This window comes from Flavobacterium adiutor (assembly GCF_048282555.1).
Taxonomy (GTDB): Bacteria; Bacteroidota; Bacteroidia; order Flavobacteriales; family Flavobacteriaceae; genus Flavobacterium.
Genome location: NZ_CP182487.1, coordinates 4,147,357 through 4,262,699, shown reverse-complemented (window position 1 = coordinate 4,262,699; position 115,343 = coordinate 4,147,357). Strand labels below are relative to the sequence as shown.

At 33.9% G+C, this 115,343-nt stretch carries 97 protein-coding genes and 1 tRNA gene (2 of these 98 only partly in view); 70 read left to right on the top strand and 28 right to left on the bottom strand.

Translation table 11 applies throughout. The features are described 5' to 3' along the window. The 3 genes from ACNC7R_RS18000 to ACNC7R_RS17990 form a co-directional block, all read right to left on the bottom strand. On the bottom strand, positions 1–591 hold the 5' portion of the coding sequence (locus ACNC7R_RS18000; protein WP_417942403.1) for an O-methyltransferase. Its footprint begins 51 nt before the window's first position; 591 of the gene's 642 nt are visible here — the first part of the coding sequence; it begins with the start codon at positions 589–591; its stop codon lies off the left edge, out of view. A gap of 108 nt (positions 592–699) precedes the next feature. Further along, complete coding sequence (locus ACNC7R_RS17995) at positions 700–1,053, bottom strand: hypothetical protein (RefSeq protein ID WP_417942402.1); 354 nt, start codon at positions 1,051–1,053, stop codon at positions 700–702. A 299-nt stretch (positions 1,054–1,352) separates the two neighbouring features. Next, the gene (locus ACNC7R_RS17990) at positions 1,353–1,949 is read right to left on the bottom strand and encodes a YceI family protein (protein WP_417942401.1); all 597 of its coding nucleotides are present in this window, start codon (positions 1,947–1,949) and stop codon (positions 1,353–1,355) included. A 405-nt stretch (positions 1,950–2,354) separates the two neighbouring features. Between ACNC7R_RS17990 and rlmN the strand changes: the two genes are divergently transcribed. The 6 genes from rlmN to dnaG all read left to right on the top strand — a co-directional run bounded on the left by rlmN (position 2,355) and on the right by dnaG (position 9,580). Further along, complete coding sequence (gene rlmN, locus ACNC7R_RS17985; RefSeq protein ID WP_417942400.1) at positions 2,355–3,398, top strand: 23S rRNA (adenine(2503)-C(2))-methyltransferase RlmN; 1,044 nt, start codon at positions 2,355–2,357, stop codon at positions 3,396–3,398. 410 nt (positions 3,399–3,808) lie between these two features. Further along, a complete protein-coding gene (locus tag ACNC7R_RS17980) occupies positions 3,809–4,786 on the top strand; it encodes a polyprenyl synthetase family protein (protein ID WP_417942399.1) in 978 nt (325 codons plus the stop codon). Between the two features lie 198 nt (positions 4,787–4,984). Beyond that, complete coding sequence (locus ACNC7R_RS17975) at positions 4,985–5,545, top strand: RNA polymerase sigma factor (protein WP_417942398.1); 561 nt, start codon at positions 4,985–4,987, stop codon at positions 5,543–5,545. Then, positions 5,532–6,245 carry a hypothetical protein gene (locus tag ACNC7R_RS17970; RefSeq protein ID WP_417942397.1) on the top strand — a complete coding sequence of 238 codons (714 nt, stop codon included), beginning with the start codon at positions 5,532–5,534 and terminating at the stop codon, positions 6,243–6,245. The genes ACNC7R_RS17975 and ACNC7R_RS17970 overlap by 14 nt, the downstream gene beginning before the upstream one ends. 92 nt (positions 6,246–6,337) lie before the next feature. Next, a complete protein-coding gene (locus ACNC7R_RS17965; protein ID WP_417942396.1) occupies positions 6,338–7,384 on the top strand; it encodes a hypothetical protein in 1,047 nt (348 codons plus the stop codon). 132 nt (positions 7,385–7,516) lie between these two features. Further along, positions 7,517–9,580, top strand: a complete 2,064-nt coding sequence (dnaG, locus tag ACNC7R_RS17960; protein ID WP_417942395.1) for a DNA primase — start codon at positions 7,517–7,519, stop codon at positions 9,578–9,580. Here dnaG and ACNC7R_RS17955 read toward each other — a convergent pair. Then, complete coding sequence (locus ACNC7R_RS17955; protein ID WP_417942394.1) at positions 9,577–10,206, bottom strand: LuxR C-terminal-related transcriptional regulator; 630 nt, start codon at positions 10,204–10,206, stop codon at positions 9,577–9,579. The two genes, dnaG and ACNC7R_RS17955, sit on opposite strands and share 4 nt — an antisense overlap. Positions 10,207–10,298: 92 nt before the next feature. After that, positions 10,299–11,105 (bottom strand): NAD(+) synthase, encoded by an 807-nt coding sequence (gene nadE, locus ACNC7R_RS17950; protein WP_417942393.1) that lies wholly within the window; start codon positions 11,103–11,105, stop codon positions 10,299–10,301. Between the two features lie 98 nt (positions 11,106–11,203). Here nadE and gldB point away from each other — a divergent pair, with 98 nt between their 5' ends. Further along, entirely contained in the window at positions 11,204–12,160 is a 957-nt protein-coding gene (gene gldB / locus ACNC7R_RS17945; protein ID WP_417942392.1) for a gliding motility lipoprotein GldB, read from the top strand. Beyond that, the gene (gldC, locus tag ACNC7R_RS17940) at positions 12,160–12,495 is read left to right on the top strand and encodes a gliding motility protein GldC (RefSeq protein ID WP_417942391.1); all 336 of its coding nucleotides are present in this window, start codon (positions 12,160–12,162) and stop codon (positions 12,493–12,495) included. Before gldB ends, gldC begins: the two co-directional genes overlap by 1 nt. Positions 12,496–12,541: 46 nt before the next feature. Here gldC and ACNC7R_RS17935 read toward each other — a convergent pair whose 3' ends face one another. From ACNC7R_RS17935 to ACNC7R_RS17925, 3 genes are all read right to left on the bottom strand, one after another. After that, entirely contained in the window at positions 12,542–13,168 is a 627-nt protein-coding gene (locus ACNC7R_RS17935) for a hypothetical protein (protein ID WP_417942390.1), read from the bottom strand. A gap of 170 nt (positions 13,169–13,338) precedes the next feature. Continuing rightward, complete coding sequence (gene yihA / locus ACNC7R_RS17930) at positions 13,339–13,959, bottom strand: ribosome biogenesis GTP-binding protein YihA/YsxC (protein ID WP_417942389.1); 621 nt, start codon at positions 13,957–13,959, stop codon at positions 13,339–13,341. Between the two features lie 43 nt (positions 13,960–14,002). Next, entirely contained in the window at positions 14,003–14,767 is a 765-nt protein-coding gene (locus ACNC7R_RS17925) for an alpha/beta fold hydrolase (protein WP_417942388.1), read from the bottom strand. Positions 14,768–15,143: 376 nt separating this feature from the next. On the opposite strand from ACNC7R_RS17925, the gene mraZ reads away from it, so the two are divergent. The 15 genes from mraZ to ACNC7R_RS17850 all read left to right on the top strand — a co-directional run bounded on the left by mraZ (position 15,144) and on the right by ACNC7R_RS17850 (position 31,993). Continuing rightward, positions 15,144–15,617 (top strand): division/cell wall cluster transcriptional repressor MraZ, encoded by a 474-nt coding sequence (mraZ, locus tag ACNC7R_RS17920; protein WP_417942387.1) that lies wholly within the window; start codon positions 15,144–15,146, stop codon positions 15,615–15,617. After that, positions 15,592–16,500, top strand: a complete 909-nt coding sequence (gene rsmH, locus ACNC7R_RS17915) for a 16S rRNA (cytosine(1402)-N(4))-methyltransferase RsmH (protein WP_417942386.1) — start codon at positions 15,592–15,594, stop codon at positions 16,498–16,500. The genes mraZ and rsmH overlap by 26 nt, the downstream gene beginning before the upstream one ends. 12 nt (positions 16,501–16,512) lie before the next feature. Next, on the top strand, positions 16,513–16,860 hold the full coding sequence (locus tag ACNC7R_RS17910) for an FtsL-like putative cell division protein (RefSeq protein ID WP_417942384.1): 348 nt from the start codon (positions 16,513–16,515) through the stop codon (positions 16,858–16,860). Further along, on the top strand, positions 16,851–18,860 hold the full coding sequence (locus ACNC7R_RS17905; RefSeq protein WP_417942383.1) for a penicillin-binding protein: 2,010 nt from the start codon (positions 16,851–16,853) through the stop codon (positions 18,858–18,860). The genes ACNC7R_RS17910 and ACNC7R_RS17905 overlap by 10 nt, the downstream gene beginning before the upstream one ends. Then, positions 18,857–20,320, top strand: a complete 1,464-nt coding sequence (locus ACNC7R_RS17900) for a UDP-N-acetylmuramoyl-L-alanyl-D-glutamate--2,6-diaminopimelate ligase (protein WP_417942382.1) — start codon at positions 18,857–18,859, stop codon at positions 20,318–20,320. The genes ACNC7R_RS17905 and ACNC7R_RS17900 overlap by 4 nt, the downstream gene beginning before the upstream one ends. 109 nt (positions 20,321–20,429) lie before the next feature. Continuing rightward, a complete protein-coding gene (gene mraY / locus ACNC7R_RS17895; protein WP_417942381.1) occupies positions 20,430–21,662 on the top strand; it encodes a phospho-N-acetylmuramoyl-pentapeptide-transferase in 1,233 nt (410 codons plus the stop codon). Then, positions 21,663–22,994 (top strand): UDP-N-acetylmuramoyl-L-alanine--D-glutamate ligase, encoded by a 1,332-nt coding sequence (gene murD / locus ACNC7R_RS17890; RefSeq protein ID WP_417942380.1) that lies wholly within the window; start codon positions 21,663–21,665, stop codon positions 22,992–22,994. 73 nt (positions 22,995–23,067) lie between these two features. Continuing rightward, on the top strand, positions 23,068–24,378 hold the full coding sequence (locus tag ACNC7R_RS17885; RefSeq protein WP_417942379.1) for an FtsW/RodA/SpoVE family cell cycle protein: 1,311 nt from the start codon (positions 23,068–23,070) through the stop codon (positions 24,376–24,378). Between the two features lie 41 nt (positions 24,379–24,419). Beyond that, positions 24,420–25,505, top strand: coding sequence for an undecaprenyldiphospho-muramoylpentapeptide beta-N-acetylglucosaminyltransferase (gene murG, locus ACNC7R_RS17880; RefSeq protein ID WP_417942378.1), 1,086 nt, complete (start codon positions 24,420–24,422; stop codon positions 25,503–25,505). 152 nt (positions 25,506–25,657) lie between these two features. Further along, positions 25,658–27,007 carry a UDP-N-acetylmuramate--L-alanine ligase gene (gene murC, locus ACNC7R_RS17875; protein WP_417942377.1) on the top strand — a complete coding sequence of 450 codons (1,350 nt, stop codon included), beginning with the start codon at positions 25,658–25,660 and terminating at the stop codon, positions 27,005–27,007. Further along, complete coding sequence (locus ACNC7R_RS17870) at positions 26,994–27,716, top strand: cell division protein FtsQ/DivIB (RefSeq protein ID WP_417942376.1); 723 nt, start codon at positions 26,994–26,996, stop codon at positions 27,714–27,716. The genes murC and ACNC7R_RS17870 overlap by 14 nt, the downstream gene beginning before the upstream one ends. A gap of 6 nt (positions 27,717–27,722) precedes the next feature. After that, a complete protein-coding gene (gene ftsA, locus ACNC7R_RS17865; protein ID WP_417942375.1) occupies positions 27,723–29,132 on the top strand; it encodes a cell division protein FtsA in 1,410 nt (469 codons plus the stop codon). Positions 29,133–29,211: 79 nt separating this feature from the next. Then, a complete protein-coding gene (gene ftsZ, locus ACNC7R_RS17860; protein ID WP_417942374.1) occupies positions 29,212–31,191 on the top strand; it encodes a cell division protein FtsZ in 1,980 nt (659 codons plus the stop codon). A 198-nt stretch (positions 31,192–31,389) separates the two neighbouring features. Further along, entirely contained in the window at positions 31,390–31,839 is a 450-nt protein-coding gene (locus tag ACNC7R_RS17855) for a GatB/YqeY domain-containing protein (RefSeq protein WP_417942373.1), read from the top strand. A gap of 80 nt (positions 31,840–31,919) precedes the next feature. Next, positions 31,920–31,993, top strand: a tRNA-Arg gene (locus ACNC7R_RS17850). Positions 31,994–32,143: 150 nt separating this feature from the next. Here ACNC7R_RS17850 and ACNC7R_RS17845 read toward each other — a convergent pair. Both ACNC7R_RS17845 and ACNC7R_RS17840 read right to left on the bottom strand, forming a co-directional pair. Then, positions 32,144–32,890, bottom strand: coding sequence for a hypothetical protein (locus ACNC7R_RS17845; protein ID WP_417942372.1), 747 nt, complete (start codon positions 32,888–32,890; stop codon positions 32,144–32,146). Between the two features lie 33 nt (positions 32,891–32,923). Next, positions 32,924–33,397 (bottom strand): DUF962 domain-containing protein, encoded by a 474-nt coding sequence (locus ACNC7R_RS17840; RefSeq protein ID WP_417942371.1) that lies wholly within the window; start codon positions 33,395–33,397, stop codon positions 32,924–32,926. 149 nt (positions 33,398–33,546) lie between these two features. Between ACNC7R_RS17840 and ACNC7R_RS17835 the strand changes: the two genes are divergently transcribed. Continuing rightward, positions 33,547–34,092, top strand: a complete 546-nt coding sequence (locus ACNC7R_RS17835; RefSeq protein ID WP_417942370.1) for a DUF4494 domain-containing protein — start codon at positions 33,547–33,549, stop codon at positions 34,090–34,092. Between the two features lie 593 nt (positions 34,093–34,685). On the opposite strand, the gene ACNC7R_RS17830 is transcribed toward ACNC7R_RS17835, so the two are convergent. From ACNC7R_RS17830 to ACNC7R_RS17815, 4 genes are all read right to left on the bottom strand, one after another. Then, positions 34,686–35,915 (bottom strand): TMEM143 family protein, encoded by a 1,230-nt coding sequence (locus ACNC7R_RS17830; RefSeq protein WP_417942369.1) that lies wholly within the window; start codon positions 35,913–35,915, stop codon positions 34,686–34,688. 90 nt (positions 35,916–36,005) lie between these two features. Next, positions 36,006–36,641: a hypothetical protein gene (locus tag ACNC7R_RS17825; protein ID WP_417942368.1), complete on the bottom strand. Its 636-nt coding sequence runs from the start codon at positions 36,639–36,641 to the stop codon at positions 36,006–36,008. 594 nt (positions 36,642–37,235) lie between these two features. Then, a complete protein-coding gene (locus ACNC7R_RS17820) occupies positions 37,236–38,306 on the bottom strand; it encodes a hypothetical protein (protein WP_417942367.1) in 1,071 nt (356 codons plus the stop codon). Continuing rightward, positions 38,303–38,719, bottom strand: coding sequence for a hypothetical protein (locus ACNC7R_RS17815; protein WP_417942366.1), 417 nt, complete (start codon positions 38,717–38,719; stop codon positions 38,303–38,305). The genes ACNC7R_RS17820 and ACNC7R_RS17815 overlap by 4 nt, the downstream gene beginning before the upstream one ends. Before the next feature lie 273 nt (positions 38,720–38,992). Here ACNC7R_RS17815 and ACNC7R_RS17810 point away from each other — a divergent pair, with 273 nt between their 5' ends. Then, positions 38,993–39,406 carry a hypothetical protein gene (locus ACNC7R_RS17810; RefSeq protein WP_417942365.1) on the top strand — a complete coding sequence of 138 codons (414 nt, stop codon included), beginning with the start codon at positions 38,993–38,995 and terminating at the stop codon, positions 39,404–39,406. A 191-nt stretch (positions 39,407–39,597) separates the two neighbouring features. Beyond that, a complete protein-coding gene (locus ACNC7R_RS17805; protein ID WP_417942364.1) occupies positions 39,598–41,127 on the top strand; it encodes a SulP family inorganic anion transporter in 1,530 nt (509 codons plus the stop codon). A 354-nt stretch (positions 41,128–41,481) separates the two neighbouring features. Here ACNC7R_RS17805 and groL read toward each other — a convergent pair whose 3' ends face one another. From groL to miaB, 8 genes are all read right to left on the bottom strand, one after another. Then, positions 41,482–43,113, bottom strand: coding sequence for a chaperonin GroEL (groL, locus tag ACNC7R_RS17800; protein ID WP_417942363.1), 1,632 nt, complete (start codon positions 43,111–43,113; stop codon positions 41,482–41,484). Between the two features lie 78 nt (positions 43,114–43,191). Further along, the gene (locus tag ACNC7R_RS17795) at positions 43,192–43,467 is read right to left on the bottom strand and encodes a co-chaperone GroES (protein WP_223678869.1); all 276 of its coding nucleotides are present in this window, start codon (positions 43,465–43,467) and stop codon (positions 43,192–43,194) included. Positions 43,468–43,608: 141 nt separating this feature from the next. Then, positions 43,609–43,950, bottom strand: a complete 342-nt coding sequence (gene secG / locus ACNC7R_RS17790; RefSeq protein ID WP_223678867.1) for a preprotein translocase subunit SecG — start codon at positions 43,948–43,950, stop codon at positions 43,609–43,611. 3 nt (positions 43,951–43,953) lie between these two features. Beyond that, positions 43,954–45,345, bottom strand: coding sequence for a tetratricopeptide repeat protein (locus ACNC7R_RS17785; RefSeq protein WP_417942362.1), 1,392 nt, complete (start codon positions 45,343–45,345; stop codon positions 43,954–43,956). Positions 45,346–45,398: 53 nt separating this feature from the next. After that, on the bottom strand, positions 45,399–45,902 hold the full coding sequence (locus ACNC7R_RS17780; RefSeq protein ID WP_417942361.1) for an LptE family protein: 504 nt from the start codon (positions 45,900–45,902) through the stop codon (positions 45,399–45,401). Between the two features lie 79 nt (positions 45,903–45,981). Next, entirely contained in the window at positions 45,982–47,241 is a 1,260-nt protein-coding gene (locus ACNC7R_RS17775; protein WP_417942360.1) for a sigma-54 interaction domain-containing protein, read from the bottom strand. 60 nt (positions 47,242–47,301) lie between these two features. Next, positions 47,302–47,823, bottom strand: coding sequence for a YcxB family protein (locus tag ACNC7R_RS17770; RefSeq protein WP_417942359.1), 522 nt, complete (start codon positions 47,821–47,823; stop codon positions 47,302–47,304). Positions 47,824–47,919: 96 nt separating this feature from the next. Continuing rightward, positions 47,920–49,365 carry a tRNA (N6-isopentenyl adenosine(37)-C2)-methylthiotransferase MiaB gene (gene miaB / locus ACNC7R_RS17765; RefSeq protein ID WP_417942358.1) on the bottom strand — a complete coding sequence of 482 codons (1,446 nt, stop codon included), beginning with the start codon at positions 49,363–49,365 and terminating at the stop codon, positions 47,920–47,922. A 428-nt stretch (positions 49,366–49,793) separates the two neighbouring features. Here miaB and ACNC7R_RS17760 point away from each other — a divergent pair, with 428 nt between their 5' ends. From ACNC7R_RS17760 to ACNC7R_RS17725, 8 genes are all read left to right on the top strand, one after another. Next, a complete protein-coding gene (locus ACNC7R_RS17760) occupies positions 49,794–50,360 on the top strand; it encodes a hypothetical protein (RefSeq protein ID WP_417942357.1) in 567 nt (188 codons plus the stop codon). Positions 50,361–50,547: 187 nt separating this feature from the next. After that, complete coding sequence (gene topA, locus ACNC7R_RS17755; protein WP_417942356.1) at positions 50,548–53,058, top strand: type I DNA topoisomerase; 2,511 nt, start codon at positions 50,548–50,550, stop codon at positions 53,056–53,058. A gap of 3 nt (positions 53,059–53,061) precedes the next feature. Beyond that, complete coding sequence (locus tag ACNC7R_RS17750) at positions 53,062–54,213, top strand: formimidoylglutamase (RefSeq protein ID WP_417942355.1); 1,152 nt, start codon at positions 53,062–53,064, stop codon at positions 54,211–54,213. Between the two features lie 261 nt (positions 54,214–54,474). Continuing rightward, positions 54,475–55,866 carry a gliding motility lipoprotein GldK gene (gene gldK, locus ACNC7R_RS17745; RefSeq protein WP_417942354.1) on the top strand — a complete coding sequence of 464 codons (1,392 nt, stop codon included), beginning with the start codon at positions 54,475–54,477 and terminating at the stop codon, positions 55,864–55,866. Positions 55,867–55,927: 61 nt separating this feature from the next. Beyond that, the gene (gldL, locus tag ACNC7R_RS17740) at positions 55,928–56,575 is read left to right on the top strand and encodes a gliding motility protein GldL (protein WP_278008770.1); all 648 of its coding nucleotides are present in this window, start codon (positions 55,928–55,930) and stop codon (positions 56,573–56,575) included. A gap of 51 nt (positions 56,576–56,626) precedes the next feature. Continuing rightward, positions 56,627–58,165, top strand: coding sequence for a gliding motility protein GldM (gene gldM, locus ACNC7R_RS17735; protein ID WP_417942353.1), 1,539 nt, complete (start codon positions 56,627–56,629; stop codon positions 58,163–58,165). Between the two features lie 44 nt (positions 58,166–58,209). Continuing rightward, entirely contained in the window at positions 58,210–59,199 is a 990-nt protein-coding gene (gene gldN / locus ACNC7R_RS17730) for a gliding motility protein GldN (RefSeq protein WP_417942352.1), read from the top strand. A 71-nt stretch (positions 59,200–59,270) separates the two neighbouring features. Next, positions 59,271–60,344, top strand: coding sequence for an NAD(P)/FAD-dependent oxidoreductase (locus tag ACNC7R_RS17725; RefSeq protein ID WP_417942351.1), 1,074 nt, complete (start codon positions 59,271–59,273; stop codon positions 60,342–60,344). Here ACNC7R_RS17725 and ACNC7R_RS17720 read toward each other — a convergent pair. Beyond that, positions 60,325–60,708 carry a DUF983 domain-containing protein gene (locus ACNC7R_RS17720; RefSeq protein WP_417942350.1) on the bottom strand — a complete coding sequence of 128 codons (384 nt, stop codon included), beginning with the start codon at positions 60,706–60,708 and terminating at the stop codon, positions 60,325–60,327. The genes ACNC7R_RS17725 and ACNC7R_RS17720 overlap by 20 nt on opposite strands. A 320-nt stretch (positions 60,709–61,028) precedes the next feature. Between ACNC7R_RS17720 and ACNC7R_RS17715 the strand changes: the two genes are divergently transcribed. From ACNC7R_RS17715 to ACNC7R_RS17640, 16 genes are all read left to right on the top strand, one after another. After that, positions 61,029–61,604, top strand: coding sequence for a TerD family protein (locus tag ACNC7R_RS17715; RefSeq protein WP_417942349.1), 576 nt, complete (start codon positions 61,029–61,031; stop codon positions 61,602–61,604). A gap of 112 nt (positions 61,605–61,716) precedes the next feature. Next, positions 61,717–62,382, top strand: coding sequence for an HAD family hydrolase (locus ACNC7R_RS17710; protein WP_417942348.1), 666 nt, complete (start codon positions 61,717–61,719; stop codon positions 62,380–62,382). 2 nt (positions 62,383–62,384) lie between these two features. Next, positions 62,385–63,191: a phosphoribosyltransferase family protein gene (locus ACNC7R_RS17705; protein ID WP_417942347.1), complete on the top strand. Its 807-nt coding sequence runs from the start codon at positions 62,385–62,387 to the stop codon at positions 63,189–63,191. A 3-nt stretch (positions 63,192–63,194) separates the two neighbouring features. Further along, positions 63,195–63,749 (top strand): TerD family protein, encoded by a 555-nt coding sequence (locus ACNC7R_RS17700; protein WP_417942346.1) that lies wholly within the window; start codon positions 63,195–63,197, stop codon positions 63,747–63,749. A 3-nt stretch (positions 63,750–63,752) separates the two neighbouring features. Further along, entirely contained in the window at positions 63,753–64,361 is a 609-nt protein-coding gene (locus tag ACNC7R_RS17695) for a TerD family protein (protein ID WP_417942345.1), read from the top strand. Between the two features lie 4 nt (positions 64,362–64,365). Then, the gene (locus tag ACNC7R_RS17690; protein WP_417942344.1) at positions 64,366–65,451 is read left to right on the top strand and encodes a toxic anion resistance protein; all 1,086 of its coding nucleotides are present in this window, start codon (positions 64,366–64,368) and stop codon (positions 65,449–65,451) included. Between the two features lie 35 nt (positions 65,452–65,486). Beyond that, positions 65,487–66,452: a hypothetical protein gene (locus ACNC7R_RS17685; RefSeq protein ID WP_417942343.1), complete on the top strand. Its 966-nt coding sequence runs from the start codon at positions 65,487–65,489 to the stop codon at positions 66,450–66,452. Positions 66,453–66,461: 9 nt separating this feature from the next. Next, entirely contained in the window at positions 66,462–67,013 is a 552-nt protein-coding gene (locus ACNC7R_RS17680) for a TerD family protein (RefSeq protein WP_417942342.1), read from the top strand. Between the two features lie 20 nt (positions 67,014–67,033). Further along, on the top strand, positions 67,034–67,693 hold the full coding sequence (locus ACNC7R_RS17675; protein WP_417942341.1) for a TerD family protein: 660 nt from the start codon (positions 67,034–67,036) through the stop codon (positions 67,691–67,693). A 73-nt stretch (positions 67,694–67,766) separates the two neighbouring features. Beyond that, positions 67,767–68,402 (top strand): vWA domain-containing protein, encoded by a 636-nt coding sequence (locus ACNC7R_RS17670; protein WP_417942340.1) that lies wholly within the window; start codon positions 67,767–67,769, stop codon positions 68,400–68,402. 17 nt (positions 68,403–68,419) lie between these two features. After that, positions 68,420–68,869 (top strand): hypothetical protein, encoded by a 450-nt coding sequence (locus tag ACNC7R_RS17665; RefSeq protein WP_417942339.1) that lies wholly within the window; start codon positions 68,420–68,422, stop codon positions 68,867–68,869. Positions 68,870–68,913: 44 nt separating this feature from the next. Next, complete coding sequence (locus ACNC7R_RS17660; protein ID WP_417942338.1) at positions 68,914–69,966, top strand: TerY-C metal binding domain-containing protein; 1,053 nt, start codon at positions 68,914–68,916, stop codon at positions 69,964–69,966. Positions 69,967–69,971: 5 nt separating this feature from the next. Beyond that, positions 69,972–71,381, top strand: coding sequence for a PP2C family serine/threonine-protein phosphatase (locus ACNC7R_RS17655; protein ID WP_417942337.1), 1,410 nt, complete (start codon positions 69,972–69,974; stop codon positions 71,379–71,381). Between the two features lie 3 nt (positions 71,382–71,384). Continuing rightward, positions 71,385–72,896, top strand: a complete 1,512-nt coding sequence (locus ACNC7R_RS17650) for a helix-hairpin-helix domain-containing protein (RefSeq protein ID WP_417942336.1) — start codon at positions 71,385–71,387, stop codon at positions 72,894–72,896. 31 nt (positions 72,897–72,927) lie between these two features. Continuing rightward, the gene (locus ACNC7R_RS17645) at positions 72,928–73,926 is read left to right on the top strand and encodes a TerC/Alx family metal homeostasis membrane protein (protein WP_417942335.1); all 999 of its coding nucleotides are present in this window, start codon (positions 72,928–72,930) and stop codon (positions 73,924–73,926) included. A 226-nt stretch (positions 73,927–74,152) separates the two neighbouring features. After that, a complete protein-coding gene (locus ACNC7R_RS17640) occupies positions 74,153–76,066 on the top strand; it encodes an ABC-F family ATP-binding cassette domain-containing protein (protein WP_417942334.1) in 1,914 nt (637 codons plus the stop codon). A 253-nt stretch (positions 76,067–76,319) separates the two neighbouring features. Here the strand turns inward: ACNC7R_RS17640 and ACNC7R_RS17635 are convergent, their stop codons facing one another. Next, a complete protein-coding gene (locus ACNC7R_RS17635) occupies positions 76,320–77,282 on the bottom strand; it encodes an App1 family protein (protein ID WP_417942333.1) in 963 nt (320 codons plus the stop codon). Between the two features lie 62 nt (positions 77,283–77,344). Between ACNC7R_RS17635 and ACNC7R_RS17630 the strand changes: the two genes are divergently transcribed. Continuing rightward, positions 77,345–78,214, top strand: coding sequence for a diacylglycerol/lipid kinase family protein (locus ACNC7R_RS17630; protein WP_417942332.1), 870 nt, complete (start codon positions 77,345–77,347; stop codon positions 78,212–78,214). Between the two features lie 9 nt (positions 78,215–78,223). Here the strand turns inward: ACNC7R_RS17630 and ACNC7R_RS17625 are convergent, their stop codons facing one another. The 3 genes from ACNC7R_RS17625 to ACNC7R_RS17615 all read right to left on the bottom strand — a co-directional run bounded on the left by ACNC7R_RS17625 (position 78,224) and on the right by ACNC7R_RS17615 (position 80,947). Beyond that, positions 78,224–79,369 (bottom strand): GNAT family N-acetyltransferase, encoded by a 1,146-nt coding sequence (locus ACNC7R_RS17625; RefSeq protein ID WP_417942331.1) that lies wholly within the window; start codon positions 79,367–79,369, stop codon positions 78,224–78,226. A gap of 123 nt (positions 79,370–79,492) precedes the next feature. Continuing rightward, on the bottom strand, positions 79,493–79,930 hold the full coding sequence (locus ACNC7R_RS17620; protein WP_417942330.1) for a hypothetical protein: 438 nt from the start codon (positions 79,928–79,930) through the stop codon (positions 79,493–79,495). A 528-nt stretch (positions 79,931–80,458) separates the two neighbouring features. Beyond that, positions 80,459–80,947, bottom strand: coding sequence for a DUF1761 domain-containing protein (locus ACNC7R_RS17615; protein WP_417942329.1), 489 nt, complete (start codon positions 80,945–80,947; stop codon positions 80,459–80,461). A 170-nt stretch (positions 80,948–81,117) separates the two neighbouring features. Between ACNC7R_RS17615 and ACNC7R_RS17610 the strand changes: the two genes are divergently transcribed. After that, entirely contained in the window at positions 81,118–81,759 is a 642-nt protein-coding gene (locus ACNC7R_RS17610; protein ID WP_417942328.1) for a Two component regulator three Y domain protein, read from the top strand. Between the two features lie 218 nt (positions 81,760–81,977). Then, the gene (locus ACNC7R_RS17605; protein WP_417942327.1) at positions 81,978–82,283 is read left to right on the top strand and encodes a hypothetical protein; all 306 of its coding nucleotides are present in this window, start codon (positions 81,978–81,980) and stop codon (positions 82,281–82,283) included. A gap of 103 nt (positions 82,284–82,386) precedes the next feature. Here ACNC7R_RS17605 and ACNC7R_RS17600 read toward each other — a convergent pair whose 3' ends face one another. Continuing rightward, on the bottom strand, positions 82,387–82,632 hold the full coding sequence (locus ACNC7R_RS17600) for a hypothetical protein (RefSeq protein ID WP_417942326.1): 246 nt from the start codon (positions 82,630–82,632) through the stop codon (positions 82,387–82,389). A 497-nt stretch (positions 82,633–83,129) separates the two neighbouring features. Between ACNC7R_RS17600 and ACNC7R_RS17595 the strand changes: the two genes are divergently transcribed. The 17 genes from ACNC7R_RS17595 to xyl3A all read left to right on the top strand — a co-directional run. Beyond that, complete coding sequence (locus ACNC7R_RS17595; RefSeq protein ID WP_417942325.1) at positions 83,130–83,468, top strand: hypothetical protein; 339 nt, start codon at positions 83,130–83,132, stop codon at positions 83,466–83,468. Positions 83,469–84,134: 666 nt separating this feature from the next. Beyond that, on the top strand, positions 84,135–86,339 hold the full coding sequence (locus tag ACNC7R_RS17590; RefSeq protein WP_417942324.1) for a fasciclin domain-containing protein: 2,205 nt from the start codon (positions 84,135–84,137) through the stop codon (positions 86,337–86,339). 1 nt (position 86,340) lies between these two features. Further along, on the top strand, positions 86,341–89,628 hold the full coding sequence (locus ACNC7R_RS17585) for a SusC/RagA family TonB-linked outer membrane protein (RefSeq protein ID WP_417942323.1): 3,288 nt from the start codon (positions 86,341–86,343) through the stop codon (positions 89,626–89,628). A 16-nt stretch (positions 89,629–89,644) separates the two neighbouring features. Further along, positions 89,645–91,144: a RagB/SusD family nutrient uptake outer membrane protein gene (locus ACNC7R_RS17580; RefSeq protein ID WP_417942322.1), complete on the top strand. Its 1,500-nt coding sequence runs from the start codon at positions 89,645–89,647 to the stop codon at positions 91,142–91,144. A 12-nt stretch (positions 91,145–91,156) separates the two neighbouring features. Further along, positions 91,157–92,848, top strand: coding sequence for a fasciclin domain-containing protein (locus ACNC7R_RS17575; RefSeq protein ID WP_417942321.1), 1,692 nt, complete (start codon positions 91,157–91,159; stop codon positions 92,846–92,848). Between the two features lie 56 nt (positions 92,849–92,904). Further along, positions 92,905–94,377, top strand: coding sequence for a fasciclin domain-containing protein (locus tag ACNC7R_RS17570; RefSeq protein WP_417942320.1), 1,473 nt, complete (start codon positions 92,905–92,907; stop codon positions 94,375–94,377). A gap of 20 nt (positions 94,378–94,397) precedes the next feature. Further along, the gene (locus ACNC7R_RS17565; protein WP_417942319.1) at positions 94,398–97,577 is read left to right on the top strand and encodes a SusC/RagA family TonB-linked outer membrane protein; all 3,180 of its coding nucleotides are present in this window, start codon (positions 94,398–94,400) and stop codon (positions 97,575–97,577) included. Positions 97,578–97,606: 29 nt separating this feature from the next. After that, on the top strand, positions 97,607–99,346 hold the full coding sequence (locus tag ACNC7R_RS17560) for a RagB/SusD family nutrient uptake outer membrane protein (protein ID WP_417942318.1): 1,740 nt from the start codon (positions 97,607–97,609) through the stop codon (positions 99,344–99,346). A gap of 804 nt (positions 99,347–100,150) precedes the next feature. Beyond that, the gene (locus ACNC7R_RS17555; RefSeq protein WP_417942317.1) at positions 100,151–100,504 is read left to right on the top strand and encodes a hypothetical protein; all 354 of its coding nucleotides are present in this window, start codon (positions 100,151–100,153) and stop codon (positions 100,502–100,504) included. A gap of 242 nt (positions 100,505–100,746) precedes the next feature. Further along, complete coding sequence (locus ACNC7R_RS17550; protein WP_417942316.1) at positions 100,747–101,442, top strand: ABC transporter ATP-binding protein; 696 nt, start codon at positions 100,747–100,749, stop codon at positions 101,440–101,442. 28 nt (positions 101,443–101,470) lie between these two features. Further along, a complete protein-coding gene (locus tag ACNC7R_RS17545) occupies positions 101,471–103,768 on the top strand; it encodes a TonB-dependent siderophore receptor (RefSeq protein ID WP_417942315.1) in 2,298 nt (765 codons plus the stop codon). A gap of 9 nt (positions 103,769–103,777) precedes the next feature. After that, the gene (locus tag ACNC7R_RS17540; protein ID WP_417942314.1) at positions 103,778–105,214 is read left to right on the top strand and encodes an ABC transporter permease; all 1,437 of its coding nucleotides are present in this window, start codon (positions 103,778–103,780) and stop codon (positions 105,212–105,214) included. A gap of 1 nt (position 105,215) precedes the next feature. Then, positions 105,216–106,568, top strand: a complete 1,353-nt coding sequence (locus ACNC7R_RS17535) for a DUF3526 domain-containing protein (protein ID WP_417942313.1) — start codon at positions 105,216–105,218, stop codon at positions 106,566–106,568. A gap of 349 nt (positions 106,569–106,917) precedes the next feature. Continuing rightward, the gene (locus tag ACNC7R_RS17530; RefSeq protein WP_417942312.1) at positions 106,918–109,377 is read left to right on the top strand and encodes a glycosyl hydrolase family 95 catalytic domain-containing protein; all 2,460 of its coding nucleotides are present in this window, start codon (positions 106,918–106,920) and stop codon (positions 109,375–109,377) included. A gap of 23 nt (positions 109,378–109,400) precedes the next feature. Continuing rightward, entirely contained in the window at positions 109,401–111,692 is a 2,292-nt protein-coding gene (locus ACNC7R_RS17525) for a beta-L-arabinofuranosidase domain-containing protein (protein WP_417942311.1), read from the top strand. 78 nt (positions 111,693–111,770) lie between these two features. Continuing rightward, positions 111,771–113,342: a glycoside hydrolase 43 family protein gene (locus ACNC7R_RS17520; RefSeq protein WP_417942310.1), complete on the top strand. Its 1,572-nt coding sequence runs from the start codon at positions 111,771–111,773 to the stop codon at positions 113,340–113,342. 49 nt (positions 113,343–113,391) lie between these two features. Further along, on the top strand, positions 113,392–115,343 hold the 5' portion of the coding sequence (gene xyl3A, locus ACNC7R_RS17515) for a xylan 1,4-beta-xylosidase (protein ID WP_417942309.1). 643 nt of this gene lie beyond the right edge of the window; only the first 1,952 of its 2,595 coding nucleotides appear in the window; the start codon lies at positions 113,392–113,394; its stop codon lies beyond the right edge, outside the window.

Genomic DNA, 115,343 nt, shown 5'->3' with positions numbered 1-115,343 from the left:
TTCTACTCTTGGATCGTTTTTCAAAAGTAAATTGTATTCTAAAAGTATTTTGGTACTTACATCATTTGGGTGAACCGGTTCCAAAACTTTCCCGCTCCATAAAACGTTATCAGACAAAATGATTCCGCACTTATTCATTTTCGGAACAATCATTTCCCAGTAATTAATATAGTTTTCTTTATCAGCATCAATAAAAACCAAATCAAATTTCACATCGAGGGTCGGAATAATAGCAACGGCTTCTCCTAAATGCTGAATAATTTGCCCTCCCCATGGCGATGCATCAAAATATTTACGCTGAAAATCAACAAGCTCTTCTTTGATGTCAATGGTATGAAGCTTTCCATTTTCCTGTATTCCCTCGCACAAGCACAAAGCGGCATAGCCGGTATAAGTCCCAATTTCCAAAATATTCACTGGTCGGATCAATTTAGAAAGCATACTTAAAACACGCCCCTGGAAATGTCCGCTTAACATTCTTGGCAAAAGGATTTTCTGGTAGGTTTCCTTATTAAGTTTTGCTAATAGTTCCGGTTCGTTTTCAGAATGCTGTTCAATATAATCTTCTAAGTCTTGAGAAATAAAATGCATCGTGTAGTGTATTGAAATTTGGGGGTAAAAATACAAAATATAGGTTCACTTTCTGGAAAAAAAAACCATCCAAAAAATGGATGGCTTCGATTTGAAATTTTGATGAAATTATTTTTTCAAGGCTTCATTTACATCTTTTGCAGTTTTTACTGTTCCGTCTTTTGCCGCTTTTGCCGCAGCTTCTATTTTTTCAGCTCCTTTTTTAGTAGCGTCTTTTACATCTTCTATAGTCTCTTTAGTTTTTTCTTTTGCTTCCTCAGTAGCTGCTTTTGCTTTTTCTGCAGCTTTTTCTGCTTTCACAACAGCACTGTCTTTTACTTCTTCAATATCTGTTGTCAATGAATCTACTTTGTTTCCAAGTGTTAATTCATCTTCAGGTTTATTTGCTTTTTTGTCTTCACAAGACTGAAGACCGAATGACAATAGGGCGATAACTGCTAAACTTAAAATTTGTTTTTTCATGATTAATTAATTTTTTAAAATTGATAAAATATAAAGGTTATAAAGCTGAAAAAATAAAAGTACAAATTTTTAAATTAAGCGCTCTTTGTAAGATTATTTTCCGTTTGAGTGCAAGACAATTCTTGTGCCAAAATTTATTTTTTTTGGATTGAAGCTGAAATTTTTTCAGAAAAATATTTTGATAATTTCGATTCAATTTTAAAATACAGAAAATCAGAACGGAGCCAAAGTTCTTTTTAATAAAAAGCTTCGGCTCCGTTCATTTGAAAGTAGTAAATTAAGTTTTACTCAGATAAGGGCTATTTAATTACTAAAACATTTTCACTTTGGGTGTAATCATTTAAAGTGATGTTGAAAAGAATAGTAAGGTCTTTTCCGGTTCTTACCACTCCCAGTGCTGCTGTTGGCGGAGAAATTCCAAAATCAGCAAAAGTGATTTGGTTAGAGCCTCTTAAAACAAAGTTTCCATTAAGGCCTGTTACGCTAACCTGTGTTTTGAACTCTTTACTGACACCAGAAACGGTATATATTCCGGTTAAATTCCAGACACTTTCATTTACTTTATCAGCTGATTTTAAGACATATTTAATGTTTTTGTGTGTTTTTGTGTCTAAAGCTTCGTAAGCCACATCGTCCATACTGGATTTTCCGCTTTTAAGGCTTTCTGCAGGTAAGATAACTGTAAGGCTATTTATGTCAGTCAGTTTAGAATCTTTAACGGTTAAATTAGCTGTGCCGGTTCCGTCTGTTGATTTCATTACCCAATCGTGAATAGTAGAAGTTCCGGCAACCTCAAATTTAGATTTAGTACTAACGGTATAATTTTTTTGAGCGTTGGTGTAAAGTGTAATTCCTAAACAGATAATTGTTAAAAAAATAGATTTGAGAGTTTTCATTTTTTATTGATTTATTTTGTTAATCATTTAATTAAGAACTGATTTTTTCTGATGGTCTGATGAAATCTTGTATCAAAAAATTATCTCCTTAATTCTTATCCAAATGTATTGTGAATACACAGCAGATTAAATGATAAAAATCATAGTCAAAATTGTTTTAAAGGACTATATAATGATACCGCAGAATGTTTATAAATGAAATCAGGCTAATGAAATCATTTTTGTTTTGGGTTTAAATGTTTGTTTATGTTGTGATTATTGTATTAGAATATCTTTTGTGTTTAAAGATTACTTAAGCTGGTTAAAAAAGTGATATTTTCCTAAAATAACCTTAAAAATGGAGCTTTTATGGAAGAATGATTCTAAAACGCATCGAAAAACAACAAAAGTGATTAAATTTGCACCATGCAAATCGAAAAAAAAGACATAAGAGCCTTATCAAAAGATCAGTTACGTGAGTTTTTTGTTGCAAATAATGACAAAGCGTTTCGCGGAAATCAGGTTTACGAATGGTTGTGGAGTAAAGGAGCACATAGCTTTGATGATATGACCAATGTAGCAAAACCTACCAGGGCGATGCTTGAAAATAACTTTGTAATCAATCATATTAAGGTTGATACCATGCAGCGTAGCAGTGACGGAACTGTGAAAAATGCTGTTCGCTTGCATGATGGTCTGGTAGTGGAGTCTGTTTTAATTCCTACTGAAACAAGAACAACAGCTTGTGTTTCCAGTCAGGTAGGCTGCAGTCTGGATTGTAATTTTTGTGCGACATCGAGATTAAAGCGTATGCGAAATCTGGAACCGGGTGAAATTTACGATCAGGTACTGGCAATTGATAAAGAAAGCCGTTTATATCATAATCATCCACTTTCGAATATCGTTTTTATGGGGATGGGAGAACCTTTGATGAATTATAACAATGTCATCAAAGCAATCGACATGATTACTTCTCCGGAAGGTTTAGGGATGTCGCCAAAAAGGATCATGGTTTCCACTTCCGGAATTCCTAAAATGATCAAAAAAATGGCCGATGATGATGTTAAATTCAAATTAGCAGTTTCCCTTCACTCTGCGATTGATGAAGTTCGTGCACGAATTATGCCCTTCAGTCAAAATTTCCCCTTAAAAGATTTACGGGAAGCCTTGGAATACTGGTACAGGAAAACCAAAAGCAAAGTCTCGTACGAATATGTAGTCTGGAAAGGAATCAATGACGATAAAGCCTCAGTTGATGCTTTGGTTAAATTTTGTAAATATGTTCCCTGTAAAGTAAATTTAATAGAGTACAATCCAATTGATGATGGTGAATTTCAACAGGCTTCAGAAGAATCCATTATGGCCTACATAAAAGCGTTGGAAAATATAGGAGTAGTAGTAAAAGTACGCCGAAGCCGCGGAAAAGATATTGATGCTGCCTGTGGACAATTGGCCAATAAAGAAGCATAAGATTAACACTAAAAATATAAAAGCATTAAAGACAAGATTTGTACTTGTTTTTAATGCTTTTCTTTTTGGGCAAAAAAGGTTGTTTTCAAATCTATTTCTGTAGTTATGTCGTCTTTAATTATGTTTATAAAAGTGTGCGGGCATTGTTGGAATAATCAGCATTGAGGTTTGTACCATTTTTATGAAGTGTAGTTTTTACTTAAAATAAATGCCCGTATGTATGCGTATTCTGCAGTATAAATTTTGTATTCATAATAAATAATTTAAGCTTTCCTTTTACTTAAAGGCTTTAAATTAAGTATTAGAATTGGATATTTTTTTGGATATTTTAGAATTAGCACATAAAAAAATGTTATACTAACCTAAATAAACAACGTTTTTTTATTTAAAATAGTATATTTGAAAGCGAAATGAATATTACCTCTCAAATAAAACAGCCTATTTTTAGCGAAATGGAACTTTTCGAAAAAAAGTTCCATGAATCCATGACTTCAAAGGTTGCATTATTAAATCGTATTACCTATTATATTGTAAACCGAAAAGGAAAACAAATGCGTCCCATGTTTGTTTTTCTCACTGCAAAAATGGTTTCAGGAGGTACTGTAAATGAGAGAACGTATCGTGGCGCTTCTGTAATTGAGCTGATTCATACCGCAACTCTGGTTCATGATGATGTGGTTGATGACAGTAATCGTCGACGCGGATTTTTCTCGATAAACGCACTGTGGAAAAATAAAATAGCGGTTTTGGTGGGGGATTATTTACTTTCAAAAGGATTGCTGCTTTCCATCGACAACGGCGATTTTGATCTTTTAAAAATCATTTCAGTAGCAGTTCGCGAAATGAGCGAAGGAGAATTACTTCAGATCGAAAAAGCAAGAAGACTCGATATCACCGAAGAAGTTTACTACGAAATCATCCGCAAAAAAACGGCAACACTTATTGCGGCCTGTTGTGCGCTTGGTGCCAGATCCATAATCGAGGATGATATACAGGTCGAAAACATGCGCAAATTTGGAGAGCTTATCGGAATGGCTTTTCAGATCAAAGACGATTTATTTGATTACAGTGAAGAAGCCATCGGAAAACCAACCGGGATCGATATTAAGGAGCAAAAAATGACTTTGCCTTTAATACATGTTTTAAATACCTGTTCCCCGCAGGAAAAAAAGTGGCTGATAAACTCCATCAAAAACCACAACAAAGACAAAAAACGCGTTAAAGAAGTGATTGCCTTTGTAAAAAACAACAATGGTCTCGCTTACGCCGAAAACAAAATGGTGCAGTTCCAACAGGAAGCACTTTCTCTTTTAGAAAATTACCCGGATTCTGAATTCAAAGAGGCACTTACCCTGATGGTGAACTACGTTATTGAAAGAAAGAAATAGTTTCCGTAATTAAATAATTAGAAAATTTTACAATTAGATAATTGATTTTATTTCGTTGTAAATCAGTCCGTAGTGTTTTTATTATTGGAATTTTGATTTTTTTTTTGAATTTTTTTCTACTACATACAACCATTTTAAAACTTATCTCGTCTATGCTAATAGAAGTCTGTTAGTAAAACAAAATCTGAACGCTTATTAATGAAAATTATTCAGTTACATCAGGAGGAAACTAAAATCATAAAGTTGGCTGTCGAAAATAATCGACAAGCGCAACAACAGATTTACGGTAAGTATTCTTCGAAAATGTTAAGTGTTTGCCGTCAATATATAAAGGATATTCAATTGGCAGAAGATGTAATGATTACGGCTTTCATGAAAGTGTTTACCAACTTAAACAAATTTGAACACAAAGGAAGTTTTGAAGGCTGGATCCGCCGAATTATGGTGAATGAATGCATTTCATATTTAAGAGTTCAGAAAAAAGTAAAATTTGCTGAGGATGAATTTTTTACAGAAGAAAGTTTCAACGAAATCGACAGTCGATTTACGGTAGAACAGATTCAATTTTTAATAGATGCTTTGCCCGACGGCTATAAAATGGTTTTCAATTTATATGCGATTGAAGGCTACAAGCACAATGAAATTGCAAAGATGTTAGGAATTAATGAAGGAACATCGAAATCGCAATTATCGCACGCAAGAAAAATGCTGCAAACACAAATTACTATTTTAAAAAAACAAGATAATGGAACCGAATAATTTTGAAAAGGATTTCCGTGTAAAACTAAACCAACGCAAAATTGAACCAAGCGATAAAGCCTGGGATCGATTAGACGCCATGCTGAGTATTGCTGAAGAAAAGCAGTTTCTAAACAAAAATAAATGGATCTATATAGCTGCGAGTGTTGCAGGCTTTTTACTGATTGGGACATTTTTCTTTAATAACCAGAAAAAACCAGTCGAAGGTTTAAAAAATACTGTTGTAATTGAGGAAAGTACAAAGAAAGATAAGGCAGTAAAACCAATTCTAAAAGTAATAGACCGGGTTAAAACAGAAGTTGTAACTTCAGAAAAAGAATCCATCCAAAACTCAAATAAAAAACAGCACAAACTAAATCCAGAGCCTAATATAAACCTTAAAAATGAAAACAATCAAATAGTGGAGTCTTCAATCATCATCAAAAACAATCAGGGAAAACAATCAATAAATAATCAGGCTTCAGTTATCGAAAATTCAAAAAAGGAAACTGTAGATCAATTATTAAACTCAGCTGAAAAAACAATTGTTGCAGAGAATTCATCGAAGAAAAAATCAAAAGTAAAAATCAATGCTGATGATTTACTGAATCAGGTAGATGGCGAACTGGAACTTTCGTTTAGAGAAAGGATAATCACAGCAGTAAATAAAAATTACCAAACGGTAAAAGTAGCTGTAGCGAATAGAAATCAAAAGGAATAAAATAGCATTTTTGATTTTATGAAATAGCATATTGCAGCGTTAAACATTAATAAATTAGAATTAAAAATCATCAATCAAATTAAAAAATCATCATGAAAAATTTTACTATTTACCTCGTTATTTTAGTTTTCTTATTTGTCAGTAAAGTACTGGGACAGGAAACTTTTGAATCCAGAGCAAAAAAAATTGCCAATAAAATTGAAAAAATAACAAAGGAAGAAAAAGAAACTTTAAAAGTAGAAGTAGAAGCTGTAAATATACAGTTGTCAGAAGGGAAAATTACAAAGGAACAAGCCGATAAGCGAAAAAAGGAGCTCGCAGAAGCCAGAGCAGTAATTATTGAAGAAAAAGTGGTTTTGGCACAAGATGAGCTCAATGATTTGGTGCAGCAGAAAGTTGACGGAAAAATTAAAGAGGATTCGGTCAAAAAACATAAATTAGTCATTCATTGGAATGATAAAGACTGGAAAAATAAGTCAGATAAAGATTCTATTCACGGTGAAAAAAGAACCACTTCACAATTCGTATTTGCTTTAGGTTTAAACAATACAATGATAGATGGGGACCTTCAGGATTCAAAATATAAATTTACGGGCTCTCATTTTTATGAATGGGGTTTGACTTATAACAGCAGATTGCTCAAAAATAACAACTTATTGCATGCGAAATACGGACTTTCAGTAATGTATAATAACATTCGACCAGCAGATAATCGCAGTTTTGTTGTAGATGGTGACCAGACAGATTTAGTGACAAATCCAATACACTTAAAAGAATCTCGTTTTAGAAATGTGTATTTAGTGGCGCCAGTTCATTTAGAATTTGACTTTTCGAAAGAAGGTCAGAATGGTGACAAAAGGTATTTTAGAACACATAAAGGGTTTAGAATGGGATTTGGAGGTTATGCAGGAATAAATGTAAAATCGAAACAGATTTTAAAGTTTGAAGATAATGACTATAAAACAACCCTAAAAACAAAAGGCGATTTTAATGTCAATAATTTCATTTACGGACTGAGTACTTACATAGGTTATAAAGAAACAAGTTTGTATTTAAAATATGATCTGAATCCTCTTTTTCAGGATAATCTAATAAAAGAAAACAATATTTCTTTAGGGATAAGGTTTGATTTTAATTAAGAATAAAGTTTTGAATTTAGTTAATTGAAAGTACTTCGAAAGAGGTACTTTTTTATTTGAAACCATCAAATTTCAAGATTGATTTATGTATTTTTACAGGCTTTAAAATTTAAAAAAAAAATATTTCACGTTTTGATATCACAAAGTACAATTGATGCTGTTTTTGAAACTGCTCGCGTAGAGGAGGTTATTGGCGATTTTGTCAATTTAAAGCGTGCAGGAAGTAATTTCAAAGGATTGAGCCCTTTCTCAGATGAGCGCTCGCCATCATTTATGGTTTCGCCTGCAAAAGGAATCTGGAAGGATTTTAGCTCAGGGAAAGGCGGTAATTCTGTTGCTTTTTTAATGGAGCACTCTCATTTTACGTACCCCGAAGCCATTCGTTATTTAGCCAGAAAATACAATATTGAAATTGAGGAAACAGAACAATCTGAAGCAGAAAAAGCCATAACAGATGTTCGCGAAAGTATGTATCTGGTTTCGGAATTCGCAGCAAAATATTTTCATGATACGCTTTTAAATTCTGAAGAAGGAAAAGCAATCGGGTTATCGTACTTTAAGGAGAGAGGTTTTACAAATGAAACCATCAAAAAATTCAATTTAGGATATTCGCCTGAAACCTGGGATGCTTTAACCAAGGAAGCATTAGGAAAAGGTTATAAATTAGAATTTTTAGAAAGTACCGGTTTAACCATTGCCAGAGAAGATCGTCCGTTTGACCGTTTTAAAGGGCGTGTAATGTTTCCCATTCAAAGCATGTCGGGTCGCGTTTTAGGATTTGGAGGGCGTATTTTGACTAATGATAAAAAAGCGGCTAAATATTTAAACTCACCTGAAAGTGATATTTACCATAAGAGTAAAGTGCTTTACGGAATTTTTCAGGCCAAACAATCAATTGCCAAACAAAATAATTGTTATCTGGTTGAAGGTTATACAGATGTAATTCAGTTTAATCAGGCCGGAATTGAGAATGTGGTTGCTTCTTCAGGTACCGCTTTAACACCGGATCAGATTCGTTTAGTCAATCGTCTGACAAGAAATATTACCGTACTTTTTGATGGAGACGCTGCAGGACTTCGTGCTTCTATCCGTGGAATCGATTTGATACTTGAAGAAGGTATGAATGTAAGGGTTTGTGCTTTCCCTGACGGCGAAGATCCAGATAGTTTTGCCCGAAAAAATTCTTATGAGGATCTGGTTGCTTATTTAGAAAATAATAGCAAAGATTTTATACAATTCAAAGCTTCAATTTTGATGAACGAAGCCAAGAATGATCCGATAAAAAAAGCAGATTTGATTCGGGACATGGTAACAAGTATTTCTAAAATACCAGACCGTATTCAGCGTGAGGTATATATTCAGGAATGTGCCCGAATAATGGATATTTCTGAGCAGGTTTTGGTTAGTACTTTGGCGCAGCTTATTCAAAAAGATATTACAGAGGCTAATAAAAAACAAAAGCAGGAACAAAAACCTTTTCAGGTTTATAAAAACCAAAATCCCAATACGGGTTATTCCGGCGGAGATCCGGAAGATCCAAGAAATGGTCCACCGGAGGATTATTATCCAGGAGCGTCAGGATATCCTGCACAGCAACAAGCTGATAAGGTTGATATCTTATACCGCTTAGAACGAAAGGTAATTGAAATTTTATTGCTTTATGGTGATAAAACAGAAGAATTTGAAGATGTTCTTCTAAAAAATAATGAAGAGGGAGATGTTGTGATGGTAACTGAAAAAAAAGAATACAAAGTTTTTCAGCGAATTTATTTGAGTCTGCAAGAAGATGAAGTTGAGCTGTCTAATACTTTATTCCGTGATATTTTTAAAGATTTAATTGATTTTTATCTTCAAAATGAGAAATTTAGCCTAGAGCAATATTTAATGCGTTTACAGCCTGAATTTGCTCAGGAAGTTACAGATATTTTAATGGAAGATGAAAGGTTAACACTGCATAATTGGGAAGGGCAGAATATTTTTACAAAGGGGAAACATGAAACTGTAGCGCAATATGTTACAGAAACTGTGATGTCTATGCGTTGGTTTTTGGTTGGGAAAATTATTGAAGAATTAAAAAGCTCCATACGACCTGATAATTCAGATAATACAGAGCTTTTGTCAATGGTAATGGATTACTCAGGTTTAGTTAATTCGTTTTCAAAAAAACTAGGAAGAGTAATGTCCAGATATCATTAAATAATTTCTAAAGTTTTAGCTTTATTAACTAAGTCAACTAAATTAGTAACATTTAATTTAGTCAAAAGTCTTAGTTTATAAGTACTAATTGTTTTTTCGTTCAGGTTTAAAATTTTAGAAATTTCATTGTTTTTCTTACCGTCACTTAAGTAACGTAGCACTTCGATTTCACGGTTAGAAAGTTTTCTGTACAAACGTTCACTTTTACTTTGTTTAGCAATAAGTGCCATGTTTTTACGTACAGTCTCATTAATAATAACTTTTCCTTCGTGTACTTTAATAATTGAAATACCTAATGTTTCAAGTTTTTCAGTTTTGTGCACATAACCGGAAACACCCGCTTTGATTGCGTTAGGAGCATACATTTGCTCAGCCAGATCACTGAAAATAACAATTTTCGTTTTTGGAAAGTTTTTCAGAATAGACTTTACTTCAAAGATGCTTGAAAGACCTTCTAATTCCAGATCGAGAATTAAGATGTCAATCTCCTTTGTTTGAAGAATGTCTCTTACCATTGAAAAATTACCTACATTGGCGACAATTGAAATTTGGTCATGGTCTTTAAAATACGACTTAACGCCAAAGTGAGTCACAGGGTGGTTGTCTGCTAGACATACTTTAATCATAATTTTACCTTTTTAGAATTGTTCATTGTTTTTGGAGCTGTAAAATTAATAAATAAATTCTGTAGTTTATAACAGTCAAATGTTAAAAAAAATTATTTTAACGTTTTTGGGATCTCACAAACAGGTATTGCTTCCATTTTATGTTTGTTGCTGGTGTTTAAATGTTTATAAATTTCAAATACAATTTTTTCACGTCCGCTGAAGTCAGCTCCTGTATTTCCTGCTTCTTCGGCAAGCATGGCCCATTCGAGTTCATCATAACTTGCTCCTAACTGATCTTCATCAGTTCTGTTGTCACCAAATAGCCCATCCGTAGGTGCAGCTGTTAAAATTGAATTTGGAACTCTTAAAAATTCTCCTAAAGCATATACATCTGATTTCATTAAATCTGCAATCGGGCTCAAGTCAACTCCTCCGTCACCATATTTTGTATAAAAACCAACGCCAAAATCTTCTACTTTGTTCCCTGTTCCGGCAACTAAAAGTCCGTGAATTCCTGCCAGATAATATAAAGAAGTCATCCGTAAACGGGCTCTGGTGTTCGCCAAAGAGAGATTTAATTTTGTTTCGTCTTCTGATTTTGGTACTGCTGTTTTGAATGCTTCAAATGTAGCTGTTAAATCAGTAGTCGTGCTGGTGACATTTGGAAAGCGCTTCTTTAATTGTTCAATATGTTCTCTTCCTCTTGAAACCTGGCTTTCTGCCTGATGAATAGGCATTTCAACACATAAAACCTTTAAGCCGGTCTGAGCACATAAAGTAGAGGTAACAGCAGAGTCTACTCCGCCGGAAATTCCAATTACAAAACCATTAACTTTTGCGTTATTAGCATAATTTTTCAGCCACTCTACAATGTGGGTATTTACTTTTTCTGTTTGAATAGTGCTTTTTTTAGCCATAATAATTCAGGTTTTAAAATGTAGGGATGTATATTTGCACAAATATTTTTAAGTATATTTTTACTTAAGATAAGTAACACAAATCTAATTAAAATAAAATGAAAATATATCGCTTTGTAGTGGTTCTGTCATTGTTTTTTTTGTCGTGTGATCAAAAAAATAAAGTAGAAAAAGCTGTTGAAGAAATTCCGGTTGATATTAAGGTAGAACGTTTTGATAAAGTTTTTTTTGAGAGTAAACCTGAAGATTTACCAAAAGTAAAAAAAGAGTTTCCTTTCTTTTTTCCTCCGGGAAATGACGATAATGTTTGGTTGAGCAAAATGCAGGAACCAATCTGGAGAGAAGTTTATACTGAGGTTCAAAAAAAATACTCAAATTTTGAGCCTGTTCGTCAGGAGTTTAATGTGCTTTTTCAGCATTTGAAATATTATTTTCCAAAAATCAAAACACCTAAAGTTATTACAGTAATAGGTGAAATGGATTATAATGCCAAAGCTATTTATGCAGATAGTCTGGTTATTGTTGCTTTAGAGTTGTATCTGGGCAAGGATCATAAATTTTATCAGTTTCCAAATTACCTTAAGCAAAACTTTGAAGAAAAACAAATTATGCCGGATGTAGTTTCAAGTTTTACTTACAGAAATATTCCTCCGTATGAAGATAAAAATCTGATTTCCCAAATGATTTTTGAAGGGAAGCAGTTGTATGCTAAAGATTTGCTTTTGCCTGAGTATATGGATGCTGAAAAAATAGGTTATACGCCCGAACAGATAAAATGGTGTGAAGAAAACGAAGCGTACATGTGGCGCTATTTTATAGAAAAAGAAATGCTGTATAGTGTAGATCCTAAGCTTACAACCCGTTTTGTTGCTCCTGCTCCTTTTTCTAAATTTTATCTCGAAATTGATAACGATTCCCCAGGAAGAGTAGGTGCCTGGATTGGCTGGCAAATAGTCCGTTCGTATATGAAAAATAATACTGTAACTTTGCCTGAATTATTAAAAATAAATGCCAAAGAAATTTTCGAGAACTCAAAATACAAACCTAAGAAATAATGTCAGATACAATAAAATCAGAAATTAAGTTCAATATAGAATTAGATGAAAACCGTGTGCCGGAAAAATTATCATGGACCGCTAAGGATGGAGGTGTAGAAGATGAAGAAGCAAAAGCAATTATGCTTTCTATCTGGGACAGCAAAGCCAAAGAAAGCATGCGAATTGATTTATGGACAAAAGATATGCCGGTAGATGAAATGAAAATTTTCTTTCATCAAACATTAGTTGCCATGTCAGATACTTTTAAGCGTGCTACAAACGACGAAAAAATGGCAGACACGATGAAAGATTTCTGTGATTATTTTGCAGAAAAATTGGAACTCACCAGATAAAAAAGTTAAATTCCGATAAATAAAAAATCTCAAATCATATTATAAGTCATGATTTGAGATTTTTTTTCTCCTGATAGGTTGGTAGGCGATTTACAGGTTTGATGGAAATCTTTTTAATGTCATTTATGATTTTTCTGTAACATCCCATTATTACTACTGATGTCGGATAGTTTGTAATACTTAGCTCTTCTTCTAAACATCCTCCTGCGGCCCGGGAGTAAATTATTTCGCCTCGATTCAAATCGTACACTTCTAAAATCACTTCTGCATATGTCATTTGTTTTTTATAGTAAAAATGATTTTGAAATTCAAAACTACTAAAGTCGTTTTTTGCATTTTTACATTTTATATTGACATAATAATCGGTATCAGCTGCTTTTTTGAGATCCAAAATTGCTGCTTTATCTAATTTCAATGGTACTTGTTTTGTAGTGAAGTATTTTCGTTCGTCCATTGAATACTTAACTCTCCTTCCTAAATATTTAGAAAAATCAGCCATTACAGCATGGGTGAGTTTTGTTTTAGTATTTTGATCGACTTCAATATCGCCTATAAGCCAGGTGCCTTTAGAAAAATCCAGTGTGTTAACTTTATCTGTACTGTGTAAAAAGTAGTGGGTGACATTGCAGGAAGATAAAAATAATAAAAGTAAATAGTAAAGAGTTTGCTTCATAAAGAGTCAGGTTAATTTGGGTCAAATATAATTTAAAAAAGATAATGCTTTACGGTTGAGTCTAAAATAAAAAAAATCAGATTCAAATAATTGTAATAAATAAAAAATCTCAAACCCTATGATTTAAACGGAATTTGAGATTTTGTATTTAGTCATCTTTTTTATAGAATTTAAAACCCGGATTTGTTTTTAAAAACTTCCTGATTTACTTCGTCAATATAAGAAAGTAGTTCCTCTTTTCCGATTGATTCTGTAGATGATGTTACAAAATACTGCGGCATTTCCGCCCAGTTATTTGCGTACATTTGTTTTTTGTATGCAGCAATGTGAGAGTCAATTTTTACTTTACTGATTTTGTCTGCTTTTGTAAAAATAATACAAAACGGGATCTCGCTTTCACCCATATAAGACATGAATTCAATGTCGATATTCTGAGCCTCGTGACGTATGTCTATTAATACAAAAGCACAAACTAATTGTTCTCTGGTTTCAAAATAATCTGTTATGAATTGCTGAAAAACAGATTTTGTTTTTTTGGAAACTTTGGCGTATCCGTAACCTGGCAAGTCGACCAAAAACCAATTATTGTTAATTTTAAAATGATTTATTAGTTGTGTTTTTCCAGGCCGTCCGGAAGTCTTTGCCAGATTTTTATGATTGGTAAGCATGTTAATCAAAGAAGACTTGCCTACGTTCGATCTTCCTATGAATGCGTATTCAGGTAAAAAATCCTGAGGGCATTTCGTGACTTCGGAATTGCTGACGATGAATTCGGCGCTATTGATTTTCATGATTTGTATTTTAGCTTTTATAATAAAAAAGTTTTTTTAGATACTATAAATTCTTTTTAGTTAGCCATTCTTCCAGAATTTCATTAAATTCCTTAGGGTGTTCCATCATCGCTGCATGTCCGCATTTATCTATCCAGTATAACGATGAATTGGGTAATAATTTATCAAATTCTTCAGCAACATTTGGGGGGGTAACAGTGTCATTTTTGCCCCAGATGATACAGGTTTCTACTGTCATTTTTGGTAAATCTTTTGCCATATTATGACGAATAGCACTCTTTGCAATTGTTAGTGTTTTTATAAGTTTAATACGGTCATTTGCAGTTGCGTATACTTCATCAATAAGTTCAGGAGTGGCAATTTTTGGATCGTAAAATACATCTTCCGCTTTCTTTTTAATGTATTCATAATCGCCTCTTCTTGGATAGCTGTCCCCCATGGCGCTTTCATAAAGTCCGGAACTTCCTGTTATTACAAGTCCTGCTACTTTTTCAGGATATAATTTTGTGTGGTAAAGAGCTATATGTCCTCCTAATGAATTTCCTAATAAAATGACCTTGTCAAAACCTTTAAAAGTGATAAAATCTTTAACGTATTTAGCAAAGCTCTTTACATTGGTTTTTAAAATGCTTTGGGTATATATTGGCAAATCAGGAATTACAACTTTGTATCCTTTCGATGGGAAATGTTGTGCTACACCATCAAAGTTACTAAGTCCTCCCATTAATCCGTGTAAAATTACGATAGGGGTTCCTTCTCCAGCTTCAAAATAGCTGTATTTGCCTTCTTTTTTGTAGTGTTTGTCCATTTAATCTAATGCCAATTTCAATTTCGACAAATATAGGGTTTAATAAATTAAAATGAATTTTTGCTGCTGTTTTTTAACTACATAATTTTTGTCGAATTTATAAAGTGCTTAAATATCAGTTTTTTTACTGTTTTTAAAATGGATGGATAATGTTAAGAAATTAAAATAATAAACATTTTTTTAAGAAAAATACGCTTTATTTTTTAGAATTAATTAGGGATATTATTAATTCGTTTGTAATTACTTAAGGTATTGATAATCCAATAATTAAGGTAATCCGGAAGGAAGTGGGTAAACTTATTAACAAAGTGGTATATTGTGGTAAAATGTGGTAAAATTTTTTATATTTTTGCTGTATAACATGTTAATCCATTTTTTGAACACAATTGTAGGAACATATGAGTGTAAAGTCGATGCTAAAGGGAGGTTAATGATACCTGCGCCTTTAAAAAAGCAATTGGCTTCTTCTCTTCAGGATGGTTTTGTTCTGAAGCGTTCCGTTTTTCAGACGTGTTTAGAATTGTATCCAATGGATGAGTGGAATTTGATGATGCAAAAAATTAATAAGCTGAATCGTTTTGTAAAAAAAAACAATGATTTTATCCGCCGGTTTACTGCAGGAGTAAAAGTGGTAGAGATTGATGCATTAGGGAGGTTGTTAGTTCCAAAGGATTTGGTTTCTTTTTCAAATATTTCAAAAGATGTGGTTTTCTCATCAGCAGTTAATATTGTAGAGATTTGGGATAAGGATTTATATGAAAAATCAATAAGCGGCGAAGATATGGATTTTGCAGATTTAGCCGAAGAGGTAATGGGAAATATTAATGACGACGACAATGGAATATCATAATCCGGTTTTGCTTCATCCTACAGTTGATGGTTTAAATATTAAACCTGATGGAATATATGTAGATGTAACTTTTGGTGGCGGAGGTCATTCAAAAGAAATTTTGAGAAGACTGGGGCCGGATGGAAAGCTGTTTGCTTTTGATCAGGACGAGGATGCTCTTGAAAATGCATTGCCAGATCAAAGGTTTACTTTGATTAATGAGAATTTCAGGTTTATAAAAAGGTTTTTGCGTTTTCACGGAGTAAAAAGTGTAGATGGCATTTTAGCGGATTTGGGAGTTTCGTCTCATCAGTTTGATGTTCCTGAAAGAGGTTTCTCTACAAGATTCGATGCTGGACTCGACATGCGAATGAGTCAGAAAAATGATTTAAATGCATACAGAGTTGTAAATGAATATGATGATGCGAACTTAAGAAGAGTCTTTCTTGATTATGGCGAATTGAAAAATGCCCCAGCCTTGTCAAGAACTATTATTGAGGCGAGAGAACATAATCCAATTAGAACGACTGATGAATTAAAAGAGGTTCTGGCGAAATATTTACCCGAAAGACTTCGAAATAAAATATTAGCTCAGATTTATCAGGCGATACGTATTGAAGTAAATCAGGAAATGGATGTTTTGAAAGAGTTTATCGAGCAGTCGCTGGAAATCTTGAAACCGGGAGGAAGGTTTTCTGTAATCTCTTATCATTCATTAGAAGACAGGCTTGTAAAAAGATTCATTAAAAACGGAATGTTTGAAGGAGAGCCAGAACGCGATTTTTATGGTAATTTTTCAGTGCCATTTAAAACCATTGGAAAATTAATTGTTCCTGATGAGGCTGAAATTAAAATGAACAATAGGGCGAGAAGTGCAAAATTAAGAATAGCAGAAAAGATATAATATATAGGTAGAATGAAAAGTGGTGTGTTTAACATATTAAAAGCAAGGTTTCTGATACATGATGATGCTGTAAAAAACTGGCGATTCATTGTTTTTATCATTCTTCTTGCTATAATAATGATAGCAAATACACAACGATATGAGCAAAAAGTATTTGAAATTGCAAAACTAAGTAATGAAGTTAAAGAATTAAGGTCTGAGTTTGTAGATCGGCGCTCAGAATTGATGAAGTTAAAAATGGAGTCAACAATATCGAATAAAATGCTTGAAAAGCAAATTTATCCATCCACTGTTCCTCCTGTGAAAATAGAAGTTAAAAAAGAAGAAGAAAAAAGTTTCTTTCAAAGAATATGGCAGTAGAAGATAAGCATATATCCTACAGAATTTACCTTGTAGCAGTTTTCATCTTTTTGATGGCAATTGCTATTGTCGTTAAATTGACCAATATTCAGTGGGTTGAGGGAGATTATTACAGAAAACTGGCAAAACAGCGTACAGTCAGGAATTTTGTAATACCGGCAAATAAAGGAAATATTTATTCAGCAGATGGAAGTTTACTGGCTACATCAATACCTAATTATGAAATACGGTTTGATTCAAGAGCACCTAAAGAAGAAAATTTCGAGAAATATATTAAACCTCTTTCAGATTCTTTGTCTTCTATTCTTGGAAGACCAAGTGGTTATTATCAGAATGAATTGAGGAAAGCGAGAGCAAATAAAAATCGTTATTATCTAATTGCCAGAAACCTGAGTTATACGGATTACGTGAGAATTAAAGGGTTTCCATTATTTAATTTGGGGGCTTTTAAAGGAGGGATAATTGTTGAACAGGAAACTGTCAGAAAGCACCCAATAGGTAAAATTGCAGAAAGAACAATAGGTTATGACAGAATCGATCCGGCTACGGGTGTTGAAGTTGGAAAAGGAATAGAATGGGCATTCAAAAGTTATCTTAACGGAAAAGATGGTAAAATCTTAAAGCAAAAAATTGCTAAAGGGCAGTGGAAACCTATTCGTGATTTGAACGAAGTTGATCCTATAGATGGTTACGATGTAATCTCAACAATTGATGTTTTTATTCAGGATATTGCTCACCATGCTTTGTTGAAACAGTTAGAAGATTATGAGGCTCATCATGGGTGTGTGGTTGTTATGGAAACCCAAACGGGGCATGTAAAAGCCATTTCAAATCTGGGAAGACAGGAAGACGGATCTTATACTGAAACAACAAATTATGCTGTAGCAGAGTCTCACGAACCGGGGTCGACTTTTAAATTGGTAGATTTAATGGCAATTTTAGAAGATAAGGTTGCTGATACAAGTACGGTATATGATAGTCATGGTGGTGTAGTTAAATATTACGGAAGATCTGTGAGAGATTCGCATGCTGGTGGGTATGGAAAAATTTCATTGGCTCGTGGATTTGAACTTTCATCTAATACAGTAATGGTTCAGGCGGTTTACGATAATTATAAAAGCAATCCGTCAAAATTTGTAAATCATATCAAAAATTTTGGTTTGGATAAAACCTTAGGATTGCATTTTAAAGGAGAAGGAAGACCAATTATTCCACATCCAGGAGATAAAAGCTGGTCAGGAATTTCACTTCCATGGATGGCTTTTGGATACGAAGTTTCGGTTACACCTATGCAAACGCTTGCATTTTACAATTCGGTTGCCAATAATGGCGTAATGGTACGACCTCAATTTGTATCTGAAATTAAAGAATGGAACAAAACCATTAAAAAATTTGATACAGAAGTGATCAATCCAAAGGTTTGTTCACCGGAAACGATTAAAAAATTAAAAGCTGTTTTATTGAATGTGGTTAAAAGAGGGACGGCTTCTAAACTATATTCAAAAGATTTTTCTATGGCAGGAAAAACAGGAACAGCTCAGATGAATTATGGAGGAAAAGAAGGTAAATCAGCATTGTATTATGCCTCTTCTTTTGTTGGGTATTTTCCGGCAGATCATCCGAAGTATTCTTGTATTGTAGTGGTTCATAAACCCAATACGGCTAAAAACAATTATTATGGGGCAGATGTTGCAGGGCCGGTTTTTAAAAGAATTGCCCAAAAAATATTTACCGATGCGCCTTCAACAAATAAAATTAAGTTTTTAGACTCTAAAATTGCAAAACAGGAATACAGTTATGATAAGTTTAATGTCGAGTCTAATAAAAAAGCAAAAGTGATTCCGAACCTCAAAGGTATGCCAGGTATGGATGCGGTTGCTCTGCTTGAAAACTTAGGATTAAAAGTAAGAATAAACGGAGTGGGAAAAGTAAAGAATCAATCGATTCCGGCTGGTCAGAATATTAATAAAAACACAATTATAGTATTAGAATTATCGTGAAAATACTAAAAGATATATTATATAAAGTAGCTATTGAATCTGTAACGGGTTCAACAGATATAGCCATTCATAAAATAGATTTTGATTCAAGAAAAATTGAAGAGAATGATGTTTTTATAGCTATCCGCGGAACGCTTTCTGATGGTCACAATTATATTGAAAAAGCAATTGAGTTAGGGGCGACAGCAATTATCTGTGATACATTGCCGGAAAATGTTGAAAAAGGAATTACATACATACAGGTAAAAGACACTAATACGGCTCTTGCTTTTATGGCGGCTAATTATTTTGATAATCCTTCCGGAAAATTAAAACTAGTTGGAGTAACGGGTACAAACGGAAAAACAACCATTGCGTCTTTATTATTTCAGTTGTTTCAAAAAGCAGGTTTTAAAGTTGGTCTACTATCAACAGTAAAAATCATGGTTGATGAAACTGAATATAAAGCAACGCATACAACTCCGGATTCAATTACCATCAATTATTATCTAAATAAAATGATTGAAGCTGGCGTAACGCATTGTTTTATGGAAGTGAGTTCACATGGAATTCATCAAAAAAGAACAGAAGCGCTTCATTTTGTTGGAGGAATTTTTACAAATCTCTCACACGATCATTTAGATTATCATCCAACATTTGCGGAATACAGAGACGTAAAAAAGTCGTTTTTTGATTCATTGTCTAAAACAGCTTTCGCTTTATCAAACATTGATGATAAAAACGGTGCCGTGATGCTTCAGAATACTGTAGCAAGAAAACTTACGTATGCTTTAAAAACTTATGCAGATTTTAAAGCACAGATTTTGGAAAGCCAGTTATCCGGATTATTGCTAAAAATAAATGATAATGAAGTTTGGGTTAAACTGATAGGTACCTTTAACGCCTATAATATATTGGCTATTTATGGAACTGCGGTTGAATTGGGTCTTGATGGTCTCGAAACGTTACGTTTATTATCTGATTTAGAGAGTGTTTCAGGTCGTTTTCAGTATATTGTTTCAGGAGATAATGTGACAGCAATTGTTGATTATGCTCACACGCCTGATGCGTTGGAAAATGTTTTAAAAACGATTGACGACATTCGTACTAAAAATGAACAATTGATTACAGTTGTAGGTTGTGGCGGGAACAGAGATAAGGCAAAAAGACCGATCATGGCGCAAATTGCTACAAATTTAAGTGATAAAACTATTTTAACTTCAGATAATCCAAGAAATGAGGATCCTGAAGTTATTTTGAACGAAATGGAAGAAGGTGTTGAACCTCACAATTACAAAAAAATCCTGAGGATTACGGACAGAAAGCAGGCTATAAAAACGGCTTGTCAATTGGCTCAAACCAATGATATTATTTTAATTGCAGGCAAGGGCCACGAAACATATCAGGAAATAAATGGTGTACGTCATCATTTTGATGATATGGAAACGGTAAAAGAAATTTTAGAACAACTAAATAAATAACAAAAATGGAGTTCCTATCCCGAAGCCTCGGGAAAAAACCAATGTAATGTTGGAATTTGGAATTTAAAATGAAATTTAATTCGAATTGGAATTTAAAAAATAGAAAAATATGCTATACTATTTATTTGAATATTTTGACAAAACACTTGATGTGCCTGGAACAGGGGTTTTCCAGTATATTACTTTCAGATCGGCTTTGGCATTTATGCTTTCACTGCTTTTGTCAACTATTTATGGTAAAAGAGTGATCAATTTTTTACGCCGTCAGCAGGTTGGAGAAACAGTGCGTGAATTGGGGCTTGCAGGTCAAAATGAAAAAGCAGGAACTCCAACAATGGGAGGTCTTATTATCATTTTTGCAACTTTAATACCTGTTTTGTTGTTTGCTCGCTTGCATAACATTTACATCGTATTGCTTATTGTCACTACGCTTTGGATGGGTACTATTGGTTTCGTGGATGATTATATCAAAATATTCAAAAAAGATAAGCAAGGACTAAAAGGAGCTTTTAAAGTTATTGGTCAGGTTGGTCTTGGTATTATTGTAGGAGCGGTTCTCTATTTTAATCCTGCTGTTACAGTCAGGACAGATACTGGAAGAACAGATGTTTTTAAAGCAGCAGCAAATACAACCGTTGTACTTCCTGCACCTGTTGAAGAAAAATCTACAGCTACAACAATCCCTTTCGTGAAAAACAACGAATTTGATTATGCTGAAGTTTTATCGTTTATGGGAGACGGATACGAAACATGGGCTTGGTTGGTGTTTATTCCGGTTGTGATTTTCATCATTACAGCAGTTTCAAACGGAGCCAACTTAACGGATGGAATTGATGGTCTCGCCGCAGGAACCTCTGCAATTTCGGTACTTGCGCTAGGGATATTTACATTCGTTTCAGGAAATATTATTTTTTCTAATTATCTGAATATAATGTATATACCTAATTCAGGAGAAATGACCGTCTTTATATCTGCTTTTGTCGGGGCTTTGATTGGTTTTCTCTGGTACAATTCATTTCCTGCATCAGTATTCATGGGAGATACAGGGAGTTTAACAATTGGGGGTATCATCGCAGTTTTAGCAATTGCAGTTCGTAAAGAAATTTTAATTGTTTTATTCTGCGGAATTTTCCTTGCCGAAAGTGCTTCAGTTATTATACAGGTAACTTATTTTAAATATACTAAAAAGCGTTTCGGAGAAGGCCGAAGAATATTCCTGATGTCGCCTTTGCATCATCATTATCAGAAAAAAGGATACCACGAAAGTAAAATTGTAACCCGTTTCTGGATCGTTGCCGTAATGTTAGCCATATTGTCAATCGTTACTTTAAAACTAAGGTAGATGAGGCTGGTGGTTTTAGGAGGAGGAGAAAGCGGTGTTGGAACTGCGATCCTCGGTAAGAAAAAAGGATACAATGTTTTTGTATCTGATTTCGGAAAGATAAAAGAGAGTTATAAAGAAGTTCTTATCATTAATAAAATTCCCTGGGAAGAAGGACAGCATACTGAAGATTTGATTCTAAATGCTGATGTAGTAATGAAAAGTCCGGGTATTCCTGAAAAATCCCCCATAGTAAAAAAAATCATGGCAACAGGAATTAAGGTAATTTCTGAAATAGAGTTTGCGAAGCCTTTTACTGAAGCTCTCACTATTGGAATTACCGGTAGCAATGGTAAAACAACAACAACGATGCTAACTTATCATTTGTTAAAATCGGCAGGTTTGAATGTAGGTTTAGGTGGGAACATCGGGAAGAGTTTCGCCTGGCAGGTAGCCGAAAATAAATTTGATGCATACGTTCTTGAATTGAGCAGTTTTCAGTTAGATGGAATAATAGATTACAGACCTGATATTGCCATAATAACCAATATTAGTCCCGATCATTTAGACAGGTACGAATATAAATATGAGAACTATATCAAGTCAAAGTTCCGGATAACAATGAACCAGACCGAAAGTGACTATCTTATTTACGATGCTGATGATGAAGCAAGTGCAGAATGGTTAAAGAATAATAAAACAAAAGCAAAATTAATTCCTTTTTCATTGACTAAATCATTCGATGAAGGGGCTTCTATAAATAACAACAAAATGGAAATAAAGATCAACCAGGAAGAGTTTACAATGGAAACAGAATACATTGCGTTAGAAGGAAAACATAATATGAAAAATGCAATGGCAGCAAGCTCTGTAGCAAAATTGATGCAAATTAGAAATGCAACAATTCGCGAAAGTTTATCAAATTTTCAAGGTGTTGAACATCGTTTAGAAAAAGTATTAAAAATTCAGAATGTACAGTACATCAATGATTCTAAAGCAACGAACGTAAATGCCACTTTTTTTGCCTTAGACAGTATGAATGTTCCAACTGTTTGGATTGTAGGAGGTGTTGATAAAGGTAATGATTACAATGAGTTAATGCCTTTAGTGCGCGAAAAAGTAAAGGCAATTATCTGTCTGGGAATCGATAATCGTAAAATCATAGAATCTTTTGGAAATGTTGTGGATATAATGGTTGAGGTAAATAATATGAATGATGCTGTGAAAACAGCACAAAGATTAACAGAAAGAGGTGATGCTGTTTTGTTATCTCCGGCTTGTGCTAGTTTCGACTTATTCGAAAACTACGAAGACAGAGGAAAGCAATTTAAACAAGCTGTTCACAACTTGTAGATAAAAAGTTTCAAGTTTCATGTTCAGATTTACAGTCTAAGAAGTGAAACAAAGAAACCCGAAATAAAACAAAATGAAAAAGCTGGTAAACAAATTAAAAGGGGATAGGGTAATATGGTCATTCGTGGCTTTATTGGCGTTATTTTCGTTTATGCCTGTTTTTAGTGCAAGTAGTAATCTGGCCTACATTGGTCATGGAACCGGAAATACGCTGGGCTATTTAATTAAGCATTTAGCACATATTTGCATTGGTTTTATGATTATTTATTGGGTTCACAAAGTTCCATATCATTATTTTAGGGCTATATCAAAAATTGCACTACCTGTCGTCTGGATTCTTTTGGTTTTTACATTGGTAAAAGGAACCGTAATTTCCGGGGCAAATGCCAGCCGATGGATTCAGCTTCCGTTTATCGGAATAACATTTCAGCCATCGACAATTGCTTCAATTGTACTCTTTATATTTGTAGCCCGTTATTTGTCTAAAACAAAGCAGGAAAATGAGTCTTTTCAAACTTCATTAGTCGAGCTTTGGCTTCCGGTTTTTATTACTTTGGCACTTATTTTGCCGGCTAATTTTTCGACTACAGCCTTGATTTTTTCAATGGTAATTATGTTGACATTTATTGGTAAATATCCATTAAAGTATATAGGTTTTATTATTGGTTCGGGAATTGCGATGCTGGCTTTTTTCCTTTTGGTGGCTAAGGCTTTTCCTGATTCAAAATTTTTCAGCAGGGTGTCAACTTGGGAAAGCCGTATCATGAACTTTACAACTGATAAACCGGATGAAGATGATTATCAGATTGAAAAAGCCAAAACTGCTATTGCTTCAGGGAAATTGGGCGGATTAGGGCCAGGGAAAAGTGTGCAGAAAAACTTTTTGCCACAATCATCTTCTGATTTTATTTATGCTATTATTGTTGAGGAATATGGTTTGGTTGGTGGGGTAGCAATACTAATTTTGTACTTATTACTATTATTCCGGTTTGTTATAGCTTCACATAAAGCGAACACTTTATTTGGAAAATTAGTCGTCGTTGGACTGGGTTTTCCAATGATATTTCAGGCAATGATTAATATGGCGGTTGCTGTTGAATTATTGCCAGTAACAGGTCAGACGCTCCCGTTGATAAGTAGTGGGGGAAGCTCGATCTGGATGACTTGTTTTGGTCTTGGTATCATTATTAGTGTAACGAAAAAGGAAGAAGAAATTGCTGAGGAGAAAGAAGAGACAGAAAGACGAAAAGAAGCACTTCAAAGGTTAATTGATAAAGAACTGGCAGAAGAAGATTTACCTGCGGGTGAAAGAGATGAACAAGAAGAGATGTATTCAATTATGGATAATTCTAAAAATCCTATGAATGCAGTATTGAACAAATAAAATTAGAAAAGAATAGTTTAGAAACTATAACTTTTAAAAATATGACAAAGTATAAATTCATACTAAGTGGTGGTGGAACTGGAGGGCATATTTATCCTGCAATTGCAATTGCAAATGAATTGAAATTACAATTTCCTGATGCGGAATTCCTTTTTGTAGGTGCCAAAGATAAAATGGAGATGCAGAAAGTCCCTCAGGCAGGGTACGAGATAAAAGGGCTTTGGATTGCTGGTTTGCAGCGAAAACTGACTTTGCAAAACCTCATGTTTCCATTAAAGGTAGCATCAAGTTTGTTAGAGTCAAAAAGAATCATCAGACAATTTAAACCAAATGTAGTTATTGGTACAGGTGGTTTTGCAAGCGGACCTTTGTTGCAGGCTGCAGGTTCGGCCGGAATACCTACAGTAATTCAGGAACAAAATTCATTTCCTGGGATTACAAATAAGCTGCTCAGCAAAAAAGCAAGTGCAATTTGTGTAGCTTATGATAACTTAGAGCGTTTTTTTCCAAAAGAAAAAATTGTTTTAACAGGAAATCCGGTTCGTCAGGATTTAATTGACATTGACACCAAGCGTAATGAAGCTATTGCTTTTTATGGTTTAGATTCGAATAAAAAAACGCTGTTGGTTTTAGGTGGGAGTTTAGGAGCCAGAAGAGTTAATCAGCTAATCGAAAAAGAACTGGATAATTTCCTTTCGCAAAATGTACAGGTAATTTGGCAATGCGGAAAATTATATTTTGAGGATTATAAAAAATACAATCAGCAGCATGTAAAAGTAGTTGATTTCATTGAAAGAATGGATTTTGTTTACGCCGCTGCAGATGTGATTATTTCCCGGGCTGGGGCATCATCGGTTTCGGAATTATGCATTGTTGGAAAACCGGTAATTTTTATACCCTCCCCAAATGTAGCAGAAGATCATCAGACCAAAAATGCTCAGGCAATAGTTGAAGCAAAAGGAGCAATATTATTAAGAGAGTCAGAATTAGACAGTCAGTTTAGTATTGTTTTTGAGGCACTTTTGAAAGACGAGGGAAAACAAAATCAACTGAGCGATAATATAAAAAAACTCGCCAGACCAAATGCTACAAAAGTGATTGTAGATCAAATCAGAAAGTTGTTATAATGTAACTTTTTGAGATAATTATAGAACAAAATAAAAAACTCATAATGTTATTTTTAAGCGTTTTGAGTTATTAAAATATTAATATGCAAAGGCTTAATTACTAGTTTTTTATAAATAAAAACAACTTGTAAATAACTCAAAATAAAAATCAAATGAATTTAAATCAGATACAAAACGTTTATTTTATTGGTATCGGAGGCATCGGAATGAGTGCTTTAGCTCGTTATTTTAAACATATCGGGAAAAAAGTTTCTGGTTATGATAAAACGCCTTCTATGTTAACAAGTGAACTAATCGAAAGTGGTATTGATATTCATTTTGAAGACAACATCAATTTAATTCCATCCGATTATTATGTAGAAAATACACTGGTGATTTTTACGCCAGCCGTTCCTGTTACGCATTCAGAATGGAATTATTTTATTGAAAGACAGTATCAGGTTAAAAAACGTGCAGAAGTTTTAGGTATTATCACCAAAGGAACGTTTAGTTTTGCAGTGGCAGGAACACACGGAAAAACGACTACGTCGAGTATTTTGGGGCATATCCTGCATGAAAGCGGGGCGGATGTTACCGCATTTGTAGGTGGAATCGTTGAAAATTATAATTCAAATCTAATTGGAAACGGAAAAACGATAACAGTTGTTGAGGCAGATGAATTTGACAGATCGTTCTTGCATCTGCATCCTAATATTGCCTGTGTAACATCTATGGATGCAGATCATCTGGATATTTATGGGACAAGTGATGCTATACAGGCTTCTTTTGTGGAATTCGCTTCTAAAGTTGAAGATAAAAATAACCTTTTTATTACTAAAGAATTGCCTTTGGACGGAGTTCAGTGTGCGATTAATGAAGATGCTGTTTACAAGGCCTTTAATGTCAGGATAGAAGATGGAAGTTATCTTTTTGATGTACAGACACCATCAGAAATAATTAAGAACCTGCGTTTTGGACTGCCAGGGAAGCATAATTTAATGAATGCATTAATGGCCATCGCAATGTCAAAAACTTTTGGAACATCTACAGATGCAATTGCAAAAGCGCTGGCTTCTTTTAACGGAATCAGAAGACGTTTTTCATATCAGATTAAATCTGAAAAGTTGGTTTATATAGATGATTATGCGCATCATCCAACTGAAATAAATGCTGTACATCAGGCAGTTAGGGAGTTATATCCAAATAGGAAAGTATTGGCGGTTTTTCAGCCGCATTTATTCAGTAGGACAAAAGATTTTGTTGACGGATTTGCAGAAAGTTTATCGCAGTTCGATGAAGTTTTTCTAATGGATATATATCCGGCAAGAGAGCTTCCAATGGAGGGAGTTACTTCTGAATGGCTGTTGAGTAAAATGACTAATTCGAATAAAAAAATTGTTGCAAAAGAAGATTTACTTGCACAAATAAAAGCTAATAATGCACCGGTAATTGTAACGATTGGAGCTGGTGATATTGGAGAAATGGTACCATCAATTAAGGGGATTTTAAATGAAAATATTTAATTGGACAAATATAAGATTAGTATTCATTTTAGGGCTTGTTATCTTTCTGTATTCCTTTGCCCAGCACCGAAACGGAGATAGAAAACTGAAGAAATCGGAGGTTATTTTTGTAGGAGAGAATAAGCTTTTTATGAAGCCTGAAACGGTTAATAAATTGTTGATAGAAAATAAAAGAGACGCTTCCAGTATCCGAAAAGATGAGTTAGATTTGAATAAAATAGAGAAAAGCATCAATACGCAAGAGATGGTTGAAAAATCAGATGTTTTTGTAAGTATTGATGGAGTTCTTAAAGCGCGTGTAAAACAGAGGACACCAATAGTAAGAGTTTATGATGGTGGCAGCTCTTTCTATGTTGACTATGAAGGAAATGAAATGCCTTTGTCAGACAATTTTGCAGCGCGTGTTCCTCTTGTTTCGGGAGCAATTAATAAAAAAAATAACGAAGATTTAGCTACTTTATTTCGCACAATTTATGACGATGCGTTTTTGAAAAAAAACATCATTGCAATAGAAATTATGCCTAATGGTAGCTTAAAAATGTTTAATAGAAATTATAATTACGTCATTGATTTTGGAAGAACAATCAATGTGGATCAAAAATTCAGGAATTATAAAGCTTTTTTTCAAAAGGCTGTTTTAGATAGTTCGTTATATAAATATAATAAAATTGATCTGAGGTTTACGGAACAAGTAGTTTGCACAAAATAATAGAAAATGGAAAAAGATAATATTGCAGTAGGTCTAGATATTGGAACAACCAAAATAGTTGCCATGATAGGCAAAAAGAATGAGTATGGAAAATTAGAAATCCTGGGTATTGGTAAATCCAAAAGTCTGGGTGTGGCAAGAGGTGTTGTCAATAACATTACCCAAACTATCCAATCGATTCAGCAAGCTATTCTTGAAGCAGAAACTAATTCAGGTTACAAAATTAAAGATGTGGTTGTAGGCATTGCAGGGCAGCACATCAGAAGTATTCAGCATACCGATTACATAAGCCGAAATAATCCGGAGGAAGTAATAGGCGAAAAGGATATTCAGCTTTTGATTGATCAGGTAAATAAACTGGCCATGTTGCCGGGTGAAGAAATTATCCATGTTTTGCCACAGGAGTTTAAAATAGATGGGCAATCTGAAATAAAAGAACCAATCGGAATGTATGGCGGAAGACTGGAATCTAGTTTTCACGTAGTAGTGGGGCAGGCATCATCAATCCGAAACGTTGGTAGGTGTATTCAGAGCTCAGGTATTGAATTATCTGGATTAACATTAGAACCATTAGCTTCTGCTGATGCTGTTTTAAGTCAGGAAGAAAAAGAAGCAGGTGTTGCACTTATTGATATTGGTGGAGGAACAACAGATTTAGCTATTTTTAAAGACGGAATCATTCGGCATACTGCTGTAATTCCTTTTGGAGGAAATGTAATTACAGAAGATATCAAGGAGGGATGTTCTATTATTGAAAAACAGGCTGAACTTTTAAAAATAAAATTCGGATCGGCCTGGCCGGGTGAAAATAAAGATAATGAAATCGTTTCTATCCCAGGCTTAAGAGGGAGAGAACCAAAAGAGATTTCACTTAAAAATCTTTCTAAAATTATTCATGCACGTGTGGTAGAAATAATTGAACAGGTTTTCTCTGAAATTAAAGCTTACGGGCATGAAGATCCTCGTAAAAAATTAATTGCCGGAATTGTTCTTACAGGTGGCGGCGCACAGTTAAAACACATAAAGCAGTTGGTAGAATATATCACAGGTATGGATACCAGAATTGGATATCCTAACGAGCATTTAGCGGGGAACTCCAGTGAGGAAATTTCAAGTCCATTATTTGCAACTGCAGTTGGGCTGGTAATGAACAGTATTGAGAATAGTACACAAAGTGCTGTCAGAATGGAAGTTGTAAATGAGCAGCCAAGAGTGGTTTACAGAAATGTTCCTCCAATAACGCAACAGCGATACGAAGTTGAAGAAAACTACGTTGAAAGAATGGAAACGATTGAGCAATCAAGAGAAGTTAGAAGTAATGTCGCTGTTGAGGAATCTACAGAAACTAAAATAAGAAAATCGTTTTTTGACAGATATGTCGATAAAATCAAAGATTTTTTAGATAACGCAGAATAAAATAAAGAAAAGGAATTACTTTTTGCCCCAAGTCAAGAAGTAAAAAATGTTTTAAATAAGAATTTCAAAAACCAAAAAGATGATGAGCAACTCAGAATTTGGAAGCATTTCATTTGATTTACCAAAAAACCAATCAAATGTCATCAAAGTAATAGGTGTAGGAGGGGGCGGGAGTAACGCAATTAATCACATGTTCCAGCAAGGAATAAAAGGTGTGGATTTTATCGTTTGTAATACAGATTCACAAGCATTGCAAAATAGTTCTGTTCCAAACAAAATTCAATTAGGGGTGAATTTAACAGAAGGTCTTGGAGCAGGTGCTAATCCTGACGTAGGACAACAGTCTGCTATTGAAAGTATTGCTGATATCGAAAAAATGTTGGATCGTAATACTAAAATGGTATTTATTACCGCAGGTATGGGTGGCGGAACAGGTACTGGGGCTGCTCCGGTAATTGCGCAATTGGCAAAAGAGAGAGAAATTTTGACAGTGGGTATTGTGACAATTCCTTTTCAGTTTGAAGGGAAAGTGCGTCAGGAACAAGCACTTTTAGGAATCGAAAAATTGCGTAAACAAGTAGACTCATTAATTGTTATCAATAATAATAAGTTAAGAGAAGTATATGGGAATCTTGGTTTTAAAGCCGGGTTTTCTAAAGCGGATGAAGTATTGGCAACGGCCTCAAGAGGTATTGCTGAAGTAATTACGCACCACTATACTCAAAATATCGATTTACGTGATGCTAAAACTGTCTTGTCAAACAGTGGAACAGCAATCATGGGATCTTCAGTAGCTGCTGGCGAGAACAGAGCTAAAGAGGCTATTATCTCGGCATTAGATTCTCCATTATTAAATGATAATAAAATCACAGGAGCCAAAAACGTATTGTTGCTTATCGTTTCTGGATCAGACGAAATTACGCTGGATGAAATTGGAGAAATCAATGACCATATTCAGGCAGAAGCAGGTTATAATGCCAATATTATCATGGGGGTTGGTGAAGACGAATCTCTGGGTGAAGCTATTGCTGTAACTATTATTGCAACTGGTTTTGATGTTGAACAACAAAACGAGATTGTAAATACTGAGCCTAAAAAAATCATTCATACATTAGAAGATGAGCAAAGAAGTGTTCATAATCTAACAAACAGACCGCTTGCTTCTTTTGATTTAAATGCTGAAACGCCTATTGTAAAAACAGAAGAAAAAGTTGTTTTTGATTTGATGGAAGATACAAATGCTCCGGTAATACCTACTCCAGCAACTCCAGTTGCTGTTGCTCCAACTATGAATCAGGAAGAGTTAGTGGTAATGTCAGAGTTTATCAAAAATCTTGATGTAACTTTTGAAATTGTTTCGCCAATTACAGATATAGATTTTACTATTTCAGCCCCGGAGGTAAAGAATTTTCAGGAAACACAGATCCCGCAAAAAACTTTCGAGAAGCAGGAACAAACTACATTTTCATTTGATTTGCCTCTTTTCAGAGCTGAACCACAAGTGAAGAAAGAACCATTTGTTGAGGATAATAAAATTTTATTCGAACTGACAAATGAAACCCGTAATATAAAAGTAAATGAGCCAGTTTCGTTTGTGCCAGTTACAGAACTTTCTGAAAATGGAATCATAAAATATTCTTTAGAGGAATATATGGAGGTTGAGAACGATTTAATCGCTTCAAAACCGGTTGAAAAAGTTACAGAAGATGTAGTTCCTGAAGAATTAAATATTACATTGAAACCAAGAACTGAGTTCGCCAGCGAACCTGAATTCTCGACGACTTCAAATGTTTCTCCAATGGAATTGACAATTGAGGAAACGCTCCGTCTAAGAGCTGAGGAAAGAAGAAGAAAATTAAAGGAATTTAATTATAAATTTCATAATAATGTTTCGAGAATTGATGAACTTGAAAAAGAACCGGCATATAAAAGATTAGGAATTGATTTGTCGAATTCGCAATCAAATAACACTAATTCAAGGATTTCAGTGGGTACAGACAGTAATAATGATTTACAATTGCGTTCAAATAATTCATTTTTACACGACAACGTAGATTAATTTAAAAAATCTAAATGTTTGGATAGCCCGAAATTGGATTTAATTTTCGGGTTATTTTTTTTATCTTCGCACAGAATTTAAAATTTCACTTTTTTGAATAGGTATTCTGATATATGTAATAGTTTTTAAAAAAAAAGTCAATATAATCCAATTAATATAGGAATGATAAGCATTTTGCTTATTTAAATAAAATATAAGATGAGTTTACAAGCACAAATCATGGATGAAATTAAAACCGCCATGAAAGCAAAAGATACGGTAGCCTTAGAAGCTTTAAGAGCAGTTAAGTCAGAATTATTATTAGCCTCAACATCATCAGGATCTAAAGAAGAATTAACTGAGGATGAAGAGATAAAATTGCTTCAGCGATTGGTAAAAACACGTAAAGAAAGTGCCAGAATTTTTACTGAACAAAACCGTCCTGATTTAGCTGAACCAGAATTAGCTCAGGTTGCAGTAATTGAGAAGTTTTTGCCGGCGCAGCTAAGTGAAGAAGAAGTGGAGGCTGTGGTAGCAAAAATTATTGCCGAAACAGGAGCTTCAGGAATTCCTTCAATGGGTAAAGTAATGGGATTAGCATCTGCCCAATTGGGGGGAACTGCTGAAGGTAAAACCATTTCTACGATTGTTAAGAAACTTCTTTCGTAATTAAAATAGATTATAAATTCTTCAGATTTTCAATTCTTATCTCTAAAAATAGATTTTGAATTTGATTATTTAATATATTGGATCGCGTAGTTCAACTGGATAGAATATCAGATTTCGGCTCTGAGGGTTGGGGGTTCGAACCCCTCCGCGATCACTTTGAAAGGACAAAGCAGAGAAATTTTTCTTCTTTGTCTTTTTTTTTAGGAGCTGTTTCCAGTCATTCGCTATATCTTTCCCTGCCTAAAAAAGTCAGGCAAAGGATGCCGCTTCTCTCTGGGCTACTGTGTTGGATCTTTATAAAGTATTATTCCTCAAAAACTTTCTCTGTATCAACCGGGTTATTTTCCTGATATATTTTTTTGCCAATTATGCCTTTGTCACCCAATGCTCGCCCTTTAATTAGCCAGGCAATACCAAAAGCAAAAAGAGAAAGGGATTCGAAAATCAAAGTTGAATATGTATAAAGTTTCAGGATTTCTGAAACCGGCACCATAATTATAAATACAATAATCGAATAGCCGCAGAATCTGTAAATGTTATTTTCGTTTAAAATACTTTTAGGACTTCGGGTTTCATTATGTTGTCCTACTGTAAAAACGTTGATGGTCAATAAAGCCATTATTAGGAACAATATAGCAGCACAACCATAATGAAGCCACCCAAGATATTTTTCAGGATATGGAACTAAAGTGTAAATTTTATTAGCAAAATCATTTGGGTTTGTCGGAAATAATGCCACACCCACAGCCATAATTCCTGCAATATTGGTTAGTAAGTTATCATTTTTCCAGATAGATCTGTTTCCAAAACCTCTGTAGCATATTAAAAATAATCCAACAGCAAATAAAGTTCCTGTAAAAAATTCTCTAAGATTCGTATAATAATAATGGCTTATTGAAGGCTGAAGCTGAGTTTTGAAAAAAGGTAAAAATGATAAACTAATTAAAAGTATCGGCAGGGTTATTCCTAAATACCCAATAGTGCGTCTGATCCTTCTATAAGTAAAAAGAGGATATTTTTCAACTTTAACCCGGCCTTGATCAATTTTCATAATGTGAAATTATTAAGAAGGCGTAACTGATTTTTAAGAATGCTGTTTTCCTGAGAACAAATTCTCAACAACCCAGGCCGGACCAATTAGTAAAAACTGAAGATCTTTTAAGAAAGAAGGTTTTTTACCTTCAATATTATGTCCATAAAATTGCCCAATCCAGGCAATAACAAAAACAGCAATTGAAAATAGCCATAAAGGAACAAATTGTGAGATGTAAAAATTTACAATCAGGCAAATAGCTGAAAAAAGGGCAATTTTTAAAGCCATTACAACTGACAGCCGGATATAGAAGACCTGTACAAAAAGTAATACTACTACAGCCCAGTTTTCGATTATTGGAGTTCTGATTTGTAAAGTATTGGCAATTAAATCGCTAGGAATACTCATGAGCAATCCTGTGATAGAAAAGTAGATCGCCGGTACGCACACATAATGTATGGCTTTATTTTTTGGATTCTGATGGCTAACAGCATATTCTTCAAACCATTGTTCTAATGTTTTCATTTTTTGAGGTTTAGGAGTTCTATCAAAGCTATTAAATATTTTTGAGTTTGACACAAATTTTCTAGTTTCAAATTTGTGAATATCTATTTTGTGAAAAAGGGATTTTTATTTCTATTAAAATCTATCTTTGGGGTCCTTAAAAAAATAATATGAGTGCAATTTGGTATGAATGCAAGGTAAAATATAGAAAAACGGATGATATTGGATCGCAAAAGGTTACTACAGAACCTTATCTGGTAGACGCCATATCGTATACAGAAGCTGAAAGCAGAATTAATGAAGAAATGAAGGCGTATGTGAGCGAAGAATTTAAAATCACTAACATAAAAGTGGCGAATTATGCAGAAATTCACCCTTTTGAAAATGCTGACCGTTGGTTTAAGTCAAAAATTTCGTTAATAGCATTTGATGAAGAAAGTGGAAAAGAACGCAAAACCAATATGTATATACTGGTACAGGCTAATGATGTAAAAGAAGCTTATGATAATACTGTTACGGTTATGAAAAATACTATGGGTGATTATACTATACCAGCAATTTCAGAGTCGCCAATTATGGATGTTTTTCCTTATTTCAGTGGAGATGAAGAAGATTTAGAAAAAGTAGAAAGATTTAATACACTGAAGTCTTCAAAACCTGAATTAGTCGCTATGGGAGAATCAGAAGAAGATTATTTGGAGGCTGAAAATGAATAGATCATAAGATAATTAAAAAAGAAAGAGAACTTTTTTGTTTTCTTTCTTTTAATTAGTAAGCACTTATTGTGTTATTATAAATTATTCAATATTAGTTCAATCAGGATATTTTTGTGACCGCTAATGATTTAATAGCTAGATTGAATCCATTTTTGTAAAATAAGGAAAAAAATAGCAACTATAAGAACTAAAATCCAAAGGCTAAGAAGCATTTTTTTAGTCATTTTTTTAAATTTTACTTTAATTCAGATTATTGATCAGTTATTTTTATAAATCTATTTTAACTATTTTGATATTTTTTTACTTGTGAATGCATCAAAAGCAAATATTTTTAGCTAAAAACAGTTTTTTATAGCAAATGTTGTGTTTTTTTTTAACTGTTCAATATTACAAAATTAAATCGATTAAGGGTAAAATAAATCGACAAAATGCTTATTTTTTCTTATTTTATAATATATAGAATGCTTTAGTGTATATAATTCGATTTCTTTATTCTATTTTTATAATATCATTAATTTTATTTGAAAAGAGGATAATAAAATGAATAACAAAATACTATAATTGAATAAGTTGCTTAATAGAAAGCTGAGAAATTATTGTTGATTATAATTAAAAGCATTGTCCCATAACTCATCAATTTTGATTAGTGCATTTTCAAGAGCAATGACTTCCCACTTGCCATCATTTTCAATTCCAAGACCAATGTTTTTTAATTTTAGTAAAGCTTCTTTTATGTCAAAATCAAGATCCGTATTTAATTTAATTTTAAACCAGGTTTCTATTTGATCATCGATTTCCTCGGCTGTTAACGGATCTTTACTTCTATATAAAAAAGAGTATGCTAAAATAGTTTCTTTGAGTATTTCTTCTTCAGAGGAATTTAAAAGTGAATAAAAAGCGCCACTATTATTTCCCAGATTTTTAAAATAAAGGCTGTCAGAAAGCATTTTAGAGTATTTGATTTTTTTATTTACAAAATTATTATATTGGCGAAAACAATATGCAGATAAAATTCCCAATGCAATTAATCCTTGATTTAGAGAGGTTTTGCTGTTTAATAAATCTATAGCTTCTCCTGTTCTGTAAGCTTCGTACATATTAATCAAGGCCGGAATCACTTTTGCACTTAGCAATGAAATGCCACCAAATAGTCCAGGTACCCAAAGCAAAAGTTTGTCTGTAGTGGACATTTTTGGAATAGCATTTGGGAAAATCGTTTCAAGATCATTTTTAGGTACCCGCTTAAAAATTTTCAGTACAATTGCTCCGGGATCAACAGGTGTTTTTCCTAGCTTTACTTTTTTTTTGGCAAGATAATCAGCTTCGTTATAATTTAGGTAAATCATGACGCGCTCATAATATTCAATCTCTATTTCTTTTTTCCAGAAAATATATTTTTTTACTTTTTCTTTCGTTTTATGCTGACCACGAACATACAGTTCATAGTCTTTGAAGGCATTAAGGTCTATAGAAAGTTTTAAACCAATTAAATCAGACTCCTTAAATGCGTTGTCTAAGATTTCCTGCTCTACACGTCTGTAATTGCCGTTTTTTAAAACTTTTAGAAGTGTTTCTTTAAAAATTAAATAATCACTTTTGCCAATATACCTTTCACGTTCTTTTACGCTTAAATCAGGATCGAATGAGCCATAGTTTTGTTTTAGGTTTCGATTAAGATTAAAAGTTTCATAATGATAATAGTGCTCGATGATGTCGAATAATTTTTTAAAATCTTCTACTTTTTTCTGATCTTCTGCAAAAGCAGCTATTTGTTGATCGAGTAAAAATTCCTTACTGAAAGGAATGTAATTTTCTCGTCTCATATGAGTATTGGTATTTAATTTTTTTAGTATTTTAAAACAAAAATACCACCCTGAATTTGATTTTTGAGTGGTATTTGTATAAAGCTTATTTTATGCTTTTAATATTCTAAAACGTCCGGGATACTTATCCCATAAACTTTTTTTATTGCCGTAATAATCCATAAAATCTTCACAAACGAAAACAGCATGTGCATTTGACCACGCCACGACTCCGCAAAATTCACTTCCTGTAAGACGTTTTAACTCCTGAACATGTTTACCTTTTTGAAATCCTAAATATTTATAAATAGTTGGTGTATGTATTTCACCACCTTCTAAATCTTCCAGAGCCTTTTCAAAAGTCTTTTCTTTATCTAAAATTTGTTTGTATTTTGCCATTACTGCATAAGCCAATACGGCATAATCGGTTATTTTTTTACTGTCTTCATTCGGTTTAATGAATACAAATCCGGCAGAAAATTCAGCTTTATTTAATTCATCTATTTTTAGTTTAAACGTAACATTATTTTTTAAGGTTATTTGGTATAAGCTATCATTTAATTTTTCAGTAATGAAAAGGTTGTCCAGTCCATAAATATTTAGTGAAGCTTTGATAAAAGCAATTGAAGAGCAGTTGGTTCGTTCTCCCTGTTTGAAACTTTCAAATATTTTATCAGAACTGAGTTGAGCGTGAGAATTTGAGCAGACAAATATTAAAAATAAAAATGTCGAAATGATAGATCGCATTGCAATTAGGTATTATAATTTGTTTGAAAAAAATGGAAAATGTGGCTTTGCAAAGCTATAAAAATCAGCTAATAATTGATGCTTTTAATAATTAATTTTCTTCATGATACTTATTGCTAAATATTGAAACAGGAGTTTACAGAATTTTTAGATGCAAGACAGAAAGATAGGTATGAGTCTTTTTCCTGTTTATAAAATGAATTAGAATGTAAGACTGAAACGGCTATCGAAATTTTTTGGATTTGTTAATACAAGTCAATACAAAAGAGGTCGTTGATTTGGGGAGAAAACATCTATTACGATGATTAGGTGTCTAACGTATAACAAAATTTATCGGCATTATTATCTTTATTATTGATGATAGATAATTATTTAGATAAGGGCTAAAATAAAAAATGAGATTCTAGTCTTTTTACAGATTCAAATCTCACTAATTATTCCAAAAAAAAGTTCTTCATTTACAATTCCTTGCGGATTAACTAAAAATGACGGTTAAAACTATTCCTTGCAAGGATATAACTAATTTTGATTCTGGCTATACGTATAAATACCTGTTTTTTGTTCAGAATGTATTTTTTTTCAACGTATTTAGGATTACTCTTCCCATTTTTTAGTTTCACTTTTATTAATTCCCCAACGTATTCCTAAAAGAGAAACTAAGTTTTTCGACGAATCTGAAGTGAAATTCTTACCAAACCCTCCTGTTACATAATAATTTGCGCTTATTTTGTATTGTATTAGTCCCACAGACCGATAATCTTTGCCATTCCCATTTCTTCTTATATACTCATAGCCAAACGAAAATGAATTGATGTCAATTTGTATTTTACTCCCGTAATCAAAATATTCAAACTGATCTGAAAAGTTTTTAGTGTTCTCATTATAAACAGATTGATCTTTTATATATCTGATAAAACCATAAATATTAAGATAAGATTTATCAATTTTAGGAGACCAGGTTATAGTACTCCATACCCCAGTTCTGTCTTTCTGATTACTATTATAATTATTGCCATCGTATAAAGTGCTATATGCCGCAGCCAGATCAAGAGTTAATAAAGGTCTTTTTAAAAGTTCTGCAAACTCGTTTGCTTCAACAGTTGGCAACGATTCCAGGATTTTAGTATACTGTTCATTGTATTCTACAAGATTAGTAACTTTATTTAGATTAGGGAAATCTCTAGCCATAATCAAATCGGCTTTAGTAATCATTTCGGCCGTAGTATTTCTAATAGCTGCATAAGCCTTTTGCATATCTTCTTTCTTTTTACGAAAAAGAGTAAATACATTTACGCTAAATCCTGCTCCTATATTAGTAGTGCTGTCAGTTCGATGAACTACAGCTGAAACATTAGGTCTTAAAAGTTTGTCACTTGTAAATTGTTTAAAATCATTGATGGTTTTACCAATTCCATAATATTCAAGACCATTTAGTTTTCCTTTGTTTAAACTGAAATCAAAAGATAAATTGGATAAATTTTCAGTGTTTATATTAAAATCTTTATAGTCAGGATTTGAAGTAACTATTGCTGCCGAATTATCCAGTAATGCTAAAGCTGTTGAATTAAGAATTTGCACTTCTTTTAAATCGACAGAGTTTGCAGAATTTTGTGCCGCACTAATCTGTAACAGCATCAAAAATAAGTAAGTAGTCATTTTTTTCATATCAAATCAATTAATGCTACAAAATAAATTAGTTCTTTACTTGCGATATCTACCGGACCCAAATCATAAGTTGAAAAAACCTGACTTTGACCATTGCAATCCTGTATTCTGTAATTAAAGATTAAATTTTTTGCGTTTCCAATGATCTGCTCTTTTGATGAAGTATTTAATGATTTATAACTGATATAAGTTTCAAAATAAAGTAGTCCTTTGTTATGCGTAAATGATGGGGTCAGGGGAATTGAGGCATCTGTTAAATGCATTGGAGTTACAAACATCGGCTTTTGAACATTCACTCCATTTTGGAGATCTAAAAAAACTCTTGTATACAAGGGAATAAACCCAAGGTTATTTGACAGTTCGAAACTAAGTTTAATTTCGTCACAATTTGATGTGTTGTAAACTTTGCTCATGATTAATTGTTGTTAAGTTGTTATTTAGCCTTAATATTTGCTTGGTAATATTACTATATTTTAAGAAAAATAACACAAGTGTTTGTACGGTATTTTATGATAAAATAAATAGCAATTATGTTTAGGATTAAATCAGATACACTATAAATATGGAAATTACATAATCAGTTTAAGTAAATTTTGCAAAATAGACGGACGAGTTTATAGTTAAATTTGAGTAAAATTCTCAAACGTGAATTAACAAAAGATATAAACAGAACAATTCATTTATATATGGAAACTACAAACACATCAAAACTTCAAAACTTTGTTAGAATATTACTAGGATTATTTATGATAGCAGCTGCAATAGGTCATTTTACTTTTCAACGAGATGATTTTCAGGCGCAGGTTCCTAATTGGGTTCCTTTAAGTAAAGATTTGGTAGTGATCCTTTCTGGAATTGTAGAAATTATGCTAGGTCTGGCAATGCTGTTTTTAGGGGAGTATAAAGCTAGAGTAGGAATTGCACTTGCTGTATTTTACATTTTAATATTTCCGGGAAACATTGCGCAATATGTAAACGGAACTCCTGCTTTTGGCCTTGATACTGATCAGGCTCGCCTGATCCGGTTGTTTTTTCAGCCTGTTTTGATTTTTTTAGCCTTGTGGTCTACTGGAGCCTTATTTGGAAAGAAAAAGGTATAATCTGATTTAGAACATTATGATAAAATTATTACTTTTAAAAGTATTCAAATGCAATGATGATAAAATCGCTTAGCTAAGTTGTATTCGTTTTACTCTTTCTATTTTGTTTTAAAGTATTAAAGGTAAATAATTACAGCTTTTAGATTTAAAGACTCCTTCTCTTAAGGCTTTATTTTCTACATTTGTGCCTTATGAAAAAAGCATTTCAACTCTTCGATTTCAACCAAAAAGTCAATTATAAAAATGAAATTTTAGCCGGTTTAACTGTGGCAATGACCATGATTCCAGAATCGTTGTCGTTTGCTATTTTGGCCGGATTTCCTCCTTTGGTAGGATTATATGCAGCTTTTATTGCCGGATTGGTAACTGCAATTTTTGGAGGAAGACCAGGAATGATTTCCGGTGGAGCAGGAGCAACGGTAATCGTTTTGATAGCTTTGATGAAATCGCATGGAATTGAATATGTTTTTGCAGCCGTTGCGCTTGGCGGCGTAGTACAAATTTGTATTGGACTTTTTAAACTCGGAAAATTTATTCGGTTAGTACCTCAGCCTGTTATGTTCGGTTTCGTAAACGGATTGGCAGTTGTAATTTTTATGTCGCAATTGGAGCAGTTTAAAACGATAGTTAATGGTCAGGTTTCATGGCTTCAGGGAACTCCTTTGTATATTATGCTCGGATTAGTTGCTTTGACAATTGCAATTGTTTTGATTTTTCCAAAGATCACAAAAACAGTTCCGGCCTCTTTGGTTGCTATTATGGTCGTTTTTGCATTAGTAATTGTTTTTAATATCGATACTAAAACGGTAGCAGATATTGCTTCGGTTGATGGCGGATTTCCTCCATTTCATGTTCCGGATATTCCATTTTCTTTTGAGACTTTAAAAGTTATATTTCCCTATTCGGTAATTGTGGCGGTTGTAGGTTTGACTGAAGGTTTGTTAACGCTGAATTTGGTCGATGAAATTACCGGTACAAGAGGAAACAGCAATCGCGAATGTATTGCTCAGGGAAGCTCAAATATTCTAAATGGTTTTTTCTATGGTATGGGAGGCTGCCCTATGATTGCACAGACTTTGGTGAATCTTGGAGCAGGTTCAAGAGCCCGACTTTCGGGAATTATTGCAGCTTTAACTATTTTGCTTATCATTCTTTTTGGTGCTCCCGTAATTGGAAAATTACCAATGGCAGCATTAGTAGGAGTGATGATGATGGTTGCGGTTACTACTTTTGAATGGGCAAGTTTTAAAATCATCAATAAAATGCCGAGACACGATATTTTCGTTGGAATTTTGGTAGCTGTAGTTACAATTGTATTGCATAATCTGGCTTTGGCAGTTTTAATCGGGGTAATTATTTCGGCTTTGGTTTTTGCCTGGGAAAGTGCAAAAAGAATCCGTGCCAAATATTTTATAGATGAAAACGGAATCAAACATTATGAAATTTACGGGCCGTTATTTTTTGGTTCAACAACTACTTTTCTGGAGAAATTTGACATTTTGAACGATCCACATCATGTTATTGTAGATTTTAGAGAAAGTCGTGTTGCAGATATGTCGGCTATTGAAGCGTTGAATAATCTGACCCAAAAATACAATCAATTAAATAAAGTTGTCGAATTAAAACATTTAAGCGAAGATTGTCGTCAATTGCTAAAAAATGCTGCCGGAGTTATTAATGTAAATGTTATTGAGGATCCTACTTATAAAGTGATGTCTTGATAAATTAGAGGCATTGAACGAACTGACTGATGAGGAATCAAGAAAAAATTATGGAGTAAACTTTGTTTGATTATGAAATGTAATCAGAAACAAAATGCCTTATATACTTGCAAATAAATCAGGACACGTTTTTAATATTTCTTCTGTGGGCGGTTATGTTGAGAATTTTCCGGGTTGGAGAATTTATTGTTCTACAAAATTTGCATTTACCAGGCTTAACATAATCTTTGGCAGCAGAAGTAAAAGAATTTGGTGTGAATCTAACGCTTGTTTATCCAGGATATTTTAGAATAAAAAAACGCTGGATAGAAATTTTCCATCCAGCGTTTCTAACTTATAAAGAATCAAGAACGATTACATCATTCCTGGCATTCCGCCTCCCATTGGCATTCCGCCTCCGGCGTTTTCTTCTTTAATGTCAATTAATGCACACTCAGTAGTTAAGATCATTCCAGAAACAGATGCAGCATTTTCTAATGCAACACGAGTTACTTTCTTAGGATCGATAATTCCTGCAGTAAGCATATCTACATATTCGTCTGTTTTTGCATTGTATCCAAAATCACCTGAACCTTCAGAAACTTTAGCCACAACAACAGAACCTTCAAGACCTGCATTTTCAACGATAGTTCTTAATGGAGATTCAACTGCGCGGGAAACGATTTGAATTCCGGTTGCTTCATCAGCATTATCTGCTTTTAATTCCGCTAAAGCAGCTTTAGCTCTCAATAAAGCAACACCACCTCCGGCAACGATTCCTTCTTCAACAGCAGCACGAGTAGCGTGTAATGCGTCATCAACTCTGTCTTTTTTCTCTTTCATTTCTACTTCAGAAGCAGCACCAACATAAAGAACTGCAACACCACCAGCTAATTTAGCCAAACGCTCCTGCAATTTTTCTTTATCGTAATCAGATGTAGTTGTTTCCATCTGACCTTTAATCTGGTTTACACGGTTTTTGATGATATCTGCTTCACCAGCACCACTTACTATAGTTGTATTGTCTTTATCGATAGAAACTCTTTTTGCAGTTCCTAACATTTCGATAGTGGTGTTTTCTAAAGTATAACCTCTTTCTTCAGAGATTACAGTTCCTCCAGTTAAGATGGCAATGTCTTCTAACATTGCTTTTCTTCTGTCACCAAAACCTGGAGCTTTTACAGCAGCAATTTTAAGTGCACCTCTTAATTTGTTTACTACTAAAGTAGATAAAGCTTCACCGTCAACATCTTCAGCAATAATCAATAATGGTTTTCCTGATTGTGCAACTGGCTCTAAAACTGGAAGTAATTCTTTTAAAGAAGATACTTTTTTGTCATATAATAAGATGTATGGAGAGTCTAATTCAACTTCCATTTTTTCCGGGTTTGTAACAAAGTAAGGAGAAAGATATCCTCTGTCAAACTGCATTCCTTCAACAACATCGACAAAAGTATCAGTTCCTTTAGCTTCTTCAACAGTAATAACACCTTCTTTTCCAACTTTAGCAAAAGCAGTTGCAATTAATTCACCAATTACTTCGTCATTATTTGCAGAGATGGCAGCAATTTGTTTGATTTTGTCAGAATCACTTCCAACTACTTTAGCTTGCTTTGCCAAGTCAGCAACGATAGCTTCAACTGCTTTATCGATACCGCGTTTTAAATCCATTGGATTTGCACCTGCAGCAACGTTTTTCAGACCTTCTTTTACGATAGCCTGAGCTAAAACAGTAGCAGTTGTGGTTCCGTCACCAGCTAAATCATTAGTTTTAGAAGCAACTTCTTTAACCATTTGTGCCCCCATGTTTTCTAGTGGGTCTTTTAATTCAATTTCTTTAGCAACAGAAACACCATCTTTAGTAACATTTGGTCCACCAAATGATTTTCCGATAATTACATTACGACCTTTTGGTCCCAGAGTTACTTTTACAGCGTTTGCTAATGCATCGACACCGCGTTTTAATCCGTCACGTGCTTCAATATCAAATTTTATATCTTTTGCCATTTTAATTTTTTGTTTAAAGTTTTAATTTGTTTTAAGTTACTTTAGTCTTAATTTTTAATACTGAGTACTTAATCTTTTTTAGATGATTGCCAAGATATCATCCTCACGCATCATTAAATAATCAGTTCCTTCCAGTTTTAATTCTGTTCCGGCATATTTACCATAAAGAACAGTGTCACCAACTTTAACGGTCATAGTGTGATCTTTAGATCCGTTTCCAACTGCAACTACAGTTCCTTTTTGTGGTTTTTCTTTCGCAGTATCCGGAATAAAGATTCCTGATGCAGTTTTAGTTTCTGCTGCTACTGGCTCGATAAGTACGCGATCTGAAAGCGGTTTAATGTTTAAGGCCATGATTTTATATTATTAAAGTTATACGTTTTTTAATGTTCAATAAGCTTTCAGAAATTATGCCATGCTCGCAAAACTGACATTTTTTCCTAAAAAAAATGCCAGCTTTGACAGGCTGGCATTTTATCTTTATTTTGTAAGTTATTATTTAGCTGCTGGAGTTGCAGGAGCCGGAGTTCCCTGAGCCGGAGCAGCTGGTGTAGTTGCAGCAGGTGCTTCTGTTTTTTCAATAATTTTAGAATCAGTATCACTCAATGATCCTGTAAAACTCAAACTTGAAAGCAAAATTAAAGCAATCAGAATAGTCGCTAATGTCCAGGTGCTTTTGTCTAAAAAGTCTGTTGTTTTTTGTACCCCACCTAACATTTGAGTTCCGCTAATTGTTGACGATAATCCTCCACCTTTAGGATTTTGAACCATAATTACTACAATCAATAGAAAACAAACTATTGTGATTAAAACTAAAAAAATTGAAAATGTGCTCATTACTTAATTATTGTTATTGTTATTTTGTTGTAAAATCTTTATGTCTGATATGCGGTCTGCAAAGAAAGTAATTTTTTCCGGATATTTCAAAATTAATATTTCATATGCTTGTATTGCCTTTGTGTATTTTTTTTGTTCCAAATATACTCTGGCCAGGGTCTCGGTCATCAAGTAAGAATTATCTTCTTTGTTTGAATCGAGTTGTACCGCAGGATTTATTGCTGTTTGTTTTATGGGTGAAATTTTTGGATTTGTTTCGATGAACTTATCGATTATTTCTGCTTTTTTCTTTTTTTCTTCGTCAATCATTTGGTTTTCGACTATGTTTTCAACATTTTTTTCTGTCTTTTCGGCTTCCTTCGGACCTTCATTAGTCCTGTCGATTGGTTCTGGCCTTGCTAATTGCAGCCATTCCTGAAAAGAATGTTTTTCACTAATTGAAAAATCCAATGGTTTTCCTATTTCCAGATTTTCCTTGGCTGTTTTTACTGTTTCATATACTTCAGTTTCTTTTGGTTCTTCAGCAGGAACTTCATCAAAAATAGCTTTTGTAGCTTTTAGTAATGAATCGTATGTTGACTTTTCAATTGGTTCAACTCTTATTTCAGGAATTTCTTCTGAAATTTCCTCCTCTACAATTTCCTCGAAAAAAGTTCTTATTCCTTCCTTTTTAACTGGTATGGGGTCAATAATAGGTTTTTCTTCAATAGTTGGAGCTACTTCTTTAAAAGAATCTAATGTTGGCAGCTCAATAACGGAATCAATTGGATTGTCTTCAATTTTTACAGATTCTTCAAGACTAGAGTTTGTTACTTCTTTAAAGGAATCTAAAATCAATTGCTCAGAAACGGCTTCAATTGATTTTTTTTCTGTTTTTTCAGGCTCCTTAAAAGCGATGTTTGTGACTTCTTCAAAAGAATCTAAAATTGATTGTTCAGAAACAGACTCAATGCCTTTTTCTTCAACTTTTGCAGGTTCTTCAAATGTTGTTATAGTTGTAGCTTCCTTAATCGAATCCAATATAGACTTTTCAACAAGGTCAATACGAAGTTCTGCTTTTTTCTTTTTTTCTTCAGCTAATACAATTTCACTGTCAAAAACGGTTATGTTTAAAAGATCTCTAAGTTTACGGTCGTAAAATTCTCCCTGAATAGAATTGAAAGTTTCAGAAGTTATGAAGTCAAACAGAACCGAACGATCTGATGTATGGGCAGCTGTAACTTTTAAAGCGTGATTATACTTAAAGCTGTTTTGATTATAAAGTCCTTTTAATCGCAATGCACGGGCACTTTGAAAATAGGGAAATTCAATTAAAACACTTCCTAATGCTTCTGTCTGCTTTTCTGTTATAGCATCAGGTTTGTTGATTAGGTAAGTATAATTTGTTACGTTCATTATTAATTATTTTAGTTGTTTAATTAGTGAATTGGTTTAAACGATTAAAGATTTTACCATTTAGCCAACGACTCATTAAAGATGTCTTGTGTAATTCTTTCAAAAATAGTTTTGATTGCTTCGTTTAAAACGCTTCCAACAAGCTGTGTCTGTGCCGGATAATCATAATAAAACTCGAATGGTTTTTCAAAATCGTCAGTTTCTTTCTTTTTATTTGAAAAACGAACATTTACACGAATTGTTAAACGGTTTTGAGAAGCCTGCTGATCTGCTGTTGCTGTCATTGGGGTAATCCTGTAATCTGTGATTTCTCCCTCATAAAGCAAATCACCATTCACAGTAACCAGGTTTAAATTGGTTTGATTCATGATCAAATCCTGTAAAGTCAATGTGAACTCTCTGTCGATTCCAGGCTCAATCAGATCAGCATTATTCTGAAAAAAATTCACCTGAAATGTTTTGCCCTCAATAGGAGAGGCTCCTGTAAAATTGTAAACTCCGCATCCGCTCAGCATAAAAAGACTGATAAGTGCGAAAAAAGAATATATTTTTTTCATAGTACTTAATCGTAAATTCCAATTTTGGTCAAATATAAGTAATTGGATTTTGGAATTTTGAAATTGTAATTTAATTAATTTATAGATCAAATTGTTTAATTTTTCGATACAATGTTCTTTCAGAAATGCCTAATTCATCAGCAGCAGCTTTTCGTTTTCCTTTGTTTTTCTCTAATGACTTTTTAATCATTTCGATTTCTTTTTGTTCTAAACGTAAAATTTCTTCTTCTTCAATCGTTTCAGCGTCTAAATAATTATTGTGATCTTGTATGTGATAACTATCTTCATGTGTTGCTGGTGCCATGACAGCTGTTCTTGGTTCTTCTTCAAAATCAATTTCGCTGTCGTTCTGCTGATTGCCGTATATTTTCTGAATCAAATTTGGATTAATGTCCTGCACTTTTGACGAACCATTTTTCATGAGTTCTAAAGTGAGTTTTTTCAAATCATTCAGGTCGCTTTTCATATCAAAAAGCACCTTATATAATATATCCCTTTCAGTGCTGAAGTCACTTTCTTTTTTGCTGTCGCTGATAACAGAAGGCAGGTTGCTTCCTTCAGCAGGTAAATAAGATTGTAAAGTCGCAAGATTAATATCACGATTGGTTTCTAAAACAGAAATCTGTTCTGCTACATTTCGAAGCTGACGAATATTTCCGCTCCATCTGAATTTCTGTAAAAGCTGAATTGCGCCATCATCCAGTCTCAAAGGCGGCATTTTATATTTATGGGCAAAATCGGCTACAAATTTTCGGAACAATAAATGAATGTCTTCGTTTCTTTCGCGTAAAGGCGGTAATGTAATCTCGACAGTACTTAGACGATAATACAAATCCTCACGAAATTTTCCTTTTTCGATGGCGTTGAACAAATTAACATTAGTTGCAGCAACAATTCTCACATTCGTTTTCTGAACCTGAGATGAACCTACTTTTATAAATTCACCATTTTCCAGAACACGGAGTAATCTTACCTGAGTGGTTAAAGGTAATTCGCCAACTTCATCCAGAAAAATGGTTCCGCCGTCAGCCACTTCAAAATAACCTTCACGTGTACTTGTAGCACCTGTAAAAGCGCCTTTTTCATGACCAAAAAGCTCACTGTCAATGGTTCCCTCCGGAATTGCACCACAGTTTACGGCAATATATTTCCCATGTTTTCTGTGCGAAAGCGAGTGTATAATTCTCGGAATATTTTCTTTACCAACACCACTTTCCCCAGTTACCATTACCGAAATATCAGTTGGAGCAACCTGAATGGCTTTTTCGATAGCACGATTTAACTTCGGATCATTACCAATAATCTCAAATCGTTGTTTTATTGCCTGAACTGTTTCCATTTATATTTTGTTTCAAGTTTTGTTGATTTCAAGTTTCAAGTTCTTCGTCAGAATTAAAACTTATTTTTTTAAACTTTTTTTTATATCTAATGAATTAAAAAGCTGTTTTAATTCATTGTATTGGTTGTCTTTTAAATCTTCTTTAATGATAGGTAAGGCAGAGGTTTTATTTAGATAAAGTAAAAACCATTTATCGGTTTCTTTAATTTGAAAAGATTCTTTCCAAAGGTTTACCATTTTAAAACTTTCACCTTCTTGCGTGAAGGACTCTCTATTAAAAGTTATTTTTTGGAGTTCTAAGTTTTTTTTGTTTTTAAGAATGTTTTTTTTAATACTGGAAATCGTCAGGAAATAAACGGCTAACCAAACTATAATAACTATTCCAAAAGGTATAAGGTCTAGGAAATTCCACTCTAAATTAGTTTCAGATTGCGTGGTTGATAAAATAGCATTTTGTATAACTACAAAAAAGAAAACAAACATAATCCATTTTACAAAACCCATCCTAAAAAGCAGGTATTTGGAAACTTTAACTAATGTATCTAAATTAGGTTTATATTCAATAATAATCTTTTTGTCCATTCTTAATCTTTATTTGGCTTTTAGTAATTCTAAATCAATAAATATAAAATTCAATTTACGGAAATAACCTGAAACCTAAAACTTGAAACAAAAAACTTAATTCATGCTACTCAAACCCACAGCTTCACCTTTTAAAGTTCCACTAGTACAGCTTGTGATTTTTACATTAACGAAATCTCCAATTTTATAATTCTCCTTTGGAAAAACTACCGTAATACTTTGAGAGTTTCTTCCAGAAAATTCGTCTTTCGATTTTTTAGAGACTTTTTCAACTAAAACTTCAACTGTTTTCCCAACGAATTCCTCACTTCTAAACCAGGCATGTTTCTGCTGCAAATCGACAATTTCCTGTAATCTTCTGGCTTTGGTTTCTTCCGGAACATCATCTTCCATTTTTCTTCCGGCGAGAGTTCCTGGACGTTCAGAATACGAATACATATAACCGAAATTATATTTTACATATTCCATTAAGCTTAAAGTATCTTGGTGGTCTTTTTCGGTTTCTGTAGGGAAACCGGCAATCATATCCTGAGAAATTGAAGCTTCCGGAACAATTTCCCTGATTTTGTCAATCAGCGCCATGTATTCTTCGCGAGAATGTAAGCGATTCATTTCCTTTAGAATTCTGTTGCTTCCAGATTGAACCGGCAAGTGAATGTGTTTACAGATATTTGGATACTTTGCTATAACATGCAAAATACTTTCGTGCATATCCTGCGGATTCGATGTCGAAAATCGAATACGCATTTTTGGAAAACTAACAGCAACCATTTCAAGTAATTGTTCAAAATCGACTGCTGTTGCTTTTTGAATTTCAGAGGCATTTACAAAATCCTTTTTCAAACCACCGCCGTACCAAAGGTAACTGTCAACGTTTTGCCCAAGAAGCGTAATTTCTTTAAAACCGTTATTCCATAAATCCTGAATTTCAGCCATGATGCTTTGCGGTTCGCGACTACGCTCACGTCCGCGTGTAAAAGGGACAACACAAAACGTACACATATTATCACATCCACGAGTGATTGAAACCAAAGCTGTGATTCCGTTACTCATTAAACGAACTGGCGAAATATCTCCGTAGGTTTCCTCTTTCGATAAAATTACATTTATGGCGTCACGTCCTTCTTCAACTTCCGCCAATAAATTCGGAAGATCTTTATAAGCATCTGGTCCAACCACAAGATCGACAATTTTTTCTTCTTCCAAAAACTGACTTTTCAAACGTTCCGCCATGCAGCCAAGAACACCCACTTTCATTTTTGGATTGGTACGTTTTACCGCATTGTATTTTTCAAGACGTTTGCGAATCGTTTGTTCAGCTTTGTCACGAATCGAGCAAGTGTTAACCAAAACCAAATCGGCTTCTTCTAAAACCGAAGTAGTGTTGTATCCACCGTCAGATAAAATCGAAGCTACGACTTCACTGTCCGAAAAATTCATCGCACAGCCATAACTTTCTATGAAAAGTTTTTTAGTATTCTCAGGCTTATTTTCTAAAACAAGACTTTCGCCCTGTTTGCTTTCTTCAATAATCTTTTCCATTATAAAAATTCAAAGTGCAAAGATAGGTGAAATACGGTCAATATGACAAGATGTCAGATAAAGAATTAACAATGTTTTCAGAATCGTTTGTTACCATTGTTTTGCAAATACATTTTACAAATTGCATTTTACTTATCAGGAGCTATTTCCGGCTTTCCGTTTCAAGTCCTCATTAAAAAAGCAAAGTTTCTAATGTTTTAAAAAGAGCTTCCGCTGGTCGCTTTTTTAAAACAGGAAACTTTTGCTTTTTTAACTCCGGGCTTTACACCTCAAATGAAATTCACTGAACTCCAATTAAAATAAAAGTATAGTGAAGTAATCCGGGCTATGGTATTCGGTTTCGGAAGGAATATGTGTTTGAAATTAAGTAATTTGGAAATACTTATAAGAGGCTGTATCTTTGTGAATTAACATAAAATCACGTACAAATGAATGAAAATGTATTAAGAAAAGAGAGAGAAAATGTGTTTAAAATTAATCACTATTATTATTTAGTAGATCGTTGTTATAGTGGAATTGGGAAAAAATATATTCCTGTTAGGCTTCTTAAGCGAAATAATACATTATTAAGTTTTCTAAATTTATTAGATGGCGACGAATTTGAAATATCTGAAAATAATTTTTATATTCTTAAACATAGAAATTTAAATCTTTCAGAAGCATTAGCATATAAAATCGGAAAGTATAAGCCGCTAAAGAAAAATCTATTTAAAAATTTAAAGGAACCTTTATATATGATTAATTACGATAACGAAAGTACTTATATTATACATGTCGTTTGTTCCCGTAAGAATGAGTTTTCTAATGAATTTATACACAAGAAATTTTTCTTAGAAAAAAAAAGAATTGATTTAGATAGCATAACCACTTTGGAGGACTTGGAGAATGAAAGTAAAGAGTTTAAATATGTAGAATGTTTATTTGAAATTTTGTTTAATAAAGATTTTGAAAATACAGATAAATTTGTCTTGGAAGCTTTTCAAAAAGAAAAATAAAAGTATTTAGGAATAATAAGTAAATTTCTCGGTCATGAACTCTTAAAAACCATACCTATATATATAATCAATCTGTTTATAGACAAATCTGCAATTTTTAGAATCATATTGTCAAAATACTTCAAAAATGAATTATCAGGGTTGATATTTAAAAAAAACTTCTACTTTTGTTGCAGAAAAATAGACTATGGCAAAGAATTTAGTAATAGTGGAGTCACCTGCAAAAGCGAAAACAATCGAGAAATTTCTCGGTAGTGATTTTCAGGTGGAGTCAAGTTATGGACACATAGCCGACTTGCCTTCCAAGGAAATAGGAGTAGATGTAGAAAATGGGTTTAAACCTAAATACGAAGTTTCTCCCGATAAAAAAGCCTTGGTAACGAAACTAAAATCACTTTCTAAGAATGCCGAAACGGTTTGGTTAGCAAGCGATGAGGACCGCGAGGGAGAGGCTATTTCATGGCACTTGGCGGAAGAATTAAAACTGGATACAAAAAAAACCAAACGAATTGTTTTTCATGAGATTACAAAATCTGCGATTCTTAAAGCAATCGACAATCCAAGAGAAATAGATTATAATTTAGTAAACGCACAACAGGCCCGTCGTGTTCTGGATCGTTTAGTAGGTTATGAATTGTCTCCGGTTTTGTGGAGAAAAATCAAAGGAGGACTTTCAGCTGGTCGTGTCCAGTCTGTTTCTGTACGTCTGATTGTAGAAAGGGAACGTGAAATTCAGAACTTTAACGCTGTTGCAACATATTCAATAGTTGCAGAATTTGTAAACGAAGCAGGAAAAGTTTTTAAAGCAAAATTGCCAAAAAACTTCAATACTAAAAAAGAAGCCGAAGATTTCTTAAATCAAAACATCGGGTCTATATATAAGGTAGCAGATTTAGAAACTAAACCTACCAAAAAATCACCAACAGCACCTTTTACAACTTCTACTTTGCAACAAGAAGCAGCAAGGAAACTGTATTTGCCAGTTGGAATCACGATGCAGCTGGCACAGCGTTTGTACGAAGCAGGGCTTATTACGTATATGAGAACGGATTCGGTTAATCTTTCAAAAGAAGCAATGGACGCTGCTGAAGCAGAAATCATCAAATCTTACGGAAAAGAATTCTCTAAACCGAGAGTTTTTGCAAATAAAAACAAAGGAGCACAAGAAGCGCACGAAGCAATTCGTCCAACTGATATGTCGCGTCACACAGTAAATATCGATCGTGATCAGGCTCGTTTATACGATTTGATCTGGAAAAGAACTCTGGCTTCGCAAATGAGCGATGCACAGTTAGAAAGAACAAACGTAAAAATTGAAGCAGATAATCATGATGAAGTTTTTACAGCTTCTGGAGAAGTTTTACTTTTTGAAGGTTTTCTAAAAGTGTATTTGGAAGGTCATGATGATGATGAGGAAGAACAAGAAGGAATGCTTCCGGCTCTAAAAGTAAACGAAAAACTAGCTAATAATTATATTACCGCTACAGAACGATATTCTAGACCGCCAGCTCGTTATACAGAGGCTTCTTTAGTGAAGAAATTAGAAGAACTTGGAATTGGTCGTCCTTCTACTTATGCACCAACAATTTCAACAATCATAAATAGAAATTATGTTGAAAAAGGTACACTTGAAGGTGTAGAACGTAATTATACCCAGCTTACTTTACAAAACAGTAAAGTGGGGGAAAAAGTATTAAAGGAGAATACCGGTTCTGATAAAGGAAAATTAGTTCCAACAGATATTGGGACTATTGTTACTGATTTCTTAGTGAAAAACTTCGGAAATATTCTTGATTATAATTTCACAGCAAAAGTAGAGCAGGATTTTGATGAAATTGCGGAAGGAAATATTGACTGGGCAACTATGATGCAGGAGTTCTATGATAAGTTTCATCCAAATGTGAAGGACGTAGAGGCAAATGCAGAAAGAGAAAGTGGTGAAAGGATTCTGGGTAAAGATGCAGATGGAAGGCAGGTATCTGTTCGTTTAGGAAAATTTGGTCCTATGGCTCAGATTGGTGAAGCTGACGATGAAGATAAAAAATTTGCCAGTTTGATGGCTGATCAGAATATTGGAAACATCACTTTGGAAGAAGCTCTGAATTTATTTTTATTGCCTAAAAATCTGGGTGAATATAAAGGAGAAGAAGTAGAAGTAAGTAATGGGCGCTACGGGCCTTATGTGCGTCACGGTAGTGTTTTTATTTCACTTCCAAGAGGGGAGGATCCCCTTGCTGTTACAAAGGAAAGAGCGAAGGAGTTAATTGATGAAAAAGCCCTTGCTGATGCGCCAATTGCGGTTTACAAAGGCGAAGCAGTTCAAAAAGGTGTCGGACGTTTTGGTCCTTTTATAAAATGGAATGGCCTTTTCGTGAATGTTAGTAAAAAATACAATTTTGATAATTTATCACAGGCTGATGTTGAAGAGCTAATCGAGGATAAATTGCAAAAAAACATTGATAAGGTTCTTCATAATTGGGAAGAAGAAGGAATTGTAGTTGAAAAAGCACGTTGGGGACGTTCAGTAATCTTAAAGGGAAAAATCAAAATTGAATTGAGTAAGGATGTTGATGCTACAAAACTCACATTAGCTCAGGTTCAGGACATGATTGCGGCCAAAACACCGGCAAAGAAAGCAACTGCAAAAACAACAACTAAAAAAGCACCAGCAAAAAAAACAGCTGCTAAAAAGAAATAAGAAATGGAATTTGATTTTCTGGAACCAGTTAGCGAAGGAGTTTTAAAGTATATTAGTTCTCTGTCCTCCCAAGAGCTGGGAAGTAAAATTGTTTTACATACTCAGGAGCAGTTTCCTGATATAGATAAAATTAATATTGCTATTATAGGTGTTTTAGAAGATCGTAGAAATATTGACATTGTTAATGAGGTAAACCTGACTTCAGTTCGTAAAAAACTTTATGGAATGTTTCCGGGTAATTGGGATGCTTCAATTGCTGATTTAGGAGATATTTTGGCCGGAGAGTCAGTTGAAGATACTTATTTTGCACTTAAAAAAGTAGCTTCCTCTTTAATTAGGAATAAAGTAATCCCTATAGTTATAGGAGGTTCGCAAGATTTAACATATGCTTTGTATCGTGCTTATGATGATCTGGAGCAAATGGTCAATATGGTTTCTGTAGATAACAGATTCGATTTTGGTAAAGAAAATGAAATAGTTTCGTCTAATTCGTATTTGACAAAAATCATAATTGATGAACCTAATAATCTGTTTAATTATTGTAATATAGGGTATCAGACCTATTATAATTCTCAGGAAGAAATTGATTTGATTGAAAAGTTGTTTTTTGATGCTTATCGGTTAGGTGAAATTTCAAACAATATAGCTTTGGCGGAACCTGTTTTTAGAGATGCTGATTTAGTTAGTATCGATTTAAATTCTGTAAAGTCTTCTGATTCAGGAAATATATTGTCTTTTGAACCGAACGGTTTCAATGGAAAAGAGATTTGCTCTTTGGCTCGTTATGCAGGAATTAGTGATAAAGTTTCATCATTTGGAATCTTTAATCACAATAGCAGTATATCTGAGTCAGCTTTAATTGCGCAAATCATTTGGTATTTTATAGAAGGTTATCATTATCGTTCAAAGGAGTATCCGTTTGGAAGCAGAACAAATTATCTAAAGTATATAGTGCCACTTGAAGATGAAGAGTTAGTTTTTTACAAAAGCGACAAAACGGATCGCTGGTGGATTGAGATTCCATTTCTCTCAAACGGAAACAATAAATTAAAAAGAAATACGTTGTTACCATGTTCTTATGATGAATATCTATGCGCTTGTAATCAGGAATTGCCAGAAAGATGGTGGAAAGCACAACGAAAGAACGCTTTGTGATTAATATATTTAGGTAAAAATCTTAATTTTTAATTTTATAGAGATTTTATTTTGTTTTGAGTTGAAGCAATAAAAACATTAATCATAAAAAAATACATTTTATGACTATTATTTTTAACTCTTTCTTGATAAAATATTTTTTTTTTATTTTTTTTAACATTAATTTTGACCGCTGAAATAAATACTGATATAGTATTGTTTTTTTAAAAAATAATAAATACGTTTACGACTTATAATAATGAATAGAAATCCCAAATTTATATGAAGAAGTTTATTGCATTTGCGACAATGTTAACACTAGTAATTGGCTGTGGTAAATCCGGTGATAAAGGCGAATTAGTTGGTGTGCAAGGAGGAAAATGGCATCCTGAAAAGCCTTATGGAATGACTTTGATTCCAGGCGGATCTTTTATTATGGGTAAATCCGATGGTGATTTAGCCGCAGTTGAAGACGCTCCTACTAAAACAGTGACAGTTCGTTCTTTTTATATGGATGAAACAGAAATTACAAATTCTGAATACCGTCAGTTTGTAGAGTGGGTAAAAGACTCTACAATGAGAGTTCGTTTGGCTATTCTGGCTGATGAAACCGGACAAAAATCAGCTGGAGAAAAAGGAAAAAAAGCGGGTAGTATTGCGGATTATGCATTTAATGATTCTGAGCCTGAGAAAATGACAGCATATGATAAATATATGTATGATAATTACTATAGTGTAGGAACCAAAGATGATCCTTATGCTGGCAGAAAATTAAACAAAAAAGTTAAATTAATTAAAGATACAAAAGCTTATCCAGATGAATATTATGCAGAGGTAATGGATTCAATGTATTTGCCAATTGAAGAATCATATAATGGGTTGAGAACAATTGACGTAAATAAGTTGAAGTTCCGCTATTCTTGGATGGATATTCAGGCTGCGGCAAAAGCTAAAGTTGGTAAGAGAAAAGACTTTGTTAAAACAGAAGAGGTGCCAATTTATCCTGATACTGCTGTTTGGATTAAAGATTTTGCTTATTCTTATAATGAGCCAATGCATAATGATTATTTTTGGCATAAAGCATACGGGGATTATCCAGTAGTAGGAGTAACCTGGAAACAGGCTAAGGCTTTCTGTGCTTGGAGAACTTTAAATAAAAATAGTTATATAAAATCAAAGAAAAAAGGGCGTGATTTAGTTAATGCTTTCAGATTACCAACAGAGGCAGAATGGGAATATGCTGCAAGGGGAGGTCTTGAATCTGCAACGTATCCTTGGGGAGGTCCATATACAAGAAGTGATAGAGGATGTTTTCTTGCGAACTTTAAGCCAAGCAGAGGAGATTATGCTGCTGATGAAGCTTTGTACACTGTAGAAGCTAAATCTTATGAAATGAATGGATATGGATTGTATAATATGGCAGGAAATGTTTCGGAATGGACAGATTCAGCTTATAATCCAAATGCATATGAGTATGTTTCAACTATGAATCCAAACGTGATTGATGGAAATAATCAAAGAAAAGTAGTACGTGGTGGTTCATGGAAAGATGTGGCTTACTTTTTACAAGTAGGAACACGTGATCATGAATATGCAGATTCTGCTAGAAGTTATATTGGCTTCAGAACCGTACAGGATTACATGGGTACCCAGGCTACAGGAAGTAAAAAATAAAATAAATTTTAAATTCAATAACCAAATCTAAATCTAAATTAAAACCTAAAAAAGTATTATTATGGCATTATTAAGTAAAAAAGCAATGAATTTCGCTTATGGTATGGGAGCGGCAGTAGTGATTATTGGAGCATTATTCAAAATTACTCACTTTGAGATTGGACCTTTAACTGGTACCTTGATGCTTTCAGTCGGATTAGTTACAGAAGCGTTAATTTTTGCGCTATCGGCTTTTGAACCTGTAGAAGATGAATTAGACTGGACTCTTGTTTATCCTGAATTAGCTAACGGTCAGCCAAAAAAGAAAGCTGATAAAGTAGAGACTCCATCAGATGCTCAGGGTTTATTGTCTCAAAAATTAGATGTTATGCTTAAAGAAGCTAAAATTGATGGTGAGTTAATGTCAAGCTTAGGAAACAGTATCAAAAATTTCGAGTCTGCTGCTAAAGGAATCGCTCCAACGGTAGATTCTATCGCTTCTACTAAAAAATACAGCGAAGAATTGTCGATGGCTGCTGCTCAAATGGAGTCATTAAACAGCTTATATAAAGTTCAATTAGAAAGTGCAGCAAGAAATGCTGATGCTAATAAAGAAATCGCTGAAAATGCATCTAAATTAAAAGAGCAAATGCAATCTATGACTGCTAATATTGCTTCTTTAAACAATGTTTATGGTGGTATGCTTTCTGCAATGAGTAACAAAGGATAATTAGTTTTTAACTAGATATTAAATTTATTAATAAAAACTAATTAGAAAAAAATGGCAGGAGGAAAATTAACCCCTAGACAGAAGATGATTAACCTGATGTATCTGGTTTTCATCGCAATGTTAGCAATGAATATGTCCAAAGAAGTATTATCTGCTTTTGGATTAATGAATGAAAAATTTGAAAGTGCAAACACATCGTCAGAGCAAACAAATGCCGGACTGTTGTCATCACTTGATCAAAAAGCTGCTGAAGCAAAAGGAGAATTTGCTGCTGCTGCAGTTACAGCTCATAAAGTTGAATCAGCTTCAAAAGAATTTTATGCCTACATCGGCGGATTAAAAGGTGATGTTTTAAAAGGTTTTGAAACTGACAAGGAAACTGGTAAATTGCCTTATGAGGCAATGGACAAAGGAGATAATATCGACAACTGGTTTACAGGTGAAGGATATACTGCCAAAGGAAATGAAATCATTTCTAAAATTGAGAAATACAAAGCGGATATGAAAGCAGCTTTGTCTGATAAAAAATATGCTGCTATAGTTGCAGAAATTGAAAAGAAATTTGATGTTTCTGATGTTAAAAACAAAGAGGGATTAAAAGACAAGTATTTGGCTTATCACTTTAAAGGTTTTCCAGCTGTAGCTTCATTAGCAAAGCTTTCTGCATGGCAAAATGATGTTCAAAAAGCAGAATCAGATGTTTATAGTGCAGCATTAGGAAAAGCTGCTGTAGCTGCTGCTTCTTACAGTAATTATCAGGCAATTGTTGTCTTAGATAAAAATGCTTATTTCCAAGGTGAAAAAGTTACAGGTAAAGTAGTTTTAGGTCGTTATGACGAAAATACTAAACCAACTTCATTCCAAGGACCTGGTCAAATTGTTAATGGACAAGCCGTTATATCATTAACTGCAGGTGGTGTTGGAGAGCAAGATATTAATGGTCAATTTACATTCTTGGAAGATGGTAAAAATATTCCACTTAAATTTTCAGGAAAATACGTTGTAGTTCCTAGACCAAATTCAGCTACAATTTCTGCTGATAAAATGAATGTTGTTTATAGAGGTGTAGTTAATCCAATCTCAGTTTCTTTTGCAGGTGTTGATGCTAACAAAATTGTTGCTAGTGCTCCTGGATTAAATTCTGCAGGTAAACCAGGAAAATACAATATGAGCCCAGGTTCAGGTACAGAAACTACTATTTCTGTTACAGGTACACTTCCAAACGGAGATAAAGTTACAGACAAGAAAACATTCAGAATTAAAGGTATTCCTGGTCCAACAGGTACGATTAGAGGTGAGATGGGTGTTGTTAAAGGACCTAAATCTAACTTAGAGATTGCTACAATTGGTGCTAAATTGCTTGATTTTGATTTTGAAGTTGGTTTAGACGTAGTTGGTTTTAATTTAAAAATTGCTGGTCAGCCTACCGTTGTAGTTAATGGTAACAAAATGAATGCACAATGTAAATCAGTTCTTGCTAAAGCAGGTAGAGGAGATCAGGTTACTATTTCTGAAATTAAAACTAAACTTGTTGGTGCTGGAAGTTATTTATTGCCAAGAACAGCTCCGGTAATTTACGAAATACAATAATAAAGTAGGTAAACCTACGTTCAATATCTTATAATGATATCATGATGAAAGTAAGAAATTTTTTAATAGCTATTGTTTCTATCGCCGGAAGTTATACTTCTAATGCGCAATCTAACTTGCTTAATGCGAAAACACCTGCACAAATTGGACTTAAAACTCCTGCACAGCTTATCTCAGACAATGACAAGCCTTTGGCTTACGGTTATGTAGATGATAGAGATGTATTAATGGGGAAAACAACCTGGGAAATTATTGATTTAAATGAGAAGATCAATTTTCCTTTATATTTTCCGGTAGATACAGCTAATATTGGTTCTGATAGACGTTCTCTTTACGATGTTTTGACGAAAGCTATGAAAAATGGCAAAATAACTGAGGTATATGCTGATAGTTATTTCAATACTAAAAAATCTTTGAAAGACATCGAAGGATCATTATCACGTATTGATACAACAGATGCTGGTAGGGAACTGATTAACCAATATCCTGACGATTACAAGTCACGTGTTGTTAAGAAAAAGGTTGTTACTGGTACTGGTAAGAAGAAAGTAGTTACGTATGTTGATGAAGTTGTTGGTCCTACTAGAACAGTTCCATCTGAATATATTTTAAAACAAGATCTTACCGCTGCAGATGTTTCTCAGTATAAAATTAAAGGATACTGGTATTTTGATAAACGTCAAAGTGAGTTGAAATACCGTTTACTTGGAATTTGTCCGGTAACTCCTGATGTTTACACTATGAACAGTGATGAAAAGGATTATATTGAGCTATTCTGGATTTTTTATCCTAATTCAAGAGAAGTTTTGCATGAAGCAAAAGCTTTTAATGATAATAACTCAGCTCTTCCAATTTCATTCGATCAAATTTTAAACTCTCGTCGTTTTAATGGTGTTGTGTATAAAGAAGAAAACTTGTACGGAGATCGTGAGATCAAAGATTACATGAAAGACAATGCACAAAATCAGTTGTTAGAGTCTGAAAGAGTAAAAGAAAAAATTCGTAATTTCGAACAAGATATGTGGAATTACTAAGTTCCAAAATCATATTATAACAAAAACTCTTACTACTTTTGTAGTAAGAGTTTTTTATTTATCATTACTACATGCTTGACTATTTAATCATCGGATCTGGATTGGCAGGAATTTCTTTTTCTGAAATTGCACTTAAAAACAATAAGACGATCTTGGTTATTGATAATACATCTCAGAACTCTTCTAATGTTGCAGGAGGTTTATATAATCCTGTAATTTTAAAAAGATTTAGTGAGGTTTGGGATGCTAAAAGACAATTGATTTTAATGAATGATTTCTATAATCAGCTGGAAGATAAGCTGAATGAGAAATTTAATTTTAAAATGCCTGTTTTAAGGAAGTTTTTCTCAATTGAAGAACAGAACAATTGGTTTGCTGCTTCAGACAAAATAAATCTGGAACCATTTTTATCTACTAAATTAATTTCTAAGAAGTTTAATGGTATTGATTCTCCTTACGGCTATGGAGAAGTTTTGCATACCGGATATGTAAATACATCATTTTTGTTAGAAAAGTATAAAGAGTTTTTGATTGCAAATAATTTATTACTTGAAGAAACTTTTGATAGTAACCTTATTGAATTTTTAGATTTAGGAATTCAATACAAAAATATACAGGCTAAGCATGTTATTTTTGCTGAAGGTTTTGGATTGCATAAAAATCCATTCTTTAATTATCTTCCACTGGATGGGACAAAAGGGGAATTGTTCATAATAAAAGCTCCAGACCTAAGCCTTGATGTTATTGTAAATACAAGCGTTTTTATTCTGCCATTAGGAGAAAATCTTTTCAAGGTTGGTGCTACTTATAATTGGCATGACAAGACAGCCGGACCAACAGAGGAAGGGAAAAAAGAACTTTTAGAACGTATTAAAGAAATTATTACATGCGATTTTGAAATCGTAAAACATTTTGGCGGTATTCGACCAACAGTTGCTGATAGAAGGCCTCTGATAGGGACTCACGAATTATATAAATCCCTTCATATTTTAAATGGATTAGGCACACGCGGAGTAATGCTCGGTCCTTCATTGGCGCTAATGCTGTTTAATCATATAGAAGAGAGGCATTCGATTGATCCTCAGGCCGATATTAAACGTTTTCATAAAAGATATTTAAAGTCTACTATTGGTCGCCCGCATTAGGATTGTAAGAGACAAACATGTTGATGTATAAATTTCTGGCTAGTCTTAAAACAAAGGGAAACAGAACGATTAAGGTAATAACAATTGTTAAGAATGATTGCTCGATTGTAGTACCGAAAAATACGAATGAAACTATAAATGCAGCTATTCCTATAGCTACGTTTAATCCATAGCTTACATACATTGCACCATAAAAGAAAGATGGTTCTAGTTGGTATTTTAGTCCACAATGACTGCAATTTTCATTCATTTTGAGAACTTTAGTCAAATGAAGCGGGTTTTTGTCTAAATACATACTCTCTTTTTGACATTTTGGACAACTTCCTGTTAAAATACTGTTTAGTTTGGATCCTTTTTTTAACATTTTTTAGCTTTATTATTTAAACAAACGACATAATATATATGCATTTTTTGGTGTATTTGATATTATGAATAATGAGTGTAAAGATAAAGATATTGATTTTAGTTGTTATATTTATTTGTATTTAACTCTTCTAAATTATTTTAAATGTGATGTTTTTGTTACAAAAATGGTGAATCTAATGTATAATCAATCTTTAAAATTAGTAGGATATTTTTTTTATTTTGTTGATAAATATTTGGCTTTTAACATAGCACCCGTTTTTAAATAATTTGCTTTTTCGTATCATTGTATAGTTTAAAAAAATCTAATTAAATATTATAATGGCAATAAATTTGCAAAAAGGTCAAAAAATTGACATTGGTTTATTGAAGATTACAGTTGGGTTGGGATGGGATCCAAATGAAGGAACTGGATCTGAATTTGATTTGGATGCTTCTGCAATTATGATAAATTCCAACAGAAAACTTTTAGGAGAAAATTATTTTGTTTTCTATAATAATCTTTCTTCTCCTGATGGCGCATTACAACACACAGGTGATGATCCAACAGGGGGAAACAGCGACGGAGATGATGATGAAGCGATAAAAGTAGATCTTACAAAAATTGAGGATGCTGTTGAAGAAATTCTTTTTATAGTTACAATTGAAGATTTTGAGAGAAGAAAACAAAATTTTGGACAAGTTAGAAATTCATATATAAGAATTGTAGATGATGGAAGCGGTCAGGAAATTGCCAAATATGAATTAGATGAAGATTTTTCTATTGAAACAGGCGTAGAATTTGGAAGGTTGTATAAGCGAAATGGTAATTGGAGATTTGAGGCATCTGGTATTGGTTATAGAGCTGATTTAAGTTTCTTTCTGGAAAAATATTATTCGGGAGAAATAATTAAGTAAGATGAGTTTTTAGTATAGAATTACTCATTTAATTATAATTTTATTTATTTGATTTGCTGAATAAATAATATGGGAGGACTTCTTTAGTAAAGCCAACTAAAAATTAATACTATTGAAAATAAATTATGAAAATTATAGTCACCTTTCTTTTGACCTGTGGCTTACATTAATAAAATCGAATCCTGAATTTAAACAAAAAAGGAATTTATTGTTTAGAGATTTTTTTGAAATTGAACAACCAATTGAAAAAGTAAATGAAGTTGTACGTTATTACGACGTTCTCTGTAATAATATTAACGAAAACACAGGGTTAAATATAGAAACATACGAAATATATTATTTAATTTTAGGTGCTTTAAATGTAGATCTTGGTAAATATGGAACAGACAAGCTTCTACAGTTTTATAATCATACAGAGGAATTGTTTTTAAAATATAAGCCAGTTCTAATTTTTAATGATATTCAGAAAATGTTTGAAGATGTTACTAACAATGGTAAATCAGTTAGTGTATTGAGTAATACGGGTTTTATTAAAGGTTTTACATTAAGGAAACTATTAAAATATTACGATTTACTTGATTATTTTAAGTTTCAGATTTACTCTGATGAAGTTGGATTTTCTAAACCAAACACTGAGATTTACCAATTAGTATTTGATGAAATTAATAAATATAAAAAAGTAGAGAAAAAAGATGTTTTGCATATTGGAGATAATAGGATTGCCGATTACAACGGAGCTTTGAAATTTGGTTTTAATGCTCATCTCTTAAAATTATAAAAGTGAATAAAAGTTACAGCTTACACAAAATAAAAGAAAAAGACAACTGCCCTTTTAAGGAAGCAGAGTATAGCAGGTTTAAATTTGGAGATAAATTCTATGCAGAAAAATTTGCAGAAGAACTTTTTGACGGTTTTGTTGCACAATTTAAAGAGATAATTCTGTCTGAAAAAGAGATTGTAATCTTGCCAAGTCCTTATTTATCAATTCCAACCGCCTCAAACTTTCTATGTTATTATTTTAAAAAAGAGCTCAACAGTTTCTTGTTTAAAAATGGTAAAAAAGCCTGCATTGAATCTAAAATTTACAGAAATCAGACTTATGTAACAGATTATGGAAATTTGGATTTTGAACAGCGCGTCAAACTAATTTCGAATGACACATATTACATTGACCGCAACTTTATTGAAGGTAAACTTTGCATATTTGTAGATGATATCAAAATAACTGGAAGTCATGAACACACTGTAAATAAAATCCTGGATCAATATGATGTTAAAGGAGATTTTGTATTTGTGTATTTTGCAGAATTAACAAACAAGGATATTCATCCGAAAATAGAGAATCATTATAATTATTTTGCTGTTAAAAATGTAGAAGATATTGTATCAATTGTAAATAGTGAAGATTTTCAATACAATACACGAATAGTAAAGTTTATTTTAAGCCTTGATGATAAACAATTTTCATTTTTGATTTCTAATATTTCAAGAAAGAAAAGCAACGAATTATTTCATCTGGCAATAAGTAATAATTATCATCAAATTTTAGAATATAAAAAGAATATTAACGTAATAAAAATAGATTAGACTATGGCTATCAATTTGCAAAAAGGACAGAGAGAAAATATAAATGCACCAAAATTTACTATTGGTTTAGGATGGGACACTAATAATAGCAGTACAGGTTCGGGTTTTGATCTTGATGCCTCTGTTTTTATTTTGGGTGATAACGGGAAAATTTTATCTGATTCTCATTTTATATTTTATAATAATTTGAAGTCTCCGGACGAGTCTGTTATTCATACAGGAGATAACCTGACAGGTGATGGTGATGGTGATGATGAACAAGTAAAAATTGATCTGACCAAAATTAATCCTTCGGTAAAAGAAATTTGTATTGTGGTTACTATTCACGATGCTGTAAATAGAAAACAAAATTTTGGACAAGTTCGAAATTCGTTTATTAGAATTGTAGATGACAGTAATAATACCGAAATGGTTAAATATGAATTAGAAGAAGATTTTTCTATAGAAACCGCTGTTGAATTTGGAAGGATTTACAACAAAGACGGTCAATGGAAATTTGAAGCAATGGGTGTAGGGATGAAAGGTGGATTAGAAGATTATTTAAATAAATATAACTAAGATATGGCAATTAATTTAGAAAAAGGGCAACGTATAAATCTTGAAAAAAGTAACGGTACAAAATTACAAAACATTTGTGTTGGAGTAAACTGGGGAGCAATTGAAAAAAAAGGATTTTTTGGCACAAAAAAAGAAGCTGTAGATTTAGATGCCAGTTGTGCGGTTTATGATGATAAAAAAAATCATATTGATTCGGTAAACTTTAGGAAATTAATTTCTAGCGATCGCGCTATTAAACATAGTGGAGATGATTTAACAGGAGATTTAAATGGTGATGACGGATTGGATAATGAAGTTATTACTTTAGATTTTAGTCAATTAACGTCTTCTGCAAGTTATGTTGCATTTTTTATAAATAGTTTTAGAGGTCAGGATTTTAAAGATATTCCGTTTGCTTCTATCAGAATTTATGAAGGCACTCCAACAAGAGTTACTCAGGAGTTTGCACGTTTTGATGTTGCAAACGATGCTACTTTTGCAGGAAACGTTTCTATGGTTCTAGGTGTTTTCTATAAAAGAAACGACGAATGGAAATTTAACGCAGTTGGAGTTCCAACAAACGATAAAAAACTAGAGCAGACAGTGGTTACAATTCAACAGAATTATTTGTAAAGTCATGGAAAATCAGTTAGTTACTCAGGAGAATTCTGCTTTAATTGATAAAGATGGAAACGTAAATTTAACTGCTATCACAGAAGCTGATGCAAATAATTACAAATCTATTTCGAATCAGTTGAATGAAAATGATGCCAATTCAATTCTGAATTATGGTGCCGAAATTCAAAACTCTATTGCAAAACAGAGTGATACTTTCTTAACTAATGTTAGAACATATAACTCTGGAGAAGTAGGGACATTGATTAACGATCTGCTTACTGAATTGAATTATGTAGATGTTGATCAGCTGGATCAAGGGCCGTTTAAAAGATTTTTGTCTAAAATCCCATTGCTTAATAAATTGGTTGTTGACGTAAAAAAATTATTTCAGCAATACGATAAGATCACTGTAAATATTGATAAAATCAGTAACAAAGTTAAAGCGGGAATGATCAATTCCGTGAAAGATAACAGTGCCCTTCAAACCATGTTTGACGGTAACGTTGGTCTTATTAAAGAAATGGAAAAACACATCATTGCAGGTCAGATTCGCTTTAAGGAATTAAACGAAGAACTTGCTGTAATGGAAGGCAACAGTGCACAGTATCAGGATTATCAAATTTCTGATAAAAGAACTTTCATTAATCGTTTAGACAAACGTCTGGCTGATATGAAAATTGTACGTTTTATTATGCTACAGTCTTTAGCTCAGATTAGAGTTGTACAAAACAATAATACTTCTATTGCAGAAAAAGCACAGTCTATTTTGACTACAACGATGCCAGTTTGGAAAAACCAGCTTACATTGGCTGTTGCGTTACAAAGACAAAAACAGAATATTGAAGTTCAGAGAAGAGTTTCTGAAACAACCAATACTATTTTACAGAAAAATGCAGAAATGCTGAAACAAAACAGTATTGAAGTTGCCAGAGAAAATGAAAACACTATTGTTTCTCTTGAAACGTTGAAAATGACGACAAAATCTTTGATCGATACTTTGACAGAAGTAAAACAAATACACGATCAGGGTACAGAAACCAGAAGACAACTTGATGCCGGTTTGCAAAGCCTGGAACAAGAATTGAAAAAAGGCGTTGTAAGCTAGAAATTTACACAAATTGAATGTTTGAAATTAGATAAATGCAGGAGGAAGAAGAGAGATATCTTCAAATAATAAAAGACAGTAACAGAAAACTTGTGGTTTTAGAATTGTTATCCAATTTCTTTAACCACAAGGATCTTGTCGGGATTTTGGTAAGGACAAAAATCATTCATACTCTTTTTGAAAAGAACCGAATATTAGATATTAATAAATTAGAACTTTTTCATATTCAGTTTACAAGCAGTCTGATTGATTTGTTTCAAAAAATTAAAAAATCAAAAGAACAGCAATATGTTTTAATCAGCGATGAAATATATATTAATGAAGATATTTTATCAAAATTAAAACTGGAAATAGGAGAGGGTAAGTTTGCTAAACAAATGCAGCTGCATGCTCAAAATATGTCCAGAAAGATAGAAGAACTCTATCAGTTGTTTGTTTCTGAAAAAGATGTTTTTTTTAATTGGAATGACATAATCACTTTTTCTCAAAGTATTCAGGCAGAATATTACAGGGAAATTACAATTGAAGAGTACGAAAAACTGTCGCAGCTGAATAAAAGCGTGTATGAAAATCCATATGCGAGATTTGAAAAAAAACTTCTGGGACGTTTGAATATCCTTAATTTTAAAATTAAGTTTTCCTGCGGACTGGTTTGTAATAATGAAATAATTGAGGTTTATGAGTTTAGGGATTCTAACGATAAATTTATTTTTGTAGCCAATGAAAAATCATTTTATTTTTTGAACGAAGAAGTTGCAAAAGATATTGATATTTCGAAAAACGGATCCGCAAAAGAAGAAATTATAAGAGGTCTGAAAAATAAAAATGCAGAATTGAAGCGCGAACTAAGTGTCATAAAAACAACACTGCCCGAAAATGTTTTGGAAGTATTAAAGGAATATCATGAAAAAATTTCATCGGTAGATTTTTTGGAAGAACTGCAAAATGTTGATGAACAAACCAATATTTTAAAAACAATGTTGAATATAAATATTAATTAAAGGTATAAAATGGCAATTAACTTAGAAAAAGGACAACGACAAAGTATTGATGCACCAAAATTTACTGTAGGTCTTGGATGGGATAGTAACTCAAGCAACACCGGATCAAGTTTTGATGTGGATGCTTCAGTGTTTTTAGTTGGTGCAAACGGAAAAATTCCCAATGACAATCATTTTGTTTATTACAATAATTTAAAATCACCTGACGGAGCGGTAGTTCATACAGGAGATAATTTAACCGGTGATGGTGATGGAGATGATGAAAAAATCCAGATTGATTTATCAGTAATTTCTCCAGATGTTCACGAAATTTGTTTTGTCGTAACCATTCACCAAGCTGAAACTAAAAGACAAAATTTTGGACAGATCAGAAATTCATTCATCAGAATTCTGGATCAGACAAATACTGAATTAGTTAAGTATGAGCTAGATGAGGATTTTTCTATTGAAACTGCAGTTGAATTTGGAAGAATTTACAAAAGAAATAACGAGTGGAAATTTGAAGCAGTTGGTATAGGAATGAAAGGTGGCTTACAAGATTATTTGAATAAATATAACTAATTTAAAACCAATTAAAAAGTATGGCAATTAACTTAACCAAAGGACAAAAAATTGATTTGCGAAAATCAACCGGTGAAACATTAACCAATTTTTGCGTCGGTGTAAACTGGGGTGCAATTGAAACAAAAGGATTTTTAGGGTTATCAAAAAACGTAACAGAAGTAGACTTAGATCTAAGTTGCATACTTATTGACGACCAAAACAAACTTTGCGATCATTTGTATTCCCCTTTATACAGAGTCGAAGTATTACAGCAGTTTGGTTTGCCAAAAGGTAAATTAGTAAGTGTTGATGGGGCTCTAAAGCACACTGGCGACGATCTGGCCGGAGATACAGGCGGTGATGACGGTTTGGATAATGAAATTATTACCGTGGACCTTTCTAAAGTTGATGCCAAAGTTAATCAGATATTTTTCTTTTTAAATAATGCTGGAAAAGAAGACTTCTCTCAAATTCCATATGCAAAAATCAGAATGTATGAAGGTACACCTACAAGAGTAGCTTCAGAATTTGCTTCGTATAACGTTTCTGCAGAAGCACAGTATGTAAACAAACGTTCAATTATCATGGGTAAATTGTACAAGCGTAATGGCGAATGGAAATTCAGTGCAATTGGAGATCCTACAGATGATACCTTTTTAGGACAAACAATTCATAAAATTGTAGAATCGTATCTATAATTGCAATTCGTGTTTGCATGGTTACCGTTTAAATTTTTGTAATTCTATATATCAATCATTTTTGCAAGGTTATATGAGAAGACTACCAGTATATTTTTTATTAGACACGTCTGGTTCCATGTACGGCGAGCCTATACAAGCGCTTAATAATGCTCTGAGCGGTATGATTAATACATTACGCTCAGATGCACAAGCCCTAGATTCGTTATGGATCAGTATCATAACTTTTGACAGAGAAGTAAAAGAAATTGTGCCTTTGACAGAATTGGTCCATTTTCAGCTTCCAGAAATAACCTGTCCTCAAAGTGGTCCAACCAATACTGGCGCAGGATTAGAATTTGTACTTAAAAAAGTTAAGACTGAGGTAATAAAAAGTTCTCCGACTAAAAAAGGAGACTGGAAACCCTTACTTTTTGTTTTTACAGACGGAAAACCTTCAGATATTCAGTTATATAGAGAGAAAATTCTAGAAGTAAAAGCACAGGATTTTGGTGCTGTCGTGGGCTGTGCTGCCGGTCATATGGCAAATGATAGTATTCTTAAAGAGCTCACAGACAATGTAGTACATTTAGATTCTGCTGATAGTTCTACGTTGAAGCAGTTTTTTAAATGGGTTTCTGAAACAATCGAACAAGGAAACAAAAGCCAGGGAACAGGAGAAAACGTAGCACTGCCGCCACCGCCGAGTGAAATAACGGTTGTAATTTAATCTAAAAAATGCTTGAAATGTTATATACATTTTCGAAAGTACTAATTCATGTAGCGACAGCAATCGACGAAGCTTATTACGAAGGAAAAGAAAATGAGCTTGAAAATATAGAACTTACTCCTGATCAAATATTAGAAACCATGGACATAGACAATCTTACGATTTGCTATGAAACTACTGGGATCGAAAATTTTACTATCAAAAACATTGAGCAGGTTTTAAAGCAAAATTATATTAAAAATGATTTTAAAATTCTGGATGTCATTGTGCGTAAAAACTGTGCATATCTAAAAGTGATACACGATATTCCTTTAAACGGCAATAATAAATGTTACGGAACTTCTTTTTCGATAAATTATATGGAGCCAAATAATGGAGTCGCAGTATATGGATTGGATACAAAAAGTGCGAACGAAAAATTGGTTTTTAAAGAAATTGCAAAAGAAATTATCAACGCAATTTCATAAAAATCCTTTATCATTGTTTCAAAGCTCTTTAAAACTCCTTTAAAATGAGAAGACTACCTATATATTTTTTAATTGATATTTCAGAATCGATGGTTGGCGAACCAATTCAGCAAGTTGAAGAAGGATTAGCAGCTATAATTCAGGCATTAAAAACAGATCCGCATGCTTTAGAAACTGTTTTTGTGTCGATTATCGTTTTTGCAGGTCAGCCCAAAACATTAGTTCCGTTACAAGAAATAGTTAGTTTTTATCCTCCGAAATTCCCTATCGGAAGCGGTACATCTTTGAGTAAAGGTTTAGGACATTTAATGTTCGAATTAAGAAACAATATTGTAAAAACTACTTATGAAGTAAAAGGAGATTGGAAACCAATTGTGTTTTTATTTACAGACGGGGTTCCGACAGATGATACAAAAGCAGCAATAAATGAGTGGAAAAATAATTGGCAGCGAACAGCAAATTTAATTGCAGTTTCATTTGGAAACGAAACAGACAATCAATTGCTTGGAGAGCTGACAGAAAACGTACTTCATTTTAAAAATACTAACGCACAGTCATACAAAGAGTTTTTTAGATGGGTTACAGATTCTATAAAAACCAGCAGTATTAGCGTTGAAAATAATTCGTCTGGTTTTGAATTGGCAAAATTAGACGGCGAAACACTTTCTAAAATAGATTTGACCAAGACAGAGCCAATCAAACAATATGTTGATGATAATTATGTGGTTTTAAACGGAAAATGTCAAAATACCAAAAGACCCTATTTAATGAAATATCGCAAAACTCTTGCACCGTCAATTTATGCAGGTGTAGAGCTGGCTTCAAAAAATTATAAATTAGTAGGCGCTTATCAGGTTGATAATTCTTATTTTGAATTGGCAGATACTGCTAATTTCAATACCAAAGTTAATACAGAAGAACTTATTGGAGGTCCGACTTGCCCATGCTGCGGTAATCAAATTGCATTTGCTGTTTGCATTTGTGAAAAAATACATTGTATTGGAGACGAAGAAATCAGTACTTGTCCTTGGTGTAACAATCAAGGTTCTTATGGCTGCGGTGAAGGAGGTTTTGATGTAAATAGAACACAAGGATAATATTTATGGAAGAGACCAAAAGATATCTTCAATCCTTTTTATCTCAAAATAAAGTAGATATCCCAGAAAGTAAACAGCATCTTTTTGAGGATTTTATCCGTAATGAATCAAATATTAATGCCGTAAAATTAATTAAGGAAAAACAGCAGATGATTATGAATAATTGGAAGTTGAAAAATCGAATTGATGATATTGTAAATCAGTCTGTTTTTCTGCCAAACGGAACTGTCAATAAACCATATGAAGCAAAAATTGATTTTGATCAATTAGAATGGCAGGATGTTGTTTTTTACGAAATTAAAAACCTAGAAGATATAGGACTTATATTTGATACTGACAAAAAAAACATTCATGGAATTCCTAAAGTTAATGGGGATTTAAAAATAAAATTTCTTTTCAAAATAAAAATAGATGATGAAGTTGAAGAATCTTCTTTAAACGAAAAAATCATCACGCTGATTATCAATCCAGATCCGAAATCATTGTGGAAAAATATTGAAAGTGATTCAACTGCTCCATTCAGTAAAAAAGATATTGAAGCGCTTTCGGATAGATTTTTAGATAAAAAAATTGTTGCCGTTTCCAAAAGAGGAAGAAGTCACGCCAATGTTGGGGCTTTTAGAGAAGACGATTTTATGCTTACCAATTTTTCAAATGGCTGGAGTATTGCAGCAGTTTCAGATGGAGCTGGTTCTGCTTCTTTATCCAGAAAAGGTTCAAAATTAGCTTGCGAAACTGTTGTTCAATATTTTAAAGAAAATTTAGAAAAAGAAAATCTAAATGAATTGGACGAACTGTTTTATAATTATTACAATAAAACAGACGAAGAATCGATAACAAAAATAAATCATTTGGTTTATGACAGTTTATCGAAAGCGGCTCATTTTGTCAATCAAAAAATAGAAGAGTTTGCTAAAAATATTGACGAAGAAATAAATAAATTTCACGCTACATTAATATTTGTTTTAGTAAAAAAATATGAGTTTGGTTATGTAATTTTGACTTTTGGAATCGGTGATTGTCCAATTGCTTTACTAAGCAAAGATCTCACGTCAGTAACATTGATGAATACGATAGATGTTGGCGAATTTGGCGGTGGAACACGATTTATTACAATGCCTGAAATTTTTAAAAATGAAAAATATGCATCACGTTTTGGTTTTAAATTAGTGGACGATTTTTCGTATTTGATGTTAATGACAGACGGAATTTACGATCCGAAGTTTGCTGTAGAAGCTAATCTCGAAAAAATAGAAAAATGGCAGGAGTTTTTATCCGATTTAAATGGAAATAATGACGATAATGCCAAAGTTGATTTTGAAAATGATTCAGATATAGCACGGCAGCTTTCTACCTGGATGGATTTTTGGAGTCCTGGAAATCATGATGACAGGACTTTGGTTATAATTTATTAAATCATGAATATAGTTACAGTACAATCAATAAACGATACTAGCAAGTCTTATCAATTTGAAGATAATGGCGAACCGATGCGCGGCGGGGTTAAAGACGTTTATTTTAGTCCAGACAAAAGATACGTTGTTGCTATTTTTAGAGAACAGTTGGACGATAACCAAAAGGATAGACTACAACGGATAACCAATAAATATTTTGATCAAATTCAAAAAGGAGAAGCCAGTGATTTTTATATAAATGATATTTTCAGATGGCCTACAGATGTGATTACTTATAAAGGCTTGACAGGAGTTATTGTACCGCTTTATAAACCTAAATTTTTCTTTAGAAAAGGATATCAAACCAGCGATTTAATTCAAGGAAAAGAAAAACATGGATTATGGTTTTCGAGTTCAAAATTCAGAAATCCGCATTATCCTTTGCGTATTGCAAATTCAGAATTAGGAGACTGGCTAAGTTATTTTCAGATTTGTGTAAACCTTACACGCGGTGTCAAAAAAATGCACGCAATGGGTTTGTCACATTCCGATTTATCACATAATAATGTTTTAGTAGATCCAATTGAGAAATCGGCATGTATTATTGATATCGATGGTTTAGTAGTTCCTGGATTATTTCCTGCTGAAGTAATCGGAACTCCCGGTTTTATAGCGCCAGAAGTACTAGCAACAAAACATTTACACAAAACAGATCCTGAAAGAAAATTGCCAAACAGATTAACCGATCTGCATTCGCTGCCCATTTTAATTTACATGTTTTTATTACACAGACATCCTTTAAAGGGGGGAAAAGTTCATGATCTTGATACCGAAAAAGATGATTTGTTGTCAATGGGAGAAAAGGCAATTTTTATAGAACATCCGACAGATGCAACTAACAGGCCTAAAATCAATCAGGTTTCGAAATGGGATTTGCCTTGGGCAGATAGCAACAAATTACCTTATACAATTACAGGACCATACTTAAAAGCGTTATTCGATAAAGTTTTCATAGACGGACTTCATAATCCGATGTTAAGACCAACTGCAGAAGAGTGGGAAACAGCACTTTTGAAAACAACCGATCTAATGCAGAAATGCCATAATACCTATTGCGAGCAAAAATGGTATGTTTTTGACAATACAAACAGCCCAAAATGCCCGTTCTGTGGAACCCCGCACAAAGGGACTCTACCAGTTTTGGATTTGTATTATCAGTTTCAGGAAACAACCTGGAAACCGGAAAATCACAGATTAATGGTTTATAACGATCAATATTTGTTTGAATGGCATGTTAATCGTAATATTGCCAGAAATGAGAAATTAACCCCACTGCAAAAAGTGCCGGTAGGTTATTTTACTTTTTTTAATGATAAGTGGGTGTTAGTCAATCAAAAACTGACTTCACTAAAGGATTTAACCGAACACAAAGAAATTCCAATCGGGACAATGGTTGAGCTTAAGCACGGAAAAAAAATATTGCTTTCCAACGAAGAAGGGGGAAGAGTGATAGTAGTAACAATGGCTAATACATAATTTAAAAATTTAACTTAATTAATTATTTCAAATGAATCAACACCCCATTTTTTCGGAACATCCCGGTTTAGTTATCGTTTTTGCGGTTGCAGTACTTATTATGCTATTGCTGGATTTAGGAATTTTCAATAAAAAAAGCCACGTAGTAACCAATAAAGAAGCTATTACCTGGTCATTGGTCTGGATAAGTTTAGCCATGATTTTCAGTGGTTTGGTATATCATTTTGCAGGTGCAGCAAAATTCTATGAATTTCAGTCGGCATACTGGATTGAAAAAGCACTTTCTGTAGATAATCTGTTTGTCTTTATATTAGTTTTTAAATTTTTTGATGTACAAAATGAGAATAAACACAAAGTTTTATTCTGGGGAATTATCGGAGCATTGGTTTTACGTGCCATTTTCATATTCTCAGGGGCTTTCTTGATTGAGTTAACGTACTTAAACAAGCTTTTAGGCTTAGCAGGTATAGAAGGGTTCAAATATGATATCAACTTAATCATGACTGCTTTTGGTTTATTCCTTGTGTATGCAGGAATCAAATCATGGTCTGCAGGCGATGATGATGACGAAGAAGATTATAACAATACAAGAGGAGCAAGACTGATTAGAAAGTTTTTTAGTGTTTCTGATAAATATGATGGAGATAAGTTCTTCACATACGAAAACGGAAAAAAATTAGCTACACCACTTTTAGTAGTAGTAGCAGTAATTGAATTCACAGATTTATTATTCGCAGTAGATTCTATTCCGGCAATTTTCGCTATTTCAAACGATCCTTTTATCCTTTACACTTCTAATATTTTTGCAATTTTAGGATTAAGAGCATTGTTCTTTTTATTGGATAACTTTATTCACTTATTCAGTAAACTGCAATATGGGCTGGCAATTATTCTTTCTTTCATTGGTATAAAAATGATTATTGCACCATTTTATCACATCGAATCCATTTATTCACTCATTGTTATTGGAGGAATTCTTGTAATATCGGTATTGCTATCAATTCTTTTACCAGAGCCAAAAGAAGAATAAAGAAATTTATATAACATAGAAACGGATGGAAAACTGAAATGATTTCCATCCGTTTTTTTATGGTCAGAACTGAAGTTTTTGCGATTTATGGGTTCGAAAGGCACAGTTATTTGTTTTCAAAAACGGCAGTCAAAAATTTCAATTAAAAGTCATACTTTTGCACTTTCAAAAAGTAAAGTAAATAAGGTACTTAAATCTTTATTGCGGATACTGATAGTCACAAATTATGCTTAATATACACAATCTTTCGGTTTCTTTTGGAGGAACTTATTTATTTGAAGAAGTTACTTTTCGTTTAGGTGCAGGAGACCGCGTTGGTCTTGTTGGTAAAAACGGAGCTGGTAAATCTACTATGTTAAAAATGCTCGCAGGAGATTTTAAACCTGATTCGGGAGTTATTTCGCACGAGAAAGATATCCGGATGGGCTTTTTGCGTCAGGACATTGATTTTGAACAGGGAAGGACAGTTTTGGAAGAAGCTTATGAAGCCTTTACCGAAATTAAGGTAGTAGAGAAAAAGCTGGAGGAAATCAATCATCAACTGGTTACCAGAACGGATTACGAAAGTGAAGAATATAGCCAGATTATAGAAGATCTTTCTGATTATACCCATCGTTTTGAACTTCTTGGAGGATATAATTATGTTGGTGATACAGAAAAAATCCTTTTGGGGTTGGGTTTTAAAAGAGAAGTTTTCAATAACCAGACCGAAACTTTTTCAGGAGGCTGGAGAATGCGTATTGAACTGGCAAAATTATTATTGCAGTCCAATGATGTATTGCTTCTGGATGAGCCAACCAACCACTTAGATATAGAAAGTATCATTTGGCTAGAAAATTTCCTTCGCAATTACCCCGGAGTTGTAGTGATTGTATCGCACGATAAAATGTTTCTGGATAATGTAACGAATCGTACCATCGAAATTTCGTTAGGAAAAGCATATGATTTCAATAAGCCATACTCACAGTATTTAGAATTGCGTCACGAAATTCGCGAAAAGCAATTAGCTACTCAGAAAAATCAGCAGAAAAAAATCGAAGAAACAGAAAAATTAATCGAGAAATTCCGTGCCAAAGCTTCAAAAGCTTCTATGGCACAGTCGCTGATTAAAAAACTGGATAAAGTAGAGCGAATTGAGGTTGATGAAGACGATAATTCGGTTATGAATATTTCTTTTCCGGTTTCAAAAGAACCAGGGAAAGTGGTAATTGAGGCTGAAAATGTAACAAAATCTTACGGAGACAAAACGATTCTGAAAGACATTAGTTTATTGGTTGAACGTGGAAGTAAAATTGCCTTTGTCGGTCAAAACGGACAAGGAAAATCAACTTTCATCAAAGCATTGGTAAATGAATTTGAATATCAGGGAAATATCAAACTCGGACACAATGTACAATTAGGATATTTTGCCCAAAATCAGGCAGAATATTTAGATGGCGAAATCACTTTGCTTCAAACAATGGAAGATGCAGCAACGGATACCAACCGCTCTAAAGTGCGCGATATGTTAGGCTCGTTTTTATTCCGGGGTGATGATGTAGAGAAAAAAGTAAAAGTACTTTCAGGAGGAGAACGTAATCGTCTGGCACTTTGTAAACTACTTCTTCAGCCAATAAACGTTTTGCTGATGGATGAGCCTACGAATCACTTAGATATTAAATCCAAAAATGTTTTAAAGGCAGCTCTTCAAAAATTTGGAGGAACACTTTTGCTGGTTTCTCACGACAGGGATTTCCTTCAGGGAATGTCGAATATAGTCTATGAATTTAAAGATCAAAAGATTAAAGAATATTTAGGAGATATCAACTTTTTCTTAGAACAGCGTAATCTTGAAAACATGCGTGAAGTAGAGAAAAAAGATGTTGTTAAGATAGCTCCTGTAAAAGAAGCGCCTAAAGCTTCCTACGAAGACCAAAAGAAAGGCAAAGCACTTCAAAACCGTTTAAGTAAAATAGAAAGTCAGATTCAGCAACTCGAAAAAGATATCCAGCATGATGACAAAATGCTGGCTTCAAATTATGACAAACATATTGAAGATGCCTCATTCTTTACTGCATACAACAAAAAGAAACAAGATCTGGATCAATTGCTGACAGACTGGGAAACCGTGCAGGAAGAAATTGATAATTTTAATGCATAATATAATTTTCGGAAGCTAATCCAGCTTTACGTTACATCCCGATAGCTATCGGGACACAAACCCCTGATTTTTCTAAGCCATAAAACGAGCTTCATTTGTTCGCTGTTTTTCGGCAAGAAAAATCAGGGTTTTTAGCTCCGGGCTTTCCTCTTCAATCCGGGCTAGGAGTTTCTGGTTTTTAAGTTTCATTGTTTCATATTTCAGGTCTGCAACTCATAACTCATAACTCATAACTTTTCGACCTAAATATTCTTTACTTAATAATCCCAATAGATTTTGAGTGGATGATTGCCTCACTGCTTTCCTTAAAATAACAGGCAGAAACATCGAGGGATTCTAAATTCTTCATGATTTTTTTGACTTCTGATTTTTGGGTTTTACCAGTTTGTCTGATATAAACGGCAATTACCGTAACCGGAAATATTTTGCAGATTTGCTCGTAAAGAAAAGGATCATGTTGTGAATCATCACCTAATAGTACATATTTGAGATTCGGATAGAATTCTAAAACATGTTTTATTTTGTCAAATTTATGATTGTGGTTGCCGCGTCCGCTCATAAAAAAATCGGCAATGCCTCTTTTGATATCTTTCAATAAAATAACGGCTCTTGGTAACTGATGTATTTTGGTAAATTTTACAATAAACCGATACAGGTTCCATTCGCTGCTTGAAATATAAAAAAAAGCATTTTGTTCGTCCTTATTATTTCTTCCTGCTGAGCTTAAAGCCTGATAGTGTGGGACCACATCTTTAAAAACTTTTCGGGCATTTACATTTTTGAATAATAGTATATAAATTTTCCTAAGGATGTTTTTTGTATGCGAAATCAAAAAAGTATCATCAATATCAGATATGATTCCTAGGTTTCCATCATGAGGCCTAATAAAACTGCCTTTAGAAGTTATAATTTCTGTTTTGTATCTGATACTCACTTCGTATTCCATCCATCCAAATTGGAATTCCTTTTCCAGCGGAATACAAAATTTAAAATAACCATCATCTAAAGTTTTGGTATGGATTTCTTTTTCTCCAAGTTTCAGGTAAATATCAAAATTCTTAATCGTTTTTATCCTGAACTGATTAATAATCGAACGTGCATTTTTGAAGTTTTTCTTTTGAAAATCATAGCTATACGTTCGTTTAAAAACATGTCCCATTACAATTAATTCCTGTTCATTGGCATAACCGCGGTATAATTGTAAAATTGGTTTCATTAATTGTGTATATTTATGTAACTGTAATTTAATTAATTTAATTGGTTTTTAAATAGAAAATTTTGAAAAAAAACATCATATTCGTCGTAAACCCTATCTCGGGAGATCTTGATAAATCTGATCTGATCGAGGCAGTAGAGGAATTCGCATCCACAAATAATTTTGATTTAGAGGTGTATGAAACTACAGGAAAAAATGATGAAAAACAAATACAAGCCTTATACAATAGACATATTCCGGAACGAATTGTAGTAGCGGGAGGTGACGGGACTATTAAGATGGTAGCCGAAGCCATGGAAGAGCACGATGTAGTTATTGGTATTTTACCCGCCGGTTCTGCAAATGGACTTTCCGTTGATTTAAACCTGCCCTCAACAATCGAAGAAAACCTGAAAATTGCCTTTCTGAATCCTTATATTGAAATGGATATGATTTGTATCAATGGCAAAAAAAGTATTCATCTAAGTGATTTAGGACTAAATGCTGATCTTGTAAAAAATTATGAAGAAAGCGAGGTACGTGGTTTTTGGGGTTATGCGCTGCAGGCATTTACGACTTTGACAGAATCAAACGAACCGTTTGTTGCGACTATTAAAGCTAATAAAAAAACAGTTGAACATATTGCAAGAATGATTGTTATTGCTAATTCTCAAAAGTATGGGACAGGCGTAACCATTAATCCGAATGGTGTCATGAATGATGGTAAATTTGAGTTGGTCATCCTAAAAAACATTGATTTGTTCCTTATCGGAAAAATAATTACCGGCAATATGCCAGTCGATTCTGAGGATGTGGTTATCATTTCTACAGATCAGGCCACTATAGAAACCGATTATCCTGTGAGTTTTCAGATTGATGGTGAATATTGCGGTGTGCAGAAGTTGTTAGAAATCCATATTCTGCACAAGCAAATGAAAATTGCGATTCCTTGAAAAATATAATTATTTAAAAGGATTTCGTTCCTGCCAGTCGTTCTTTGGTTCGAGATAGTTAAAAAACCAGGCAATATTGTGATTGATTAAGGTATTACTATGTGTAATGAGTCCGTACATTTTTACAGGTTTAGCGCCTATAGAACTTTTAATTTCTAGAGCTGTTCTGCCGAAGACGATTTTCCTGAAACCTTTTTTAATAGAATAGCTAATCATGTCATACAGCATGTTTAAATAAAGCATTTTGTCCCGCTGAATACTTTCGTCATAACCCAAAAAATAAGTGTCCATTGTGTCACCATTTTGTATAAGGGTATTAAAACCGATTAGTTTTTCGTTTAAGAAATAGCCATACAGCAAAAAGTCATCTTTCATGATTTCCTTAAAAAAGCTAAAGTGGTTTCGGGCGAGAAAAAAAGTATTAAAAGGAGCATTTTTAGCAACATGAAAGTAGAGGTCATAAATAACATCTTCATATTTTTGAATGTCAGATAAGGTCATTTTTTTCTTTACTATTCCATCTGCTTTTTTTCTGGCGCGTTTGTATTGATCCCGATATTTCTTGGATAAGGCATCAATGTAATCCTGTTCTGTTTTCCAGTTTTTATTGATTTCAAAAACCATGTTAGGCTGGGTAGAAAAGGTATAGTTGTTTTTGAATTCGGCCTGCAGCGGTTCAATTTCTTTGGCGGTAAAATCTTTTATACTCGTTATATGAACTTTTTTGCCACTGGCTTTTAAATTTTTTTTAAGCTGAGTGATGGCTCTATGAAGCGTTTTAATCGCTTTGGACTGCTTTACACTTTTGGCAAATGAAAAAGCATTCTGCCCAGTTAGCATATTGTTACCTATAAATAAAACATGAGAGGCAAAATTTTTCAGGGCAAAATTACGGACAGAAGTTTTTAAGCATTTATCCCGTTCTCCAAATGATTCAAGTTTTTCTGCAAATAAAAATTGGGTCAGAACGATTCCGACAAGTTTTTTTTCTTCAAAAATTCCGATGAAATGGCAGGTCATATTTACCGGACAGGAATTTTCCAGTACTTCGAGATATTCGCGTGTTAAAAAAATGTTTTCTGAAGCCAGCGAGTTCCATTCTAAAGGCAGTTCGAACGTGCTTTTATATATTTGAAAAGAATAGTTTGTATTCAAAAGTGTGAGCTAATTTCTTTAAAATTAGGATAATAGTTGTCCGCCAATTGTGTACAGACAAATTTAAATAAAAAAGTCTGCCCTTGTGAGCAGGCAGACTTTTTATTAATTTTATTTTTAGGATTACATTTCATTCACATTAGTTGCTTTTGATGCTGTTTTAGTATAAGTATCAATAGTTCCGTCTTCATCAACAGTAACTAGTTTATCACTTGTTAGTTCCTTAATTTTCATTATATCAGCAGATTCTTCATCTGCAATAGTATAACCTGTTTCTGTTTTGGTATAGGTAGTTTTCCAATAAGAAGATGCTACACTTCCTGTCTCATAACCTTCTTCGTAAACGCCGTCAGTTTTAAATTCGATGTAACTAATAACACTTTGACTAATAGTTGCTTTTTGGCTGCTGGCTTTTTCTTTTGGATAGCTAGTAGAAACCCAGTACCATTTGCCTACTAATAAGTTGGTTGGAGTGTCATCGTCATTATCGCAAGAAAAATTAGTAAAAGCTGTAACAAGTAATAATAAAATTGCGAAAGTTTTTGTAATTGTGTTTTTCATTGTTGTTAAATGTTATATTAATTTGTGCCGCAAAACTATTAAAAAAATCTAAATAATTTTGTTTTTTTTAATCAGAATTTTTTTTTAAAAAAAAGTGGGAATTTTGAGTAATTGTAAAAAAAAATAAGTACTGTTATTTTTATTGTAAGTGCTTTTTTTTTGGACATCCAAAAAGATGGTTGTTTCTAATTTAGGTGAAGATAGTATGTTAATTGATTGAAATGAGACTTGGCAGTAAAGTCTGCTTTGGTCTAAAAACTACTGCATGTTATGATGACGTTTGTTGAAATAGAAAATTTAGAATTCTATATCGTGAATATTCCTAATTAGGCAGAAAAATTATTGATAGCCATCAGGCTGCATTCCGAAAGCCTTGATTAGGCATAGTAAATCTGGATAGAAAATAGGTATTCAGGAGTACTTTCTATGTATTTGGAAATCAGTTGTTATTTGCGATAACTCTTCTTTACGTTATTAAGAAAATCCGTTTGAATTTAGTTTTCAAACGGATTTAACTTATTGTAGTATTTAGGCATAAGCACAGACAATTCCGCCCATAATAGTAAGCGTAAGCAGCCAGTATCCTGCATGGATAAAGATATATTTCCATGATTTTCTTTCGAATAAACCATTGATTCCAATAACTGGAAAGGCAAAAAATAATCCCGCCATAAAACCATGAAGCGCACCATGTTTAAATGTTCTGTAGGCAGTTCCGTAATCGGTCATGAAAGCATGAAATGAAGGTTTGGCACTTTCTATCATGGTTGGTCCTCCTATCATTCCCAAGGCACCTGACTGATGAATTGTAAATGACATTAAAGCCATTGAAATCAACACAGAGAAGAAATAAGTAAATCCAAATATTTTGAGCATATTGCCTTTTCTCAGATCTTCCTGTGTAAAATTATTTTCTTTCATCCAGATGGTTCCGAATACTTTGGGGTTGTACCAGATAAAGCCGGTTACAAGTGTAACAACAGCAGCTGCCAGAAATGTAATAAAGTTAATTTCCATATAATAAGGGTTTTATGATTAGTAAATCAAATTTAATTAAAAAATCAGCGTGAAAAGTATTTATTATTTCAGGCAATAATCATTGTTTTTTACTTATTAACACTTTATCGACATTGCTTGCGTAGAATTTTAAATCACATATTTTTGCATAAACTTACATGTCCCAATCTATGCGAAAAGTTGTCTTTATTTTTTTACTATTTGCCTTAACTAATTCAGTTTTTGCAGATACAGTTTCTGATAAAGAAAAGGATGCGCTTGTAAAAATATACTATGCAACCAATGGAGGAGAGTGGAAAATAAAATGGGATCTGGCTTCGTCAGTATCAACCTGGTGTGGAGTAGAAATCACTAACGGGAGAGTTGTAGGGCTTAATCTGGCTAATAATAATTTGAAGGGACAACTTCCTCCTTCTATTGGGAATTTACAATATCTCGAAACACTAGCCCTTTTTAATAATCAGATAGCAGGAGCTTTACCGGATTCTTTATATGAAATTTCGACTCTGAAATTGCTGCTTTTGAATAATAATAAATTTTCAGGGAGCCTGAGTCCTAAAATAGGAAACTTTAATTCTTTAGAAAATCTCAGTTTGTTTGATAATAATTTTAAAGGCGAAATTCCAAAAGAACTTAAAAATCTAACGCATTTGTCTGAAATGAATCTTTCATATAATAAATTCAAAGGTTCAGTTTCTAAAAGACTCACAGTGCTGGACTCTTTGAATATGAAGATGTTTGATGAAAATGGGAATCCTTTTTTATTCGATGTAAAAGAAGAAAAAGATAATACCAATATAATCGTAAATTAATCATGCTTATGAATGAATTTTACTCGTGAAAAAGTTGATTAAATATTTTTAGTTAATTGTGAAAAAACCGTAATTCGTTGCGGTTTTTTTATGCTAAAAAAAGAATAATTTAATACCTCTAATTTTACGTTTTTGCTTTTTTTTCATAATTTTAATTAATGAATTCAAAATGCAGTTCAAATCAGCTAAAATAAATTTTAATCTTTAATACTAACGTCATGGTAATACATTATCAGGGAAAACAACACGGAAAAAGCACTAAGTTCACTATCAGAATAATTGGAAATAACCTTTCTAAAAGCAGTTCAAACTATCAGATTGATTTACTGGCAGGAGATAATCAATTGCCATTGTTTACTTCTGAAATTCATCAGAGTTTGTCTAATTGCCTGAGAGAAATTTATTTGTTCAGAAAACATAACGGAATTACTTTTGAAGAGTCTTCAGAAGAAATAGATACATTATTAGTCCCTTACGATAAGGTTTTATATGATTACAATAAATATGCTTTGTTTAGAGCGTAATTAATTTGCATAAAAAAAGGCTGTCCTTACTTTTCGGATAGCCTCTTGTTTTTGATAAAAAATTGTTGAGGATCTTGTTTTGCTGAATGATCAAAAAAAATATTTATAGAACAATTATTGTATCAGATAAATTTTCTTTATTGATAAATGCTGTAATGTATTCCTGAACCTCATTAGTTGTTTCTGAAGGCGTTGCAAATGAATTGATGTGAAATTCATCATCCTGATCCAGAATATGTATTATTTCTGTATAGCCTTTAGAAATTAAACTCCCTTTTAATTTAATTATATTCAATTGTTGCTGATCATTTAAATCTTTACGAACCTTTAGTTTTATAGCTTTATCCATAGTAAAATATTTTTAAATTAATAAGCCCTTGATTATTTCAAATATAATTATAATTTATTTCAAAACAATTCTTAAAAATCAACATAACAAACTATTTATCAACATTTTAATAATGTTTTGCAAAAAAGATTGTTAATGCCTCAGTAACCAATATAATCAATTCAGAGTATTAATTTGCTGCCATCTGAAGGTTTTAGCATATTTATTTTAAATAAACCAATTTGAGTGATTTAACTTTTAAAATGGTCTATAACTTTTTACAATAATTTGAGTTTAGCTTCTGTGTCATCTAAATAAAATGCAGTAAGCAACTAAAATATCCTCAGAATATATAAAACCATGAAAAAAAATCCCTTTGAAATAATTGTAAGTCGCAATTAATTATATAACTATCAACGCTTTTTTTATAATAACTGCCAGAATTCATTAGAATAAATTTGTAAATATCAAGTCCGGCTGACTCACAAAACAACAATTATTCTAAAAAAAATACTATCATGGAAAATCAAAACAACAACGAATATGGCCAAACCGATCCCGATTTTATTGATCAAAATACACCTGTGAATGGTAATGATTTTCAAAAGAATCCAGACAAAGAAAGCAAAACAGCATTTGAGGAAAGCGATCCTGATTTTATAGATCAGAATGCGTTTGTTGATAATGACAACTATGTCAGAGATGAAGACCCATATCACTATCAGGAAGAATTGATTGAAGATTTTAAACATCGAAACACCGATTCAGAAACCAACAGAAATCTCACTTCAGAAAATACCGCAAATCAGGAAAAACCTAAAACAAAAAATAATTCTGATAGAGACAAAGAAAAATAAAACAAACAATAAATACCTTCATTAAGATCAAAAAAATCGCAAAACGGGCATACTCTGGTATGTCCGTTTTTAATTTATTATAGTTTCTACGATAACGAACGGATAAATATTGAAAAACAATTCCGTTCACTATATAACAGAACAAGCATGGCTACTGACTACCGGATTTGTTCAAATAGTAAATATTTCCTATCAATCTGTTAGGGAATTTAACATAAAAAATGTTAAAGCAGTTCATTTGCAAAAATCTTCTGAAATTTTTAAATGTAAAGAATAGATTTTCACTTTTCATCTCAAAACACAGCAAAAAACATCTGAATTTTCCTGAAAAAAATCTCACTTTCACTTTCATAATTACCTATTTAAGTAATCTTTTAAATGATTTTTTTGTTAAAAATAAATAATTCTATTCACCAGCTATTTATATCATCAACATATTAGTAAGATCGTTAAAAGCCTTACAAATACTGTATTTAATGTATTTATAAAATATTAACGTATAAATTATGATATTGTTATTTAATTAAAACAAAAAAAAACACATATAAAAAAAACAGGATAGTGCAGGATAGAATTAGCAACATAACCTTTTAGGTTTGATATATCCATTTTTTACTAAAAAAAAAGTTAAAATCAATCAGCCAATCATTATTTAAATTAACCAGAATGAAGAAAAAAATACACCAACTACTTGCGTTTTCATTTTTAGTCCTGCTGTCAAGTTGCAGTAAGGATGCTTACGATGATTACTATGGCCGACCAGATACTTTAGAACCACCTATTTACCAACAGTTGGAAGCTCGTGGCAATTTTAAAAATCTTCTAGTTTTAATTGAAAAAGCGGGATACAAGGATATCTTAGGTAAAGCCGGTTATTGGACTATGCTTGCTCCTAATGATGCCGCATTTACTAAATTTTTTCAAGAACAGGGCATTACAGATGTAAATAAGATTGATGCCGAAACCGCTGGAAAAATTGTTCGCTATGCCCTTATTTACAATGCTTTTAGAGAAGAACAAATGTCAGATTATCAATCTGGGCTGGGTTGGGTCATTGATAACGCTTTTAGAAGACGAACTGCATACTATGATGGATTTGTTACCAAAACAATTAACGGACAGCCAAAAGTGATTGTGAGCTCTAATCGAAATGGAGGCGTTTATGCAATTGGAGATAATAACAATAAATACATTACTTATTTTACCGATGAGTACTTCGCTGCAAAAGGTTTGAGTGCAGTTGACTTTAATTATTTCTATCCAAATGCTCAATTTACCGGATTTAATATTTTGGATTCAAAGGTAACTGAAGCAGACATTGTTGCTGAAAATGGAATCATTCACGAAATTGATAAAGTAATTCTTCCATTACCTACTCTGGAACAATACTTAGAGCAAAAGCCTGAATACAGCAAGTTTCGGGAATTATTAGAAAATTACGGGCTTGTTGGATATTCCTTCAGTCAGGATGCTACCAATACCTATCGTAATTATACAGGTAAGTCAGACAATGTTGATATCAAGCTTTATGATCCCGTTTTGTCTTTTTCACCTAATAATGAAAATTATTTAAAACAGGCCGACAATGACGGTCAGAGTGACCTCTATACGCTATTAGTTCCGAAAAATGAAGTTTTGCAAGAATTTATCGATAAAATATTACTTAAAAATTACGCATCTCTTAAAGTACTTCCACTATATGTTTTTAGAGATTTTATTAATGCCCATATGGTTCAAAACGCTGTCTGGCCATCAAAAGGCCCTTCAAATAGCAATGCTCTGAATGAAAATTTAAGATTCAACTTCAATAGCGATATTATTGAGGCTAAAATACTGAGTAATGGATTCTTTTATGGCACCAACAAAATTCAAAAATCGAATTTGTTTTACAGCGTTTATACATCTGCTTATTTAGATCCGAAATTCACCATGGCAACGAGATTAATGAATGATGGGTCAGGACTGAAGGAAATGATTAGCAATATCAGTACCAGATATACATTGTTTTTACCATCAGATGCTAAACTTGCTGAACTGGGATTTGGGTATAATACAACTCTTTCAACATGGACGTATGTTAACCCACAAGTTGGAGGATCATCTGCTACAAGTGCCATTGCACGTGCCCGTTTATTACGCATATTATACAATGGAATAGTACTTACGCCAAACGGTGAATTAGACGATTTGTCAGGATCAGGAATTATCCGCTCAGGAGACATGGATCTTCCAGGTGAATATATTAAATGGAACAACAACAAACTATATGCTGCAGGAAATGAAGTAACAGGTGTACCGGTTGGAATTATTGGTCACGAAGATCAGCAGAACGGAAGAACTTATTATGTTGATAATTTACTTCAGTTTAGTGAGGAAATGCAAGGATTAAAATTAAAACGTTTAGCTGAAACGGCCAATTCTGAGTTTCTTTCCTTTTTTGATTATCTTAAAAATTCAATCCTGTATGATCCTGCTACAGGAAAAATTCAGGGAGTTGAGTTAGGAACCTCTTACACTTTTATAGTGCCTAATAATGCTGCAATTGCAAAAGCAAAAACAGACGGTGCTTTACCACCATCTGTTACACCTACTTTTCAAAGCGACAAAGAAAAGGTTGCAGATTTTATTCGTGCCCATATTTTAGTAAACAAAACAGTTTCTAGTGACGGCTTGACAACAGGTGAATTTGAAACGTTAAGAAAAGATGGTTTTGGTGAAAAAACCTATGTACTGGTTCAGAGTACACCAGGCACTTTATCTTTCAGAGACTCACTTTTAAACTGGGCTCATTATATCCCTTCTAAAAGTAACAACCTGGCAGACAGATCCCTGATTCATTTAGTAGATAACTATCTTACATATATGCAATAAAATGAGACACAAAATTACAAATATATTTTACAGTTTTACTTTTGCCCTTATTCTGCTAGCTGCTTTACCAGCATTGGCACAACAAGGAAATGAAACTTTTTTAGTTCGGGGTCAGGTTCTTGACGCAAGCGATAAACTAAGTATTCCCGGAGCAACAATTGCAGAACAAGACTCTGAAAACCGTACTGTTTCTGGTGCGGTAACAGATATTGATGGAAATTTTGCTATAAGGGTTAAAGATCCTAACAATAAATTATTTATTTCTACAATTGGATATAAGTCTCAACGTATAGCAATAAAAGGAAGAGAATCAATCAGAGTCCTACTTGTTTCTAGTGTAGAATCACTTACCGAGGTGGTTGTTAAAAGCACAAAAAAGTCTGACAATGGTTTAATGAAAATTGATGACAGAAACAGAACCACCAGTGCCGTTACTATCAATGCGGCTGATTTAGCTTATACACAGGCTCCTACTATCGATGAGGCGCTTCAGGGACGTTTGGCAGGTGTTGATATTACCTCTACCAGTGGTGATCCGGGAGCAGGAATGCAAATCAGAATTAGAGGAACTTCTTCTATTTCAGGATCTTCAGATCCTTTGATTGTAGTCGACGGAATGCCTTATGAAACAGCTGTACCAGACGATTTTAACTTTGGAACAGCTGATTCAGAAAGTTACTCTGCTTTATTAAATATCGCTCCTACGGATATTGAAAGCATTACTGTTTTAAAAGATGCTGCTGCTACAGCAATGTGGGGTTCTCGTGCCGCCAGCGGGGTTTTATTAATTACCACAAAACGTGGTGGGGTAAGCGCACCTAAAATTGCTTATACGTACAAATCAACCATCGCAAAATTACCTTCTACTGTTCCGATGCTAAACGGTGATCAATATTCGCAGTTGATTCCTGAAGAATTTATGAATAGAAACGGAGTACCATTGAATACCTATAATGTTAAAGAGTTTCAATATGATCCTTTAGATGTGTATAACTATAAAAATTATGGTCAGAACACCAATTGGATTGACGCTATTTCACAAACAGGCATAACACATGAGCACAATCTTTCTCTGCAGGGAGGTGGCGAAAAAGCCCGATATTTTAGCTCTGTGGGCTATTATAAACAAAAAGGAGTGACTATAGGAACTGGTCTGGAAAGAGTAAATGCCAGATTAAATTTAGATTATATCGTTTCTGATCGTATTAAATTCAAAGCCGATATCGCTTATACTCATACCAATACACAGCGTAACTATGTGAATAGTTTTGATGATAAAGATGGTGATAAGTTGCGAGGTGTTGCTTTTATTAAAATGCCAAATATGAGCATCTATGAATATGATGAAATGGGAAATCTTACACCAAATTATTTTTCGCCGGCTTTTAATGTACAAGGGACTTATTCAGGAACTTATAATCCTGTAGCAATGGCTGAATTTGCTACTAATGATCAGGTTCAGGATCGTATAACTCCCCATTTTAATGTAAATGTTGACATCATACCTAAAATATTCATTTCAACTTTTGACTTGCAATTTGATTATAAAAGCACGAAATCCAAAGCATTTTTACCTCAAAATGCAACGGGACGCCCTTTCACTGAAACTGTTGTAAACAGAGCCTCTGATGCTGATAGCGATGAGTCTAATATTGTAACCAAAACAAATTTTATCTGGACACCAAATATAGGAGAAAAACAAACTTTACAAACCTTATTATCATTGCAAACCAATGATTTTATGTACACTACGCATCGTTCAATGACATCCAACACTGCTTCTTCTGTATTAACAGATCCATCAGTTCCGTCAAGAACTCAAAATTCAGATTTATTCTTATACACCAGTAACGGTCAGGCCAGAAGCGTTGGTGCATTAATGAGTACGCAATACGGTTTACTCGACCGTTATATTATTAATGTAGGTGTCCGTGTAGATGGAAGTTCAAAATTTGGACCTGAAAACAGATATGGTTATTTTCCGTCAATATCTACTCGCTGGAGAGTTTCTGGAGAAAAATTCATGAGAAACGTAACCTTTATTGATGATTTGAGTATCAGGGCTAGTTATGGAGAATCTGGCAGGGCACCAAAAGCCGACTATACCTATTTTAATACATATTCAAATTATAGCACGCAGTATTTAGGTCTTAATGGAGTTATCCCTTCTAATATTGAATTGAGTAACTTACGCTGGGAGACATTACAGGGAACTAACCTGGGTTTCAACCTGCAATTGTTTAAAAGCCGTGTTACTATAGATGTAGATTTATATAAAAACATTACAAAAGATCTTATTTTCGATAATCTTCAGTTAAGCAGTATTTCAGGATACAACAGTGTTGATCAGAACGTAGGAACATTACAAAACCGAGGATTCGAAATAGCACTTAACACCATTCCTCTTAAAACTGATAAATGGAAAATTGATTTCAACTTCAATGTTGCAAGTAATGAGAATACTGTTAAAGAAATTTCCGAATATTATCCAAGCGAAAGTGGAAATACAGACAGAAATGGAGAATACAAGCGTTTTCTTCAGGTTAATAATCCTTTTGGTTCATTTTATGGATATCGCTTTAAAGGAGTTTATACAGATCTCAATGCAACGAAAGCTAAAGATGCCAATGGAAATACCATTATAGGACCCAACGGACAAGAAGTATTTATGCGTTTCAATTACCCTATCACTAATTATGTATTCCAGCCTGGAGACGCTATTTATGAAGACATCAATCATGACGGAAATATCGATAGTCGCGATGTGGTTTACTTAGGAAACAGTAATCCTAAATTTTCCGGAGGTTTTGGCCCTACAGTCACTTTTAACAATCAATTCAAGCTATTGCTTTATTTTACCTACAGAATTGGATATGAAGTGGTAAATGAAGCCGATATGAAAGCGACCAACATGTATGGATTTAGTAACCAAAGTACTGCTGTTTTGTCCAGATGGCGTAATCCTGGTGATGTAACCAATATGCCAAGAGCTGTTTATGGAGCGGGTTATAACTGGTTAGGTTCAGATCGTTATGTCGAAGATGCTTCTTTTGCACGCCTGCGTTCTGTTACTTTCAGTTATAATTTTAGCAAAAATTTAATCAAGAGATTAAAACTTGGAGATTTAAGCTGCTATATAACGGCAGATAACTTAATCACTTTTACTAAATACAGAGGTCAGGATCCTGAAGTAAATATGAAATCCGGAGATCCATTTGCTATTGCTGTTGATAAATCGAGTACTCCGCCAACAAAACGTGTTACGATAGGTGCTTCTATTCGTTTCTAATAATAAAATTTGAATTATGCAAACTAAAATAAAAACAATTCTGGCCATCTTCACACTGTTTATCGCAGTAACTTCATGCGATGATTACTTAGATTTACGTCCTCAGGACGGAATTATTCGTGAAGAATTTTGGAAAACTAAAGAAGACATTCAGGCTGCTGTTATTGGTATGTATTCTTCTTTGTTAAATTCGCCTCCGGGAGTCAGCGATTTACCAATGTCTCAATATTTATTCATGCATGGAGAATTAAGAGGCGATATGATTGCCCCTGGGCCAAATGCATCAGAGGATCAAAGAGACATTATGAATTCTAACATTATGGCTTCAAATGATTTGACCAACTGGGCTATATTTTACAGAACCATCAATTATTGTAATACGATAATTGACCTTGCCCCTGCTGTTAGAGAAAAAGATCCGACTTTAACTGAGACTCAGCTAAATCATTTTCTTTCGGAAGCTTTGGCAATAAGAGCCTATTTGTATTTCACACTGGCCCGTACTTTTAAAGATGTACCCTTAAAATTAACGGCAACCCTTACTGATAAAGATGATTTTCAATTGCCTGTTTCTTCTCAGAAAGATGTATTTGCTCAGGTAATTAAAGATCTTAAACTGGCTGAAGGATACGCAGTACTCGATTATGGTGATAATGCATCTAACAAAGGACGTATTACCGTTTATGCCATTAATGCGATGCTGACAGATGTTTACCTGTGGAATGATAATTTTCAGGAAGCTTTCGATGCATCTGAAAAAGTAACAAAATCTGGTAAATTTAACCTGGTTCCCACTTTACACAATACCTGGTTTAATACTGTTTATGCTAAAGGAAATTCAGTAGAGAGTATTTTTGAGTTTCAATATACTACTACTAATTTAGGGCCATTTTATAATATCTTCTTTCAAAGACCTCAGTTTATGGCTGCTGCTACAGTTTTAGAAGATGTTTACGGAGTTGACTTTAATAATCCAAACAACAAGGATAGCAGAGGTGACCGTACTTCGCTGGTTGCCGGAACCAATGAAATTTACAAATATACAGGTGAAAACAACGAGACCAGAAAAGAATTACAGAGCGCTGACACTCATTGGTTTGTATATCGTTATGCTGACGTGTTGCTAATGCAGGCTGAGGCACTGGCCGGATTAAACAGAGGCTCTGAAGCACTTGCAATTATTGATTTTATCAGATTAAAGCGCAAAGCAATTGACATGACTGCTGAGTTGGTTGATCCTGATAATAAGAAAGAAGTTATAGACTACATATTAGCAGAACGTTCGCGTGAACTTGCTTTTGAGGGCAAACGCTGGTTTGATATGCTTCGCAATGCCAGAAGAAACAATTATGAACGACTGGATATTTTAATTGATGGTGCTATTTTAAGTGCCCCTGCTGATCAGCAGCAATCGATTATTGCTAAATTAAAAGATCCAAACAGTCACTATTTGCCTATTAATACTTACGAGCTTTATACCAATAAAAAACTTGTACAAAATCCATTTTACAAATAAAAAAATTAAGACATGAAAAGACTATTAAGATTACCTGGCCTCTTGAGATTTACTTTAGTGTTTTTGATTGCTTTAGTGTTTCAAAATTGCTCTGAGCAAAAAATTAAGGAAAGTACAGATGAAACTCTTAACATCACCGATTATTTAAGAGATACAGAAGAATATTCAATGTTTTTAGAAGTTCTGGAGATTACAAATTATGCTTCATTCATGAATACGTATGGTACTTACACTTTATTCCTTCCTACAAACAATGCCGTAAAAGAGTATTTGAAAGATGTCGGAGCCAATTCATTAAAAGAAGTCCCTTTGGCAGATTTACAGAATGTTGTTAAACTTCACATCTTAAGCCAAACAATAAATACCACATCGTTTACCGATGGAAAAATAGCCACGCCAAGTTTATATGGTCAGTTTTTAGTAACTGGTGCTACAAATAAAAACGGTGAATCCAGTATAACAGTTAATAAACAAGCCAGTATCCTTAAATCTAATGTTCAAGTAGGAAACGGGGTAATTCATGTGATTGATAAAGTATTGCGTGTTGCAGATAAAACATTAGCAAAAACTATTGAACAGGATATAAACCTTTCTTTATTTACTGAAGCATTAAAAATTACAGGCTGGTATGATGTGCTCAATAAACCTATTGATTACACAAAAAATGATATAGAGAGTTATCTTACAGTTCTGGTACAGGATAATAACGCATTTAAGGCAGCTGGTATTAACAATATAGAAGAATTAAAAGCAAAATATAGTCATTTACATGACCCTTTAAATCCAAAAGACAGTCTAAATTTATTTGTGAGCTACCGCATTTTACCAAAATTGCAATATCTGGCAGATATAGCTATATCACCTGCCCTGATTACGAAAGCGCCTCTTGAAGTCATCAGTGCGAAACTTGATAAGGATGTGATTTTATTAAATGAAGAGGTTTTCAATGGTGTATTAGAAAAAGGAATCGCTATTGTCAGAGAAAAAAGTGATGTAACAGCTTCAAACGGTGTATTGCACTTTGCAGCTGCTAATTTTGCAATCAAAAAACGTTTACCAGCTCCTGTATATTTTGATTTTTGTGATCAAAATGAATTTAGGCAGCTTACATCTGTTTTTAGGATTCCTGGAGCAGCTCCTAAAACCTCTTTAGCAAAAGCATTATTCAAAGATGTTACCTGGGATTCAAACGATCCTATCACATATTTCAAAGATGTCGCTAAAGGAGGAACAGTAGGCTTTGGCTGGCATGGCGACTGTCTTGAAATTAATCGTTTCAGAGACGGAAATTGCCAGAATATTACTTTTAACACTCCGGTTATCATTAAAGGAAAATACAAATTATGGATTTCTTACCGTGGACAGGATACAAAAGTAGGACTTGTAAAAGTGTTTGTTGACGGAGTAGAAATGTCCCGACAAATCAATATGCTGGAAAACGGGAACAAATTCAGCAGTATAGAAGAAAGAGTATTAGAGTCACAAGGCTATAAACGCCATGTTTACCCAACTACCAGCAAAATGAATTCCCGCTTAGTAGGTACAGTAGATATTACCACCACAGGAAGACATAAGCTGATGTTACAAAGTAACAATGCGTTCTCTGCTCAGGCGTGGTTTGATGTGGCAGAGTTTCGACCAATAGATATGGATCAGTTGTATCCAAAACTTAATTCTGGTACAGGTGGCTTTTACTATCCGTAAACTCGATAATTCAAAACTTAAATCAAAAATCTAATTTCCAACTTAATTAAGTAAAAATGATTTTATCAAAATATAAAAAACTCCTTTTTGTTCTTCTCACAATTGGATTGACTTCATGTTCCAGTCCGTGGGATGATAAAGAAGGTAATGGTGATGCAAATTTAAATGTGACGCTAAATGAGGCTATCAGTACTACACCGGAAACAGCTGAATTTGGTAAATTAGTAACGCAAACAGGCTATGACAAAATATTAGCAGCCTCTAAAACGTATACTGTTTTTGCACCAACGAATGAAGCTGTAAAAGCAGTTAGCTCAACTATATTAAATAATCCTGAAGCTTTAAAGAAATTTGTTGAAAACCACATCGCATTAACTTCTTATTCATCCGTCAGAAATACGGATGAGGAAAGAATCAAAATGTTAAGCAATAAATACCTAACATTTAAAGGAACCAAAGCAATTGGTGATGCAACAATAGTCAAAGCAGATCATTATGCTGCAAATGGCGTATTCCATATTGTCAATAAAGCGCTTGCTCCAAAACTCAATATCTGGGAATATATTAACTCACAAGCAAGTACTTCCTCCATGAGTAATTATTTACTGAGTTTAAAAGAATTTAGTATTTACAATTCTGATGCTATTGCAAAACTTGAAGCTGCTCCTGGATTCCTTGCAGATTCCTTATCCAACTCATTTTTAAAAAACGTTTACAATCTTAACAACGAGAAAAATTCTTATACGCTTTTCTTAATGGAAGATAGTGGTTATGACATTGAGGTAACTAAAATGAAACCCTATTTAAATAAACCTTCAAACAATCCTGCTATTGACTCAACTGCTATTTATTCAAAATATTTTACAGTAAGAGACATGGTCTTTCCAAAAGCTTATACAAAAGATGAACTGCCAGATAAATTAATCTCAAGATTTGGTGTTGAAGTTGATATTGATAAAACACAAATTGTAGGCGAGCCAATTGTATTAAGTAACGGGATTGTTTACATCATGAAAAGAGTAGCTGTTGATCTTAAAAAACGTTTGGTTACTACTATAATACAAGGTGAAAAAAACACAAGATATTATGGGGTTCGAAGTAGGATCCTTTATCGTGATAAAAAAGGACCCGCTAACCCACTCTACCCAGATGGTCTGTACAATGATATCATGGTAGAACTTCCTGCTATGCCCAAGTTTACCCTGTTTTATGAGGCAAATGACATGTATAGTACAAAATATAAAATCTCATGGAGAGCAATAAATGACAGAACGGCCAATCTTTTTGAACAACAATTAGGTATTGGCGGAAAAATAGATCAGGCTGCTACAGGATTTCCTGTAGTCAATATTACAAAAACGTTTCCACTTGTTATAGTGCCGCTTAATAATTATGAAGAGGTAGAAATAGGAGAATTTGAATATACTAATGCAGGCTATAGTGGTCTGATTTCTCTAATAGGCGGAACAAAATCAACCAGTGCCCTTACTCTTGATTATTTAAAATTCGAACCTGTCCTTAAAAATTAATATTTTATAAAAAATTAATTATGTTAAAAATTATACAACTAACCTGCCTTGTAAGCCTCTTTGTTGCTACTAGCTTTGATGCGCAATTATATGCTCAGGCTGATGAGGATTCAACCGCAACAGCTCCTCAGAAAAAAATACAGGGTATTTTAGTGCAGGGTATTGTCAAAAGTGCGAAAACAAAAGCAGCTCTGTCAGGAATAAATATTGCTGTCGAAGGATTTTCAGCTGCTATTACGGAGGATGACGGTACTTTTGAAATTGGAGTACCTAACCTGGAAGCTGTTCTAACTATAAGTGGTCAGGATTTTCAAACCAAATTATATGCCGTCAAAAACAGAAAATCGGGTTTAGAAATATTCTTACATGAGACCAACTACTCTGCCACCTATCAAATCGCTAATTTGCCATCCGGAAATGTGATGCAGTATAATAATACGAATGCATCTAATGTAGTTGATTTCAAAAAAGACCAATGGTCCAGTCCTGTAACAGAATCTGTTGCTGGATTTCTTCAGGGCAGAGCAGCCGGACTAACCAGTATCAGAAATTCTGGTGCGCCCAACGCCGGAAGTTACCTGACCTTAAGAGGCTTTAATTCGTTATATGGAAGCAACAGGCCTTTAATTGTTGTAGACGGAATGATTTATGATGACGAAGATTACGGTTCCGGAATCATCCAAAACAACAGTTCCTCTCCTCTAACAAATATTGACGTTAAAGATATTGAAGACGTAACTATAATTAAAGATGGTACTTCGTTATACGGAACAAAAGGGGCCAATGGCGTGATAAACATAACAACAACCAGAGCAAGCGAGTTATCAACTAAAATTGATTTCACCATGTACGGAGGTGTTAATCAAACTCCTGATGAATTACCTCTTTTGGGTGCTGATGCCTATCGTACGCACATGTCTCAGCTAGAAGCAAGCCGTGGCTTATCACAGCAGGAAATTGCCGATTTGCCTTACATGAATGACCTGGTTGGTTCTCCTGGATATTACAAATACCACAATCAGACCAATTGGCAGAATCAGGTTTTTAATACCAGCTATAATCAAAATTATTTCCTTAAAGTTCGTGGAGGTGATGACATAGCTAAATTTGGTTTATCCGTTGGTTATTTAGACAGTCAGGGAGTTATTAAAGGTGCTGATTCTAAACGTTATAGTGTTCGTTTAAATGCGTCTCTGAAATTAACCGAAAAGTTAACAGTCGATGCTAACCTTTCTTTTATTGACAACCAGCAAAATCAATGGAATCAGGGATTTGCTTATAAAACAAGTCCATTATATTTAGCGCTGACAAAATCTCCTTTTTTAACCTATTATGATGTTAGTGATGCCGGAGAAGTCTCTCCAAATTTCGCTGATACAGATTATTTTAATGTAAGTAATCCAAATGCTATTTTAGCAGATGGATTTGCTAAAAACAATAACTATCGCTTTTTTGGTAACTTAAAATTCAATTATGCTTTAAACAATGCGTGGAACATTACGTCTATATTTGGCTTGAGTTTCAATAAAGAAAGAGAATCATTTTTCCTTCCGGATTATGGTGTCGCAGATCTTATTTTGCCCACTGCTATTGGTAAAAACCAGTCAGGAAGTGAAGTTCAAATTTACAATGGCCTTTATATGGATACTTTTGCCAGTTATATGAAAACGTTTTACAATGACCATAATCTGAATGTTCGTTTTGGATTCAGGGCTCAAAGTAATAAAACAGAAAGTGATTTAGGTTTAGGGTACAATTCTTCTACCGACGATTTTACAAGTGTAGGAGCAGGTTCCAATTTATTGCGCCAGGTAGGAGGAGCACTAGGAGAATGGAACTGGCTCAATTTGTATGCTAATGCAAACTATAATTTTCGTAATAAATATTTTCTAACAGCAAGTTATGCTGTGGATGGCTCAAGCCGTTTTGGAGACGATGCCTCAACAGGAAAAAGCAAATATGCCCTGATGACTTCAATTTCAGGTGGCTGGTTAGTTTCTTCTGAAAACTTTATGAAGGATATAAAAGACATCGATCATCTTAAGCTTAGAGTTGGATTCGGCACAAGCGGAAACGATGACATTGGCAACTACACTGCTCAAAATTATTATGTTTCTCAAAATTTACTTGGAATGCAGGGCTTGGTTCGTGGCAATATTGGAAATCCTGATTTGCAGTGGGAAACCGTTTCAAAAAAGAATTTAGGTTTGGATTTAGGTTTGTTTAAAGAACGTATCAATCTTTCTTTAGATTATTATAGGAACAAAACATCCAATATGATTACCTATGAAACAATCAGTGTTGAAAGCGGATTCGATTATGTCGTTTCCAACGGTGGTGCAATGCGCACAATTGGAACTGAACTTGCTTTGAATGCACGTGTCATTAATACTCCTGATTTTGTTTTCGACTTTGGATTTAATGTAAGCCATTATAAAAACAAAGTTCAAGGCTTACCAAGTGGTGATATTCTTACGCAATTTGGAGGCGCAACTTACTTAACTTCAGTAGGTCAGGATGCCAACTTATTTTATGGATTAAAGAGTAACGGAGTCTATAGCACAACTGCGGAAGCCAATACCGATGGGTTATCAAGACGCTTGACAAATGGCAGCTTAGTTCCTTTTGGCGGCGGAGACATGCGTTTTACAGACACTAATGGAGATAAAGTTATTGATGACAAAGACCGGGTAGTCATTGGTAATCCAAATCCGGATGTAATAGGAGGCTTTAGTACAAATTTCACTTACAAAAGATTTAGTTTACAGGCTTTATTTAATTTCTCTGTAGGTAATGATCTTTATAATGGCGTACGCTACAATCTTGAAAAAATGAGCGGATATGAAAATCAAAGTATAGCTGTTGCGAGCCGTTGGAGAGCTGAAGGACAGCAAACTGATATGCCAAAAGCAACTTGGGGTGATCCTATGGGCAACTCAGAATTTTCAGATAGATGGATTGAAGACGGTTCTTATTTAAGACTGAAAACCTTAGTGTTAGGATATAATGTTCCAATAAATAGTAAATATGTCAAATACATTCAAATGTATGCTACTGCCAATAATTTGATGACTTTTACCAAATACCTTGGGTACAATCCTGAATTCAGTGCGACCTCTTCTATTTTTGGACAAGGTGCAGATATCGGCCTCACTCCTCAGTTTACGAATTATCAGCTTGGATTACGCTTAGGATTTTAAAATTATTTTACAACATAGAGAACAGACCAATGATAACAATAAGAACAAAAACAAAAAAATCTGCCAAAGCCTTGTTATGGATGTCAGTACTATTGCTTTCCCTAAATTCTTGCGAACAATACCTTGATGTAGAACCACAAGATAAGGTTGCAGAAGAACAAATGTATCGTAATGTTTATGATGCTGATGCAGCAGTTATAGGTATTTACGGGAAATTTATGGGACTGGCCAAGAAATATGTCATCCTTAATGAAATGCGAGCAGATTTGATGACAACAACTAATAACTCTGATCCCTATTTAAAAGAACTTTCAGAACAAAATGTCTCAGCAGAAAATCCATATATAAATCCAAAAGATTTCTATCAGGTTATTCAAAACTGCAATGATGCTCTCAAAAATTTTGATATTATGGTTGCACAAAAGAAATTTACGCAGTCACAATATGAACAGCGTTATGCAGATGTTGCCTGTATCCGTTCCTGGATTTATTTACAATTAGGAATCCAATATGGTACCGTACCTTATATCACAGAGCCAATCGCAAATATTGAAGATGTCAAAAACATTAATAAGTTTCCTAGACTCTCTTTCAATCAGCTGATTGATGAACTGGTTAAATTTACTGAGGGTTTAACTTATAAAAAAATATACGATTCGGGCAGCAGCTTATTAGTAACTGTAGATGGCTATAATACAGAAAAGTTTTTTATCAATAAGGAGTGTTTACTGGGCGATTTACAACTTTGGAAAGGGAATTATCTACAAGCCGCTGCACATTACAAAAATGTAATGGAAACAGGAACTCCAAGAAATGATGTTGATATGTACAGAATAAAATATGCCGAAGTGGTAACAAATAATGATTTATCTGTAGGCTATTTAAGATATTATGAACAGGATGCTACAACATTAGTCGATAATAATACTCAGGGATGGAGATCTATTTTTGGAAGAGACAGAGATGTATTATGGAACACAGAATGGATCTGGTCCTTGCCTTTCGATAGTAACTTTGCACCTAAAAATCCATTCATCGAATTTTTTTCAAAAACAGGTGGAAAATATTTAGCAAAACCTTCTAAACGTGCAATTGCTCTTTGGCAAAACAACACACAAACTAATGGTTTCCCTTATGATGCCCGCGGACAAAAATTTACCTATAAAGAGGTAGCCGGAGAACCGGTAATCATGAAATATATTTACAAATATGAAGCCGCTGCTAACACCTTTAAAACAAATGGAGACTGGTTTTTATATCGTGCCGCCAAATTACACTTGCGTTATGCTGAAGCAGCTAACAGAGATAACAATCACAGAATTGCTGATGCCATTTTAAACTTTGGAATACAAAATGCTTATACGCCTGCAGGATATAATGTAAGCACAGGAGATGCAACAAATATCATGCAGACTAAAAAAGCCTTCCCTTATGATTTTGATGCGCGTATGGGTGACTTCCCTTCTTATAGGGCAATATGGCACCGTGGAGGAGGTATTCGTGGTCGTGCCAGACTTCAGAGAGCACCTGTTGTTGGAGATAGTTTAACCTCTATCGAAAATAATATCATTGATGAAGCTGCTTTAGAATTAGCCTACGAAGGAAATCGCTGGGAAGACCTCGTACGTATTTCTTTACGCCGCAATGACCCGGCTTTTTTAGCGGATAAAGTATTTGAAAAACTTAAAGGAGAAGGAAATGCAAATGCTGCGAATGTACGATCTAAACTAATGAATGTTAACAATTGGTATTTGCCTTTTAACTGGTAAAACTATATAATAAAAGAAATAATCCCCAAACCTATTTCTTATAAAAAACCTTAGCAAAATTCACTGCTAAGGTTTTTTTGCTTTTCAGAAGCCATTCCAGCCATCGACTATATCTTTGCCTGCTTAAACCCAGAGCTAGAAATCTACTACATCTGAATTCTTCTTCAAAACCAGGTACTTACTCCAATTTTTAAAATCAAAATACAAAAGTATTCCTCATTTAAAAATAATCCGTCAGCACTTGCTTTTATTGAATAATTCAGCTTCATAACAACGTCTAATGCGGATTCTGGGTTAAAGAAAGCTGTCAAAGTATGACGTTACTGTCTGGTTTAAAGACAGCTGTTTTCAAGACAAATTCATGAAATACAAACTTTATAAAAAAATAAAGTTAACCTGTGTGGGGGGTAATACAAAAACGTCAGTTACTGTTTTTTGTGCGGAGAAACGGAACAAAAATGTATCGGAAACCATTTTGATGATTTTTTCTGTTCTCCTATAATTCGCAATTGAAAATCAACTGTCCTGAAGAAAAACACCACACAAAAAAAATCAAAATCAATTAGTTTAATTTAGAAAAGCACACCGATAAAAGTGTTAGCCTCAGAAAAATTCTTCCGAATGTAACATGTAATAACGGCAATAAAAGTCTGAAAAAATTATACTGAAAAGAAATCATTAAAAAATAATTTTTCATAATTAAGCTTTCGAAAAAGATAAAATGATTTTGTTTTCTTTTGTAAATAAGATTCCTATATTTGCAACTCGGTTGCATTATTACAGCTGATATTTCCAAAAGTAAGAATGAATAAAAAGAAATTCGTCATAATTAATCTTTTAGCGTCTTTGACCGTATTGTTCGCAATGCTTTTTCAGACAGCTCACTCTTACGAGCATCTTTATGCACAAATTCATGAAAAACATTGTGCCCATAAATACACTTCCGGTCAAAAGCAAATTACACACAGTCATAATGTTGAGAATAATTGTTCAATATGTCATTTTGCATTTAGCACTTTTATTTCTAACACATTTCACACTTATTCTTTCTATAAAACAAAATTTCCTACTGTAAAGACATTTATTTACAGCTCAATAACAGCAACATTTTTCAACGGCAGTCTTTTTGCTTTAAGAGCACCTCCAGCTCTGTATTAGTTTACTATATTCCTTTCAAAAAGAATCATTCTCTTTGCTTTTAAGCCAAGCATAGCTGTATGACTATTTTCCGGTCAAAAATATTTTTTTGAGAAAAAACGAACTGTTAGATCATAACATATCTTGTTTTTTGAAACAACACTTAGTAAACTCCACCCTATCTCGACAATACAGATTGATTCAGAAGACACCTTGTGTTTTGTGAACAAGATCTTATTTATAACCCCAAACAAATCTAAAGAATGCTTACCGCAGAAAACCTGACTAAAAAATACGGCGATCAAATTGCTTTGAACGCTTTGAATTTAACTATCAAACAAGGAGAAATTTTTGCGCTGTTAGGACAAAACGGCGCCGGAAAAACGACTACAATAAATTTATTTCTCGGCTTTATAAAACCAACAGAGGGGGAAATTAAAATCAACAATATTTCGGTAGTTACTGATCCAGATAAAACCAAAAAAGATGTGGCATACATTCCTGAAACGGTAATATTATACCCAAATCTTACCGGACTCGAAAATCTGAAATTCTTTTCGTCTCTGGCCGGATTCAAATATTCAACAGGAGAACTGACTTATTTTTTAACCAAAGCTGGTTTGCAAATTTCAGCTCATGACCAAAATCTGGGCGGCTACTCAAAAGGAATGCGACAAAAAGTAGGGATTGCAATCGCCATTGCCAAAAGGGCGAAAGTGCTGTTATTAGACGAACCTACAAGTGGCTTAGATCCGAAAGCTTCAAACGAATTCTCTCAAATCCTAAAAGAACTCTCGGCAGACGGAACAGCAATTTTAATGGCTACACATGATATTTTCAGGGCGAGAGAAGTTGCAACACACATCGGAATCATGAAACAGGGCAATCTGGTTACCATTATCGAGGCAAAAAAAATATCAGCAAACGAACTTGAAGATTTATACTTACAAACTGTTTAAAAAAGGAAAAAATTCCATCTACATAAAAATGAAACATCTATTTATAGTACTGCTTTTTGTCTTTAGCACTGTTAACTTAAAGGCGCAGACAAACACAAAAATCAAAGACAGTATCGCTAAGGATTCCGTTAAAGCGGAAACCAAATTAAACGAACTGCAAACGGTAGAAATCTTAGGCCGATCTACCCGAAAATACAACAGCGATTATTCTTTTGGCGCAACAAAAACAGCTTCACTCAATAAAAATATTCCGCAATCAATTTCAACAGTTACTAAAGAATTAATTGCAGACAAAGCCGCAATTTATCTGGGCGATGCGGTAAAAATGACCAGCGGTGTAATACCAGCGAGCTATTACAACCAATACACTATAAGAGGAATCAGCCAGAACGAAGAAGGGCAAATCATCAACGGAATGCGTACACGCCAATATTATTTCCTGCAGCCGCTTACTAGTAATATTGAACGTGTGGAAGTAATAAAAGGACCTTCGAGTGCTACGTTTTCATCAGTAGATCCGGGTGGAAGCATCAATCTGGTGACCAAAAAACCTTTGGCAACTGAACATAAAGAGGTCAACATGAGTGCTGGAAGTTTCAGCACTTTGCGCGGAACTCTTGATTTTACAGGTCCGTTAAACGAATCAAAAACATTATTATATCGTGTAAACGGTGCGTATCAGGAAGCCAAATCGTTTCGTGATATAGTGAATAACAAGTCCTTCCTTATCTCGCCATCTTTCAGTTATATTCCGAATGACAGAACCGCTATTAATACTGAATTGATCCTGAGCGACATGAAAGGAATTTTAGACAGAGGACAGCCCATTTTTGGTGCCGTTGCCGGAGTGACAGATTTGAACAAAACCCCAATAAGTTTGAATCTGGGTGCTCCGAGTGATTTTTTCAGGTCTAAAGAAATGATTTTGATGACGAATTTTGCGCATAAATTCAATTCTAAAATTAGTTTCAATGCTTCGTACATGAAACAAACCTGGACAGAAGATCTTCAGGAGCACAGAACCACTAATGCCTTTGCCGTTGACATGAATAATCAGCCTGCAACGAGCTTGGCCATGATGCAATTTGTACAGCGTCAGCAATATTGGAATGTGGACAACTTAACAGCCTTTTTTAATTTCGATCTAAAAACCGGGAAACTAAATCATAAACTACTAACAGGTTACGATTTAAGCAGCTGGAACAAAACAAAAGGCGGGGGACAAAATGCAGCCAGAGGTTACCTCTTGAAAGACGGAACTGTTGCCAGCACTTTTGTTCCTGCAAATGCATCCAATTATCAGACTGTTACAATTGACGGCGTTGTTTTGCCAAAACCAAACGTAAATTATTTCAATTTAAATAATCCGACTTATACCGTAAGAAGTCCTGATGATTATACTTTAAACGTGAGAACAGCATTACCATCGGCTTTGACCACTACGAATGCTATTTATATTCAGGATCAGATTCAATGGGACAAGTTTACGTTTCTTTTGGGGTTACGAAACGAATGGTTTGAAGACATCACCAATTACGAGACTAATAACGAATTAACTGTTAAGAAGTCGGCTTTACTGCCACGTGTAGGAATTACGTATGCAATCAATACCACTATCAATGTTTATACGACTTATCTCGAAGGCTATCAACCACAATCGAACACCGTTACGTTAATGCCGCAAACCGGGAGTTTACCTGCCGGAAGTTTGTTTGATCCTCTCGAAAGTAATTTGAAAGAAGCGGGTTTAAAAGCTAGTTTCTTTAACAATTCAATGAGTTTTAACGCTGCTGTTTATGAAATAAACCAGCGCAATATCCTGATGAATGCCAACGATCCCGTTAACCCTGATTTACTGGTAACCAGAGGTTCTGAACGCAGTCGTGGTTTCGAATGTGATTTGGCCGGATACATTACACCAGACTGGCAAATTAATGCTTCGTACAGTTATATTGATGCTAAGATTACAAACGATCACAATGCTTCCTTAATTGGTGCCAGAAAACAAAACACGCCAAAAAACAGCGCCAACTTATGGACACGTTACAATTTTAAATCTGATACTGTTTTAAAAGATTTGGGAGTTGGTTTAGGAATGCAGTATCAAAGCAGCAAAATCCCATGGTTTACCAGAGATTTTACAATTCCTGATTTCACCATTTTTGATGCCGCTGTATATTACAAACCAGAGAAAAGCAATATTCAGATAGCTATAAATGCAGGAAACATTTTCAACAGAACTTACTGGTTAGGCGCTCAGAACTATTTGAGGTTATTTCCCGGCGCGCCACGAAATGCGACCCTTACCGTAACTTATAAATTTTAATCTGCAGTTATGTCATTACCCGTAGAAAATTTAATAGCCGGACATTTCAGAAAATCTGTTTTTAAAAATCAGGCTGTTTATATCATTACCCTCTTTATGGGGATTTTATTGTTATACGCTATGTTTTCAGGCTGGGAGAGTTATAGTAATCAAAATCAAACCAGCGAAAAATTTCAGCACCAATCCAGGGAAGACTGGCTGAAAAATCCGGATAAGAACCCCCACAGAATGGCTCATTACGGAAATTTTGCTTTTCGAAAAAGTACTTCACTGAGTGTTTTTGAATTTGGAATGGAACCTTTTTTTGGGAATGCTATATTTCTGGAAGCACATAAGCAAAATACGGCCAATTTTTCGGAGGCCGGATTTTCAAATAGTATGCTTCGTTTTGGAGAAATCAGTACTGCTATGGTTTTACAAATTCTACTGCCACTATTGATTTTTTTCCTCGGATTTAATTCGGTCGCAGCCGAAAGAGAAAACGGAACTTTGAAATTACTGTTAAGTCAGGGCATCAGCTGGAAGCAGCTCTTAATAGGTAAAGCACTCGGGATTGCCTCCGTCATCATGATGCTTTTTGTTCCAGCCATTATTATTTTGGTTTTCATGTGGTTATTGCTTCAGAACTTCCGCATTTCGTTTGACGAAAGTGTTAAAATGATCTTGTTTATTGGATTTCATTTTCTATACCTGATATTTTTTTGCGCCATTGCCGTTTTAGTTTCTGCTTCAGTCAAAACTTCAAAAAAAGCGTTGGTTTCGTTAATTGGGATTTGGTTGGTTTTCACAATTATTTTACCGAAAACAACGCAGGCAATTGGCGCTTATATTTATGAAGCTCCTTCTAAAATCCAGTTTAACAGCGATATTGAAAAAGATATTTTGAAACAGGGAGACAGCCATAATCCGAATGACCAGCATTATAAAGCAATAAAAGATTCTTTACTCAGGGTTTACAAAATCGATTCGGTGCAGAAACTACCCTTTAATTATTCCGGTTTCATCATGACCGAAGGAGAGAAAATCAGTTCTACTATTTACAACAAGCATTTGGAAAACCTGCTTCAGATTTACGACAAACAAAACAGTTTCTCAAAAGCGGTGTCGTTTTTAAATCCGTATATAGCAATGAAAAATTTATCGATGGGATTGTCGAATACCGATTACGATTCGTACATCGATTTTCAGAAACAAGCTGAGACCTATCGTTATAATATGGCTCAAAAAATGAATGCTTTGCAGATTAAATATATCAGCAATGATAAAAGTAAACCAGCTTCAATTAATAAAGAACATTGGGCTGATGTAAAGGAATTTCATTATGAGCCAAAAGATATCCGAACTGTTTTAAAGAACGAAATCATCTCAGTTGCTTCCCTTTTCATATGGATCATTCTGTTACTTATCTTAATCCGGACTGCGTCAAAAAACCTAAAAGCCATTTAATATGTTAGCATTAGTATTTAAAAATTTCCTAAGATCTAAAGGAACAAAAGTTGGCTTACTTTTTTTGTTGCTTATAGGATTTATAAGTCTTTTAATTGGACATCAGTTTCAACAAAAACAAAATAAAAATATCGACGAAGCATCGGTTTATCAAAAATACCATATTGCCAGAAACGCTTCTTTTCACAAAGACGAAATGGGATTGCTACTCTATTATGTAAAATTTTCACTTGTCAATAAAACATTCCCGATTAACAGTCTGGCAATTGGACAGCGCGATGTCAATCCGTCGATTCAAAGTGTAACGATCAGAGGACTGGAAGGGCAGAAATATGATTCGGAACTCCATAATCCGGCTAATCTTTTACTAGGAAACCTTGATTTTAGTTTTGTGCTGATCTATCTTTTTCCGCTTCTGATTATTGCTTTTACCTATAATGTGGTCTCTGAAGAAAAAGAATCCGGAACCTGGAAAATCGTGGCAACCCAAAGTGATAATACCTTTTTGTACATTCTTAAATTGTTTTACATCCGAATTTTAAGTTTGATTGTATTGTTAACGTTTATCTTTTTTATTGCAATTTTCTTATTGAATATTCCATTAGACAGTTCACTTTTTACTTTTTACATCATCAGTATTTTGTATATCTTTTTTTGGTTTTCAGTTTGTTTCTTTATCGTTTCCCTGCAGCAAAATTCCAATTTCAACGCTGTGATTTTATTAACGATCTGGTTGTTTCTGATTATTATTCTTCCGACAACAATCAATACTTATATCGTAAATAAATACCCTGTTCCGGAAGCTTTAGAGCTGACGCTGAAACAGCGAAATGCGTACCATGAAAAATGGGATATGGATAAAAAGTCAACAATGGAGAAGTTTTATAGTCATTACCCACAGTTCAAAAAGTATATCTTGCCTGATACCGAATTCAGCTGGCTTTGGTATTATGCGATGCAGCAAATGGGCGACGACGAATCGTTAGTTCAGTCAAAAGAACTGGAAACAAAACTTAACCAGCGAAACGAAGCCAGTCAAAACATTGCACAATTTATTCCGACGCTGCACACTCAGATCCAGTTGAACGAAATTGCCAAATCTGACTTAGGAAACCAGCTTTTATTCATTGAAAAAACGAAAGCCTTTCATGAAAAACTACGCATGTATTTCTACCCGAAAATCTTTGACAATGCCGATGTAAAAAAGGAAAACTGGTCGAAATTTAAGGTGGAAACTTTTGAAGATACTTCGAAAACCAATTTTGCAAAAGCCTTTTTACCACTGGTTTTGTTCAATTTGCTGCTGATTAGTTTAGGCTGGATGAATTTCAGGAAAGAAAAACAAATTGTTTAAATTAAAATTACCTATAAAAACCATAAACAAGAGGCTGTCCGAAAAGTAAGGACAGCCTTTTTTTTGCTGAAATAGCAAATCATACCTCTCTGAAAAGTTTAAATTTATATCGGAATTTTAATTTTAATAAAATCTATATATTCGGTATTGCTATTTTTTAGTATTAAAAAATATATTATATGAAACAATTTAATATTTTTTTTTAATTATAAATAAAAAAAAATAAAACAACCGATTGTTGTATTAAGTTTTGTGTTATATTTGTAATTATTATAAGTGTGATATGGACACTTTTAAAATTTTCTATTCAGAATATTTGAAAATTATTTTATGGTATAATTCATTAATTATGAAAAAAATTCTAGTACATTTTCTTTTTTTTCTGGTAATGGCATCATTTGCTCAGGAAAAAAGAGCCTTAAAGCTTTGGTATGATACCCCATCAGGTAAGCTTTGGGAAAATGCACTTCCAATAGGAAATGGTTTTCAGGCAGCCATGGTTTATGGTAATGTAGAAAAAGAAATTTTTCAATTGAATGAAAGTACTGTGTGGACCGGGAGTCCTAACAGAAATGATAATCCCAATGCAAAAGGAGCGCTAAATGATATAAGAAGCCTTATTTTTCAGGGTGAATATCAAAAAGCAGAAAAGTTAATAAATGAGAATATTATCACGAAAAAATCTCATGGACAGATGTTTCAGCCAGTAGGAAACTTAGAAATCAGTTTTTCTGATCAGGAACATTATACAGATTATTACCGTGAGCTGGATATTGAAAAAGCAGTAACTAAAACAACATATAAAATAAATGGCGTCACTTATACAAGGGAAGCTTTTACATCCTTTCCTGATAGAGTTTTAGTGATTAAACTTTCAGCAGACATGCCTGGTAAATTATCTTTAAATGCAGGATTTACTTCTCAGCATAAAAAACAAAAAATAGAGACAGATGTAAATAATACGCTCTCTCTTTCAGGTACTACAAGTGATCATGAGGGTGTAGAAGGAAAAGTAAGGTTTAACGCACTGACCAGATTTAAAACAAAAGGAGGAACCATAAGGTCTGAAGGGAATTCCATAAAAATTGACAAAGCAGATTCTGTTGTGATTTATGTTTCAATAGCAACTAATTTTATTAATTATAATGATCTTAGTGGCTCAGAAAGCAAACTTGCAAAATCTTTCTTAGACAAAGCGTTTAAAAAAGATTTTGAGAAAATGAGAAAAGCTCATATCGCCAGTTATCAAAAATTTTTTAACAGGGTCCACATTGATTTAGGAACAACAAATGCAGCGAAATTACCAACTGATCAAAGGCTGGCTAATTTTAGGAATGTTTTTGATCCTTCATTGGTAACACTGTATTACCAGTATGGTCGATATTTATTGATTTCGTCTTCACAGCCCGGAGGTCAGCCGGCAAACCTTCAGGGTATCTGGAATCATAATATGAGGCCAGCCTGGGACAGTAAATATACTATAAACATTAATACAGAGATGAATTACTGGCCTGCTGAAAAAACGAATTTAGCAGAGATGCATCAGCCACTTTTAAAAATGATAAAGGAGCTGGCCGAAACAGGGAAAGAAACGGCAAGAGTAATGTATGGGGCAAGGGGTTGGGTTGCGCATCACAATACTGATATATGGAGAATCAACGGTGCTGTTGACGGAGCTACCTGGGGCGTCTGGAATGCAGGAGGTGGATGGTTGAGCCAACATATCTGGGAACATTATTTATACACCGGAGATAAAAAATATCTTGAATCTGCATATGATATAGTAAAAGGGGCCGCAGCTTTTTATGCTGATTTTTTAGTAAGGCATCCAAAAAATGGCTGGCTGGTTGTAGCGCCTGGAAATTCGCCTGAAAATGCCCCAAAAGCCCACCAGGGATCAGCAGTTACTGCCGGATCTACGATGGATAATCAAATTGTGTTTGATGTTTTCAGTACAGCTATTAAGGCTTCCCAGATTTTAGGGAAAGACAAAGAATTTGCTGATAGTCTTAAAACGTTACGAAAAATGCTTCCTCCAATGCAGATAGGAAAGCATAATCAATTACAGGAATGGCTCGATGATGTTGATGATCCTAAAGATAATCACCGCCATATTTCCCATCTATATGGGTTATATCCTTCCAATCAGATTTCGGCATATCAAACTCCTGAACTCTTTGCAGCAGCAAAAAATACGCTATTGCAAAGAGGTGATGTCTCAACCGGATGGAGTATGGGATGGAAAGTAAACTGGTGGGCTAAAATGCAGGATGGTAATCATGCTTATAAGTTGATTCAGAATCAATTAACTCCACTTGGTGTAAATGAAGGAGGAGGTACATATAACAATCTTTTTGACGCGCATCCCCCATTTCAAATTGATGGAAATTTTGGCTGTACATCAGGGATTACTGAAATGTTAATGCAAAGTTCAGATGGTGCCATTCATTTACTTCCTGCTTTACCCGATGCTTTGAGTGAATATGGCGAAATAAGTGGCCTGAAAGCAAGAGGCGGTTTTGAAATAAAGAATATGAAATGGAAACAGGGAAAACTAGTTGCTCTGAGCATTCAGTCTAATCTGGGAGGGAACTTGAGATTGAGAACTCCAAATGAAATAACTTTAAAGGATAATAAAAAATTGAAAAATGCATCAGGAGTCAATCCAAATGTTTTTTATCAGCTTGATGAAATTCAAAAGCCAATTATTTCTGATGAATCTAATATAAAAGTATTAGATGTTAAGGCTTCTTATTTATACGACCTGATGACCCTAAAAGGGAAAGTATATACATTTCTTATTCAATAATTTTTTTATAGTAATGCCTTAAGATGAAACATAGAATTTTATATTGCCTGTTTGTTTTGCTTATAACATCTTCTGTTATAGCTCAGATGCAATCGTTTGACCCAAGCGAAATAAGACTGAAAGAAGGACCGTTTAAAAATGCCCAGGATGTCGATTTGAATTATATTTTTGATCTTAAGCCGGATAAACTTTTGGCTCCCTATTTAATTGACGCAGGTCTTCCTGTTAAAGAAAGCCGCTATGGCAACTGGGAAAGCATTGGATTAGATGGTCATATCGGAGGACATTATCTTTCTGCCTTAGCGATGATGTATGCATCTACAGGAAATATGGAACTTAAAAACAGATCAGATTATATGATTTCTGAGCTGGCCCGTTGTCAGGATAAAAATGGAAATGGGTATGTTGGTGGGATTCCACAGGGCAAAGTTTTTTGGGATCGCATTCATAATGGAGATATTGATGGCAGTGGTTTTGGTTTGAATAATACCTGGGTTCCTATCTATAATATCCACAAACTCTTTGCTGGGTTGTATGATACTTATCGTTATACAGGAAATGAAAAAGCTAAAGATATTTTAATAAAACTGGGAGATTGGTTTATCGAATTAATTCGTCCGCTTTCTGATGAACAGATTGAAAAAATTTTAAAGACAGAACATGGAGGCATAAACGAATCTTTTGCGGATTTATACAGTATGACAAAAGATAAAAAATACCTTGAAACCGCTGAAAAATTATCACAAAAGGCTTTTTTAAATCCATTATTGAAAAAAGAAGATAAACTTACCGGTATGCATGCCAATACCCAGATACCAAAAGTGATAGGTTTTGAGAAAATTGCCACTCTTACGGGTAATAACGAATGGCAGGAAGGGGTAGCGTTTTTCTGGGATAATGTAACTCAAAAACGCAGTGTTGCCTTTGGAGGAAATAGTGTTGCAGAACATTTTAATCCAATAAATGATTTTAGCAGTATGATAAAATCCAATCAAGGCCCCGAAACCTGCAATTCCTACAATATGGAGCGTCTAAGCAAGGCTTTGTTTTTAAACAAAAATGATGTTAGTTATCTCGATTTTTATGAACGCACGTTATACAATCATATCCTGTCGAGTCAGCATCCGGAAAAAGGAGGATTTGTTTATTTTACTCCTATCAGGCCAAATCATTATCGGGTATATTCACAACCTGAAACCAGTATGTGGTGCTGCGTGGGTTCCGGATTGGAAAATCATACTAAATATGGCGAATTAATTTATAGTCATTCAAATGATAATGTTTTTGTGAACCTTTTTATTCCTTCTGTTTTAAATTGGAAAGAAAAAGGAATAACATTAGAGCAAACCACTAAATTTCCTTATGAAAACAGTACAGAACTTGTCATAAAACTTAAAAAATCTAAAACTTTTGTACTGAATATCCGCCATCCAAAATGGGCTGAAAACTTTGAAATTTTGGTAAACGGAAAGGTTCAGAATATAGCAAATGTTAATTCTCAGGCTTCAGGCTATATTCCAATTAACAGAAAATGGAAATCAGGGGATAAAGTTACAATTACATTCAAAACTATGACCCATTTAGAGAGTCTGCCCGATGGTTCAAACTGGAGTGCTTTTGTCAATGGACCAATTGTATTAGCTGCGAAAACTTCTACAGAAGGACTGGATGGCCTATTTGCAGATGACAGCAGGATGGGGCATGCCACAAGAGGAAAATATTTTCCATTAGATCAGGCTTACGCTTTGGTGGGCGAAAAAGATTCTTACCTGACAAAAGTTAAAGAAACTGAAAAACTTCATTTTAGTTTAGATTCATTAGAATTACAGCCTTTTTTCGAAATTCATGATGCCCGTTATCAAATGTATTTTCAAACCTATTCTAAAGAGGATTACAAGGAAAAGCAACAATTATTAAAACAACAGGAAATCGAAGCCCTGGCTCTGGAGGCTAGAACAGTCGATAAAGTTAATTGTGGTGAACAACAGCCTGAAGTAGATCATTTATACAAAGGGGAGAAAAGTAATTCTGGTTATGATGATGGCAAGTTCTGGAGAGATACACGTGCTTACATTTCGTATCAATTGCTAAACAAAAACAGTTTAGGAAAGTTTTTGGATATAAGTGTTCTGGATGAATTGAAAATGGATAATATCACGATATTGATTAATGATAAACCAGCTGAGGTAATTGCTGCAGATGACAAAACGATTAGGTTAAATGTTGACAAAATTGAGATAATCAATATTAAAATAAGCGCTAAGAATGGAGCTAAGAGTCCAAGGTTTTATCAATTAAGAATTGTCAAAAACTAGAAAGTAGTGCACTCAATTTAGTTACAAGTAAAAAAAAATAAAAATACGGGAATACGTTTCAAACCTAAAAACATCATTATGAAAAATAGATATCACATCTTATTATTGAGTTTTATTACGCTGTCTGTGGTAACGGCTCAGGATAAAAAGGCGCATAATCCTGTAATTTATGCAGATGTACCGGATTTATCTATAATTAGGGCAGGAGATACGTATTACATGAGCAGTACTACAATGCACATGAATCCTGGAGTGCCCATTATGAAATCAAAGGATTTGATAAACTGGAAACTGGTTAGTTATGCCTATGAAACACTGGAAAATGATGCTGATAAACTGAATCTGGATAATGAAAAAAATGACTATGGGCGGGGTTCATGGGCAAGCAGCCTTCGTTACCATAATGGGACTTATTATGTAAGCACTTTTTCGGGAACAACAGGCAAGACCTACATATTTTCAACAAAAGATATTGAAAAAGGGCCTTGGAAAAGAATTGTTTTAAATAATTCCTACCATGATCATTCTCTACTATTTGATGATGATGGTAAGGTTTATATGGTTTGGGGCGCAGGAAAAATTCAAATTATAGAATTACAAAATGACCTTTTAGCTGTTAAAGAAGAAACAAAAAGAGTTTTAATCGAAAATGCACATGCGCCTGCAGGAGACAATATAATGCTGCCGTCAGAAGGCTCGCAGCTTTTTAAAATTAAAGGCAAATATTATTTGTTTAATATTTGCTGGCCAAAAGGAGGGATGCGTACCGTAGTGATACATCGGGCAGATAAAATAACAGGTCCTTGGGAAGGCAGAATAGGCTTGCAGGATTTAGGCGTTGCGCAAGGCGGACTTATCGATACGCCTGATGGAAAATGGTATTCTTACTTGTTTAGAGATTACGGTGGTGTTGGCCGTATTCCTTATCTGGTTCCTGTAAAATGGGAAAATGACTGGCCTGTATTGGGAGAAAATGGTAAAGTGCCTGAATATTTGGATTTACCAGCAAATAAAACCCTTATTCCGGGTATTGTGAACACTGATGATTTTACCAGAAAAAATGGTAAAAATGAATTGCCGTTAGTTTGGCAGTGGAATCATAATCCGGATAATTCACTTTGGTCCCTAAATGAGAGAAAAGGGTATTTACGATTAAAAACAGGCAGGATAGATAATAGCTTTTTGCAGGCTAAGAATACTTTAACGCAAAGAACTTTTGGCCCCGAATGTTCCGCTTCTACACTGATAGATATATCTAAAATGAAAGAGGGTGATATAGCCGGACTTTCATTATTACAAAAAGATTTTGGTTATGTGGCTGTGAAAGCGGAAAATGGTGTAAAGAAAATTACAATTACAGTTGCTGAAAAAGGAACTGCAAAAGAAATTGAAAGTGTTTCTTTAAATCAGGACAAAATATATTTTAAAGCAGAATGTAATTTCAAAGACAGGGCTGATACAGGAAGATTTTTTTACAGTCTGGACGGGAAAAAATGGATCAGCATTGGTAATGCAATTAAATTACCTTACACCATTCCGCATTTTATGGGATATCGATTTGGACTTTTCAATTATGCTACAAAAAATACAGGCGGTTTTGTAGATTTTGATTATTTCAATATTGATGATAAAATTTCAAAGGCAAATTAATTTTCTTGCTTTTTCTAAAACATAGCTATTAACTCTCTGAAACCAAAATATGAAAATCAATAATCTCATCATTATAACATTATTTTCAATATTCAGCCTAAATGCACAGCAATATCCTTTTCAGAATCCTTCTCTGAGCTCAGAGCAAAGGGCTAAGGATTTAATTTCAAGATTGACACTTGAAGAAAAAGCAGTATTGATGTGCGATCAGTCTGATGCTATTCCGAGACTTGGCATTAAAAAGTTTAACTGGTGGAGTGAGGCATTACATGGTTATGCCAATAATGATAATGTAACTGTTTTTCCGGAACCTATTGGTATGGCTGCCTCATTTGACGATCAGTTTGTTTATCGTGTTTTTGATGCAGTATCAGATGAAGCAAGGGCAAAATACAATCAGTGGATTCAGAACGGAAACGAAAACAAACGTTTTTTAAGCCTCTCAGTATGGACTCCTAATGTCAATATTTTTAGGGACCCGCGTTGGGGCCGTGGTCAGGAAACCTATGGCGAAGATCCTTATCTTACTTCCCGAATGGGGATTTCTGTGGTGAAAGGATTACAAGGGTCGGCAGATGCTAAATACCGAAAACTACTAGCGTGTGCAAAACACTATGCTGTTCACTCCGGACCTGAATGGAGCAGACACGAACTGAATCTCAATAATGTAAATCCACGTGAATTATACGAAACTTATCTGCCTGCCTTCAAATCATTAGTACAGGATGCAGATGTACGTCAGGTCATGTGTGCTTATCAGCGTCTGGACGATGAACCCTGCTGCAGCAATACCCGTCTGTTGCAGCGTATTTTGCGTGACGAATGGGGATTTAAATATTTAGTTGTTTCAGATTGCGGGGCAGTCACTGATTTTTATACGACTCATAAAGTTTCATCAGATGCAGTACACGCTGCTTCCAAAGCGGTACTTGCAGGAACTGACGTAGAATGTGTTTGGGAAAAATATCCTTTTAAAGAACTCCCAAAGGCTGTGGCAAAAGATTTAATCAAAGAATCAGATATTGATAAAAGCCTGCTTCGTGTTTTAACAGGCCGTTTTGACTTAGGAGAAATGGATGATGATGCCATTGTACCGTGGACAAAAATCCCTGCATCGGTTCTGAATAATAAAGAACATCAGCAGTTAGCGCTTGAAATGGCTCAGAAAACAATGACGCTTTTACAAAATAAAAACAACATTCTTCCTTTAAATAAAGCCGCTGGCAAGATAGCATTGATAGGGCCAAATGCTGATAATGAGCCGATGTTGTGGGGGAATTATAATGGGACTCCGGTTAGAACAATTACCATTAAGGAAGGAATTGAATCTAAAATGAGTAAAGATAAAATCGTTTATGACAAAGCCTGTGATTTAGTAGAAGATAAAGTGACTCAGACCTATTTTGACCAACTTTCATTTGAAGGCAAAAAAGGAATGAAAGCTACTTATTGGAATAATCCCAACAGAGAAGGAGCGAGTGTTATATCCCAACAAATTGTAAATCCGATGAAGATGACAACTGCAGGTCAGCATGAGTTTGCTTCAGGGGTTAAACTGGAAGGATTTTCTGCAAAATATGAAGCAGAATATATAGCGAAACAAAATGATACACTTGTATTTAAAACGGGTATTACCGGAGTTTTTGAATTGTTGGTTAATGGAAAATCAATTTCAAAATATAACAATTGGAGAACGGTACCGTCCAATATCCCATTTGTTGTTGAGGCTGGGAAAAAATATAAAATTGAAATCCTGTATGCGCAGTCTAACAATTGGCAGGCCAATCTTGAATTCGATTTTGGAAAAGGATTTGATGTAGATTTCAGCAAACTGATCCAAAAATTAAAAGGGACCGATACGGTGGTTTTTGTTGGCGGACTTTCGACTTTGCTTGAGGGTGAAGAAATGCCTGTTTCTTACCCTGGTTTTAAAGATGGTGACCGTACCAATATTGAACTTCCGGCTGTTCAGAGAAAATGTTTGCAAGAATTAAAGGCTGC

Excerpts from the sequence above, each read along its gene's own strand:
- nadE (WP_417942393.1), bottom strand. The coding sequence starts at position 11,105 with ATGGCTAAAAAAAGCACTATTCAAACAGAAAAAGTAAATACCCACATT.
- ACNC7R_RS17810 (WP_417942365.1), top strand. The coding sequence starts at position 38,993 with ATGGAAACTACAAACACATCAAAACTTCAAAACTTTGTTAGAATATTA.
- ACNC7R_RS17640 (WP_417942334.1), top strand. The coding sequence starts at position 74,153 with ATGCTTAATATACACAATCTTTCGGTTTCTTTTGGAGGAACTTATTTA.
- ACNC7R_RS17685 (WP_417942343.1), top strand. The coding sequence starts at position 65,487 with ATGCAGGAGGAAGAAGAGAGATATCTTCAAATAATAAAAGACAGTAAC.
- ACNC7R_RS17805 (WP_417942364.1), top strand. The coding sequence starts at position 39,598 with ATGAAAAAAGCATTTCAACTCTTCGATTTCAACCAAAAAGTCAATTAT.
- ACNC7R_RS17770 (WP_417942359.1), bottom strand. The coding sequence starts at position 47,823 with ATGGACAAAAAGATTATTATTGAATATAAACCTAATTTAGATACATTA.
- gldB (WP_417942392.1), top strand. The coding sequence starts at position 11,204 with ATGAAAATATATCGCTTTGTAGTGGTTCTGTCATTGTTTTTTTTGTCG.
- topA (WP_417942356.1), top strand. The coding sequence starts at position 50,548 with ATGGCAAAGAATTTAGTAATAGTGGAGTCACCTGCAAAAGCGAAAACA.
- rsmH (WP_417942386.1), top strand. The coding sequence starts at position 15,592 with ATGACGACGACAATGGAATATCATAATCCGGTTTTGCTTCATCCTACA.
- ACNC7R_RS17910 (WP_417942384.1), top strand. The coding sequence starts at position 16,513 with ATGAAAAGTGGTGTGTTTAACATATTAAAAGCAAGGTTTCTGATACAT.
- ACNC7R_RS17975 (WP_417942398.1), top strand. The coding sequence starts at position 4,985 with ATGAAAATTATTCAGTTACATCAGGAGGAAACTAAAATCATAAAGTTG.
- ACNC7R_RS17645 (WP_417942335.1), top strand. The coding sequence starts at position 72,928 with ATGAATCAACACCCCATTTTTTCGGAACATCCCGGTTTAGTTATCGTT.
- groL (WP_417942363.1), bottom strand. The coding sequence starts at position 43,113 with ATGGCAAAAGATATAAAATTTGATATTGAAGCACGTGACGGATTAAAA.
- ACNC7R_RS17580 (WP_417942322.1), top strand. The coding sequence starts at position 89,645 with ATGCAAACTAAAATAAAAACAATTCTGGCCATCTTCACACTGTTTATC.
- ACNC7R_RS17545 (WP_417942315.1), top strand. The coding sequence starts at position 101,471 with ATGAAACATCTATTTATAGTACTGCTTTTTGTCTTTAGCACTGTTAAC.
- gldK (WP_417942354.1), top strand. The coding sequence starts at position 54,475 with ATGAAGAAGTTTATTGCATTTGCGACAATGTTAACACTAGTAATTGGC.
- ACNC7R_RS17695 (WP_417942345.1), top strand. The coding sequence starts at position 63,753 with ATGGCAATTAATTTAGAAAAAGGGCAACGTATAAATCTTGAAAAAAGT.
- ACNC7R_RS17660 (WP_417942338.1), top strand. The coding sequence starts at position 68,914 with ATGAGAAGACTACCTATATATTTTTTAATTGATATTTCAGAATCGATG.
- rlmN (WP_417942400.1), top strand. The coding sequence starts at position 2,355 with ATGCAAATCGAAAAAAAAGACATAAGAGCCTTATCAAAAGATCAGTTA.
- ACNC7R_RS17845 (WP_417942372.1), bottom strand. The coding sequence starts at position 32,890 with ATGAAAATTGATCAAGGCCGGGTTAAAGTTGAAAAATATCCTCTTTTT.
- ftsA (WP_417942375.1), top strand. The coding sequence starts at position 27,723 with ATGGAAAAAGATAATATTGCAGTAGGTCTAGATATTGGAACAACCAAA.
- ACNC7R_RS17600 (WP_417942326.1), bottom strand. The coding sequence starts at position 82,632 with ATGGATAAAGCTATAAAACTAAAGGTTCGTAAAGATTTAAATGATCAG.
- ACNC7R_RS17980 (WP_417942399.1), top strand. The coding sequence starts at position 3,809 with ATGAATATTACCTCTCAAATAAAACAGCCTATTTTTAGCGAAATGGAA.
- ACNC7R_RS17530 (WP_417942312.1), top strand. The coding sequence starts at position 106,918 with ATGAAAAAAATTCTAGTACATTTTCTTTTTTTTCTGGTAATGGCATCA.
- ACNC7R_RS17590 (WP_417942324.1), top strand. The coding sequence starts at position 84,135 with ATGAAGAAAAAAATACACCAACTACTTGCGTTTTCATTTTTAGTCCTG.
- ACNC7R_RS17965 (WP_417942396.1), top strand. The coding sequence starts at position 6,338 with ATGAAAAATTTTACTATTTACCTCGTTATTTTAGTTTTCTTATTTGTC.
- ACNC7R_RS17585 (WP_417942323.1), top strand. The coding sequence starts at position 86,341 with ATGAGACACAAAATTACAAATATATTTTACAGTTTTACTTTTGCCCTT.
- gldC (WP_417942391.1), top strand. The coding sequence starts at position 12,160 with ATGTCAGATACAATAAAATCAGAAATTAAGTTCAATATAGAATTAGAT.
- ACNC7R_RS17935 (WP_417942390.1), bottom strand. The coding sequence starts at position 13,168 with ATGAAGCAAACTCTTTACTATTTACTTTTATTATTTTTATCTTCCTGC.
- ACNC7R_RS17820 (WP_417942367.1), bottom strand. The coding sequence starts at position 38,306 with ATGAAAAAAATGACTACTTACTTATTTTTGATGCTGTTACAGATTAGT.
- ACNC7R_RS17995 (WP_417942402.1), bottom strand. The coding sequence starts at position 1,053 with ATGAAAAAACAAATTTTAAGTTTAGCAGTTATCGCCCTATTGTCATTC.
- ACNC7R_RS17570 (WP_417942320.1), top strand. The coding sequence starts at position 92,905 with ATGATTTTATCAAAATATAAAAAACTCCTTTTTGTTCTTCTCACAATT.
- ACNC7R_RS17650 (WP_417942336.1), top strand. The coding sequence starts at position 71,385 with ATGAATATAGTTACAGTACAATCAATAAACGATACTAGCAAGTCTTAT.
- ACNC7R_RS17990 (WP_417942401.1), bottom strand. The coding sequence starts at position 1,949 with ATGAAAACTCTCAAATCTATTTTTTTAACAATTATCTGTTTAGGAATT.
- ACNC7R_RS17715 (WP_417942349.1), top strand. The coding sequence starts at position 61,029 with ATGGCAATAAATTTGCAAAAAGGTCAAAAAATTGACATTGGTTTATTG.
- ACNC7R_RS17885 (WP_417942379.1), top strand. The coding sequence starts at position 23,068 with ATGAAAAAGCTGGTAAACAAATTAAAAGGGGATAGGGTAATATGGTCA.
- ACNC7R_RS17525 (WP_417942311.1), top strand. The coding sequence starts at position 109,401 with ATGAAACATAGAATTTTATATTGCCTGTTTGTTTTGCTTATAACATCT.
- ACNC7R_RS17665 (WP_417942339.1), top strand. The coding sequence starts at position 68,420 with ATGTTATATACATTTTCGAAAGTACTAATTCATGTAGCGACAGCAATC.
- ACNC7R_RS17785 (WP_417942362.1), bottom strand. The coding sequence starts at position 45,345 with ATGAACGTAACAAATTATACTTACCTAATCAACAAACCTGATGCTATA.
- secG (WP_223678867.1), bottom strand. The coding sequence starts at position 43,950 with ATGAGCACATTTTCAATTTTTTTAGTTTTAATCACAATAGTTTGTTTT.
- ACNC7R_RS17700 (WP_417942346.1), top strand. The coding sequence starts at position 63,195 with ATGGCTATCAATTTGCAAAAAGGACAGAGAGAAAATATAAATGCACCA.
- ACNC7R_RS17775 (WP_417942360.1), bottom strand. The coding sequence starts at position 47,241 with ATGGAAACAGTTCAGGCAATAAAACAACGATTTGAGATTATTGGTAAT.
- gldL (WP_278008770.1), top strand. The coding sequence starts at position 55,928 with ATGGCATTATTAAGTAAAAAAGCAATGAATTTCGCTTATGGTATGGGA.
- ACNC7R_RS17555 (WP_417942317.1), top strand. The coding sequence starts at position 100,151 with ATGAATAAAAAGAAATTCGTCATAATTAATCTTTTAGCGTCTTTGACC.
- ACNC7R_RS17550 (WP_417942316.1), top strand. The coding sequence starts at position 100,747 with ATGCTTACCGCAGAAAACCTGACTAAAAAATACGGCGATCAAATTGCT.
- ACNC7R_RS17540 (WP_417942314.1), top strand. The coding sequence starts at position 103,778 with ATGTCATTACCCGTAGAAAATTTAATAGCCGGACATTTCAGAAAATCT.
- ACNC7R_RS17690 (WP_417942344.1), top strand. The coding sequence starts at position 64,366 with ATGGAAAATCAGTTAGTTACTCAGGAGAATTCTGCTTTAATTGATAAA.
- ACNC7R_RS17575 (WP_417942321.1), top strand. The coding sequence starts at position 91,157 with ATGAAAAGACTATTAAGATTACCTGGCCTCTTGAGATTTACTTTAGTG.
- miaB (WP_417942358.1), bottom strand. The coding sequence starts at position 49,365 with ATGGAAAAGATTATTGAAGAAAGCAAACAGGGCGAAAGTCTTGTTTTA.
- ftsZ (WP_417942374.1), top strand. The coding sequence starts at position 29,212 with ATGATGAGCAACTCAGAATTTGGAAGCATTTCATTTGATTTACCAAAA.
- ACNC7R_RS17855 (WP_417942373.1), top strand. The coding sequence starts at position 31,390 with ATGAGTTTACAAGCACAAATCATGGATGAAATTAAAACCGCCATGAAA.
- ACNC7R_RS17840 (WP_417942371.1), bottom strand. The coding sequence starts at position 33,397 with ATGAAAACATTAGAACAATGGTTTGAAGAATATGCTGTTAGCCATCAG.
- ACNC7R_RS17560 (WP_417942318.1), top strand. The coding sequence starts at position 97,607 with ATGATAACAATAAGAACAAAAACAAAAAAATCTGCCAAAGCCTTGTTA.
- ACNC7R_RS17750 (WP_417942355.1), top strand. The coding sequence starts at position 53,062 with ATGGAATTTGATTTTCTGGAACCAGTTAGCGAAGGAGTTTTAAAGTAT.
- gldM (WP_417942353.1), top strand. The coding sequence starts at position 56,627 with ATGGCAGGAGGAAAATTAACCCCTAGACAGAAGATGATTAACCTGATG.
- ACNC7R_RS17535 (WP_417942313.1), top strand. The coding sequence starts at position 105,216 with ATGTTAGCATTAGTATTTAAAAATTTCCTAAGATCTAAAGGAACAAAA.
- ACNC7R_RS17955 (WP_417942394.1), bottom strand. The coding sequence starts at position 10,206 with ATGATTAAAGTATGTCTAGCAGACAACCACCCTGTGACTCACTTTGGC.
- murG (WP_417942378.1), top strand. The coding sequence starts at position 24,420 with ATGACAAAGTATAAATTCATACTAAGTGGTGGTGGAACTGGAGGGCAT.
- ACNC7R_RS17970 (WP_417942397.1), top strand. The coding sequence starts at position 5,532 with ATGGAACCGAATAATTTTGAAAAGGATTTCCGTGTAAAACTAAACCAA.
- ACNC7R_RS17675 (WP_417942341.1), top strand. The coding sequence starts at position 67,034 with ATGGCAATTAACTTAACCAAAGGACAAAAAATTGATTTGCGAAAATCA.
- ACNC7R_RS17815 (WP_417942366.1), bottom strand. The coding sequence starts at position 38,719 with ATGAGCAAAGTTTACAACACATCAAATTGTGACGAAATTAAACTTAGT.
- ACNC7R_RS17680 (WP_417942342.1), top strand. The coding sequence starts at position 66,462 with ATGGCAATTAACTTAGAAAAAGGACAACGACAAAGTATTGATGCACCA.
- ACNC7R_RS17760 (WP_417942357.1), top strand. The coding sequence starts at position 49,794 with ATGAATGAAAATGTATTAAGAAAAGAGAGAGAAAATGTGTTTAAAATT.
- ACNC7R_RS17655 (WP_417942337.1), top strand. The coding sequence starts at position 69,972 with ATGGAAGAGACCAAAAGATATCTTCAATCCTTTTTATCTCAAAATAAA.
- yihA (WP_417942389.1), bottom strand. The coding sequence starts at position 13,959 with ATGAAAATCAATAGCGCCGAATTCATCGTCAGCAATTCCGAAGTCACG.
- ACNC7R_RS17780 (WP_417942361.1), bottom strand. The coding sequence starts at position 45,902 with ATGAAAAAAATATATTCTTTTTTCGCACTTATCAGTCTTTTTATGCTG.
- ACNC7R_RS17870 (WP_417942376.1), top strand. The coding sequence starts at position 26,994 with ATGAAAATATTTAATTGGACAAATATAAGATTAGTATTCATTTTAGGG.
- ACNC7R_RS17670 (WP_417942340.1), top strand. The coding sequence starts at position 67,767 with ATGAGAAGACTACCAGTATATTTTTTATTAGACACGTCTGGTTCCATG.
- ACNC7R_RS17610 (WP_417942328.1), top strand. The coding sequence starts at position 81,118 with ATGCGAAAAGTTGTCTTTATTTTTTTACTATTTGCCTTAACTAATTCA.
- ACNC7R_RS17830 (WP_417942369.1), bottom strand. The coding sequence starts at position 35,915 with ATGAGACGAGAAAATTACATTCCTTTCAGTAAGGAATTTTTACTCGAT.
- mraY (WP_417942381.1), top strand. The coding sequence starts at position 20,430 with ATGCTATACTATTTATTTGAATATTTTGACAAAACACTTGATGTGCCT.
- ACNC7R_RS17795 (WP_223678869.1), bottom strand. The coding sequence starts at position 43,467 with ATGGCCTTAAACATTAAACCGCTTTCAGATCGCGTACTTATCGAGCCA.
- ACNC7R_RS17635 (WP_417942333.1), bottom strand. The coding sequence starts at position 77,282 with ATGAAACCAATTTTACAATTATACCGCGGTTATGCCAATGAACAGGAA.
- ACNC7R_RS17725 (WP_417942351.1), top strand. The coding sequence starts at position 59,271 with ATGCTTGACTATTTAATCATCGGATCTGGATTGGCAGGAATTTCTTTT.
- ACNC7R_RS17595 (WP_417942325.1), top strand. The coding sequence starts at position 83,130 with ATGGAAAATCAAAACAACAACGAATATGGCCAAACCGATCCCGATTTT.
- ACNC7R_RS17615 (WP_417942329.1), bottom strand. The coding sequence starts at position 80,947 with ATGGAAATTAACTTTATTACATTTCTGGCAGCTGCTGTTGTTACACTT.
- ACNC7R_RS17605 (WP_417942327.1), top strand. The coding sequence starts at position 81,978 with ATGGTAATACATTATCAGGGAAAACAACACGGAAAAAGCACTAAGTTC.
- ACNC7R_RS17905 (WP_417942383.1), top strand. The coding sequence starts at position 16,851 with ATGGCAGTAGAAGATAAGCATATATCCTACAGAATTTACCTTGTAGCA.
- ACNC7R_RS17620 (WP_417942330.1), bottom strand. The coding sequence starts at position 79,930 with ATGAAAAACACAATTACAAAAACTTTCGCAATTTTATTATTACTTGTT.
- ACNC7R_RS17925 (WP_417942388.1), bottom strand. The coding sequence starts at position 14,767 with ATGGACAAACACTACAAAAAAGAAGGCAAATACAGCTATTTTGAAGCT.
- murC (WP_417942377.1), top strand. The coding sequence starts at position 25,658 with ATGAATTTAAATCAGATACAAAACGTTTATTTTATTGGTATCGGAGGC.
- ACNC7R_RS17520 (WP_417942310.1), top strand. The coding sequence starts at position 111,771 with ATGAAAAATAGATATCACATCTTATTATTGAGTTTTATTACGCTGTCT.
- ACNC7R_RS17835 (WP_417942370.1), top strand. The coding sequence starts at position 33,547 with ATGAGTGCAATTTGGTATGAATGCAAGGTAAAATATAGAAAAACGGAT.
- gldN (WP_417942352.1), top strand. The coding sequence starts at position 58,210 with ATGAAAGTAAGAAATTTTTTAATAGCTATTGTTTCTATCGCCGGAAGT.
- ACNC7R_RS17825 (WP_417942368.1), bottom strand. The coding sequence starts at position 36,641 with ATGCGATCTATCATTTCGACATTTTTATTTTTAATATTTGTCTGCTCA.
- murD (WP_417942380.1), top strand. The coding sequence starts at position 21,663 with ATGAGGCTGGTGGTTTTAGGAGGAGGAGAAAGCGGTGTTGGAACTGCG.
- ACNC7R_RS17720 (WP_417942350.1), bottom strand. The coding sequence starts at position 60,708 with ATGTTAAAAAAAGGATCCAAACTAAACAGTATTTTAACAGGAAGTTGT.
- ACNC7R_RS17565 (WP_417942319.1), top strand. The coding sequence starts at position 94,398 with ATGTTAAAAATTATACAACTAACCTGCCTTGTAAGCCTCTTTGTTGCT.